The organism is Curtobacterium pusillum (genome assembly GCF_013359865.1).
Lineage (GTDB): Bacteria > Actinomycetota > Actinomycetes > Actinomycetales > Microbacteriaceae > Curtobacterium > Curtobacterium pusillum.
On record NZ_JABMCE010000063.1, the window covers coordinates 1 to 83,332 of the forward strand.

General features: G+C 69.7%; 86 protein-coding genes. 77 read left to right on the forward strand and 9 right to left on the reverse strand.

The window, feature by feature from the left end:
- Positions 1-387: 387 nt before the first annotated feature.
- Entirely contained in the window at positions 388-1,230 is an 843-nt protein-coding gene (locus HP507_RS05890; protein ID WP_175350913.1) for a spermidine synthase, read from the reverse strand.
- Between the two features lie 134 nt (positions 1,231-1,364).
- Between HP507_RS05890 and HP507_RS05895 the strand changes: the two genes are divergently transcribed.
- The 6 genes from HP507_RS05895 to rpoC all read left to right on the forward strand — a co-directional run bounded on the left by HP507_RS05895 (position 1,365) and on the right by rpoC (position 12,380).
- The gene (locus HP507_RS05895; protein WP_175350914.1) at positions 1,365-1,874 is read left to right on the forward strand and encodes a hypothetical protein; all 510 of its coding nucleotides are present in this window, start codon (positions 1,365-1,367) and stop codon (positions 1,872-1,874) included.
- Complete coding sequence (locus HP507_RS05900; RefSeq protein ID WP_175350915.1) at positions 1,871-3,064, forward strand: sensor histidine kinase; 1,194 nt, start codon at positions 1,871-1,873, stop codon at positions 3,062-3,064. The genes HP507_RS05895 and HP507_RS05900 overlap by 4 nt, the downstream gene beginning before the upstream one ends.
- Positions 3,061-3,720: a response regulator transcription factor gene (locus HP507_RS05905; RefSeq protein WP_175350916.1), complete on the forward strand. Its 660-nt coding sequence runs from the start codon at positions 3,061-3,063 to the stop codon at positions 3,718-3,720. The genes HP507_RS05900 and HP507_RS05905 overlap by 4 nt, the downstream gene beginning before the upstream one ends.
- A 361-nt stretch (positions 3,721-4,081) precedes the next feature.
- Positions 4,082-4,618 carry a hypothetical protein gene (locus HP507_RS05910; protein WP_175350917.1) on the forward strand — a complete coding sequence of 179 codons (537 nt, stop codon included), beginning with the start codon at positions 4,082-4,084 and terminating at the stop codon, positions 4,616-4,618.
- Between the two features lie 349 nt (positions 4,619-4,967).
- Complete coding sequence (gene rpoB, locus HP507_RS05915) at positions 4,968-8,456, forward strand: DNA-directed RNA polymerase subunit beta (RefSeq protein WP_175350918.1); 3,489 nt, start codon at positions 4,968-4,970, stop codon at positions 8,454-8,456.
- Positions 8,457-8,498: 42 nt separating this feature from the next.
- Positions 8,499-12,380: a DNA-directed RNA polymerase subunit beta' gene (rpoC, locus tag HP507_RS05920; protein WP_175350919.1), complete on the forward strand. Its 3,882-nt coding sequence runs from the start codon at positions 8,499-8,501 to the stop codon at positions 12,378-12,380.
- Positions 12,381-12,524: 144 nt separating this feature from the next.
- Here the strand turns inward: rpoC and HP507_RS05925 are convergent, their stop codons facing one another.
- Positions 12,525-12,920, reverse strand: coding sequence for a VOC family protein (locus tag HP507_RS05925; RefSeq protein ID WP_175350920.1), 396 nt, complete (start codon positions 12,918-12,920; stop codon positions 12,525-12,527).
- Between the two features lie 80 nt (positions 12,921-13,000).
- Between HP507_RS05925 and HP507_RS05930 the strand changes: the two genes are divergently transcribed.
- The 46 genes from HP507_RS05930 (at position 13,001) to map (ending at position 50,132) form a co-directional block, all read left to right on the forward strand.
- Entirely contained in the window at positions 13,001-14,023 is a 1,023-nt protein-coding gene (locus HP507_RS05930; RefSeq protein ID WP_175350921.1) for a GNAT family N-acetyltransferase, read from the forward strand.
- Positions 14,024-14,207: 184 nt separating this feature from the next.
- Positions 14,208-15,878 (forward strand): GspE/PulE family protein, encoded by a 1,671-nt coding sequence (locus HP507_RS05935; protein WP_175350922.1) that lies wholly within the window; start codon positions 14,208-14,210, stop codon positions 15,876-15,878.
- A gap of 16 nt (positions 15,879-15,894) precedes the next feature.
- Positions 15,895-17,499 carry a type IV pilus twitching motility protein PilT gene (locus HP507_RS05940; protein WP_175350923.1) on the forward strand — a complete coding sequence of 535 codons (1,605 nt, stop codon included), beginning with the start codon at positions 15,895-15,897 and terminating at the stop codon, positions 17,497-17,499.
- Positions 17,499-18,722 carry a type II secretion system F family protein gene (locus HP507_RS05945; RefSeq protein ID WP_175350924.1) on the forward strand — a complete coding sequence of 408 codons (1,224 nt, stop codon included), beginning with the start codon at positions 17,499-17,501 and terminating at the stop codon, positions 18,720-18,722. The genes HP507_RS05940 and HP507_RS05945 overlap by 1 nt, the downstream gene beginning before the upstream one ends.
- A gap of 193 nt (positions 18,723-18,915) precedes the next feature.
- Positions 18,916-19,350 (forward strand): type IV pilin protein, encoded by a 435-nt coding sequence (locus HP507_RS18340; protein ID WP_333781367.1) that lies wholly within the window; start codon positions 18,916-18,918, stop codon positions 19,348-19,350.
- Positions 19,351-19,437: 87 nt separating this feature from the next.
- Complete coding sequence (locus tag HP507_RS05955) at positions 19,438-20,826, forward strand: type IV pilus modification PilV family protein (RefSeq protein WP_175350925.1); 1,389 nt, start codon at positions 19,438-19,440, stop codon at positions 20,824-20,826.
- Positions 20,823-21,545 carry a hypothetical protein gene (locus HP507_RS05960; protein WP_175350926.1) on the forward strand — a complete coding sequence of 241 codons (723 nt, stop codon included), beginning with the start codon at positions 20,823-20,825 and terminating at the stop codon, positions 21,543-21,545. Before HP507_RS05955 ends, HP507_RS05960 begins: the two co-directional genes overlap by 4 nt.
- A 2-nt stretch (positions 21,546-21,547) precedes the next feature.
- Positions 21,548-23,380 (forward strand): hypothetical protein, encoded by a 1,833-nt coding sequence (locus tag HP507_RS05965; protein ID WP_175350927.1) that lies wholly within the window; start codon positions 21,548-21,550, stop codon positions 23,378-23,380.
- Positions 23,377-24,210 carry a prepilin peptidase gene (locus HP507_RS05970; protein WP_175350928.1) on the forward strand — a complete coding sequence of 278 codons (834 nt, stop codon included), beginning with the start codon at positions 23,377-23,379 and terminating at the stop codon, positions 24,208-24,210. The genes HP507_RS05965 and HP507_RS05970 overlap by 4 nt, the downstream gene beginning before the upstream one ends.
- 15 nt (positions 24,211-24,225) lie before the next feature.
- Entirely contained in the window at positions 24,226-25,278 is a 1,053-nt protein-coding gene (pilM, locus tag HP507_RS05975) for a type IV pilus assembly protein PilM (RefSeq protein WP_175350929.1), read from the forward strand.
- On the forward strand, positions 25,275-26,036 hold the full coding sequence (locus HP507_RS05980) for a hypothetical protein (protein ID WP_175350930.1): 762 nt from the start codon (positions 25,275-25,277) through the stop codon (positions 26,034-26,036). Before pilM ends, HP507_RS05980 begins: the two co-directional genes overlap by 4 nt.
- Complete coding sequence (locus tag HP507_RS05985; protein ID WP_175350931.1) at positions 26,033-26,758, forward strand: hypothetical protein; 726 nt, start codon at positions 26,033-26,035, stop codon at positions 26,756-26,758. The genes HP507_RS05980 and HP507_RS05985 overlap by 4 nt, the downstream gene beginning before the upstream one ends.
- 188 nt (positions 26,759-26,946) lie before the next feature.
- Positions 26,947-27,627, forward strand: a complete 681-nt coding sequence (locus tag HP507_RS05990) for a CBU_0592 family membrane protein (RefSeq protein ID WP_175350932.1) — start codon at positions 26,947-26,949, stop codon at positions 27,625-27,627.
- Positions 27,628-27,650: 23 nt separating this feature from the next.
- Positions 27,651-28,121: a DUF6121 family protein gene (locus HP507_RS05995; RefSeq protein WP_175350933.1), complete on the forward strand. Its 471-nt coding sequence runs from the start codon at positions 27,651-27,653 to the stop codon at positions 28,119-28,121.
- A 37-nt stretch (positions 28,122-28,158) separates the two neighbouring features.
- A complete protein-coding gene (locus HP507_RS06000; protein WP_175350934.1) occupies positions 28,159-29,295 on the forward strand; it encodes a hypothetical protein in 1,137 nt (378 codons plus the stop codon).
- A 413-nt stretch (positions 29,296-29,708) separates the two neighbouring features.
- Positions 29,709-30,077: a 30S ribosomal protein S12 gene (gene rpsL, locus HP507_RS06005; RefSeq protein WP_017885540.1), complete on the forward strand. Its 369-nt coding sequence runs from the start codon at positions 29,709-29,711 to the stop codon at positions 30,075-30,077.
- Positions 30,078-30,081: 4 nt separating this feature from the next.
- Entirely contained in the window at positions 30,082-30,552 is a 471-nt protein-coding gene (rpsG, locus tag HP507_RS06010) for a 30S ribosomal protein S7 (RefSeq protein ID WP_022903294.1), read from the forward strand.
- Positions 30,553-30,639: 87 nt separating this feature from the next.
- Positions 30,640-32,772: an elongation factor G gene (fusA, locus tag HP507_RS06015; protein WP_175350935.1), complete on the forward strand. Its 2,133-nt coding sequence runs from the start codon at positions 30,640-30,642 to the stop codon at positions 32,770-32,772.
- Positions 32,773-32,908: 136 nt separating this feature from the next.
- Positions 32,909-34,096 carry an elongation factor Tu gene (gene tuf / locus HP507_RS06020; RefSeq protein WP_175350936.1) on the forward strand — a complete coding sequence of 396 codons (1,188 nt, stop codon included), beginning with the start codon at positions 32,909-32,911 and terminating at the stop codon, positions 34,094-34,096.
- 211 nt (positions 34,097-34,307) lie between these two features.
- Positions 34,308-34,574 (forward strand): antitoxin, encoded by a 267-nt coding sequence (locus HP507_RS06025; protein ID WP_175350937.1) that lies wholly within the window; start codon positions 34,308-34,310, stop codon positions 34,572-34,574.
- 169 nt (positions 34,575-34,743) lie between these two features.
- A complete protein-coding gene (locus HP507_RS06030) occupies positions 34,744-35,268 on the forward strand; it encodes a DUF11 domain-containing protein (RefSeq protein ID WP_175350938.1) in 525 nt (174 codons plus the stop codon).
- Complete coding sequence (locus HP507_RS06035) at positions 35,265-36,242, forward strand: DNA topoisomerase IB (protein ID WP_175350939.1); 978 nt, start codon at positions 35,265-35,267, stop codon at positions 36,240-36,242. The genes HP507_RS06030 and HP507_RS06035 overlap by 4 nt, the downstream gene beginning before the upstream one ends.
- An 81-nt stretch (positions 36,243-36,323) precedes the next feature.
- Positions 36,324-37,136: a DarT ssDNA thymidine ADP-ribosyltransferase family protein gene (locus HP507_RS06040; protein ID WP_175350940.1), complete on the forward strand. Its 813-nt coding sequence runs from the start codon at positions 36,324-36,326 to the stop codon at positions 37,134-37,136.
- Positions 37,137-37,660: 524 nt separating this feature from the next.
- Positions 37,661-37,969, forward strand: coding sequence for a 30S ribosomal protein S10 (gene rpsJ / locus HP507_RS06045; protein ID WP_022903286.1), 309 nt, complete (start codon positions 37,661-37,663; stop codon positions 37,967-37,969).
- Positions 37,970-37,982: 13 nt separating this feature from the next.
- A complete protein-coding gene (gene rplC, locus HP507_RS06050; RefSeq protein ID WP_022903285.1) occupies positions 37,983-38,636 on the forward strand; it encodes a 50S ribosomal protein L3 in 654 nt (217 codons plus the stop codon).
- Between the two features lie 2 nt (positions 38,637-38,638).
- Positions 38,639-39,298, forward strand: a complete 660-nt coding sequence (rplD, locus tag HP507_RS06055) for a 50S ribosomal protein L4 (RefSeq protein ID WP_175350941.1) — start codon at positions 38,639-38,641, stop codon at positions 39,296-39,298.
- On the forward strand, positions 39,295-39,594 hold the full coding sequence (rplW, locus tag HP507_RS06060) for a 50S ribosomal protein L23 (protein ID WP_022903283.1): 300 nt from the start codon (positions 39,295-39,297) through the stop codon (positions 39,592-39,594). The genes rplD and rplW overlap by 4 nt, the downstream gene beginning before the upstream one ends.
- An 18-nt stretch (positions 39,595-39,612) precedes the next feature.
- On the forward strand, positions 39,613-40,452 hold the full coding sequence (gene rplB, locus HP507_RS06065; RefSeq protein WP_022906342.1) for a 50S ribosomal protein L2: 840 nt from the start codon (positions 39,613-39,615) through the stop codon (positions 40,450-40,452).
- Positions 40,453-40,463: 11 nt separating this feature from the next.
- Positions 40,464-40,745 (forward strand): 30S ribosomal protein S19, encoded by a 282-nt coding sequence (rpsS, locus tag HP507_RS06070; RefSeq protein WP_022906343.1) that lies wholly within the window; start codon positions 40,464-40,466, stop codon positions 40,743-40,745.
- 25 nt (positions 40,746-40,770) lie between these two features.
- Positions 40,771-41,163 carry a 50S ribosomal protein L22 gene (gene rplV, locus HP507_RS06075; RefSeq protein WP_022906344.1) on the forward strand — a complete coding sequence of 131 codons (393 nt, stop codon included), beginning with the start codon at positions 40,771-40,773 and terminating at the stop codon, positions 41,161-41,163.
- On the forward strand, positions 41,163-41,960 hold the full coding sequence (rpsC, locus tag HP507_RS06080; protein WP_175350942.1) for a 30S ribosomal protein S3: 798 nt from the start codon (positions 41,163-41,165) through the stop codon (positions 41,958-41,960). Before rplV ends, rpsC begins: the two co-directional genes overlap by 1 nt.
- 2 nt (positions 41,961-41,962) lie before the next feature.
- On the forward strand, positions 41,963-42,382 hold the full coding sequence (gene rplP, locus HP507_RS06085) for a 50S ribosomal protein L16 (protein WP_065960031.1): 420 nt from the start codon (positions 41,963-41,965) through the stop codon (positions 42,380-42,382).
- Positions 42,382-42,702, forward strand: a complete 321-nt coding sequence (rpmC, locus tag HP507_RS18155; RefSeq protein ID WP_022903278.1) for a 50S ribosomal protein L29 — start codon at positions 42,382-42,384, stop codon at positions 42,700-42,702. The genes rplP and rpmC overlap by 1 nt, the downstream gene beginning before the upstream one ends.
- Entirely contained in the window at positions 42,702-42,986 is a 285-nt protein-coding gene (gene rpsQ, locus HP507_RS06095) for a 30S ribosomal protein S17 (RefSeq protein ID WP_111116943.1), read from the forward strand. The genes rpmC and rpsQ overlap by 1 nt, the downstream gene beginning before the upstream one ends.
- Before the next feature lie 31 nt (positions 42,987-43,017).
- A complete protein-coding gene (rplN, locus tag HP507_RS06100; protein WP_017885523.1) occupies positions 43,018-43,386 on the forward strand; it encodes a 50S ribosomal protein L14 in 369 nt (122 codons plus the stop codon).
- Between the two features lie 3 nt (positions 43,387-43,389).
- Positions 43,390-43,749 (forward strand): 50S ribosomal protein L24, encoded by a 360-nt coding sequence (gene rplX / locus HP507_RS06105; RefSeq protein ID WP_175350943.1) that lies wholly within the window; start codon positions 43,390-43,392, stop codon positions 43,747-43,749.
- The gene (gene rplE / locus HP507_RS06110) at positions 43,749-44,339 is read left to right on the forward strand and encodes a 50S ribosomal protein L5 (protein ID WP_144711476.1); all 591 of its coding nucleotides are present in this window, start codon (positions 43,749-43,751) and stop codon (positions 44,337-44,339) included. Before rplX ends, rplE begins: the two co-directional genes overlap by 1 nt.
- A gap of 153 nt (positions 44,340-44,492) precedes the next feature.
- Positions 44,493-44,891 (forward strand): 30S ribosomal protein S8, encoded by a 399-nt coding sequence (gene rpsH, locus HP507_RS06115; RefSeq protein ID WP_058725384.1) that lies wholly within the window; start codon positions 44,493-44,495, stop codon positions 44,889-44,891.
- 6 nt (positions 44,892-44,897) lie between these two features.
- Entirely contained in the window at positions 44,898-45,434 is a 537-nt protein-coding gene (rplF, locus tag HP507_RS06120; RefSeq protein ID WP_175350944.1) for a 50S ribosomal protein L6, read from the forward strand.
- 2 nt (positions 45,435-45,436) lie between these two features.
- Positions 45,437-45,808 carry a 50S ribosomal protein L18 gene (rplR, locus tag HP507_RS06125; protein WP_175350945.1) on the forward strand — a complete coding sequence of 124 codons (372 nt, stop codon included), beginning with the start codon at positions 45,437-45,439 and terminating at the stop codon, positions 45,806-45,808.
- Positions 45,805-46,590 carry a 30S ribosomal protein S5 gene (gene rpsE, locus HP507_RS06130; protein ID WP_376984813.1) on the forward strand — a complete coding sequence of 262 codons (786 nt, stop codon included), beginning with the start codon at positions 45,805-45,807 and terminating at the stop codon, positions 46,588-46,590. Before rplR ends, rpsE begins: the two co-directional genes overlap by 4 nt.
- Positions 46,590-46,775 (forward strand): 50S ribosomal protein L30, encoded by a 186-nt coding sequence (gene rpmD, locus HP507_RS06135; RefSeq protein WP_083513518.1) that lies wholly within the window; start codon positions 46,590-46,592, stop codon positions 46,773-46,775. Before rpsE ends, rpmD begins: the two co-directional genes overlap by 1 nt.
- A complete protein-coding gene (gene rplO, locus HP507_RS06140; RefSeq protein ID WP_217508526.1) occupies positions 46,772-47,236 on the forward strand; it encodes a 50S ribosomal protein L15 in 465 nt (154 codons plus the stop codon). Before rpmD ends, rplO begins: the two co-directional genes overlap by 4 nt.
- A 146-nt stretch (positions 47,237-47,382) precedes the next feature.
- The gene (gene secY / locus HP507_RS06145; RefSeq protein WP_175350946.1) at positions 47,383-48,705 is read left to right on the forward strand and encodes a preprotein translocase subunit SecY; all 1,323 of its coding nucleotides are present in this window, start codon (positions 47,383-47,385) and stop codon (positions 48,703-48,705) included.
- On the forward strand, positions 48,702-49,292 hold the full coding sequence (locus tag HP507_RS06150; protein ID WP_175350947.1) for an adenylate kinase: 591 nt from the start codon (positions 48,702-48,704) through the stop codon (positions 49,290-49,292). The genes secY and HP507_RS06150 overlap by 4 nt, the downstream gene beginning before the upstream one ends.
- 60 nt (positions 49,293-49,352) lie before the next feature.
- Positions 49,353-50,132 (forward strand): type I methionyl aminopeptidase, encoded by a 780-nt coding sequence (gene map / locus HP507_RS06155; RefSeq protein WP_217508533.1) that lies wholly within the window; start codon positions 49,353-49,355, stop codon positions 50,130-50,132.
- A gap of 156 nt (positions 50,133-50,288) precedes the next feature.
- On the opposite strand, the gene HP507_RS06160 is transcribed toward map, so the two are convergent.
- Entirely contained in the window at positions 50,289-51,584 is a 1,296-nt protein-coding gene (locus HP507_RS06160; protein ID WP_175350949.1) for an LCP family protein, read from the reverse strand.
- A gap of 289 nt (positions 51,585-51,873) precedes the next feature.
- Between HP507_RS06160 and infA the strand changes: the two genes are divergently transcribed.
- The 8 genes from infA to HP507_RS06200 all read left to right on the forward strand — a co-directional run bounded on the left by infA (position 51,874) and on the right by HP507_RS06200 (position 59,544).
- On the forward strand, positions 51,874-52,095 hold the full coding sequence (gene infA / locus HP507_RS06165) for a translation initiation factor IF-1 (RefSeq protein WP_017885509.1): 222 nt from the start codon (positions 51,874-51,876) through the stop codon (positions 52,093-52,095).
- A gap of 70 nt (positions 52,096-52,165) precedes the next feature.
- On the forward strand, positions 52,166-52,282 hold the full coding sequence (rpmJ, locus tag HP507_RS06170) for a 50S ribosomal protein L36 (RefSeq protein WP_022903266.1): 117 nt from the start codon (positions 52,166-52,168) through the stop codon (positions 52,280-52,282).
- Between the two features lie 162 nt (positions 52,283-52,444).
- Positions 52,445-52,819 carry a 30S ribosomal protein S13 gene (rpsM, locus tag HP507_RS06175; protein WP_058728274.1) on the forward strand — a complete coding sequence of 125 codons (375 nt, stop codon included), beginning with the start codon at positions 52,445-52,447 and terminating at the stop codon, positions 52,817-52,819.
- Between the two features lie 9 nt (positions 52,820-52,828).
- The gene (gene rpsK, locus HP507_RS06180; RefSeq protein WP_017885507.1) at positions 52,829-53,227 is read left to right on the forward strand and encodes a 30S ribosomal protein S11; all 399 of its coding nucleotides are present in this window, start codon (positions 52,829-52,831) and stop codon (positions 53,225-53,227) included.
- Between the two features lie 190 nt (positions 53,228-53,417).
- Positions 53,418-54,413, forward strand: a complete 996-nt coding sequence (locus HP507_RS06185; RefSeq protein WP_065960011.1) for a DNA-directed RNA polymerase subunit alpha — start codon at positions 53,418-53,420, stop codon at positions 54,411-54,413.
- Between the two features lie 68 nt (positions 54,414-54,481).
- The gene (gene rplQ, locus HP507_RS06190; RefSeq protein ID WP_175350950.1) at positions 54,482-55,042 is read left to right on the forward strand and encodes a 50S ribosomal protein L17; all 561 of its coding nucleotides are present in this window, start codon (positions 54,482-54,484) and stop codon (positions 55,040-55,042) included.
- A gap of 135 nt (positions 55,043-55,177) precedes the next feature.
- Positions 55,178-56,296, forward strand: a complete 1,119-nt coding sequence (locus tag HP507_RS06195) for an FUSC family protein (protein WP_175350951.1) — start codon at positions 55,178-55,180, stop codon at positions 56,294-56,296.
- 38 nt (positions 56,297-56,334) lie between these two features.
- Positions 56,335-59,544 (forward strand): AfsR/SARP family transcriptional regulator, encoded by a 3,210-nt coding sequence (locus tag HP507_RS06200; RefSeq protein ID WP_175350952.1) that lies wholly within the window; start codon positions 56,335-56,337, stop codon positions 59,542-59,544.
- Here HP507_RS06200 and HP507_RS06205 read toward each other — a convergent pair whose 3' ends face one another.
- On the reverse strand, positions 59,545-60,375 hold the full coding sequence (locus HP507_RS06205) for an ABC transporter permease (protein ID WP_175350953.1): 831 nt from the start codon (positions 60,373-60,375) through the stop codon (positions 59,545-59,547). It abuts the gene before it with no gap.
- Positions 60,372-61,367, reverse strand: a complete 996-nt coding sequence (locus HP507_RS06210) for an ATP-binding cassette domain-containing protein (protein ID WP_175350954.1) — start codon at positions 61,365-61,367, stop codon at positions 60,372-60,374. Before HP507_RS06210 ends, HP507_RS06205 begins: the two co-directional genes overlap by 4 nt.
- Positions 61,368-61,478: 111 nt before the next feature.
- Between HP507_RS06210 and truA the strand changes: the two genes are divergently transcribed.
- The 6 genes from truA (at position 61,479) to glmM (ending at position 68,584) form a co-directional block, all read left to right on the forward strand.
- A complete protein-coding gene (gene truA / locus HP507_RS06215) occupies positions 61,479-62,366 on the forward strand; it encodes a tRNA pseudouridine(38-40) synthase TruA (protein ID WP_175350955.1) in 888 nt (295 codons plus the stop codon).
- A complete protein-coding gene (locus HP507_RS06220; RefSeq protein WP_175350956.1) occupies positions 62,363-63,109 on the forward strand; it encodes an MBL fold metallo-hydrolase in 747 nt (248 codons plus the stop codon). Before truA ends, HP507_RS06220 begins: the two co-directional genes overlap by 4 nt.
- A 134-nt stretch (positions 63,110-63,243) precedes the next feature.
- Entirely contained in the window at positions 63,244-65,973 is a 2,730-nt protein-coding gene (locus HP507_RS06225; RefSeq protein ID WP_175350957.1) for an ExeM/NucH family extracellular endonuclease, read from the forward strand.
- A gap of 244 nt (positions 65,974-66,217) precedes the next feature.
- Positions 66,218-66,664 carry a 50S ribosomal protein L13 gene (gene rplM / locus HP507_RS06230; protein ID WP_175350958.1) on the forward strand — a complete coding sequence of 149 codons (447 nt, stop codon included), beginning with the start codon at positions 66,218-66,220 and terminating at the stop codon, positions 66,662-66,664.
- A 38-nt stretch (positions 66,665-66,702) separates the two neighbouring features.
- Positions 66,703-67,188 carry a 30S ribosomal protein S9 gene (gene rpsI / locus HP507_RS06235; protein WP_175350959.1) on the forward strand — a complete coding sequence of 162 codons (486 nt, stop codon included), beginning with the start codon at positions 66,703-66,705 and terminating at the stop codon, positions 67,186-67,188.
- A gap of 22 nt (positions 67,189-67,210) precedes the next feature.
- Positions 67,211-68,584 carry a phosphoglucosamine mutase gene (gene glmM / locus HP507_RS06240; protein ID WP_175350960.1) on the forward strand — a complete coding sequence of 458 codons (1,374 nt, stop codon included), beginning with the start codon at positions 67,211-67,213 and terminating at the stop codon, positions 68,582-68,584.
- Positions 68,585-68,681: 97 nt separating this feature from the next.
- Here glmM and coaA read toward each other — a convergent pair whose 3' ends face one another.
- Together coaA and HP507_RS06250 are read right to left on the reverse strand one after the other, a co-directional pair.
- Positions 68,682-69,626, reverse strand: a complete 945-nt coding sequence (coaA, locus tag HP507_RS06245) for a type I pantothenate kinase (RefSeq protein ID WP_175350961.1) — start codon at positions 69,624-69,626, stop codon at positions 68,682-68,684.
- Positions 69,627-69,735: 109 nt separating this feature from the next.
- A complete protein-coding gene (locus tag HP507_RS06250) occupies positions 69,736-70,221 on the reverse strand; it encodes a glutathione peroxidase (protein ID WP_175350962.1) in 486 nt (161 codons plus the stop codon).
- A gap of 70 nt (positions 70,222-70,291) precedes the next feature.
- On the opposite strand from HP507_RS06250, the gene glmS reads away from it, so the two are divergent.
- Genes glmS through tsaE form a run of 5 tightly spaced genes read left to right on the forward strand, consistent with a single transcriptional unit; the run spans position 70,292 to position 75,277 of the window.
- Positions 70,292-72,139, forward strand: coding sequence for a glutamine--fructose-6-phosphate transaminase (isomerizing) (gene glmS, locus HP507_RS06255; protein WP_175350963.1), 1,848 nt, complete (start codon positions 70,292-70,294; stop codon positions 72,137-72,139).
- 6 nt (positions 72,140-72,145) lie between these two features.
- Positions 72,146-72,520, forward strand: coding sequence for a holo-ACP synthase (locus HP507_RS06260; RefSeq protein WP_175350964.1), 375 nt, complete (start codon positions 72,146-72,148; stop codon positions 72,518-72,520).
- Complete coding sequence (alr, locus tag HP507_RS06265; protein WP_175350965.1) at positions 72,517-73,620, forward strand: alanine racemase; 1,104 nt, start codon at positions 72,517-72,519, stop codon at positions 73,618-73,620. The genes HP507_RS06260 and alr (HP507_RS06265) overlap by 4 nt, the downstream gene beginning before the upstream one ends.
- Complete coding sequence (alr, locus tag HP507_RS06270) at positions 73,617-74,777, forward strand: alanine racemase (protein WP_175350966.1); 1,161 nt, start codon at positions 73,617-73,619, stop codon at positions 74,775-74,777. Before alr (HP507_RS06265) ends, alr (HP507_RS06270) begins: the two co-directional genes overlap by 4 nt.
- Positions 74,774-75,277, forward strand: coding sequence for a tRNA (adenosine(37)-N6)-threonylcarbamoyltransferase complex ATPase subunit type 1 TsaE (gene tsaE, locus HP507_RS06275; protein ID WP_333781368.1), 504 nt, complete (start codon positions 74,774-74,776; stop codon positions 75,275-75,277). The genes alr (HP507_RS06270) and tsaE overlap by 4 nt, the downstream gene beginning before the upstream one ends.
- 69 nt (positions 75,278-75,346) lie before the next feature.
- Here tsaE and HP507_RS17545 read toward each other — a convergent pair whose 3' ends face one another.
- On the reverse strand, positions 75,347-77,182 hold the full coding sequence (locus tag HP507_RS17545; protein ID WP_217508538.1) for a hypothetical protein: 1,836 nt from the start codon (positions 77,180-77,182) through the stop codon (positions 75,347-75,349).
- A gap of 239 nt (positions 77,183-77,421) precedes the next feature.
- Between HP507_RS17545 and tsaB the strand changes: the two genes are divergently transcribed.
- The 4 genes from tsaB (at position 77,422) to HP507_RS18345 (ending at position 80,482) form a co-directional block, all read left to right on the forward strand.
- A complete protein-coding gene (tsaB, locus tag HP507_RS06285; RefSeq protein ID WP_175350967.1) occupies positions 77,422-78,048 on the forward strand; it encodes a tRNA (adenosine(37)-N6)-threonylcarbamoyltransferase complex dimerization subunit type 1 TsaB in 627 nt (208 codons plus the stop codon).
- On the forward strand, positions 78,045-78,575 hold the full coding sequence (gene rimI, locus HP507_RS06290) for a ribosomal protein S18-alanine N-acetyltransferase (protein ID WP_175350968.1): 531 nt from the start codon (positions 78,045-78,047) through the stop codon (positions 78,573-78,575). Before tsaB ends, rimI begins: the two co-directional genes overlap by 4 nt.
- The gene (gene tsaD, locus HP507_RS06295) at positions 78,562-79,617 is read left to right on the forward strand and encodes a tRNA (adenosine(37)-N6)-threonylcarbamoyltransferase complex transferase subunit TsaD (RefSeq protein WP_175350969.1); all 1,056 of its coding nucleotides are present in this window, start codon (positions 78,562-78,564) and stop codon (positions 79,615-79,617) included. The genes rimI and tsaD overlap by 14 nt, the downstream gene beginning before the upstream one ends.
- 82 nt (positions 79,618-79,699) lie before the next feature.
- Positions 79,700-80,482, forward strand: a complete 783-nt coding sequence (locus tag HP507_RS18345) for a DUF4190 domain-containing protein (RefSeq protein ID WP_175350970.1) — start codon at positions 79,700-79,702, stop codon at positions 80,480-80,482.
- A gap of 32 nt (positions 80,483-80,514) precedes the next feature.
- On the opposite strand, the gene HP507_RS06305 is transcribed toward HP507_RS18345, so the two are convergent.
- The gene (locus tag HP507_RS06305; RefSeq protein ID WP_175350971.1) at positions 80,515-81,717 is read right to left on the reverse strand and encodes a class I SAM-dependent methyltransferase; all 1,203 of its coding nucleotides are present in this window, start codon (positions 81,715-81,717) and stop codon (positions 80,515-80,517) included.
- Between the two features lie 162 nt (positions 81,718-81,879).
- On the opposite strand from HP507_RS06305, the gene groES reads away from it, so the two are divergent.
- Together groES and rarD are read left to right on the forward strand one after the other, a co-directional pair.
- Positions 81,880-82,176 carry a co-chaperone GroES gene (groES, locus tag HP507_RS06310; RefSeq protein ID WP_071292506.1) on the forward strand — a complete coding sequence of 99 codons (297 nt, stop codon included), beginning with the start codon at positions 81,880-81,882 and terminating at the stop codon, positions 82,174-82,176.
- Between the two features lie 149 nt (positions 82,177-82,325).
- A complete protein-coding gene (gene rarD, locus HP507_RS06315) occupies positions 82,326-83,288 on the forward strand; it encodes an EamA family transporter RarD (RefSeq protein WP_175350972.1) in 963 nt (320 codons plus the stop codon).
- The last annotated feature ends 44 nt before the right edge of the window (positions 83,289-83,332 follow it).

Consider the following 83,332-nt stretch of genomic DNA (forward strand, 5'->3'; position numbering starts at 1 on the left):
GGGTCGACCCGCTCGCCGTAGCGCGGCTCGCCAGCCGCGCGGGCGGCACCGGCGGCGGGCTGCTGCGGCGCGTCGCCCCAGCTCGGCACCTGGCCGTCGCCCGTCCGGTCCTCGTTGCTCCGGTCGTCGTTCGTCATCAGGGGTTCCCCTCGCTCGGTCGCGCTCCTGCGCGGTCGTTCAGGACCATCCTGGCAGTCGCGTCCTCCGCGTGCCCACCGAACGCCGCACTGGAGGCACGGCGCACGTCCGCCACCGTGTCACCCGTCCGGCGTGTGGTTGCGCAACGCATGCCTTGCAGATGCATGTTTCGACATCACACCGGTCGATCGACACGAGCGGTGTCGAACTCGGCGTGCGCATCGTTCGGCCCGGCAGGCGGCCCGGACCTCAGCCGCCGAAGACGCTCCGGTTCGGCTCCGGCGACGCGACCGCGGTCTGGTCGGTGACGATCGGCGCCCCCGCGATGAACGCCCGCAGCTCGGCCCCGTGCACGACCTTCGCCGGCATCGGGTCCGAGGAGTACCGGCGAGGCATGTCCGCGACCGGCAGGTCGGTCGGCGACCCGAGCAGCACGATGTTCCCGAACCGCCTGCCCTTGAGCATCCCGGTGTCCGCGACCGCCGCCACCGACGGCAGCACCGCCTGCAGCGTCGACGCCTGGCCCCGGGCGAACGCCAGTCCGGCCCCGTCCGCCACGTTCACGGCGACGATCCCGGTCGGCGACAGGAACGAGGCCACCGAACGGTAGAACTCGATGCTCGTCACGTGCGCCGGGATCTGCGAGCCGCCGAAGACGTCCACCACGGCGAGGTCGACCGTCCCGTGGAGGCCCGCGGGCAACTTCGACAGGACCTCACGCGCGTCGCCGTACCGCACCCGGATCGACGCCCCGCGGGGGAACGGCAGCGCGTCCCGCACGTGATCGACGAGGTCCCGCTCCAGCTCGATCACCTGCTGCCTCGACCCCGGCCGCGTGACGGCGACGTACCGGGGGAGCGTGAGCGCTCCGGCGCCGAGGTGCAGCGCGGTCACGGGCCCGGGCGGCAGCAGGTCGATGGCGTGCCCGATCCGCCGGATGTACTCGAACGCGAGGTGCGTCGGGTCGTCGAGGTCGACGTGCGACTGCGGCGTGCCGTCCACCACGAGCGTGAAGGACCCCGGACGGTGCCGGTCCGGCTCCACCACCGCGTAGCCCGCACCGATCCGGAACCCGTCGAACGCATCAGCCATGACACCAATCGAACACCACCGCGATCACCACCCGCGTCCCCACCCCTGGTTGGTGTGCCCGCCGCGGCCGCCGAACGAGGCTGGTTCCACCGGTCGGGAACCCACCCGCCGGACCTCCTCGAAAGGCAGGCACCATGTCGGTCCAGCTCGTCGCGAACGTCCTCATCGGGATCGCGCTCGTCGTCTTCCTCGGCTACCGCCAGGCGACCTGGCGGTACCTCGACCCGACCCGCATCTGGCGCACGCCGCTGATCATGGCGATCGTCGGCGTCGTCGTCCTCGCCCAGACGACGACCACGATCACCACCACCGACGTGGTGTTCCTCGGGATCGAAGCGCTCATCACGGTCGGCGTCGGCCTGACGATGGGCAGCATCACCCGCTTCCGCACCGTCGCCACCCCGGACAGCAAGGGCCGGACGATCCAGTCCCGCACCGGCCTGCTCGGCGCCGCGCTCTGGATCGTGCTCATCGCGGTCCGCGTCGGTCTGGACGTCGTCGGCGGCCACCTCGGCGCACACCTGCTCACCTCGACCGGCACGATCCTGCTCGTCCTCGCCCTGAACCGTGCGGCCCGGGCCGTCGTCATCGACCAGCGCATCCCCCGTGACGACCGCGAGGCGCGCGGCATGATGGTCCGGTGACCCTGCTGACCGGCCAGGACCCGACCGACCTCCCCGGAGGCCGGTCGCGTTCGGGTGCCGCGTGGGGCCTCAACGCCCTCGGCATCGCGATCGTCGGGTTCTGGTTCGTGAAGAACGGCCTCGCGCTGCACCACCCGACGTGGGTGTGGGCGCTCGGAGGGGTGGCGCTCGCCGCGTGGGTGTTCCGTGAGTTCGGCCGGACGCCGCGGGTGCTCGTGGTCGCGGGCGTGGTGATGGTCGCCGCGGGGGCCACGACGGTGGTGCCGACCGATTCGCTGATGATCGTCCCGGTGATCGTCGGGATCGTCCTGATCGGTTCGAACCTCCGTGCCCCGCTCTGGTCCGGGGCGGTGGCTGCCCTCGCCGCGATCCTTGTGATCGCGGTGTCCGCCTCGATCGAGCACGTGCCGGTCCAGTTCGTCCTCGGCACGAGCGGCGGGCTGGTGATGGGCGTCCTCATCGGGTTCAGCCGACGCCAGTTCCGGGTCGCCGCGGAGCGGGCGCGCCAGGCCGAACGGGAGCAGCAGCGCGCTCGGCTCCTCGCCGATCGTGCGCGGGCCGCGCGGGACGTCCACGACGTCCTGGCGCACTCGCTGGGCGGACTGGTGCTGCAGCTCGACGCCGTCGAGGCGCTGCTGGAGGCCGGCCGGGTCGAGGACGCCACGAGGCGTGCGGGCGAGGCCCGGGCGTTGGCCGCGGACGGCCTCGCCGAGGCACGACGTGCGGTGCGCGCCCTGCGGGGCGACGCCGAGGCGGAGGCGAGCCGACCTGCTGAGGCGATCCGTTCCTCCCGGCCGACGACCGACCACGAGGCGGGCCTGGAGGCACTCGTCGACGCGCACCGCTCGTTCGGCGGCGAGATCGTGACGCAGGGCGACACGGCGCTCACCGACCTCGATGCGGCCCACCGTGCCGCCGTGGTCCAGGTGGTCCGGGAGGCGCTCAGCAACGCGCGCAGGCACGCTCCGGGCCGTCCCGTCTCGCTCTCCGTCATCCGGGACGGCGACGCCGTGGACGTCGTCGTCGCGAACCCGCTGTCCGGCGACGGACACGGCCTGCTCGGGATGCGCGAACGCTTCGAGGAGCTCGGCAGCGGTGCCACGGTCGAGGCGGAGCGGTCCGACGACGCGTTCGTGGTGGCGATGCACCTGCCCGCAGACCTGGCCGCCGCCGAGGAGGACCGGTCGTGACCATCCGCGTGCTCGTCGTCGACGACCAGGCCATCGTCCGGGACGGTCTGGTGACGGTGCTCTCGCTCGTGCCCGACCTCGAGGTCGTGGGCGAGGCGCCCGACGGTGCCGACGCGATCGCCGCTGTCGAGCGGGAAGCGCCGGACGTCGTGCTCATGGACCTGCGGATGCCGGGTGTGGACGGACCGACCGCGACCGCGCGCATCACCGCGACCCACCCGCAGGTCGCCGTCCTCGTCCTGACGACCTACGCGGACGACGAGTCCATCGTCGCCGCGCTCCGGGCCGGTGCCCGCGGCTACCTCACGAAGGATGCCGGTCGCACGGAGATCGCGACCGCGATCCGTGCGGTGGCCTCGGGGCAGTCGACCTTCGACGCCACGGTCGGCGCACGGCTCGTGGCGCAGCTCGCGGGCGGCGCCGCGGCCGCGCACGGAGCGGTGTCCGAGGCTCCGGCCGGACTGCGGACGCGGTTCCCGGAGCTCACCCCGCGCGAGGCCGACGTGCTGGAGCGCATCGCTGAGGGCCGGTCGAACCCGGAGATCGCCGCCGAGCTGTTCCTGACGGTGCCGACCGTGAAGTCGTACGTGAACCAGGTCTTCACGAAGCTGGGCGTCCGAACCCGTGCGGAGGCCGTCGCCGTCGTCCTGCGCTGACCGGCCCCGCACTCCCAGCGGCATTCGTGGGCGGTGGAGCGAAGCCGCGGATGAATGCGTGCACATGAACGGCCAGCGGACGCCAAGACTCGTCGCCTACCGTTCACCGGGTCGTCACCTCGGTGCGTCGATCCGCGCAGTGCCCCACACCTCGCGCTTCCGCACCCCGCTCGTGACCGCGGCGTGTCCGTTCGGCAACCCCACTGCCCCACGTGTGCGCGTCGTCGGCGTGCGCCGGGCCCCTCCGCTCTCCTGCGCGTCGCCCGTGGCCGGGCCCTGCCGTCGGCCATTGAGAACATTGCGTGTGCTATGTAAAATATGAGCACCGCGACCGGACCACGATCCGCAGGAGCCCGAAGTCATGACCGACACCATGAGCGTCCCGACCAACCGCCTCGTCACCGCGACCCGCCCGGTCGTCGCCCGCAGCGCCTCCCGTCGGGCCGCCGCGACCGTGCACGCCGATCGCGAGTACGCGCCGGCGTGGATGCGCGCCGTGGGCGCGGTGCTGCTGCTCGGGGGGCTCGGGCTCACCGCGGCGGTCCTCGGGTGGCCGGGGGAGGCGCCGGAGGCGGCCCTGCTCGTACCCGCGCTGGTGGGCGTCGTCGTCGGTTTCCTGCTCGTCGTCGCCCGGTCGGGCTTCACGGTGACGGACACCCACGTCGTCCTGCACTTCCGGCCGCTGCCCGCCCGGCGGATCGCTCGTCGGCGCATCGCGGACGTGCGACTCGTCGAGGCGGACGCGTCCACCTACGGCGGCATCGGGCTGCGGCTCGGCCGCGGCGTCCGGGCGCTCATCCTCACGCCGGGACTCGGCATCGAGTTCACCGACGACCGCGGGCGCGTCACCTTCGTGCGGACGCGACGGCCGGAGGCGGCGTTCCGCGCACTGCGCTGACGGAGCCGGGAACACCGGGGTCGTCCACCGGCTTATACACGTCACTGCCGAATTCGGTCAAGCCAGGACTGGACATCCGTGACGAGCCCGACCTATGATGGCAGTTCGCGCTCCCTGGCATCCGTGTCGTCATATTGCGGTCGACGCAACGTTCTCACAGAACGTGCCCTGGTGGTGCCGGTCCCGTATATGTCGGCGGGTCCCGTCCACCCAGATCATCGCACACGTGCACAGCTCACCGGCCGTCGCGTGATCGCGTGTCTTCGAGGGGTGCGCTGAAGCGTCAATCCACTCACCTACGTGCTGCTCGTCAGTACCGGCCCGACGGGGCCTACCGGAGGTCAAACCCTTGGCTGCTGCGCCCAACGCATCCACCAACCCCAAGAACGGTCGCAACCACTCGCGACTCTCGTTCGCCAAGATCACGGACACCCTCACGGTTCCTGATCTGCTCGCGCTCCAGACGGAGAGCTTCGACTGGCTCGTCGGCAACGACGTCTGGAAGGCCCGCCTGGCCGAAGGTCAGGAGCAGGGTCGCACCGACCTCGCACTGCACTCCGGCCTCGAGGAGATCTTCGAGGAGATCTCCCCGATCGAGGACCTCGGCGAGACCATGCAGCTCGGCTTCACATCGCCCGAGCTCGAGGACCCGAAGTACTCGATCGACGAGTGCAAGGAGCGTGGCAAGACCTACGCCGCGCCGCTCTACGTCAACGCCGAGTTCATGAACCACATGACCGGCGAGATCAAGACGCAGACCGTGTTCATGGGCGACTTCCCGCTCATGACCGAGCGCGGCACGTTCATCATCAACGGCACCGAGCGTGTCGTGGTCTCGCAGCTCGTCCGCTCCCCGGGCGTGTACTTCGAGCGCCAGCAGGAGAAGACCTCCGACAAGGACATCTACTCCGCCCGCGTCATCCCCTCGCGCGGTGCCTGGCTCGAGTTCGAGATCGACAAGCGCGACCAGGTGGGCGTGCGCATCGACCGCAAGCGCAAGCAGTCGGTGACGGTCTTCCTCAAGGCGCTCGGCATGACGAGCGAGGAGATCCTCGACGAGTTCCAGGGCTTCGCCTCGATCGAGTCGACCCTCGAGAAGGACGCCATCCTCACCAAGGAAGAGGCGCTCAAGGACATCTACCGCAAGCTGCGTCCGGGTGAGCAGGTCGCCGCCGAGGCCGCGCGTGCGCTCCTCGACAACTTCTACTTCAACCCGAAGCGCTACGACCTCGCGAAGGTCGGCCGCTACAAGGTCAACCGCAAGCTCGGCATCGACGCGCCCCTCAGCGACTCGGTCCTGACCGTGCAGGACATCGTCCGCACGATCAAGTACCTCGTCTCGCTGCACGCCGAGAAGACCACGCTCGACGGCGTCCGCGACGGCGAGCCGGTGCAGCTGCGGCTCGACGTGGACGACATCGACCACTTCGGCAACCGTCGCATCCGCGCCGTCGGCGAGCTCATCCAGAACCAGGTCCGCACGGGTCTGTCCCGCATGGAGCGCGTCGTCCGCGAGCGCATGACCACGCAGGACATCGAGGCGATCACGCCGCAGACGCTCATCAACGTGCGTCCGGTCGTCGCCGCGATCAAGGAGTTCTTCGGAACGTCCCAGCTGTCGCAGTTCATGGACCAGAACAACCCGCTCGCGGGTCTGACGCACAAGCGTCGTCTCTCGGCCCTCGGCCCGGGTGGTCTGTCCCGTGAGCGCGCCGGCGTCGAGGTCCGTGACGTCCACCCGTCGCACTACGGCCGCATGTGCCCGATCGAGACCCCGGAAGGCCCGAACATCGGCCTGATCGGTTCGCTCGCGTCGTTCGGTCGGATCAACTCCTTCGGCTTCATCGAGACGCCGTACCGCCGCGTCGTGAACGGTCAGGTCACCACGACCATCGACTACCTCACCGCCTCGGAAGAGGACGACTTCGTCGTCGCGCAGGCGAACGCCCCGCTCACCGACTCCTTCCACTTCCAGGACGACAAGGTGCTCGTCCGGAAGAAGGGCGGCGAGGTCGAGCTCGTCGGCAAGGACGAGGTCGACTACATGGACGTCTCCCCGCGCCAGATGGTGTCGGTCGCGACGTCGCTCATCCCGTTCCTCGAGCACGACGACGCGAACCGCGCCCTCATGGGTGCGAACATGCAGCGCCAGGCCGTGCCGCTCCTCCGTTCCGAGTCGCCGCTCGTCGGCACCGGCATGGAGGGCTACACCGCCATCGACGCCGGTGACGTCGTCACCGCCGACAAGGCCGGTGTGGTCTCCGAGGTCTCGGCCGACGCCGTGACCCTGCAGCTCGACGAGGGCGGCACGCAGACCTACTACCTGCGCAAGTTCGACCGCTCGAACCAGGGCACGAGCTACAACCACCGCGTGGTCGTCTCGGCGGGCGAGCGCGTGGAGCAGGGCGAGGTCATCGCCGACGGCCCCGCGACGGAGAACGGCGAGCTCGCGCTCGGCAAGAACCTCCTCGTCGCGTTCATGCCGTGGGAGGGCTACAACTACGAGGACGCGATGATCCTGTCGCAGAACCTCGTGAAGGACGACACGCTCTCCTCGATCCACATCGAGGAGTACGAGGTCGACGCCCGCGACACGAAGCTCGGCAAGGAAGAGATCACCCGCGACCTCCCGAACGTCAGCCCGGACCTCCTGGCCGACCTCGACGAGCGCGGCATCATCCGCATCGGTGCCGAGGTCCGCCCCGGCGACATCCTGGTCGGCAAGGTCACGCCGAAGGGCGAGACCGAGCTCAGCGCCGAAGAGCGCCTCCTCCGCGCCATCTTCAACGAGAAGTCGCGCGAAGTCCGCGACACCTCGCTGAAGGTGCCCCACGGTGAAGAGGGCACGATCATCGGCGTCAAGGTGTTCGACGCGCAGGACGGCGACGACGAGCTCGGCTCGGGCGTCAACCAGCGCGTGGTCGTCTACATCGCCCAGAAGCGCAAGATCACCGCGGGCGACAAGCTCGCCGGTCGTCACGGCAACAAGGGCGTCATCTCGACGATCCTGCCGGTCGAGGACATGCCGTTCCTCGCCGACGGCACCCCGGTCGACATCGTGCTGAACCCGCTCGGCGTCCCCGGCCGCATGAACTTCGGCCAGGTGCTCGAGATCCACCTCGGATGGCTCGCGAAGCAGGGCTGGAACGTCGAGGGCATCCAGGAGTGGGCTTCGGCTCTCCCCGAGGCCGCCCACAGCGCGGCGCCCGGCACGAAGGTCGCCACCCCGGTGTTCGACGGTGCGTACGAGCGTGAGATCGAGGGCCTCCTCGACAGCACGCTCCCGAACCGCGACGGCGAGCGTCTGATCGGTTCGTCCGGCAAGGCGCAGCTCTTCGACGGCCGCTCCGGCGAGCCGTTCCCGGAGCCCGTGTCGGTCGGCTACATGTACATCCTCAAGCTGCACCACCTGGTCGACGACAAGATCCACGCCCGTTCGACCGGTCCGTACTCGATGATCACGCAGCAGCCGCTGGGTGGTAAGGCGCAGTTCGGTGGACAGCGCTTCGGCGAGATGGAGGTGTGGGCGCTCGAGGCGTACGGCGCCGCCTACGCCCTCCAGGAGCTCCTGACGATCAAGTCCGACGACATCCTCGGCCGCGTGAAGGTCTACGAGGCGATCGTCAAGGGCGAGAACATCCAGGAGCCGGGTATCCCGGAGTCGTTCAAGGTCCTCATGAAGGAGATGCAGTCGCTCTGTCTGAACGTCGAGGTCCTCTCGGCCGACGGCCAGGCGGTCAGCCTCCGCGACACGGACGACGAGGTCTTCCGTGCCGCCGAAGAGCTCGGCATCAACATCTCCTCGCGGTTCGAGTCGTCGTCCGTCGACGACATCTGATCCCGCCCGTACTCGTAACGAATCCAGCTAGAGAGAAGAACATTGCTCGAAGCAACTTCATTTGACGCACTGCGGATCGGCCTCGCCACGGCCGAGGACATCCGCCAGTGGTCGTACGGCGAGGTCAAGAAGCCGGAGACCATCAACTACCGCACCCTCAAGCCCGAGAAGGACGGTCTGTTCGGCGAGCAGATCTTCGGTCCCTCCCGCGACTGGGAGTGCGCCTGCGGCAAGTACAAGCGCGTCCGGTTCAAGGGCATCGTCTGCGAGCGCTGCGGCGTCGAGGTCACCAAGTCCTCGGTCCGCCGTGAGCGCATGGGCCACATCGAGCTCGCCGCGCCCGTCACGCACATCTGGTACTTCAAGGGCGTCCCGTCGCGCCTGGGCTACCTCCTCGACATGGCGCCGAAGGACCTCGAGAAGGTCATCTACTTCGCGGCGTACATGATCATCGACATCGATGAAGAGGGCCGCCACGCGGACATGCCGGGTCTCGAGAACGAGATGCGCCTCGAGATCAAGAACCTCGAGAACCAGCGCGACTCGATCATCGCCGACCGCCTCAAGAAGCTCGAGGACGACCTCGCAGCGCTCGAGGAAGAGGGCGCCAAGGCCGACGTCAAGCGCCGCACCAAGGACACCGCCGAGAAGGAGATGTCCCAGGTCCGCAAGTCGTTCGACGAGGACATCACCCGTCTCGAGCGCGTGTGGGAGGACTTCCGCAACCTCAAGGTGGGCGACCTCAAGCCCGAGGACGCCGTCTTCCACGAGCTCCAGGACCGCTTCGGGATCTACTTCGACGCCTACATGGGCGCCGAGGCGATCAAGCTGCGGCTCGAGGCGTTCGACCTGGCCGCCGAGGCCGAGGCGCTGCGCCTGCAGATCGCCGAGGGCAAGGGCCAGAAGAAGATCCGCGCGATCAAGCGTCTGCGCGTCGTCAGCTCCTTCCTCGCCACCGGCAACTCGCCGGCCGCGATGGTGCTCGACGTCGTCCCGGTCATCCCGCCGGAGCTCCGCCCGATGGTGCAGCTCGACGGTGGCCGCTTCGCCACGAGCGACCTCAACGACCTCTACCGTCGTGTGATCAACCGCAACAACCGTCTCCGTCGCCTGCTCGACCTCGGTGCCCCCGAGATCATCGTGAACAACGAGAAGCGCATGCTGCAGGAAGCGGTCGACGCGCTGTTCGACAACGGTCGTCGTGGTCGTCCGGTCACGGGTACCGGCAACCGTGCCCTGAAGTCCCTGAGCGACATGCTCAAGGGAAAGCAGGGTCGTTTCCGCCAGAACCTGCTCGGCAAGCGCGTCGACTACTCCGGCCGTTCGGTCATCATCGTCGGCCCGCAGCTGAAGCTGCACCAGTGCGGTCTGCCCAAGCAGATGGCGCTGGAGCTCTTCAAGCCGTTCGTCATCAAGCGCCTCATCGACCTGTCGCACGCGCAGAACATCAAGTCGGCCAAGCGCATGGTCGAGCGTTCGCGTCCGCAGGTGTGGGACGTGCTCGAGGAGATCATCCGCGAGCGCCCCGTGCTGCTGAACCGTGCGCCGACGCTGCACCGTCTGGGCATCCAGGCGTTCGAGCCGCAGCTCGTCGAGGGCAAGGCCATCCAGCTCCACCCGCTCGTGTGTGCTGCGTTCAACGCGGACTTCGACGGCGACCAGATGGCCGTGCACCTGCCGCTCTCGGTGGAGGCCCAGGCCGAGGCCCGCATCCTGATGCTCGCCTCGAACAACATCCTCAAGCCGTCCGACGGCCGCCCGGTGACCCTGCCCGCACAGGACATGATCATCGGTCTGCACCACCTCACGACCGTCCGCGAGGGCGCCGTGGGTGAGGGTCGTGCGTTCTCCTCCGTCGCCGAGGCCATCCTCGCGAAGGACCAGAACACGCTGCACCTCAACGCGCTCGTCAAGATCCGCATGTCCGACGTGTACTTCGCCGAGGGCGAGGCTCCGGAGGGCTACGTGCAGGGCGAGCCGGTGCTGGTCGAGACGACCCTGGGCCGTGCGCTCTTCAACGAGACCCTCCCGGCAGACTACCCGTTCGTCCAGAAGGTCGCCGACAAGGGCACCCTCTCCGCGATCGTCAACGACCTCGCCGAGCGCTACTCCAAGACCGAGACGGCCGCCGCGCTGGACCGGATCAAGGACGCCGGCTTCTACTGGGGCACGCGCTCCGGTGTGACCGTCGCGCTCTCCGACGTCGTGACGCCTCCTCGCAAGAAGGAGATCATCGCGGGCTACGAGGCGCAGGCCGCCAAGGTGCAGGGCGAGTTCGACAAGGGTCTGATCACCGACGCGGAGCGCCGCGCCGACCTGATCAAGATCTGGACCGAGGCCACGAACGAGATCGCGCAGGAGATGCGCGACAACTTCCCCGTGGACAACACCATCAACCGCATGGTGTCGTCGGGTGCTCGTGGTAACTGGCTGCAGGTGCGCAACATCGCCGGTATGCGCGGTCTGGTGAACAACCCGAAGGGTGAGATCATCGCCCGCCCGATCATCAACTCGTACCGCGAGGGCCTGACCGTGGCGGAGTACTTCATCGCCACGCACGGTGCTCGCAAGGGTCTTGCCGACACCGCGCTCCGTACCGCGGACTCCGGGTACCTCACCCGTCGTCTCGTGGACGTCTCGCAGGACGTCATCATCCGCGAGGACGACTGCGGCACCAGCCGGGGCCTCGAGCTCCCGATCGCGACCGTCGGCGCCGACGGCAAGCTCGTCCGTGACGCACGCGTCGAGAACACCGTGTACTCGCGGACCCTCGCGACCGAAGCGGTGGACGCCCAGGGCACGGTCGTGGCCGAGGCCGGCGAGGACGTCGGCGACGTCCTCATCGACAAGCTCGTCGCGGCGGGTGTCGAGAGCATCAAGGTGCGCTCGGTCCTGACCTGCGAGTCGAGCGTCGGTGTCTGCGCGAAGTGCTACGGCCGTTCGCTCGCCACGGGCAACCTCGTCGACATCGGCGAGGCGGTCGGCATCATCGCCGCCCAGTCCATCGGTGAGCCCGGTACCCAGCTGACGATGCGTACCTTCCACACGGGTGGTTCCGCGTCCGCGGACGACATCACCCAGGGTCTGCCGCGTGTCACCGAGCTGTTCGAGGCGCGTACCCCGAAGGGTGCGTCCCCGATCGCCGAGGCCCCCGGCCGCGTCACGATCGAGGACACCGACAAGGGTCGTCGCATCATCCTCACGCCGGACAACGGCGACGAGCCGTTCATCTACCCGGTGCTCAAGCGCGCGACCCTCCTCATCGAGGACGGCCAGCACGTCGAGCTCGGCGAGCAGTTCATCGCCGGCACGGTCGACCCGAAGGAGGTCCTCCGGGTCAAGGGTGTGCGCGAGGTCCAGAAGCACCTCGTCAACGGTGTGCAGGACGTGTACGGCTCGCAGGGCGTGCCGATCCACGACAAGCACATCGAGGTCATCGTGCGCCAGATGCTCCGCAAGGTCACCGTCGTCGACCACGGCGACACCGACCTGCTCCCGGGCGAGCTCGTGGACCGTTCGCGGTACAACGCGCTCAACCGGGCGGCGCTGCAGGAGGGTCGCAAGACCGCTTCCGCTCGCCAGGAGGTCATGGGCATCACGAAGGCGTCCCTCGCGACCGAGTCGTGGCTGTCCGCCGCGTCCTTCCAGGAGACCACCCGCGTCCTCACGCAGGCGGCCATGGAGGGCAAGCAGGACCACCTCGTCGGCCTCAAGGAGAACGTCATCATCGGTAAGCTCATCCCCGCCGGGACGGGCCTCAGCCGGTACCGCGACGTGGACGTGAACGCGACGGAAGAAGCGAAGGCGGAGCGGTACCCGAACCGCATCTTCGCGGACGACTCGTCGTTCTCGGACGCCGACCTGAGCTTCGTCGACTTCGACAGCTTCTCGTCGGACGACTTCACGCCGGGCACCTACAACTGAACCCAGTGACGTCGAAAGGCCCCGCATCCGTCAGGACGCGGGGCCTTTCCCGTTGCGGCTCGCGGTCGTGACCGTCGGGCGGACTGGAGGTGCGGTGCGGGGCCGACCCGCGCCTCCAGTCCGCCCTGGGGTCCCGTCGGTGCGTCAGACCGCGCGGTCGGCGCCGTTGTCGCGCCCGGAGCCGCGGCCGGTCTCGTCGACCAGTGAGAACAGGCTGAGGACGTTGCCGTCCGGGTCGCGGACGTCGAACCAGTCGACGGCACCGTCGACGCACTCGACGGGACCGATGTCGATGCCGAGAGCGCCGATTCGTGCGTGCTGGGCGGCGACGTCGTCGACGCCGAACCGGACGCTGACCGGGTTCTCCTCGGCGTCCTCGTCCTCGTAGAGCTGGATCCAGATGCCGCCGACCTCGTACTCGGCGATGCCGTCGTCCGGCTCGAGGTCGGGCTCGGCACGTTCGAACACGGCGCCGTACCAGAGGCAGGACGCCTCGATGTCGGTGACGGGCAGCCCCACGGTCACACTCGTGATGTCCATGACTCATCATGTCCCGCAGCGGACGTGCGCGTCGAGCACTTTGGTGAGGTGACCGTCCTGCCGGCTGGCAGTCTGGTGGGATGGCGACGCTGCGCGAACGGATCACGGCCCCGGCCCACCTCGAACCCCCGATGCCGACCGGCGGGCTGACGTTCCGGGCGGGTTCGCGGGACGACCTCGACGCCGTGCACTCCCTCGCCGTGGCTGCTGCGTCGGTCGACGACCCGCATGCCCGTCCCTCCACAGCGGACTTCGAGCGGACGTTGTCCACCGAAGGGCTCGACATCGCGCGTGACACCCTCGTCGGCGTCGATGCTGAGGGGCATGTGCAGGCCTACGGCATCGTCATCGACGTTCCCTCCCGGGTCACCGCCGCACGGGTGGTGCTCGACGGCGCGGTCCACCCCGTGCTGCGCGGGCGGGGCATCGGACGGCGGGTGCTCGCGTGGCAGATCGGTCGTGCCCGGCAGCGGCTCGCAGCGCTCGACCTCGAGCTGCCCGCCACCGTCGAGGTCGGTGCCCCGCAGGGCGCCGGCTCGCTCCGACTCGCGGCGCGTTTCGGATTCGAGCCGACCCGCAACTGGGTCGACATGCAGGTGGTGTTCGACGAGCACGAGGAGCGCGATGTGCCGGCGTTGCCGGACGGGTTCGTCGTGCGTGCGGCGACGACCGACGACATCGAGCCGTTGCGCGCCGCCAAGAACGACGCCTTCCGCGACCACTGGGGATCGCAGCCGATGGTCGAGTCCGACTGGCGGGGGTTCCTCACCGCGTCCAAGAGCCGGCTCGACCTCGGACGCGTCGTGCTCGCCCGCGACGGCAGGATCGTGGCGTTCGGGATCGTCGAGGTGGACCCGGACGGCTTCGCGGCCCGTGGCCGGTCGTACGGCTACGTGCACTGGGTCGGGGTCGTCCGGGCGGCGCGTGGCCGGGGGCTCGCGCCGATCGTCCTCGACGCCGTGCTGCAGGCGATCCGCGCCGACGGCCTGTCCGCCGCGGTGTTGCACGTCGACGCCGAGAACCCGAGCGGTGCCGGCCGGATCTACGAACGCCTCGGGTTCGTCGCGGGCGAGGTGCACGTCACCGCGTCGACGCCGCTCTGACGCGGGCTCCCCGGGTCACCGGCAATCGCGGGTACCCCTGCACTGGGGCCACGGAACACCCCCTCGCCCCCTCGTTGTGGGACTGCGGTGTCCGCTCGACGCGGACGTAGCGTGGTCGGGCGCCGAACGACTGCGGTGCACGTCCCCACGTCCCACGCGCGACCCGAAGGAGGCTCCGGAGCACATGGCCACGCTGTCCGAGATCCTCATCCTCAACGGAGCCCTGCCGATCGAGCACCTCGACTCCATGACCGGCGACGAGGAGATCGACGACCGTTCGATCCGATCGCTCGTCGACCAGGGCGTCGTCAGCGAGGCGCAGTACATCACCGCCCGCGCCGCGTCGAACAACTCGAAGACCGTCCCGCTGACCGACTACCCCGTCGACGGCACCGCGGTGTCGATGCTGCCCGCGGCGCTCTGCCGACGTCACGGCGTGCTCGGCGTCGGGTTCGAGGGAGAGACCCTCGTGCTCGCGATGGTGAACCCGACGAACGTGCTCGCGATCGACGACGCCCGCACCGCCTCCGGCCGGCCCGTGAAGCCGCTGCAGGTCGAGGAGCGCGACCTCGCCGCGGCGCTCGACCGGTACCTCCGAGCCGACGACGAGCTGAACGACCTGACGTCCTCGCTCGAGGAAGAAGCGTCCGCGCAGGCGCAGCAGCAGGTCGACCTGACCGACGGCTCGCTCGACGACGTCCCGATCGTCCGCTTCGTGAACCTGCTCGTCTCCCAGGCCATCCAGGACCACGCGTCCGACATCCACATCGAGCCCGGCGAGCACGAGGTCCGTGTCCGCTACCGCATCGACGGCGTGCTGCACGAGATGGCCCCGGCGCCGAAGAACATCCAGAACGGCGTCATCAGCCGCCTGAAGATCATGAGCGACATCGACATCGCCGAGCGTCGGAAGCCGCAGGACGGCCGCATGTCGGTGCGCCACGGCGGCCGGCAGATCGACCTCCGCGTCGCGACCCTCCCCACGGTGTGGGGCGAGAAGGTCGTCATGCGGATCCTCGACAACACGAACACGTCGATGTCCCTCAAGGACCTCAACCTGCTCGAGCAGAACTTCGAGGCGTACCAGCGCTCCTACTCGAAGCCGTACGGCATGATCCTCGTCACCGGCCCGACCGGCTCCGGCAAGTCGACGACGCTGTACACGACGCTCAACGCCGTCGCCCGCCCGGAGATCAACGTCATCACCGTCGAGGACCCGGTCGAGTACCGGATGGCCGGCATCAACCAGGTGCAGGTCAACCCGAAGGCCGGACTCACGTTCGCCTCGGCGCTCCGGTCGATCCTCCGCTCGGACCCCGACGTCGTGCTCCTCGGTGAGATCCGCGACCACGAGACCGCGCAGATCGCGATCGAGGCCTCGCTCACCGGCCACCTCGTGCTCTCGACCCTGCACACGAACGACGCGCCCTCGGCGATCACCCGGTTGACCGAGATGGACATCGAGCCGTTCCTCGTCGGGTCCGCGCTCGACTCGGTCGTGGCACAGCGCCTCGCCCGCCGGCTGTGCGACCGGTGCAAGGCCCCGGCGCAGTACACGCCCGCGCAGCTCGTGGCGCTCGGCTTCGTGCCGTCCGAGGACACCCCCGTGCCGGAGTTCTTCGGCCCGGCCGGCTGTGCGGTCTGCTCGAACACCGGGTACCGCGGCCGCATCGCCCTGCACGAGGTGATGACCGTCACCGAGGAGATCGAGCGCCTCGCCGTCTCCAGGGCCTCGAGCGCCGAGATCAGCCGTGTCGCCCAGCAGCAGGGCATGCTCACCCTCCGCCAGGACGGGTGGGAGAAGGTCAAGCTCGGCATGACGAGCATCGACGAGATCCTGCGCGTGGTCGCGTAGGCGGGGGAGTGGAACGATGACCGATTCCGTCTACGACATCTCCGTCCCCGGCGACGACCCCGTCGCCGGGTGGCACCCGGGACGGCCCGGCAACGAGGTCGGTGGCCGCCGCGCGGCACGGCTCGCCGCCGCCGCGGCCGAACAGCCGACGTCGCCGGCCCTGGAGGCGCAGATCGCGCCCGCCTCGGCCACGCCGGTCTACGACCTGTCCAGTGACACCGCCGCGTGGCCCGCTCCCGCCGGCGACCCCGTCGCCGTGCCCGTCGCGCAGCCGCAGGCGGCCCCCGCGACGCCGCCCGCAGCCGTCCCGCCCTCGACCGCGTCCTACGGGTACGCCGATGCCGCGACCCAGCACCTGCCGGTCGTGCCCGCGGTCCCCACCACGATCCTCCAGTCCGTCCCCGTCACCAGCACCCACGCACCCGCTCCCGCTGGACACGACGAGATCCACTTCACGCGCCACGCGCGTGAAGTGGCGGACCCCGACCTCATCACCGCGCTCGCACAGGTGGTCTACCAGGGGGCATCCGACCTCCACCTCACTGCAGACGCTGCGCCGACCGTCCGCGTCGATGGATCCCTGCGACCCGCCGTCCCGGGAGGCCCGTGGGCGCGCAACAAGGTCATCGCAGCCCTCAAGACGCTGCTGTCCGTCGAGCAGGCCGGGCAGTTCGACCACGAGCAGGAACTCGACTTCGCGTACTCGCTGTCGCCGGAGTACCGCTTCCGCGTGAACTACTACCAGCAGCGGGGCAACTGGGGTGCGGCGTTCCGCATCATCCCCACCAAGATCAAGACGCTGAAGCAGCTCGGCATCCCCGAGCACGTCGGTGAGTTCGCGAAGCTGCCGCGCGGACTCGTCCTCGTCACGGGGCCCACCGGCTCCGGCAAGTCCACCACCCTCGCCGCGCTCATCGACCTCGTCAACGAGACCCGCGCCGACCACATCGTGACGGTCGAGGACCCGATCGAGTTCATGCACGAGCACAAGAAGGCGATCATCAATCAGCGCGAGGTCGGCGCCGACACGCACTCCTTCGCCGCTGCCCTCAAGCACGTCCTGCGCCAGGACCCCGACGTCATCCTCATCGGCGAGCTCCGCGACCTCGAGACCATCTCCGTCGCCCTCACCGCCGCGGAGACCGGGCACCTCGTGTTCGCCACCCTGCACACGCAGAGCGCCCCCGGCACCATCGACCGTGTCATCGACGTGTTCCCGCCGCACCAGCAGGGACAGATCCGCACGCAGCTCGCCTCCACGCTCGAGGGCGTCGTGTGCCAGACGCTCGTGCCGAAGGCCAACGGGGCAGGCCGTGTCGTCGCCACCGAGATCATGAAGACCACCCCGGCCATCGGGAACCTCGTCCGCGAGGGCAAGACGTACCAGATCACCTCCGCCATGCAGGCCGGACGTGACGCGGGCATGCACACGATGGACCAGGACCTCGCCGAACTCGTCAACGTGGGCACCATCACGCGCAAGGCCGCGATGGAGAAGGTGCACGACATCGAGGGCTTCGACCGGCTGGTGCAGCGCGTCGAGTCGCCGTCGGACTCCTCGGCCGACGCCATCGCCGCGTCCGAGATCGATTTCGGCGACAAGTACTCCGGAGGGCACTGATGTCGCTCGCGTACGACTACCGCGGGCGTGACGGCGCCGGCAAGCTCGTCAAGGGACGGCTCGACGCCGCGTCCGAAGGCGCCGTCGTCCAGCGCCTGCGGGGGATGGGAGTCTCGCCGATCGCGATCACCGAGGCGAAGCCCGGTACGGGGTTGCAGACCGAGATCAAGATCCCCGGGTTCGAGAAGGGCGTCGGACTCAAGGATCTGGCGATCATGTCGCGTCAGGCCTCGACCATGCTCTCGTCCGGGCTCTCGTTGCTCCGGGCGCTGTCGATCCTGGCGGACCAGACCGAGAACAAGAAGCTCAAGGACATCCTCGGCAAGGTCCGGGACGACGTCGAACGCGGTGTTTCCTTCTCGGATGCGGTCGCGAAGTACCCGGTGGACTTCCCACCGATCATGATCAACATGATCCGGGCCGGGGAGACCGGCGGCTTCCTCGATCAGGCGATGGACTCGATCGCCACGAACTTCGAGAAGGAGCACAAGCTCCGGTCGACGATCAAGTCGGCGATGACGTACCCGGTCGTGGTGCTCGTCATGTCGCTCGTCGCGGTCATGGTGATGCTCATCTTCATCGTGCCGATCTTCCAGAAGATGTTCTCGTCGCTCGGCGGGCAGCTCCCGCTGCCGACGATGATGCTCGTGTACGCGTCGCACGCCATGGTCTACGTCGGGCCGGTCCTCCTCGTTGCGATCGTCCTCGGGTGGTTCTGGTGGCGGGGGAACAAGAACACCGATCGGGTCCGAGGTGCCGTCGACCCGGTGAAACTGAAGCTCCCGGTCTTCGGGCAACTCAACCAGAAGATCGTCATCGCGCGTTTCACTCGCAATCTCTCGAACATGATCGGTGCCGGTGTCCCGATTTTGCAGGCATTGCAGATCGCCGGAGAAGTGTCGAACAACTTCGTGGTCGAGAAAGCACTGCAACGCGTTTCTGAATCGGTACGGAAAGGTGAATCGATCGCAGCTCCGCTCGCGAAGGAAACGGTGTTCCCGACCATGGTGTCGCAAATGGTCGCCGTGGGTGAGGACGCCGGCTCGCTCGAGATCATGCTCGAGAAGATCTCGGTGTTCTACGACAGCGAAGTCGAAGCGACGACAGAGGCGCTCACCTCGCTCATCGAGCCGCTGCTCATCGCGTTCCTCGGCGTCGTGGTCGGCGGGATGATCGTCGCGCTGTACCTGCCGATCTTCCAGATCACGACCCTGGTCAAGTAGCCGGCTGTTCCGCTGGCCCTCGTGCGGGGGCGGGATTGCGGGTCCTGCCCCCGGTAATGGGGGTGATTCGATGCCCATTCACCCCCCGTTCTCGGGATTATGACGAGAAAAGTCGCTGAATACTCTTGTCAGCGGCGGCGGAGCAGTCCCCGGCACAACCCCTCATCGCATTCCCAGAAGAATGGAAACCACCATGTACTTCGCTCTCATGGGCAAGCTCGACGCTCGCCGCAAGGGCCTCCTCGAGGACAAGGAGAAGGGCTTCACGCTCATCGAGCTCCTGGTCGTCGTGATCATCATCGGCATCCTCGCCGCGATCGCCATTCCGGTGTACATCGGGGTGCAGAACAACGCGAAAGACTCGGCGGCGAAGTCCGACCTCGAGAACGCGAAGACCGCGGTTGTTTCGTACTACACGGAGCACAACGCTCTCCCCTCCGCGCTCACGACGGCGGCCGGCGTGACGGGATACTCACCCAGTGACTACTCCGCCGATGATGCACAGGCGCCCACGATCAGCGACACGAGCTCGACTGACGGCACGTTCTGCATCGACGCGATCAGCAACGCGGGGAATCCGTTCAAGGTCGAGGACGACGGCGGGGTCGCCACTGGAAGCTGCGGCTGATCCGACCTGAACGTGGGGCGGACTTTGACTCATCGTGGGCCGGGTCCGCCCTTCGTTGCACATCGATGACCGACGGGAGGTGACCCTGTGCTGCGACTGACCACCCTGCTGCGCGAGACCCGCGAGCACGACGAGGGCTTCTCCATCGTCGAGGTCCTCGTCGCGATGACCGTGTTCGCGATGATCGCCGCGGGCGTCGCCACCGGTATCGTCAGCTCCCTCTACCTCGCCCACGGCTCGCGCTCCCGTGAGGTCGCCATCGGCCTCGCGCAGGACGCCATCGACGCCGCGCGCACGGACGCCAACCTCTTCGCCGTGACGGACCAGACCACCCCCACGAAGCGGGACGGTGTCGTCTACACCGTGAAGCAGGTCGCGCGGTGGGTCCCGAGTGCGGGCTCCGCGAACGCCTGCGGTGCCGGCGGGGGCGGCCCGCTCGCTTACAAGCGGGTCTCGATGACGGTCACCTGGACCGCCGGTACCGGCGGGTCCGAGCAGTCGGTGTCGATGAACAGCCTCGTGGCCCCGACGACATCGGTCACGGCGGCGAACCTCGGTACCGTCATCGTCTCGGTGAGCACCGCGTCCGGTGCCGGGAACCAGGGAGTGTCAGTCTCGATCGCCCCGAACGCCAGCAACCCGAGCGGTGCTACGGCGATCACCTCGACGATCGCGAACACGGATGCGAACGGGTGCACCTACGCGCTCAACGTCAAGCCGGGGCGGTACGACGTGAAGCTCTCGAAATCGAGCTCGATCGACGACGGCACGTCCGCCGGGTCCCTCGGTTCGCAGACCACGACCCCGTCGACGACGGTGACGGTGACGGCGAACCAGACGGCTGCCGCGAACTTCAACTACGACACCGTGATGGCGCTGTCGCCGCAGTGGTCCGACCCGAACGCAAGCACGACGGCGTTCACCTCGCCGACGACCGTTCCGGTGACCTTGCGGCACAAGGCGGCCGACTACGGCCCCTATGTCGTGGGCACCACCGCGAAGGTGTTCCCCTTCACCGACGGCTACCAGGTGATCGCCGGGACGCCCTCGACCTGCCTCAGCAACGATCCGGAGGCGTGGACGACCGCGAACGGCACCGCCGTGGCCCCGCGGAACAACCCGCAGACGATCGGCGCGACGAATGCGGTGAAGGCACCGGTGCAGATCATCACGGTCAAGCTCGCCGGCACGGCGGACAACGCACTGACGGCGACGACCACCACACCGGTCTCGAACTCGGGCGATCCGGGGTGCGCGACGACCACGACGTACACGTTCACGGGTCTGCCCACCGGTGGGACGGCGACGATCGGTCTGCCGTACGGCACGTACACGTTGAGGTCGGGCACGGTGACCAAGATCGTGAACGGGCTCGTCACGATCGCGTTCGCGAGCGGGACGCCCAGCGTGACGAGCTCGACAGGTGTGTCGACGAGTTCCAACAAGGTGATGCTCGACCCCAGGCGGACCCCGTGATGCGGGCGCTCCGCCGCCTCGGGCGTGAGGACCGTGGCATCTCGCTCGCGGAGCTCCTCGTCGCGATGAGCGTCAGCATCCTCGTGCTGGCGATGGCCGGCGCGTTCTTCGTGTCCGTGTCGAAGGCGTCGAGCGTCACGTCCGGCATCGACGGCAACACCCGAGTCGCCTCGACCGCAATGCGGGAGATGCAGCGCATGTTCCGGGTGGCATCGAACAACCCGGTGCCGAGCGGCATCGACACGCAGTACGCCTTCCAGTACGCCTCCGCCACGTCCGTGCGGTTCTTCGCGTACATCAACCTCAACTCCGCGGTGGACGTCCAACCGGTCGAGGTGCAGTTCACGCTCGACCCGGCCAAGGGCACCATCACCGAGACGAAGTGGAACGGCACGCCGACCGACACGACGAAGAGCTACTACGACTTCCCCCGCGCTTCGACCGCGACGCTCTCCGCAACCCCGACGTCGACGCTCGTCCTCGCGACGTCGGCCGTCCCCGCTGCCTCCGGCTCGACACCGCTCTTCACGTACAAGGACGCCGGGGGGGAGGTCCTCACGCCGGGGGCGACCGGGCTGAGCGCCACGGATCTCCAGTCGGTGCGCTCGGTCCCGCTCGAACTCACGGTCGGTGAGCGGAACCCGACGAAGGCGGGCGCCGCCGACAACGTCTCGCTCCGGAGCACCGTGAGCATGCCCAACCTCCAGTTCGGGAGCTGATCGTGCGCCGCATCCTCCACTTCATCCGCTCACACGACGATGACCGCGGTGTCGCGCTCGCCGCGGTGCTCGGCATCGGCATGGTCGTGATGATCCTCGCGGCGACGATGGTCGGAATCGCGACGTCGGGCGCGACGAAGACCACGTCGGATCGTGACTACGCGAACGCCATGGCCGCTGCCTACGCCGGCCTCGCGGACTACCAGTCGCGGGTCAACGCGGACAACACCTACGCGACGAAGTACGGCGACGCACGTGCTGCCTTCAGCGCCGGGGACACGTTCCCCGGTGGGTACGCGACCAATCCGGCCTTCACGCGCTGGGTCGCCGTGCCTGACTCCACGGGCTCGGCCGGGACGACGTCCTACCGGTACGCGGTCGACAAGAGCATCTACGGGCAGCAGGGCATCGTTCGCGTACAGGTCACGGGCAGGGCCGGGAACACCACCAGGACGCTCGTCGCGAACGTGAAGCCCGACGGCTTCTCGAACTACCTGTACTGGACCGACTACGAGTCCGGCGACCCGGCGGTCACCGGCGAGGACTGCACGAACGTCTACCAGAACGCCGACTTCGACGCCCGCCCCTCGAACGGCGACAACGCGTGCACGAAGATCCAGTTCCAGGACGGCGACGTCCTGAGCGGACCGGTCCGTTCGAACGACATGCTGCTCATCTGCGGCGGCACGTTCAAGAGCACGGTGCAGTCCGCTCAGGGAGCGAGCAACCGGGCGTGCAGCCCGGCGAAGACGCCGTCGTTCCAGTACTACGACGGCTACCAGCCCGAGGTCGTCAGCTCGTACACGCCGCCGTCCACGATCAGCGCCGGCCGTGAGCGGATGTACAAGGACGACCCGACGATCACCGACACGACGCCGGGAACCGGCTGCCTGTACACCGGACCGACGCAGATCACGTTCACCGGTGACGGGTACATGACCATCCGCTCGCCGCTGACGATCTACACGAACCTCCAGAAGACGTCCCCGTACGGCTACAACGCCGAGGACAAGTGCGGCAAGATCTCGGAACTCCAGGGCGCCGGGGCGAAGGTCAAGACGAGTCTGCTGGCGAACAACCTCATCTACGTGCAGGACGAACCGGCCTCCGCGGGTTCGGGGGCGTCGACCAACCCGAACTACTACTGGTCGAAGTACCCGAGACACTCCGACGCGCCGTCGGCGTGCATGAAGAGCGCGAGCGTCAGCGACAACGGGCTCGGGTTCCCGTACACCTGGACGACCGGGTCCGGGTACTACCGGCAGACCTACACCGAGTCGAACCCGTTGAAGTCCAGCACCGACCGGTACGGCCGACAGCAGTCGTTCGACTTCTCGGTCGCCTACGGATGCGGCAACGGGGACCTCTTCGTCTCCGGGGCGGTCGACCAGTCGATGACGCTGGACGCCGAGAACTACGTCTACATCACCGGCGATCTCACGTACGCGAAGCCGCGTGCGTCGTCGACCGTGCTCGGGCTCGTCGGGCAGGAGGCCGTCCTCGTCTGGAACCCGATGTACAACGGGTCGCCGCTCTTCTCGACGAAGAACCGCAAGATCGAAGCAGCGATCCTCTCCAACCAGGGGACGTTCACCGTGCAGAACTACTCGACCGGAGGCGCTCGCGGGACGCTGACGGTGAACGGCTCGATCGCGCAGCGCTACCGCGGCGCCGTCGGCCAGGGCAGCAACGGGTTCATCAAGGCGTACGGCTACGACTCCAGCCTGGCGAGCTACACGCCACCGTTCTTCCCGCAGCCGGTCATCACGACGTACAAGGTCACATCGCAGATCGAAGTGAAGGCCGCCTACGACGCGAACGGGAACCCACGATGACCGCGGCGCTGGTGATCACCGGGTTCGCAACGGTCATGGGGCTCGCGGTCGGGTCGTTCCTCAACGTCGTCGTGTACCGCGTGCCGGCGGGTCTCTCCGTCGTCGCACCGGCGAGCGCGTGCCCCCGCTGCGGACACGCAATCCGGGCACGCGACAACGTCCCCGTGCTCTCCTGGGCTCTGCTGGGTGGACGGTGCCGCGACTGCACCGCTCCCATCTCAGCGAGGTACCCCCTCGTGGAGCTCGCCACCGCGGCCCTGTTCGCGCTCGTCGTCGTGCGGTTCGGCCCGGCGCTCGCCGCCGCCCGGGACGGCCGGAGTGCCGCGGTCGCGACGATCGAGCTGGTCGCGATGCTCTACCTGATGTCGATCTCGGTCGCGCTCACGCTCATCGACCTGGACGTGCACCGCCTCCCGAACGCAATCGTCCTGCCCGCCTACCCGGTCCTCGCGGCGCTGCTCCTCGCGACGAGCGCCCTCAGCGGAGACTGGGGGTCGCTGCTGCGCGCCGGTGTCGGGCTCGTCGTGCTCGGCGGGGTATACCTCCTGCTGGCGCTCGTGGTGCCCGGTGGGATGGGTCTCGGTGACGTCAAGCTCGCTGGCGTGCTCGGCCTCGTGCTCGCGTACCTCGGATGGGGACCCCTCGCAGTGGGAGCTTTCGGCGCCTTCGTACTCGGCGGTACCTTCGCCATCGGCCTCATGGTGGTCGGACGTGCACGACGCGGCTCCGGCATCCCGTTCGGCCCCTGGATGCTCGGCGGTGCCTGGCTCGGTGTGTTCTCCGGCCAGTCCCTGCTCGACGGGTACCTGCGGATCATCGGACTGGCCTGAGGAAGGACCACGCACATGGCGAAGAGCGTCGTCGGCATCGACATCGGCGGTGAGACGATCCGCGGTGTCGAGGTCGCGAACCCGAACAAGCCCGAGCCGGTGATCCAGCGCGTGGCCGAGGTCCCGCTGCCGGTGGGCGCGACGAAGCGCGGTGAGGTCCTCGAGCCGAACACGATCGCCGCGAGCCTGAAGGAGCTGTGGCGCGTCGGTCGGTTCCGGTCGAGGGACGTCGTCCTCGGCATGGGAAACCAGCGCGTGCTCTCCCGCGACCTCACCGTCCCGAAGGCCCCCCTCGCGCAGATCCGCGAGTCGTTGCCGTTCCAGGTGCAGGACATGCTTCCGGTGCCGGTCGTTGACGCGATCCTCGACTTCTACCCCGTCTCGGAGTCCGTCGGTCCGGAAGGACCCGTCGTACACGGTCTGCTGATCGCGGCGATCAAGGACGCCGTGCTCGCGAACGTCCGAGCCGTGCAGCTCGCGGGCCTCAACCCGGTCGGCGTCGACCTCATCCCGTTCGCGCTCACGAGGGTCTACCTGCCGGAGGCCCGGTTCCCGGGGACCCACGCGCTCGCGGAGGTCGGCGCGAATACCACCACCGTGGTTATCGCGACGGATGGTGTCCCGCAGTTCGTCCGCATCGTGCCCACCGGCGGCGACGACCTCACCGGTGCGCTCGCCGTGGCGCTCGACATCCCCGTCGAGCAAGCCGAGGCCGTGAAGCGCTGGATCGGCCTCGGCGCCCGGGCGCAGACCCCGGACGACCTCCGCGCAGCATCGACCGTCCGCGACCTCAGCAACGAACTTCTGACGAGCCTGCGGAACACCGTGAACTACTTCGTCAGCACGCGCCCGGACGCAGCGGTGACGAGCATCGTGCTCGCAGGTGGGGGCGCGCAGCTGCCCGGGTTCCCGGAGGCGCTCCAGTCGCAGACGGGGATCCCCGTCCACATCGGCGACGCCTTCTCGAACGCCGCCACGACGCGTTCGATCCGCCGGGAGGACCTCGCCGATCGCGGCCTCGCCGTCGCGGTGGCCTGGGGACTCGCAACCGGGAGCAGTGCAGCATGACGAAACTCCTCGAACCCTCGAAGCAGCGCCGCCGCGGTGGCGACTCGCATGCCGTGCGCATCGCGGCGGACAGCGCCCAGCGCACGAAGCGCCAAGGGCGCGGTGCCACGCAGGCGCTCGACATCGGTGGTGTGCCCCGCGTCGATCTCCTTCCGACCGAGGTGCTCGTCGATCGCCGTCAGCGTGCCGGCGTGCGGCGCGCCTGGCTGGGCGTCGTGGTCGTCGCGGTCGCCGTGGGCGCCGCGACCGTGCTCGCCTCCGCCGCCGCCATGCAGGCCGACTCCAAGCTGTCCCAGGCTCGGCAGGAGACCGACTCACTCCAGGTTCAGCAGCAGCAGTACCGGGACGTTCGCAGCGCCGAGACGCAATCAGAACTGCTCCGTGCGGCCCAGTCCGTCGGCGGCTCGACGGAGATCGACTGGCAGGCCACGCTCCAGCGCGTGCAGACGTCGCTTCCGGGGGGCGTGACGATCACCGGCGTGCAGATCGACTCCGCGACGCCGCTCGAGGCCTACGCGCAGGCGACGAGCCCGCTTCAGGGTCAACGTGTCGCCACCCTGACGATCGACGCCGCGAGCCCCACGCTGCCGTCCGTGCCGACCTGGCTCGACTCGGTGAAGAACCTCCCGGGCTTCGTCGACGCGAACGCGAACTCGGTGACCCTCGACACCTCGACGAACGTCTACACGGTGGACATGACGATCCACCTCGACGAGGACGTCTACGACGGCAAGTACGACGGGAAGGGCAAGTCATGAGCCGCAACCGCCTGATGCTCTTCCTCGCCGGCATCGCCGCGCTTGCCGTCGCGGCGGGCGGGTTCTTCCTCGGCGTGCAGCCGCAGCTCGACCGCGCTGAGACGGCCAAAGCCGACGCGCAGAGCATCAGCTCCGGGAACCAGACCACGAGGACGGAGATTGCTCGACTGCGCGAGCAGGCGAAGTCGCTCTCCAAGATGCGTGCGGAACTCGCCGCGCTCCGGGCGTCGGTGCCGTCCTCGGCGGCAGCCTCCTCGTTCATCAGTCAGCTCAATGCGACCGCCGACACGACGGGTGTGAAGGTCGCCACGATCACCGTGGGTGACGCGGCCGCGTACACGCCGCCGGCGGCGACGACATCGGGCTCGGCATCGAGCGCCACCGACAGCGGGAGTGCCACGGCCACCCCGACGCCGAGCGCGAGTGCGAGCGCGTCCACCCCGGCAGCCCCCGAGACGACGACGAACAGCAGCATCACCGCGGCGAACTTCTCCGTGATCCCGGTGTCCGTCTCGGTGAACGGCGAGTTCCCCCAGGCCCTGGCGTTCGTCAAGGGCGTGCAGTCGAACCCCCGGCTCTTCCTCATCGACTCCATCTCCTCGTCGATGGCGAGCACCGGTTCGGCCGACTCGGCGAGCGGTGCCGACAGTCCCTCGTGGACCTTCAGCGGATCGATCTACGTGCTCGCGGACGAGGTCTCAGCCACCGCGACCGACGGCTGATCCACCCCGCCCGGTCACCCCCACCGAATGGGGTGCAACACGCCACGCCGAGCCATCTTCCGCGACGTCCCCCGATGTGCTTACGATGCTCCTGACGCCGCGCTCGCGGCTGCTCGTCCCTCTCTCGAACGGCCGCTCGAAACGGCCGCTCATCGTCGTGCCCGGAGTCGCGCGTGTTGACTGGAATCGTGGAGTTCCTCGGTTGGTTCGGAGCGGTAACGGTGCTTGCTGGTTACCTGCTGTTCTCGATGGGCAAGCTCCCTAACGGTCCCGTGTACCAGGTGTTCAACCTCGTCGGCGGGCTCGCCGTCGCGATCAACGTCGCGGCGCACCACGCCATCCCGTCGACCATCGTGAACGGCATCTGGGCGATCGTCGCGGTCGTCGTGCTCGTCAAGATGGCGAAGGCCCGTCGCGCGGCGAAGCGCGGTGCGCCGGCCGCGGAGCAGCAGGTGCTCCACACCGAGCCGCCGGCGACGACGGCGGTCCTGCCGATCATCGGCCCGGCGCTGCGCGACCACGAGCCGGAGGTGACGGAGCAGCCGGAAGCCGAGCCGCGCCTCCAGGCAGGAACGGACGCGACCGCGACGACGGATGCGACCGCGACGACGGATGCGACCGCGACGACGGATGCGACCACCGCGTACGCGCCCACCGCGACCGACGCGCCCACCGCAGCCGCACCGATGACCGAGTCCCTCCCGGTCATCACCGCGACCATCGCGCTCGCGCTCGTGGCCGCAGCCCAGGAGCAGCAGGCGCAGCACCAGCAGGACCAGCAGCACCAGCACGCGCAGCACCACCAGGACCAGCAAGCGCGGCGGCACCAGCAGGACGAGCCGCGGCGCACGGACACCGCCATCGTCTGACCCGCCAGCGATACGATCACCGCATGTCCCGGTGGCTGATCGCGACGATGACGTCGATCCTCTTCATCGCGCTCGTGATCGCGGTCACGGGCTTCGAGGCCCTCCTCGCGGACGTCGAGGTCATCTCACAGCCCGACGCGACCCCGTACCTCGGCCCCGCGATGGTGCTCGGCGGTGCGGTGGTCGTGTTCCTCGCCACGGGTGTCGGCGCGCGCGAGGGCAACCCCGGCGTCACGGGCCTCGTCGCGGCGGCCACGGCGTACCTGGTCATGCTCGGTGTCGGGGCGGTCGGCTACAGCCTGATCCGCGGGGAGCTCACCGAGCTGCTGGTGTTCCCGGCGGGCTACGCGCTCGGTCCGTTCGTGGTCGGTTCGGTCGTCGTGGCGCTGCTCTGCGTGGTCGGCGGGATCGCGATGGCGCGTCACCAGGCCAGGGTCGGGCGGCCGCCGAGGAGCACCCCGACGGCCCCCGGCGATGACGGTGCTCGGCGGTAGGATCCGGGGGCACGACACATCGCACGACGGGGGACCGATGACCGACCAGCACCAGGCCGACGGATGGGGTTCCGTCCCCGACGTGGGCTCGATCAGCGGCGAACTCGGCGCGCCCGTGCAGACGGCGGCGCAGGCACCCGCGCGACCACGTCGGAAGCTCCGTCGCGGTCCGCTCGTCGGCGTCATCGCCGGTGGTGCCGCGGTGGTGCTCCTCATCGTCGCCGGCGTCGTCGGCTACTCGGTCGGCACGACGACGCACTCGGCGGACCGGCCGGTCCGCGCGTTCCTCGACGACCTGACGGCGGGCAAGGTCGCGGACGCGCTGCGGGCTGCCGGCATCGACCACGACAAGGGCGACGTGCTGCTGACGGACGCCGCGTACGCCAAGGCGAAGGACCGCGTCACGGGGTACCGGATCGCCGCGACGCGCGATGACGGTGACACCGCGACGGTCACCGCGTACCTGCGGCAGGGCGGACGCGACGTCTCCTCGACGTTCACGCTCGACAGGACGGGTAGCGAGTGGGGGGTGTTCCCGGTGTGGGAGCTCGAGGCACCGCGGCTCGGCGCGGTCGACGTGAGCGTGCGTGGTCCGGCGGGCGCGAAGCTGTCGGTCGGCGGGCAGGGTGTCACGACGTCGAAGGATGGCACGGCGACGCTGACGGCACTCCCCGGCACGTATGACGTCGCCCTCGACGGCGGCAAGTGGTTCACGGCGGACGCGACGACGGCGACGGTCTCCGGGTTCGGCGGCACGGCATCGAGTCCGGTGTCGATGACGACGACGCTCACCGCCGCGGGGGAGCAGTCGGCGAAGGACGCGGTGAACGCCTGGGTCGACGCCTGCATCGCCTCGACCGATGCGGCTCCGCAGGGGTGCAGCTTCTACGCCTACGGCGAGGACTCCGCGTACACGTACACGAACCAGAAGTGGACGCTCGACGCCCGCCCGTCGGTGTCGGTCGGTGACTGGTCGTCGAGCGGGTGGCTGGTCACGACGACCTCGTTCGGACGTGCGACGTTCACCGCCGACATCTCCGGCCCGGGCGGCGTCGGCACGGCCTCGGCCGGTCCGATGAACGTCAACGCGAGTGGGTACATCACGGGCTTCACGGACACGGGGGCGACGTTCCGGTCGGCGGTCGGCAACGGTTCGTCGGACACCGGTTCCTGACGCCGCGCCACGTGTGAGGGTGGCCGACCCGGCCCGGCCTGGAGGCGCGGTGCGGGCCCGCCTCGTCCGTCCGGCGGTCGCGGTGCGCGCGCGTCCGTGCGCCGGCGCGAACCTGCTCGGCGCGGTCCGGCGGTGCGCCCCGCGCCGAGCGCGACCACGCTGTGGACGGCTGTTCGCCCACGGCGGTCGCCACGGGCCTCCAGGGCGACGCGCCCGGATTGATTTCGCGAGGTTACGCGGGTAGTCTCTTCCGGGTGTGCGCCCTCGGGCGCGCCCGAAAAATCCGGTCCGACCGACGGTCGACCGGACTCCGTCCCCCTCTCGTCGCCGCCGTCAGGCGGTGATCAGCGTGGGACGAGGAAGCCGGCGGTCCGCGCCGGCCGGAGAGCACGAGCGAAGAACCAGGAGAACAGTTGCCTACTATTCAGCAGCTGGTTCGCAAGGGTCGTACGCCGAAGGTCACCAAGACCAAGGCGCCCGCCCTGAAGGCGAACCCCCAGCAGCGTGGTGTGTGCACCCGCGTCTACACCACCACCCCGAAGAAGCCGAACTCGGCACTGCGCAAGGTCGCTCGTGTCAAGCTCTCGAACGGCACCGAGGTCACGGCCTACATCCCCGGTGAGGGCCACAACCTCCAGGAGCACTCGATGGTGCTCGTGCGCGGCGGTCGTGTGAAGGACCTCCCCGGTGTCCGCTACAAGATCATCCGCGGTGCGCTCGACACGCAGGCCGTGAAGAACCGTAAGCAGGCGCGTAGCCGCTACGGCGCGAAGAAGGGTTGAGCCAATGCCTCGTAAGGGTCCCGCCCCCAAGCGTCCCGTCGTCGCAGACCCGGTCTACGGCGCACCGATCGTCAGCCAGCTCGTGAACAAGATCCTGCTGGACGGCAAGAAGGGCCTCGCCGAGCGCATCGTCTACGGTGCACTCGAGGGCGTTTCCGCCAAGAACCAGCAGGACGCCGTCGCGACGCTCAAGAAGGCGCTCGACAACGTCCGTCCGACCCTTGAGGTCCGCAGCCGCCGCGTCGGTGGCTCGACCTACCAGGTCCCGGTCGAGGTCAAGCCGCACCGCGCGAACACCCTCGCGCTCCGCTGGCTGACCTCCTACGCCAAGGCCCGTCGCGAGAAGACGATGACCGAGCGTCTCATGAACGAGATCCTCGACGCGTCGAACGGTCTCGGTGCCGCGGTCAAGCGCCGCGAGGACACGCACAAGATGGCCGAGTCGAACAAGGCCTTCGCCCACTACCGCTGGTAGTCACCGGCACTGATCGGGCGTCGGCGGTCTCGAACCCCGGCGCCCGATCGGACGCCAACCTCTCCTACTACTCTTCCGGAGGAACCTGTGGCACAGGACGTGCTCACTGACCTGAACAAGGTCCGCAACATCGGCATCATGGCGCACATCGATGCCGGCAAGACCACGACGACCGAGCGCATCCTGTTCTACACGGGCATCAACCACAAGATCGGCGAGACGCACGACGGCGCTTCGACGATGGACTGGATGGCGCAGGAGCAGGAGCGCGGCATCACGATCACGTCGGCCGCGACGACGTGCTTCTGGGACAACAACCAGATCAACATCATCGACACCCCCGGTCACGTGGACTTCACGGTCGAGGTGGAGCGCTCGCTCCGCGTCCTCGACGGTGCGGTCGCCGTCTTCGACGGCAAGGAGGGCGTCGAGCCCCAGTCCGAGACCGTGTGGCGTCAGGCGGACAAGTACGACGTCCCGCGCATCTGCTTCGTGAACAAGATGGACAAGCTCGGCGCGGACTTCTACTTCACCGTCGACACGATCATCAACCGCCTCGGCGCGGAGCCGCTGGTCATCCAGCTCCCGATCGGTTCCGAGAACGACTTCACCGGCATCGTCGACCTCGTCGAGATGAAGGCCAAGGTGTGGCCGGGCGACGCCAAGGGCGACGTCACGATGGGCGCCTCCTACGAGACGCGTGAGATCGCCGAGGTCGAGAACCTCGAGCCCGGCATCGTGGCGCGCGCCGACGAGTACCGCCAGAAGCTCATCGAGCGGGTTGCGGAGTCCGACGACGCGCTGCTCGAGAAGTTCTTCGGTGGCGAAGAGCTCACGATCGACGAGATCAAGGCCGGCATCCGCAAGCTGACGATCGCGTCCGAGGTCTACCCGATCCTCTGTGGCTCGGCCTTCAAGAACCGCGGTGTCCAGCCGATGCTCGACGCCGTCGTCGCGTACCTCCCGTCCCCGCTCGACGTCCCGCCGATGATCGGCCACGACGTCAAGGACGAGGAGAAGGAGATCATCCGCAAGCCCGACGCGTCGGAGCCGTTCTCGGCCCTCGCGTTCAAGGTCGCGGTGCACCCCTTCTTCGGTCGCCTCACCTACGTCCGCGTGTACTCGGGCTCGATCGAGTCCGGCGCACAGGTCATCAACTCGACCAAGGGCAAGAAGGAGCGCATCGGCAAGATCTTCCAGATGCACTCCAACAAGGAGAACCCGGTCGACAGCGTGACCGCCGGTCACATCTACGCCGTGATCGGCCTCAAGGACACCACCACCGGTGACACCCTGTGCGACCCGGCGAACCAGGTCGTCCTCGAGTCGATGACGTTCCCCGAGCCGGTCATCGAGGTCGCGATCGAGCCGAACACGAAGGCCGACCAGGAGAAGCTCTCCACGGCCATCCAGAAGCTCGCCGAAGAGGACCCGACGTTCCGCGTCGAGCTCAACGCCGAGACCGGTCAGACGACGATCAAGGGCATGGGCGAGCTCCACCTCGACATCCTCGTCGACCGCATGAAGCGCGAGTTCAAGGTCGAGGCGTCGGTCGGCAAGCCCCAGGTGGCCTACCGCGAGACGCTCACCAAGACCGTCGAGCGCTACGACTACACGCACAAGAAGCAGACCGGTGGTTCCGGCCAGTTCGCGAAGGTGCAGATCGCCCTCGAGCCGATGGAAGTCACGGCCGAGAAGGTCTACGAGTTCGTGAACGCCGTGACCGGTGGTCGCGTCCCGCGTGAGTACATCCCGTCGGTCGACGCCGGCATCCAGGACGCCATGCAGGTCGGCGTCCTCGCCGGGTACCCGACCGTCGGTGTGAAAGCCACCCTCAAGGACGGCGCGGCGCACGACGTCGACTCGTCCGAGATGGCCTTCAAGATCGCCGGTTCGATCGCCTACAAGGAAGCGGCCCGCAAGGCCGGTCCGGCGATCCTCGAGCCGATCATGGCCGTCGAGGTCCGTACTCCGGAGGAGTACATGGGCGACGTCATCGGCGACCTGAACTCCCGTCGCGGCCAGATCGCCTCGATGGAGGACGCCTCGGGCGTCAAGGTGGTCCGCGCGAGCGTGCCGCTGTCCGAGATGTTCGGCTACGTCGGCGACCTGCGGTCGAAGACCTCTGGTCGTGCGGTCTACTCGATGACCTTCGAGACCTACAGCCAGGTCCCGGCCAAGGTCGCCGAGGAGATCATCGCGAAGAACACGGGGGAGTAACGCTCCAGCGTTTCTCCACAGGCGAGGGTGCCCGGCGACGGGCCCCTCGCCACCAAGTAAAGTAAAGACACACACCCTGCACGCCAACGGTTCATCAACCGGGGGCATGCTCTCCGAGTCCTGAGGAGGACCCACAGTGGCCAAGGCCAAGTTCGAGCGGACCAAGCCGCACGTCAACATCGGAACCATCGGTCACGTCGACCACGGCAAGACCACGCTCACGGCGGCGATCACCAAGGTTCTGCACGACCAGTACCCGGACCTCAACGAGGCCCGTGACTTCGCGCAGATCGACAACGCTCCGGAGGAGCGCGAGCGCGGCATCACGATCAACATCTCGCACGTCGAGTACCAGACCGAGAAGCGCCACTACGCGCACGTCGACGCTCCGGGCCACGCCGACTACGTGAAGAACATGATCACGGGTGCGGCGCAGATGGACGGCGCGATCCTCGTGGTCGCCGCCACCGACGGCCCGATGCCCCAGACGCGTGAGCACGTGCTGCTCGCCCGCCAGGTCGGCGTCCCCTACATCGTCGTCGCGCTGAACAAGTCCGACATGGTGGACGACGAGGAGATCCTGGAGCTCGTCGAGCTCGAGGTCCGTGAGCTCCTCGGCTCGCAGGAGTTCGACGAGGACGCCCCCGTCGTGCAGGTCTCGGCGCTCAAGGCGCTCGAGGGCGACGAGAAGTGGGTCAAGTCCGTCCAGGACCTGATGGCTGCCGTCGACGAGAACGTCCCGGACCCGGTGCGCGCCACCGACCAGCCGTTCCTCATGCCGATCGAGGACGTCTTCACGATCACCGGTCGTGGCACCGTCGTCACCGGTCGTGTCGAGCGTGGCACGCTCGACCTCAACTCCGAGGTCGAGATCGTCGGCATCCGCCCGACGCAGAAGACCACGGTCACGGGCATCGAGATGTTCCGCAAGCTGCTCGACAAGGCGGAGGCCGGTGACAACACCGGTCTGCTCATCCGCGGCCTCAAGCGCGAGGACGTGGAGCGCGGCCAGGTCGTCGTGAAGCCGGGTTCGGTCACGCCGCACACCGAGTTCAAGGCGAACGCGTACATCCTGACCAAGGACGAGGGTGGGCGTCACAACCCGTTCTACGCGAACTACCGCCCGCAGTTCTACTTCCGCACCACGGACGTCACCGGCGTCATCACGCTGCCCGAGGGCACCGAGATGGTCATGCCCGGCGACACCGTTTCGATGGCCGTCGAGCTCATCCAGCCGATCGCCATGGAGCCGGGTCTCCGTTTCGCCATCCGTGAGGGTGGTCGTACGGTCGGCGCCGGTACGGTCGAGGAGATCGTCAAGTAACTCCGGTTACCTGCGTGTGAGCGGGGTCGGGCCTTCGGGCCCGGCCCCGCTTTTCGTTGGTCGCGGTCGCGCGGGCGCGCGGCCGCTACCGTTCCGCGTCAGGTTCCTCGCGTTCTGTGGACAGATCGCCGGTCCCGGCGCAGCATGTCGCCAAGCGGCCGGGCAGTCCGGCCATCGAGCGGCCGGTTCGTCCGGCCGGACAGGAGGCAGCATGGCCGACTTCGACGGCATCCAGAAGAACGTGTCAGCCAAGGCGGACGAGGTCACCGACCGGGCGAAAGCGTTCGTCGACGAGAACAGGGACAAGATCGAGGACGCGCTCAAGAGCGACCGGGCCGAGGACGTCTCCGACAAGATCATCCACGGCCTCGCCGACGGCATCAAGAAGGTCACGGCCGGCAAGTTCGACGAGCAGATCGACAAGGCCGCCCAGAACCTCGACGACAAGATCGGGAACAACGGCACCATCGGCGCCTGAGCGGACCGCCACGCACCGCGCCCGTCCGGCATCGCGCCGGGCGGGCGCGGTCGTACATGTGAGACGTCGGTTCGGTCGCGCACCACGTGGTCACCGGCCAGGGCTCGAACCCGCCGACAGGGAAGGACGACCAGCCGCCACGAGCCCCTCGACGTCGAACGTCGCGATCATGATCGGCCGCCGGAACGCAGGGCTCTCCGACGCCGCGGGCGTCACCGCGACGTACACGCTGCCGAAGGGCCTGACGTACGTCTCGACGGAGGCCGACCAGGCCTGCACCGTCACCACTGTCACGAAGAACGACGACGGCACCACCACGGTGCACCAGACGCCGCCGGCGGCCGCCTACCCGGGCGTGCAGCCGGCCACGTCCGTCGCGACGAGCACGACCGAGACGACGCTCGCCGACAACGACGCAGCGGACGAGCTCGCCGTCGACCCCGCGTCGAGCCTGGCGGTCACGAAGACGCACACGGGTCAGCTGGTCCGCGGCAAGACGGTCGGGTACACGGTCACGGTCAGGAACGAGGGCCCGACCGAGGACCCGGGTCCCGTTCCCGTGGTGGTCACCGGCCGCCTGCCGGCGGGTCTGACGTCGGTGAGCGTGAACGACGGCGACGCCGGGACGTGCACCGCGCCTCCAGTCCGTGCCTGGTCAGGTCACAGGCGGTGGCGAGTTGCATCGAGACCGTGACACGTCTCCGCCGCTCCGCGACCAACGGTCGCGGCTACCACCGCGTCCGCAGCGGACGCGGCTTCTCGTACCGTGACCCGGAGGGCAACACCGTCACCGACCCGGAGGAGCGGCAGCGCCTCGAGGGCCTCGTCATCCCGCCCGCCTGGGACGACGTCTGGATCTCGCCGTACGACAACGGCCACATCCTCGCGACGGGCATCGACGGCGCCGGCCGTCGGCAGTACATGTACCACCCGGGGTGGCGCGAGCGGATGGACCGCATCAAGTACGACCGCGCCCTCGCCCTCGCCGAGTCGCTCCCGGTCGCCCGGCGGATGGTCACGCAGGACCTCCGCCGACCGGAACCGGACCGGCAGCGTGCGCTCGCCGCGGCGTTCCGGATGCTCGACCAGGGCTCGTTGCGGGTCGGATCCGAGCGGTACGCCACCGAGCACGGCAGCCGCGGGCTCTCGACGCTGCTCTGCGCGCACGCCCACGTGTCCGGGGACGACATCGAGCTCGACTTCCCCGGGAAGAGCGGGCAGGAGTGGTCCTCGTCGATCCACGACCCGGACCTCGCCACCGTCATCGCCGGCATGAAGCGGCGCGGACCCAACGCCCGCCTGCTCTCGTTCCGGGAGCGCCGGGGCGCCGAGTGGGAGCCGCTCTCCGCCGAGGACATCAACGAGTACGTCAAGGAGCGCGCGGGGGACGAGTTCACCGCGAAGGACTTCCGGACGCTGCACGGCACCGTCGCCGCGGCCGTCGACCTCGCGAGGACCGGCCCGCAGTCGTCGCAGGCGAAGCGGAAGAAGGCGGTGTCCCACGCGGTGCAGGTCGCCAGCGAGGAACTCGGCAACACCCCGACCGTCTGCCGGCAGAGCTACATCGACCCGCGACTGCTCGACGCCTACGACCACGGCGAGACCATCGACCCGGACCGCACGCACGCGGCCGAGTCCGAGGTCCGCGCACTGCTCTACCGACAGTGACCGGGAAGGGGCCGGGATGACGTACCGTTGGACCTCGTGCCCGATCACCCCCACACGGGCACGGAAGGACCCCCACCAGTCGTGACTGACGAGTGCATCCACGGATTCCCCACCGAGCTCTGCGACATCTGCGCCCCGCGCCAGCGCGAGGCGGCCGAGACCCCCACCACGCCGGCCCCGCGCCGCACCCGGATCACCACCTCGCTCCGGACCGTCCCCGGCCAGGCCGCCGCCCCGGCGTCCTCGCTGCGTTCCCCGGTGCCCGACCTGCCCGAGGCGCGCGACTTCGCGTCGCTCCGGGCGCACCACGTCACCCACGTGGACAACCTCGACGACATCGTGGGCTCCGGCGCGATCCTCGCGTCCGACGCGGTCACCCCGGTGGTCGACGTCGCCTCGGCGTCCGTCCGTGCCGCCCGCGCCGAGGCCACCGCCCCGGACGGGTCCCCGGTGGCCGCGCACGTGCCGTTCACCCTGTCGCCGGACGCCACCCGCTGGGACGAGCTCCGCACCGGCGCGGAGGGCGAGCGCTGGTCCGACGCCGCTCGGCGGACCCGGGCGACGGAGTACATCATGCTCGTCGTGCCGGTGTCGGCCTTCGGCGCGTCGGTCATCGTCGCCGACCAGGACGCCGAAGCCGAGGACGTCCGGTTCGCCGTCGGGCCGGACGCCGCGACCAACCTCATCCGCCGCACGGACTTCACCGACCCGGAGATGCACAGCCTCGAGCTGCTCGCCGGGCCGAGCGTGCCGTTCTCCGCCGTCGCGGTGATCGGCGTGCCCAACGACCGCGTCCGCCAGACGGTCAAGGCGGTCCTCAAGGACCACGGCGGACACGCGCCCCGCGTCGCGGTCTTCCCGCCGTGGTTCGTGCCCCCGGTGGCCGCCGAGTAGCCCTTCGCCGAACACCGCCGACATGCCCTCCGGACCGTCTCCGGAGGGCATGCCGCGTGTCAGGGCCGAGCCGCGCCTCCAGGCCGCGGATCCCCGTGGATCCGGGGAAGCGGGCCGATCCCGACACGCCCGCAAATCGCGACACGCCCGGGTTGCACGGATGCCGTGCCTATGCGAGACTTGTCCGGTTCCGAATTCCGTGCGCGTTCGCGTGCGCAGGATCACTGCTCTGGCAGTGCACAACCCCTCCGTCCAGCGGAGCTGGGTTGGGCCGCAGGCAGCAGAACACGTTCGACTCCCCACCAAACGCCGAGAGCACTGCTGTGCGCGGAGCGCGCGGGAGACGACATGCCCACGCTGGACGGCCCAGGTCGCCCCGCGCGGTTGACAGGAGAACAGCGGTCATCCCCAGAGGATGCGGCCGGTTGGTTCGCAGAAAACAGCCAAGCCCTGCAGGAATGCACGGTGACGGCGGCGTCAGGCGGCTCGGAAGGGTGCGCGGCGCAGAGAGGACAAAGAGACACATGGCGGGACAGAAGATCCGCATCCGGCTCAAGTCGTACGACCACGAGGTCATCGACACGTCGGCCCGGAAGATCGTCGACACGGTGACCCGTGCCGGTGCGACCGTGGTCGGCCCGGTGCCGCTCCCCACCGAGAAGAACGTGGTCACCGTGATCCGTTCTCCCCACAAGTACAAGGACTCGCGCGAGCACTTCGAGAAGCGCACGCACAAGCGGGTCATCGACATCGTCGACCCGACGCCGAAGGCCGTCGACTCGCTCATGCGACTCGACCTCCCGGCCGACGTCAACATCGAGATCAAGCTGTAAGGGGGCTGGACTGATGGCGAACTCAACCAAGACCGTCAAGGGCCTCCTCGGCAAGAAGCTCGGGATGACCCAGGTGTGGGACGAGAACAACAAGTTCATCCCCGTGACCGTGATCGAGGTCGGCCCGAACGTGGTCACCCAGATCCGCAACGTGGAGCGCGACGGCTACGAGGCGATCCAGATCGCCGCCGGTGCCATCGACCCGCGCAAGGTCAACAAGCCGGCCGCCGGCCACTTCGAGGCCGCCGGGGTCACCCCGCGCCGGACCCTCACCGAGATCCGCACCAACGACTCCGCCGAGTACACGCTCGGTCAGGAGCTCACCGTCGACACCTTCGAGGCCGGCCAGAAGGTCGACGTCGTCGGGACGTCGAAGGGCAAGGGCTTCGCCGGTGTCATGAAGCGCCACGGCTTCGCCGGTGTGTCCGCTTCGCACGGTGCCCACCGCAACCACCGCAAGCCCGGTTCGATCGGTGCTTCGTCGACCCCGTCGCGTGTCTTCAAGGGCATGCGCATGGCCGGTCGCATGGGTGGCGAGCGCGTGACCGTCCTCAACCTCACGGTGCACGCCGTCGACGCCGAGAAGGGTCTGCTGCTCGTCAAGGGCGCGGTCCCCGGTGCCCGCGGTCGCTCCGTCTTCGTCCGCACCGCCGTGAAGGGTAAGTGATCATGGCCACCACGACCGCAACCACGATCGACGTCCTCGACGCATCGGGTACCAAGTCCGGCACCGTCGAGCTCCCCGCAGCGATCTTCGACGTCGAGACCAACGTCCCGCTGATCCACCAGGTCGTCACCGCGCAGCTCGCAGCCGCGCGTCAGGGCACCCACAAGACCATGAACCGCGGCGAGGTCCGCGGTGCCGGTCGCAAGCCGTTCAAGCAGAAGGGCACCGGCCGCTCCCGTCAGGGTTCGGTCCGCGCTCCGGAGCACACCGGCGGTGGCGTCGTCCACGGACCGACCCCGCGCGACTACTCGCAGCGCACCCCGAAGAAGATGATCGCCGCTGCTCTGCTCGGCTCGCTCTCGGACCGCGCCCGCGGTGGCCGCATCTCCGCTGTGGAGGGCTTCGTCGCGGCCGAGGTGCCGTCGACCAAGACCGCCCGCACGCTCATCGAGAAGGTCGCGCCCGTCAAGAACGTGCTCGTCGTGCTCGAGCAGGACGACGAGCTCACGCTCAAGTCGATCCGCAACCTGCCGAACGTCCACGCGCTCTCGTACGGCCAGCTCAACGCCTACGACGTGCTCCGTGCCGACGCGCTCGTCTTCAGCAAGAGCGCACTCGACGCCTTCATCGCGTCGAAGACCGCGAAGGAGATCTCCGCATGAGCGGCTTCAACAAGGACCCGCGCGACATCATCATCTCGCCGGTCGTCTCGGAGAAGAGCTACGGCCTGATCGACCAGGGCAAGTACACGTTCATCGTGGACCCCCGTTCGAACAAGACCGAGATCAAGCTCGCCATCGAGAAGATCTTCGACGTCAAGGTCGCGAGCATCAACACGCTGAACCGTCCGGGCAAGACCCGTCGTACGCGTTTCGGCATGGGCAAGCGCAAGGACACCAAGCGCGCCATCGTGACGCTCAAGTCCGGTTCGATCGACATCTTCACGGCTGTCGGCTGAGGACCAGAGGGATAAATCATGGCTATTCGTAACTACAAGCCGACGACCCCCGGTCGTCGCGGCTCGTCGGTCGCCGACTTCGCTGAGATCACCCGTTCGACGCCGGAGAAGTCGCTGCTTCGTCCGCTGCCGAAGACCGGTGGCCGCAACAGCTCGGGCCGCATCACCACCCGCCACATCGGTGGTGGCCACAAGCGCCAGTACCGCGTGATCGACTTCCGTCGCCACGACAAGGACGGCGTGGACGCCAAGGTCGCACACATCGAGTACGACCCGAACCGCACGGCGCGCATCGCGCTCCTGCACTACGTGGACGGCACGAAGCGCTACATCATCGCGCCGAACAAGCTCAAGCAGGGCGACGTCATCGAGCAGGGCCCCGGCGCCGACATCAAGCCGGGCAACAACCTGCCGCTGCGCAACATCCCCGTGGGTACCGTCGTGCACGCGATCGAGCTCCGCCCCGGCGGCGGCGCGAAGATGGCCCGCTCGGCCGGCGCCTCGGTGCGTCTCGTCGCCAAGGACGGCCCCTACGCGCAGCTCCGTCTGCCGTCGGGCGAGGTCCGCAACGTCGACGCACGCTGCCGCGCCACGATCGGTGAGGTCGGCAACGCCGAGCAGTCGAACATCAACTGGGGCAAGGCCGGCCGCATGCGCTGGAAGGGCGTCCGCCCGACCGTGCGTGGTGTCGCGATGAACCCGGTCGACCACCCGCACGGTGGTGGTGAGGGCAAGACCTCCGGTGGTCGTCACCCGGTCAGCCCGTGGGGTCAGGCCGAGGGTCGCACGCGCAAGCCGAACAAGCCGAGCGACAAGCTCATCGTCCGTCGCCGTAACGCCGGCAAGAAGCGCAAGTAGGAGTTCAGAAGATGCCACGCAGTCTGAAGAAGGGCCCCTTCGTCGACGAGCACCTGCTCCGCAAGGTCGTCACGCAGAACGAGGCCAACACCAAGAACGTGATCCGTACCTGGTCGCGTCGCTCGATGATCATCCCGAACATGCTCGGGCACACGATCGCCGTGCACGACGGCCGCAAGCACATCCCGGTGTTCGTCACCGAGTCGATGGTCGGTCACAAGCTCGGCGAGTTCGCGCCGACCCGCACCTTCCGTGGTCACGTGAAGGACGACAAGAAGGGCCGTCGCCGCTAAGGCGGCGACGCAGAGGAGGAACGAAATGGTGGAGTCGATCGCACGCGTGCGACACATCCGCGTCACGCCTCAGAAGGCCCGTCGCGTCATCGAGCTGATCCGCGGCAAGCAGGCCCACGAGGCCCTCGCCATCCTGAAGTTCGCCCCGCAGGGCGCTTCGGAGCCCGTGTACAAGCTGGTCGCCTCGGCGATCGCGAACGCCCGGGTGAAGGCGGACTCGACGAACAGCTTCCTCGACGAGCGCGACCTCTACGTGAGCCGCGTCTTCGTCGACGAAGGCACGACCCTGAAGCGGTTCCAGCCGCGCGCCCAGGGCCGCGCCTTCCGCATCAACAAGCGCACCAGCCACATCACGGTCGTCCTCGCGACGCCGGATGAGGTCGAGGCTGCCGCGACGAGCAAGAAGGCGAGCAAGTAATGGGCCAGAAGGTCAACCCGTACGGCTTCCGTCTCGGGATCACGACGGACCACGTCTCGCACTGGTTCACCGACAGCACGAAGCCGGGTCAGCGCTACGCCGACTACGTGGCCGAGGACATCAAGGTGCGCGAGTACCTGAAGAAGACCCTCGACCGCGCCGGCGTCGCCCGCATCGAGCTCGAGCGCACCCGTGACCGTGTCCGCGTGGACATCCACACCGCGCGTCCGGGCATCGTCATCGGTCGCCGTGGCGCCGAGGCGGAGCGTGTCCGTGGCGAGCTCGAGAAGCTCACCAAGAAGCAGATCCAGCTCAACATCCTCGAGGTCAAGAACCCCGAGACCGAGGCCCAGCTCGTCGCGCAGGGCATCGCCGAGCAGCTCTCCGCTCGTGTCGCGTTCCGTCGCGCCATGCGCAAGGGCCTGCAGGGTGCACAGCGCGCCGGCGCCAAGGGTGTCCGCATCCAGGTGTTGGGTCGTCTCGGCGGCGCCGAGATGTCGCGCTCGGAGTTCTACCGCGAGGGCCGCGTGCCCCTGCACACGCTCCGCGCGAACATCGACTACGGCTTCTACGAGGCCCGGACCACGTTCGGCCGCATCGGCGTGAAGGTCTGGATCTACAAGGGCGACATCACGAACAAGGAGCTCGCTCGCGAGCAGGCGAACCAGCGTTCGTCGCGTCCGGAGCGTCGTGGCGGCCCCCGTGGCGAGCGCGGCGACCGCCGTGGCGGCGACCGTGGTGGCCGTCAGCAGCAGGCCCCGCAGGACGCGCCGGCCGGCGCAGGAGTTGAGGCGTAACCATGCTTATTCCCCGTCGAGTCAAGCACCGCAAGCAGCACCACCCGAAGCGCTCGGGCCAGGCCACCGGCGGCACCAAGGTGTCGTTCGGTGACTACGGCATCCAGGCCCTCACCCCGGCTTACGTGACCAACCGTCAGATCGAGTCCGCTCGTATCGCCATGACGCGTCACATCAAGCGTGGCGGCAAGGTGTGGATCAACATCTACCCGGACCGTCCGCTCACGAAGAAGCCGGCCGAGACCCGCATGGGTTCCGGTAAGGGTTCCCCCGAGTGGTGGGTCGCCAACGTCAAGCCGGGTCGTGTGCTCTTCGAGCTCTCCGGCGTCAGCGAGGACATCGCCCGCGAGGCGTTGACCCGCGCAATCCACAAGCTGCCCCTCAAGGCACGCATCATCAAGCGCGAGGAGGGCGACGCATAATGGCGATCGGTTCCAAGGAGCTCCGTCCGACGGAGCTCGACACGTTCGAGAACGAGCGTCTTGCTGACGAACTGAAGAAGGCCAAGGAGGAACTCTTCAACCTCCGCTTCCAGTCGGCCACCGGCCAGCTGGAGAGCCACGGTCGTCTCCGTGCCGTCAAGCGCGACATCGCCCGTATCTACACCGTCCTCCGCGAGCGCGAGCTCGGCATCCGTGCCACCCCCGCGCCCGTCGAGACCGCCACCAAGGCCAAGAAGACGACGAAGAAGGCTGACAAGCCGGCCGAGTCGACCGAGGCCGAGACCGCCGAGGAGAACTGATGGCGAACGAAGAGAAGAACTCCGCCGCCTCCGCTCGCGGCTACCGCAAGACGCGTCGTGGCTACGTCACGAGCGACAAGATGGACAAGACCATCGTGGTCGAGGTCGAGGACCGCGTGAAGCACGCGCTCTACGGCAAGATCATCCGTCGCACGTCCAAGGTGAAGGCCCACGACGAGCTCGGCACCGCTGGTGTCGGCGACCTCGTCGTGATCAGCGAGACCCGTCCCCTCAGCGCCTCGAAGCGCTGGCGCCTGGTCGAGATCCTCGAGAAGGCCAAGTAGGCCCCGGCCTGCTTCGGAATAGGAGACAGCAGTGATTCAGCAGGAATCCCGCCTCAAGGTCGCCGACAACACGGGTGCCAAGGAGATCTTGACCATCCGCGTGCTCGGCGGCTCGGGTCGTCGCTACGCCGGTCTCGGTGACGTCATCGTCGCCACGGTGAAGGACGCCATCCCCGGCGGCAACGTGAAGAAGGGTGACGTCGTCAAGGCGGTCATCGTTCGCACCAAGAAGGAGACCCGTCGTCAGGACGGCTCCTACATCAAGTTCGACGAGAACGCGGCAGTGATCCTCAAGGCCGACGGCGACCCGCGCGGTACGCGCATCTTCGGTCCGGTCGGTCGCGAGCTCCGTGACAAGAAGTTCATGAAGATCATCTCGCTCGCGCCGGAGGTGCTGTAAGCCATGGCGAACATCAAGAAGGGTGACCTCGTCGAGGTCATCACGGGTGCCACGCAGGAGCGTGGCGGCGACCGCGGCAAGCAGGGCAAGGTCATCGAGGTGCTCCGCGACCAGGAGCGCGTCGTCGTCGAGGGCGTGAACTTCGTCACGAAGCACGTCCGCGTCGGCCAGACCCAGCGCGGTTCGAAGACCGGCGGCATCGAGCAGCACGAGGCTCCGATCCACGTGTCGAACGTCGCCATCGTCGACCCGAAGACCAAGAAGCCGACCCGCGTCGGCTTCCGCAACGAAGAGGTGGAGAAGGACGGCGTCAAGAAGACCGTCCGCGTCCGCTACGCCAAGAAGTCGGGTGAGAAGCTCTGATGACCGACACGACTGCCGCGCCGGCGACCAAGGTCGAGCCGCGCCTCAAGCAGAAGTACAAGAACGAGATCAAGGCTGCCCTCACCGAGCAGTTCGGGTACGCGAACGTCAACCAGGTCCCCGGCCTGGTCAAGGTCGTCGTGAACACCGGTGTCGGTGAGGCCGCTCGTGACTCGAAGATCATCGAGGGGGCCATCAAGGACCTCACGGCGATCACGGGTCAGAAGCCCCAGGTCACCAAGGCCCGCAAGTCCATCGCGCAGTTCAAGCTGCGCGAGGGCCAGGCCATCGGTGCGCACGTCACCCTCCGCGGCGACCGCGCCTGGGAGTTCATCGACCGGCTCGTCACCCTCGCCCTGCCCCGCATCCGCGACTTCCGCGGCCTCAGCGACAAGCAGTTCGACGGGAACGGCAACTACACCTTCGGTCTCACGGAGCAGTCCGTGTTCCACGAGATCGACCAGGACCGCATCGACCGCGTGCGTGGCTTCGACATCACCGTCGTGACCACCGCGAAGTCGGACGACGAGGGCCGCGCGCTGCTCAAGCAGCTCGGGTTCCCGTTCCGTTCTGCCGAGCAGACGGTCTAAGATACTTCGGGCGGTGCGGGCCGGAGGATTCACGTCCTCCGGCCCGCACGCACGAACACACCGATCCAGGGGAACCGCCCCAGGATCACCCGATCGCTCAGGTCGGCATTCGTGGAACGGGTGTCGAAACCAGGCGAAGAATGGACGACCATCATGACGATGACCGATCCGGTCGCAGACATGCTGACCAGATTGCGGAACGCGAACTCGGCGCACCACGACGCCGTCTCGCTTCCCAGCTCCAAGCTGAAGAAGAACATCGCCGAGATCCTCAAGCGTGAGGGTTACATCAGCGAGTGGAAGATCGAGGACGCCCGCGTCGGGCAGACCCTCACGATCGACCTGAAGTACGGCCCCGAGCGCGAGCGTTCGATCGCCGGCATCAAGCGCGTCTCGAAGCCCGGTCTCCGGGTCTACGCGAAGTCGACGGAGATCCCCCAGGTCCTCGGTGGCCTCGGCGTGGCGATCCTCTCGACCTCGTCGGGACTGCTCACCGACCGTGAAGCCGAGCAGAAGGGCGTGGGTGGGGAAGTCCTCGCCTACGTGTGGTGATCGACAATGTCTCGTATCGGACGTCTTCCCATTGACATCCCCGCTGGCGTGACCGTCTCCATCGACGGCCAGAACGTCGCGGTCAAGGGCCCGAAGGGCGAGCTCGCGCTCGTCGTCGCGGAGCCCATCCAGGCCAAGGTCGAGGAGAACCAGGTCCTCGTCACCCGTCCGGACGACGAGCGCAGCTCGCGTGCGCTGCACGGCCTGACCCGTACCCTCATCGCGAACAACATCATCGGGGTCACCCAGGGCTACTCCAAGGGCCTCGAGGTCGTCGGCACCGGTTACCGCGTGCAGGCGAAGGGCAACAACGTCGAGTTCGCGCTCGGTTACTCCCACCCGATCACGGTCGAGCCGCCCGCGGGCATCAGCTTCGCCGTCGAGGGCAACAACAAGGTCACCGTCAACGGCATCGACAAGCAGTCCGTCGGCGAGGTCGCTGCAAACATCCGCAAGCTGCGCAAGCCCGAGCCCTACAAGGGCAAGGGTGTCCGCTACGCGGGCGAGATCGTGCGCCGCAAGGCCGGAAAGTCAGGTAAGTGATCATGGCCATCGGAATCCGAGGCAAGAGCAAGTCGGCCGCCAAGGCGCGCCGTCACAACCGTCTCCGCAAGAAGATCACCGGCACCGAGGCGCGTCCGCGTCTCGCCGTCACCCGCTCGTCGCGTCACGTGTTCGTGCAGGTCATCGACGACGCGAAGGGCCACACCCTGGCCAGCGCGTCGACGATGGAGGCCGACCTCCGGTCGTTCGACGGCGACAAGACGGCCAAGGCCCGTCGCGTCGGCGAGCTCCTCGCCGAGCGTGCGAAGGCCGCCGGCGTCGAGGCCGTGGTCTTCGACCGCGGTGGTAGCAAGTACGCCGGTCGCGTCGCCGCGATCGCCGATGGTGCCCGTGAAGGAGGGCTGAACCTGTGAGCGACATCGCGAACACCAACGAAGACGCCAACGTCGAGGCCACCGAGGCCACCGAGGCGACCACGGCTCCGGCCGAGGCTGCGAAGACCGGCAAGGACGCGGAGACCCCGGCGGTCGCCGAGCGTCCGGTCGAGACCGCTGCCGGTTCCGCGTCGAACAACCGCGACTCGAACGACAACCGTGGGCGCCGTGGCGGCGGCCGTGACCGTCAGCAGGGACGCGACCGCAACAACCGCGGTGGCGACAGCCAGTTCCTCGAGCGCGTCGTGACCATCAACCGCGTCTCCAAGGTCGTCAAGGGTGGTCGTCGCTTCAGCTTCACCGCGCTCGTCGTCGTCGGTGACGGCAACGGTCTCGTGGGCGTCGGCTACGGCAAGGCCCGTGAGGTCCCGACCGCCATCTCGAAGGGTGTCGAGGAGGCGAAGAAGAACTTCTTCCGCGTCCCGCGCGTCGGCAACACCATCCCGCACCCGGTGCAGGGTGAGGCCGCTGCCGGTGTCGTGCTCCTCCGTCCGGCCGCCGCCGGTACCGGTGTCATCGCCGGTGGCCCGGTCCGCGCCGTCCTCGAGTGCGCCGGCATCCACGACGTCCTGAGCAAGTCGCTCGGTTCGTCCAACACCATCAACATCGTGCACGCGACCGTCGAGGCGCTGCAGCAGCTCGAGGAGCCCCGCGCCGTCGCAAGCCGTCGTGGCCTCGACGTCGACCGGGTCGTCCCGGCCCGTCTGCTCCAGGCCGAGGCAGCCGCTCTGCGCGCCGCGTCCGAGAAGGCAGGTGCGTGATGGCGACGCTGAAGATCACGCAGACGAAGTCCGTTATCAGCGAGAAGCAGTACCAGCGCGACACCCTCCGCAGCCTGGGTCTCAAGCGCATCGGCCAGACGGTCGAGCGTGAGGACAACTCCCAGAACCGCGGGTACGTCGCGACGGTCGCGCACCTCGTGAAGGTCGAGGAGGTCGACGCATGAGCGACGAGAAGAACGAGCGCGTGCAGGTCCTGAAGCTGCACCACCTCCGTCCCGCCGAGGGTGCCAAGAAGGCTCGTACCCGCGTCGGTCGCGGTGAGGGCTCGAAGGGCAAGACCGCCGGCCGTGGTACCAAGGGCCAGAAGGCTCGTTACCAGGTCAAGGTCGGCTTCGAGGGTGGGCAGATGCCGCTGCACATGCGCACCCCGAAGCTCCGCGGGTTCAAGAACCCGTTCCGTGTCGAGTACCAGGTCGTGAACCTGGACAAGATCGCGGAGCTCTACCCGAAGGGTGGCGACGTCACCGTCGCGGACCTGGTCGCCAAGGGCGCCGTCCGCAAGAACGAGAAGGTCAAGGTTCTCGGTCAGGGTGACATCAGCGTGAAGGTCACGGTCTCGGTCGACAAGGTCTCGGCGTCCGCCGCCGAGAAGATCGCGGCTGCTGGCGGCACCGTCTCCCAGTAACCCCGTCGGCGGCCCGTGCGTTTGCGCACGGGCCGCCGTTACGGTTTCCTTGACAGTGGTCGGCGTCCGCCGGCCAGGTCGGTCCTGCCGACCACACCGGTGACGGTCCCCCGCCGGGCCGCCGGTCCCAGAAGTTCGGAGTCCTCGTGTTCAGAGCGGTCGCGCGCATCATGCGCACCCCAGATCTTCGCAAGAAGATCGGCTTCACCCTCGCGATCATCGCGCTGTTCCGCCTGGGGTCGTACATCCCCGCGCCGTTCGTCGACTACGCATCCGTCCAGACCTGTCTCGCCAGCGCATCGTCGCAGCAGGGTCTGTACGACCTGATCAACCTGTTCTCCGGCGGCGCGCTGCTGAAGCTCTCGGTCTTCGCGCTCGGCATCATGCCGTACATCACGTCGTCGATCATCGTGCAGCTCCTGCGCGTGGTCATCCCGCACTTCGACGCCCTCTACAAGGAGGGGCAGTCCGGTCAGGCCAAGCTGACGCAGTACACGCGCTACCTCACGATCGCGCTGGGCGTGCTGCAGTCCACCACCCTGATCACGGTCGCCCGCTCGGGTGCGCTCTTCGGCACGAACGCGTCGACCTCCTGCTCGTCGATCATCTCGAACGACAGCTGGTACGCGATCATGCTCATGGTCGTCACGCTGACCGCCGGCACCGGCCTCATCATGTGGATGGGCGAGCTCGTCACCGAGCGCGGCATCGGCAACGGCATGTCGCTCCTCATCTTCACGTCGATCGCGGCGCAGTTCCCGTCGGCGCTCTGGGCGATCGAGCAGTCGAACGGCTTCGAGCTGTTCCTGTTCGTCATCCTCGTCGGCCTGGTCATCATGATGGCCGTCGTGTTCGTCGAGCAGTCGCAGCGGCGCATCCCCGTCCAGTACGCCAAGCGCATGGTGGGCCGGCGCACGTACGGCGGCAACAACACGTACATCCCGATCAAGGTGAACATGGCCGGCGTCGTGCCCGTCATCTTCGCCTCGTCGCTGCTCTACCTGCCGGCCCTGGTCGCGCAGTTCAACCAGCCCTCCGACGGCACCGAGCCGGCCGCGTGGGTGACGTGGATCCAGAACAACCTGACCTCGGGTGACAACTGGTTCTACATGGTCCTGTACTTCCTGCTCATCGTCGGGTTCACGTACTTCTACGTCGCGATCACCTTCAACCCCGAAGAGGTCGCCGACAACATGAAGAAGTACGGCGGCTTCATCCCGGGCATCCGGGCCGGTCGTCCGACGGCCGAGTACCTCGACTACGTCCTGACCCGGGTGACGCTGCCCGGCTCCCTGTACCTCGGTCTCATCGCGCTCATCCCGCTGGCGGCGCTGGCGTTCTTCGGCGCGAACCAGAACTTCCCGTTCGGTGGCGCGAGCATCCTCATCATCGTGGGTGTCGGCCTCGAGACCGTGAAGCAGATCGACTCGCAGCTGCAGCAACGTCACTACGAAGGGCTTCTCCGTTGAGCGCACGTCTCATCATCGTCGGACCTCCCGGAGCCGGGAAGGGCACCCAGGCCGGTCGCATCGCGGACGCCTTCGGCATCCCGGCCGTCTCGACGGGCGACATCTTCCGCAAGAACGTCGCGGAGGGCACCCCGCTCGGTGTGCAGGCGAAGGCGATCATGGACGCGGGCGACTACGTCCCGGACTCGCTCACCAACGAGCTCGTGAAGTCGCGCCTAAACGAGGCCGACGCCGAGAACGGTTTCCTCCTCGACGGGTACCCCCGCACGGTCGGGCAGGTCGAGTACCTCGACGCGCTGCTCGCCGAGCAGGGCACCGGCATCGACGCGGTCATCCAGCTCGTGGCCGACCAGGACGAGCTCGTCGGTCGTCTCCTGAAGCGCGCCGAGGAGCAGGGCCGCAGCGACGACAACGAGGAGACCATCCGTCGTCGTCAGCAGGTCTACACCGAGCAGACGGCCCCGATCGTGAGCGCGTACGGCGCGCGCGGACTCGTCGTGGACGTCGACGGACTCGGTGGCATCGACGAGGTGGGGGACCGCATCCAGGCCGCCCTGTCGTCGCGCGGGCTGCCCGCGGCCGTCTGACGTCGCGTGGTCCGCTTCCGCAAGCCCTCGATCTACAAGACGCCGGACGAGCTCCGTGCGATGGTGCGCCCGGGTCTGCTGACCGAGGCGGCGCTGACCGCGGTGCGCGTCGCGATCCGTCCCGGCGTCACCACGGGTGAGCTCGACGCGATCGCCGAGCGCGTCATCCGTGACGGGGGCGGCATCCCGAACTTCCAGCTGGTGCCGGGTTACCGCCACACGCTGTGCGTCTCGGTGAACGACGAGATCGTGCACGGCATCCCGGGCGACCGGGTGCTGCAGCCCGGTGACATCGTGTCGGTCGACGCGGGCGCCGAGGTCGACGGCTGGAACGGCGACAGCGCGTTCACCGTGGTCGTCCCCGGCGGGGACGCCGGTGTGACCGCGGCGCGGCAGACGCTCTGCGACACGACGGAGCGCGCACTGTGGCACGGGATCGCGGCGCTGGCGCACGCGAAGAACCTCCACGAGGTCGGCGCCGAGATCGAGGACGCGATCGACGAGACCGGCGCGTGGGGCATCGTCGAGGACTACACCGGGCACGGCATCGGACGTTCGATGCACGAGGACCCGCCCGTCTTCAACTACCGGGTCCGCGGTGCGGGTCCGGCGGTCAAGCCCGGCCTCGTCGTCGCGATCGAGCCGATGGTGACCGCCGGCACGATCGACAGTTCGACGGACGACGACGACTGGACGGTCCGCACCCTGGACGGTTCCGACGCGGCGCACTGGGAGCACAGCATCGCCGTCCACGCGGACGGCGTCTGGGTGCTCACCGCCGCGGACGGCGGCGCTGCGGGCCTGGCCCCGCTCGGCGTGACGCCCGTCCCGATCCCGTAGGTCGCGCCTCCCGTCCGCACCTGCCTGGAGGCACGGCGCACGTCCGCCCGTCGGCTCGCCCGTGCGGTGGGCCGCCCCCACGGCCGTGCCCGCGTCGTGCGGAGCGGTCCCGTCCGGTATCTGCCGGCATCCGCGCGCGTGCCGCGCGGCCCGGGGTCAGTCGTTGCCGACCGAGCAGGTCTCCTCGGAGGCGCTCTGCCCCGTGATCGACGACGGCAGCGGCGTCGTCGAAGCGGTCGCCGTGCTCGTCGCGGTCCCGCCCGACGCGCCGGTACCGGTCGAGCTCCCGGTGGACCCGCTGCTCGTGCCGCTCGACGTGCCGGTCGAGGTGCCCGTCGACGGGGCCGTCGTCGCGGTGCCGCTCGAGTCCGTCGACTCCTCCGAAGCGCGTCCCGTCGACGAGTCGCTCAGCGAGGTCTTCTGGTCGCTCTGCAGCGCCACGTTGAGCGTGTGCGCGGCATCCTGGTCGACGATCACACGCGCACTGTCGTCCGGGTCGTCCGCGACCGGGTACTGCACGAACAGCATGTTCGCCGTGCTCATGCCACGCAGCGCCCCGGCGAGCCCGACGAGGGTGCGTGCCTGCGCGAGTCCGTCGGACAGCGTCATGTTCGACAGTGCGGCGCCGGCCAGCTTGTAGAGCGTGATCGGGTTCGACAGCGTGCCGTCCGAGGTGACCTTGCGGAGCAGGGCGGACAGGAACACCTGCTGGGAGCTGATGCGGGCGAGGTCGCTGCCGTCGCCGACGCCGTGCCGGGTGCGGAGGAACGCGAGCGCGTCCGATCCCTCGAGGTTGTGCGAGCCGGCGGTGAGGTGGAGGCCGGTGTACGTGTCGTTGATCGGCTCCGCGACGCAGACGTCGACGCCGCCGAGCGCGTTCGACATCTCGATGACGCCGTCGAAGGTGATGAGGCCCGCGTACGGGATGCTCAGGCCGGTGAGGTTCTCGACGGTGTCGACGACGCACGAGACGCCGCCGTTGCCGAGTGCGGTGTTGAACTGCGCCGATGCGGCCGCGGGGTACGTGGTTCCCGTCTCGGGGTTCGTGCACGCGGGGATCGGCACCATGAGGTCGCGCGGGAAGCTGATCGCCGTGAGTTGCGTGTGGTCCTGCGAGATGTGGATCAGCATCGTGACGTCGTTGCGGGCGCCGTCGACGTCGTCCGCGGAGTCGAACTGCCCGACGCGCGTGTCGCTGCCGATCAGCAGGATGTTGGCGCCGCCCTTGATCGCCGTGATGTCGGCCGTCTTGGCGGTGCTCTGGTCGTCCGTGCTGAGCTTGACGGTCTGCGGCGCCGTGGCGAGCTGCGCGCCGGCGATGGCGGCGACGCTCGTCCCGCTCACCAGGACGACGGCGAGGGCCGAGGCCACGATCGACGCGAGCGTCGTCCACCCACGACGGCGGGGGAGTCTGCCGTGTCGGGCGAGCGGGCGTCGGGTGGCGTCGGGCACGTGGTCTCCGTTCGGTGGTCCGCGCTGTCGAGCGGCGCGGACGAAGGCTGCGGGGTCACGCTAGGGTCCGGTGACTTGCGACGGCCCGGAAGCCGCCATCAAACCACTGTGGAACGCTCAGACTGGTCTGAGAAGCCCCAGACGGGGGGACTTCTCCGTCTCCACTTGGCAATCCTGGGTTTACCACATAAGATCGATCTTTGGTGTGCCATGCCTTCTGGGCGTGGCGCCCGACCCGCAGACCGGCTCGGGGATCACACCGGTAATCCAACCAAGCGACAGTGAGGCTATGGCCAAGAAAGACGGCGTCATCGAGATCGAGGGCTCGGTGCTCGAAGCTCTGCCCAACGCGATGTTCCGCGTTGAGCTGACCAACGGACACAAGGTCCTCGCGCACATCTCCGGGAAGATGCGCCAGCACTACATCCGCATCCTCCCCGAGGACCGCGTGATCGTGGAGCTGAGCCCGTACGACCTGACCCGCGGCCGGATCGTCTACCGCTACAAGTGATCCGCGAGCTGGAAAGGAACGGCCCGGCAACCCTGCCGAGCACGAAGCCAGCGAGCACGAGGAAACAACAATGAAGGTCAACCCCAGCGTCAAGCCCATCTGCGAGCACTGCCGTGTCATCCGCCGCAAGGGCCGCGTCATGGTGATCTGCAAGAGCAACCCGCGTCACAAGCAGCGCCAGGGCTAGTCCCGGCTGCCTGATGCGGATCGCCTCCGGGCGGCCTGCGCAGGATCCACAACTCAACATCGAACGCAGTACCAAGAACCGCGCGAGCGGGGACACCTCGGGTCGGAGGCCCGAGCACCGGTACTGCTCCACACCTCCATCGACAACAGGAGCAGCCAGCACATGGCACGTCTAGCAGGCGTCGACATCCCGCGCGAGAAGCGCGTGGAGATCGCACTCACGTACATCTACGGCGTCGGCCGTACCCGCGCGGTCCAGGCACTCGCCGAGACCGGTATCTCCGGTGACATCCGCGTCAAGGACCTGACCGACGACCAGCTCGTCGCCCTCCGTGACTTCATCGAGGGCAACTTCAAGGTGGAGGGTGACCTCCGCCGTGAGGTCGCAGCCGACATCCGCCGCAAGGTCGAGATCGGTAGCTACGAGGGTCTCCGCCACCGTCGTGGTCTCCCGGTGCGCGGTCAGCGCACCAAGACCAACGCGCGTACCCGCAAGGGACCGAAGCGCACCGTGGCAGGCAAGAAGAAGGCCCGATAGGAGATCATCATGGCTACCCCCAAGACTGCCGCGCGCAAGCCGCGCCGCAAGGAGAAGAAGAACGTCGCCGTGGGCCAGGCCCACATCAAGAGCACGTTCAACAACACGATCGTCAGCATCACCGACCCGTCGGGTGCCGTCCTGAGCTGGGCGTCCTCGGGTGCCGTGGGCTTCAAGGGTTCGCGCAAGTCGACGCCGTTCGCGGCGCAGCTCGCGGCCGAGTCCGCTGCGCGTCAGGCGCAGGAGCACGGCGTCAAGAAGGTCGACGTCTTCGTGAAGGGTCCGGGTTCGGGCCGCGAGACCGCGATCCGCTCGCTCCAGGCCGCCGGCCTCGAGGTCGGCTCGATCAACGACGTCACGCCGCAGGCGCACAACGGGTGCCGCCCGCCCAAGCGCCGTCGCGTCTGACGCGAGGAGCAACCGGCCGCGCCCTGCTCGTCCCCTGACGGGGTCGGGCAGGGCCAGCGGCCATTCCTGGTCGTTCGATCGCGCACATCGGTGCGCGTGATCACAACTCAACAGACCCGTCGGGGCCCGGTCGGCCCCGTCGTACCGCCGAGTGTCATATAGCGGACACTCCGCCGAAAGGAATCCCACAGTGCTCATTGCACAGCGCCCCACCCTGACCGAGGAATCGATCTCCGAGTTCCGCTCGCGCTTCGTCATCGAGCCGCTCGAGCCCGGCTTCGGTTACACCCTCGGCAACTCGCTGCGCCGCACGCTCCTCTCCTCGATCCCCGGCGCGGCTGTCACCAGCATCCGCATCGACGGCGTCCTCCACGAGTTCAGCACCGTGCCCGGTGTCAAGGAAGACGTCACCGAGATCATCCTCAACATCAAGAGCCTGGTCGTCTCCAGCGAGCACGACGAGCCGATCACGGCGTACCTGCGCAAGCAGGGTGCCGGTCAGGTCACCGCGGCGGACATCTCCGCTCCGGCCGGCGTCGAGATCCACAACCCGGACCTCGTCATCGCGACCCTGAACGACACCGCGCGCTTCGAGCTCGAGCTGACGATCGAGCGTGGCCGTGGCTACGTGTCGGCGACGCAGAACCGTTCGGAGTTCAGCGAGGCCGGTCAGATCCCGATCGACTCGATCTACTCGCCGGTCCTCAAGGTCACCTACCGCGTCGAGGCGACGCGTGCCGGTGAGCGCACGGACTTCGACCGCCTGGTCGTCGACGTCGAGTCGAAGCCGGCCATCACGCCGCGCGACGCCATCGCGTCGGCCGGCCGGACGCTCGTCGAGCTGTTCGGGCTCGCCCGTGAGCTCAACACGGCGGCCGAGGGCATCGAGATCGGCCCCGCGCCGGTCGACGCCGTGCTCTCGAACGAGCTGCAGACCCCGATCGAGGACCTCGACCTGTCGGTCCGCAGCTACAACTGCCTCAAGCGGGAGGGCATCAACACGGTGTCCGAGCTCGTCGCCCTCTCGGAGACGCAGCTCATGAACATCCGCAACTTCGGTCAGAAGTCGGTGGACGAGGTCAAGGACAAGCTCACCGAGCTCGGCCTGTCCCTCAAGGACACCGTCCCCGGATTCGACGGCGCCCACTTCTACAGCGGGTACGACGAGGACGAGTCCAGCAACTGACCTCGCGCTGATGCGCACGCGCGCAGCTGACGCAGCGCGCACCACTCTTTCACCACTGGAGAACTGACATGCCGAAGCCCACCAAGGGCCCCCGCCTCGGTGGCGGCCCCGCCCACGAGCGCCTGCTCCTGAGCAACCTCGCCAACGCCCTCTTCACGCACGGTCGCATCACGACCACCGAGACGAAGGCCAAGCGTCTCCGTCCCGTCGCCGAGCGTCTCATCACGTTCGCGAAGCGTGGCGACCTGCACGCGCGTCGTCGCGTGATCAGCATCCTGCGCGACAAGTCCGTCGTGCACACGCTGTTCACCGAGATCGCACCGCAGGTCGAGGACCGTCAGGGCGGCTACACCCGCATCACGAAGCTCGGCTTCCGCAAGGGTGACAACGCTCCCCTCGCGTCGATCGAGCTCGTCCTCGAGCCGGTGTCGGGCAAGCCCGCCCCGGTGAAGCGCGACGCGGCCCCGGCCGCTGCTGCTCCGGTCGCGGAGACCGAGCCCACCGAGGAGGCCCCGGTCGAGGAGACCGAGACCACCGAGGAGTCCGCTCCGGTCGAGGCCGAGACGGAGACCGAGGCTGCTGCCGAGGTCGAGAGCGACGCCGCGGAGAAGTCGGACGACGCCGAGTAGGTCATCGCACCACACCACGAGGAGGCCCCCGCAACGCAGGTTGCGGGGGCCTCGTCGGATTCTCGGGGCGACAGTCGACGGACGTTTCCCAGCGGCACCCCGTAGCGTGACCGGCCGACACGACGAGAGGGAGCGATGCGGTTCGAGCACATCGCGGGGATGGGGACCCGGGTCTGGCGGTGGAGCCGGACGTCTGGGACGCAGCCGCGTCTGCTGCACGCCGGCAAGGCCGCGGCTGCCGCGGTCATCGCCTGGTTCATCGCACGGCACGTCCCCGGCGTGGCCGCCGCGTACCCGTACTACGCTCCGCTCGGCGCCGTCGTGGCCATGCAGGCGACCGTGTTCGCGGGCATCCGGAGCGGAGTGCAGACCCTCGTCGGCATCGCGCTGGGCATCGTCATCGCCGGCTTCACGATGTGGGTCGGCGACCCGGGGTTCCTCGCGGTCGCACTCGCCGTCGGCATCGGCGTGCTCGTGGGTGGCTTCCGGGTCCTCGGCGAGGGCAGCTCGTGGGTGTCCACCGCGGCGCTGTTCGTCCTGCTCGTCGGCGGCGCGCACGCCGAGGGGTACTCGCTCGGGTACCTCGTGCAGATGGCCGTCGGCGTCGTGGTCGGGCTGCTCGTGAACTTCCTCGTGTTCCCGCCGCTGCACTTCTGGGACGCGGAGCACCGCATCGACGCGGTGAACGAGGTGCTTGCCGACCACCTGGACGGCCTCGCGCGCGTCCTCGAGGAAGGCAATCGCGACGAGAAGGCCTGGGACCGGCAGCAGGACCGGCTCGACCGTGCGATCGCCGACGTGCGGTCGCGCGTCTCGATCGCGCACGAGAGCCGGCGGCTGAACCCGCGCGGGGCGTTGCGCGGCTCACGGGCGCGGCTGCAGCGGGACGGGGCACGGTTCCGGGCGCTGGAGCGCGTCGCCTGGTACACGACGGACCTCACCGAGCTCGTCGCGCGGTCCGGGCCGGTGCCCGACGGACTCGGTCGACCGGACCCGGCGTTCGCAGGCCCTCTCGCGAAGGCGCTCCGGCAGCTCGCGTGCATGATCCGCGGCGAGTGCCCCGAGGAGGCCGGCGACGACGCGATCGCCGAGGTCGAGCGGGCGTTGGACGCCTCGCGGGAGAACCCGTCCCACGTCGCGGTGACCTCGGCGGCCCTCGTCGCGCTGCGGGGCATCGTCGAGTCGGAGCGGCGTGCCACGAACGACCCGGACACCCGCACGGGCCCGTCGGCGTTCGGTCGGCCGCGCGGCTGACGGAGCGATCGGGCATCGACCGTCCGTAGACTCGCACCGTGCCCGAGCAGCCCCGCATCGCCGTCCTCGGACCGGTCATGGTCGAGGGCCCCGCCGGAGCGCCGACGTCCGTGCCGGGTGCCCTCGCGCGGTCGTTCCTCACCGCGCTGGTCCTGGCCCGCGGGCACGCCGTGACGACCGAGGCGCTCATCGACGAGCTCTGGCCCGACGACCGGCCCCGCGGTGCGCGTGCGGCTCTGCAGACCCTCGTGTCCCGGCTCCGACGCGGCGTCGCCGAGGGGCTCGTGGTGTCGACGAGCACCGGGTACGCCCTCGGCTGCGACCCCGACGACGTCGACCTCGCACGCGCCGAACGGTGCGCCGCGGACCACGTCGACGCGGGAACGGCCCGCTCGGCGCTCGACCTGTGGCGGGGCAGCCCGGGCGACGACGTGGACGGGGACCTCGGCGACGCCCTCGCCGAACGGGCCTCGGCGGCACGACGGGCGCTCCGGCGGGCACTCGGCACCGCCCTGCTCGACTCCGGGCACGCCGACGAAGCCGTCGACCTCTGGACGGCGGAGGCGCAGGCGAACCCCTTCGACGAGGTCGCCGTCGCGGGCTGCATGCGCGCCCTGGTCGCCGCGGGACGGACCGCGGAGGCGCTCGCCGCCTTCGCGACGCACCGTGACCGCCTGGCCGACGAGCTCGGCGCGGACCCGTCCGCCGACCTGGTGCGGCTGAACGCCGAGCTGCTCCGCCGCTCGGCAGCCGACAGCGGGCGAGCGCGCCGCGTCGGGCTGCGGGCAGCGCCGAACGCGCTGGTCGGACGGGAGGCGGACCTCGCCACCGTCTCGGACCTCCTGTCCCGAAACCGGCTGGTCACGATCCTCGGCGCGGGCGGCCTCGGCAAGACCCGTCTCGCGCAGGCGGTCGCCGCGGGGGTGCCGCCGACCTGCGGCGTCGTGGTGTTCGAGCTCGCGCCGCTCGCCGCCGCCGAGGACATCGTCCCGGCGCTCGGCGCGCTCCTCGGCGTGGCCGAGTTCCGGTCCGCCCGGTCCTTGCGCGACGTGGTCGTCGCGGACCTGCAGACCCGAGTGGTCCGCGCCCTCGCCGACGGCCCGACCGTGCTCGTCCTCGACAACTGCGAGCACCTCGTCGCCGAGGTCGCCGCGTTCGCCGCCGACCTGCTCGCCGCGGACCCCGAGCTGCGCATCCTCACCACCTCGCGCGCCCCGCTCGCGATCGCCGGCGAGGTCGTGGCACCCCTCGCGCCCCTACCGGTCGAGGCCGACGGCGCCGCGGTCCGGCTGTTCACCGAGCGCGCCCGCGCCGCCCGGCCCGGAGCCGTCCTGCCCGTCGACACCGTCCGCCGGATCTGCACGCGGCTCGACGGGTCCCCGCTCGCGATCGAGCTGGCCGCAGCCCGCATCCGGGGCATGAGCATCGACGACATCGAGCGCCGGCTGGACGACCGGTTCGCGCTGCTCCGCGGCGGTGACCGCAACGCTCCGGAACGCCACCGCACGCTCCTCGCGGTCATCGAGTGGAGCTGGCGACTCCTCGACGAGGGAGCGCAGGGCCTCCTCACCCGGCTCGCGCTGTTCCCGGACGGCCTCGCGGTCGACGCCGTGGAGGCCGTCGCCGCGCCCGACCGCCGGGACGAGGCGCTCGACGACCTCGCCGAACTCGTCGAGCAGTCCCTCGTGCAGCTCGTCGAGCACGAGGGCGAACCCGTCCGCTACCGCCTGCTCGAGACCGTCCGCGAGTTCGGGGCCGCGCGCCTCGACGAGCGCGGCACGACCGAGACCGTCCGGACGGCGATGATCCGGTGGGGCCGGGACTTCGCCGCCTCCCGCAACCTGTTCACGATCACCGGCGAGGCCCAGCTCGAACGGTTCCGCGAGGTCGGCCGGGAAGCCGACAACCTCGTGACGCTGCTCCGCTGGAGCCTCGGCGCCGACGACGGGTCCGCCGTCGCCCACCTGTTCGCCGCGCTCGGCGGCTTCTGGTCCCTGCGGGGCGCCCACGGCGAGGTCGTCGCGATCGCCCCCGAGATCGTCCCCGTGCTCCGCCGGATGTCCCCGGAACCCGACGACCGCGCTGCCGTCGTGCTCGGACTCGTCGTCACCGGGGCGTCCGCCGCGTTCACCGACCGGCGTTCGGCGGCGCTCGCGATCTCGACGCTGCGCCGGACGATGCGCCGGGGGACGACCGGGTTCGCGGTGCTCGACGCCCAGGCCGCACTGCTGCTCACCCTCGGACGGCCCGCCGTGGGGCACGCCCTGCTCGCCCGCTACCGGGACGACCCAGACCCCGGCGTCGCGTGTCTCGCCAACATGCTGAGCGCCCCGCTCGCCGAGAACGACGGCGACTTCGAGGACGCCCTCCGCTACGCGAAGCGGGCCGAAGCACTCGCGCGGATCACCGACGACGCCTGGACGACCGGATCCGGTGCGGTGACCATGACCCAGCTCCTCGCCCAGACCGGCCGGTACGCCGAGGCCCTGCAGGCGGCGGACGTGGCCCGCGAGCAGCTCGAGCGGTTCGGCGCCGACGACGACCTCTACGAGATCGGTTGGACGGTCGGGCTCTGTGCCGCGTCCACCGGCGACGTCGTCCGCGCCAGGTCGATCGCCGCCGACCTGCAGCACCGCCCGGTCGAGGCGCGCGGCGGCTTCGACGGCGACCGTGCCCAGATCGGGGTCCTCGCCGTGGCGATCGGCGCCGAGTGCGCCCGCTGGGAGGGCGACCTCGCACGCGGCGCCGCCGAGTACGCCCGGGCATGGGAGTTCGTGCTGCCCTTCCGCAAGCAGACGCCGCACTGGACCCTGATGGCGGGCGCGGCCCGGATCGCGGCGGAGGACGAGACCGTGGCGGGCCTCCCCGACGGGGCCGAGCCGCGCCTCCTGGCCGAGCGCTCGCGCACCGTCGTCGCCCGTCGCCTGCGCGTCGGAGCGCTCGTGATGGTCCGCATCCACCCGTGGTGGCTCGACCTGCCCGTCATCGGGACCGCGTTCCTGGGACTGGCGCTCGCCGCGGTCCGTGCCGGCCGACCCGACCACGCCGCCCGGTGCTGGTCGTTCGCGACGAGGCTCGGCTCGCGCCAGGACTTCGCCGTCCTGCAGCACGACCGGATGCGGCCGCTGCTCGCCGACGCCGTCGGCGAGCCCCTGCTCGCGGACGCCGAGACGGCCTCGGCCGGATGGGACCGGGCCGAGGCCGTCTCGCGGGCGAGGCTCCTGCTCGAGGAGCTCCGCTTCAGCTGATCACGCCTTCCGCATGTACGCGCGGACGGTCAGCGGCGCGAACACCGCCACGATCACGGCGGCGCCGAGCAGGCTGATCCAGAGATCGCCCGTCACGGTGCCGTGGTTGACCAGGTCGCGCACGGCGGTGACGAGGTGCGACACCGGGTTGACGTCGACGAACCACTTCAGCCAGCTCGGCAGGGTGTCGGCCGGCACGAACGCGTTCGACAGGAACGTCAGCGGGAACAGGATCATCATCGAGATGCCCTGCACGCTCGACGCGGTGCGGGCGATGACGCCGAAGAACGCGAAGATCCAGCTGACGGCCCACGCGCTCGCGACGACGAGCAGGCCGGCGCCGACCAGGGCGAGGAACCCGCCCTCCGGACGCAGACCCATGATCCAGCCCATCACGAACGTGAGCGTCGTGGCGATCGCGTACCGGACCGTGTCGGCGAGGAGCGCTCCGGCGAGCGGGGCGATCCGGGCGATCGGCAGGGAACGGAAGCGATCGAACACGCCCTTGTCCATGTCCTCACGGAGCTGGACGCCGGTCACGACGGACGCCGTGATGACGGTCTGCACGAGGATGCCCGGGATGATCGTCGGCAGGTAGCTGCCCACGTCGCCGGCGATCGCACCGCCGAAGATGTACGTGAACATCAGCGTGAAGAGGATCGGCTGGAACGTCACGTCGAACAGCTGCTCGGGCGTGCGCCGGACCTTCACCAGGCCGCGGTACGCCATCGTGAAGGACTGCCGGATCGTCGCGCCGAGCCCGGAGCCGCCGATGCCGGGGCGCGGGGTGATGCGGGGAGCCGATGTCGGGGTGGGGGCGATGGTGGTCATGCGTTGCTCCCTTCGAGCTCGCGTCGGGCATCGTCGGCCGCTTCCGCGTCCACCGGCTTGCCCGTGATCGTCAAGAACACCTCGTCGAGCGTCGGCTTCTGCACGCTCATCTCGGCGAGGGAGATGCCGGCCTCGCGGAACGACACGAGGAGGTCGGTCACGCCGTCCGGGTCGGACATCGGAGCGGTCAGGCGGGAACCCTCGGGGCTGGCCACCGCGTCGACGCCGAGCGTGTTCCGGACGATCGCCCGCGCCGCGTCGAGCCGGAGCCCGTCGGTCAGTCGGAGGTGCAGCGACGACGATCCGATGCTCGCCTTGAGCTCGTCGCCGGTGCCCTCGGCGACGACGCGGCCGTGGTCGATCACGGCGATGCGGTCGGCGAGCTGGTCGGCCTCGTCGAGGTACTGCGTCGTCAGCAGGACGGTCGAGCCGGTCGCGACGAGCTCCCGGATCGTGTCCCACATCTGCGCGCGGGTGCGGGGGTCCAGGCCCGTCGTCGGCTCGTCGAGGAAGATGAGCGGCGGCTGCGCGATCAGGCTTGCGGCGAGGTCGAGGCGACGACGCATGCCGCCGGAGAAGTTCTTCAACGGGCGAGCGGCCGCCTCGGTCAGCCCGAAGCGCTCGAGCAGCTCGGCGGACTTGCGCTTCGACTCGGCACGGCTCAGACCGAGCAGCCGCGAGAAGATGACGAGGTTCTCGGTCGCGCTGAGCGTCTCGTCGACGCTGGCGTACTGCCCGGTCACGCCGATGAGGGAGCGGACGAGCTGGGCCTCACGGCGGACGTCGTGGCCGAAGATGCGGGCTTCGCCGGCGTCCGCCTTGAGCAGCGTCGCCAGCACGGAGATCGTGGTGGTCTTCCCGGCGCCGTTGGGACCGAGCACGCCGTAGACCGTGCCGGCCTCCACACGGAGGTCGACACCGTCCACTGCGCGGTTCGTCCCGAAGGTCTTGACGAGGCCGGAGGCCTCCACCGCGAGCGGTGTGGTGGTCATACGCTCAGGTCCTTCCTGGTGACTCGACGCGGTTCGTCGATGTCGGTGACGATCGTGCCGCGGGACGCTCACGTGACACTGACGCGTCGCTGACGTCGCTACCGTTGGGGTGTGAGTGAGACGGGTGTGCGGCTACGGCTCGACATCGCCTACGACGGTGCGGCGTTCTCCGGGTGGGCCCGGCAGCCCGGGCTGCGGACCGTGCAGGGCGCGCTCGAGACCGCGCTCGCCACGGTGTTCACCCGCTGGGGTGAACCGCCGCAGCTCACCGTCGCGGGGCGCACCGACGCGGGGGTGCACGCCACCGGGCAGGTCGCGCACCTCGACCTGTCGGCGGAGCAGTGGGATGCACTCCGGGGGAAGCGCGGGTCGGGGCGCTCGCCGCTGGACGGCCTGGTCAAACGCGTCAACGGCATCGCGGCACCGGAGGGCGACGTCGTCGTCACCCGGGCGTCGGTCGCGCCCGACGGGTTCGACGCCCGGTTCTCCCCGCTCTGGCGGCGCTACTCGTACCGGATCGCGGACGCCGACGCCCCGCACGACCCACGTCGGCGGGGGCACACCGTCTGGCACCCGACGCGTCTGGACCCGGCGGCGATGGAGCGCGGGGCGCTGCGGCTGCTGGGGCTGCACGACTTCGCGACCTTCTGCAAGCCGCGCGAGGGCGCGACCACGATCCGGACGCTGCAGGAGTTCCGCTGGGACCGCGAGCCGGACGGGGTGCTGGTGGCGCGCCTCCAGGCCGATGCCTTCTGCCACTCCATGGTGCGTGCGATGGTGGGGGCGACCATCGCGGTCGGCGAGGGCCGCTTCGGCGCCGACCGGCTCGAGGAACTGCGCGTCGCCGAGACACGGACGAGCGAGTTCAAGGTCGCGCCGGCGAAGGGCCTGACGCTGACCGAGGTGGGGTACCCCGCGGACGACGAGCTCGCGGCGCGGGCGTCGCAGACGCGGGCGCGGCGCGGGGCGGCCGACGGCGGCGGTACCGTCGGGGGATGAGCTCCCGCGAACCCCGGTCCGTCGTCTCCGTCGCACCCGGGGTGGTCTTCGTCGAGGGGCCCGTCTCGAACTGGGTCGTGCTCGCCGAGGAGGACGGCGTCGCCCTCATCGACGCCGGCTACCCGGCCGACACCGACCTCGTGCTGGACACCGTCCGGTACGCCGGCCACGACCTCGACGACCTGCGCCGCGTGTACGTCACGCACGGGCACGTCGACCACGTCGGCGGCATCCCCGGCATCCTCTCGCGCCACCCGCACGTCGAGGTGCTGGCGCACGCCGACGAGCTCGCCGGTGTGCGCGGACCGGAGCGGCAGCAGGTGACCCCGGCCGAGATCGGGGGACGGCTGGCGTCGCCCCGGGTCCTCCGGTGGCTCGCTCGCGCGATCCGCGCCGACGCGCTCCGGCCGACCGCCGTGCCGACCGCGCGGGCGTTCACGGGCGAGGACTTCGCCGGCCGGGCGATCAGCCCGCTGCCCGCCGCCGGGCACACCGTCGGGTCGACCGCCTACCTGCTGCCGGCGGCCGACGCGATCGTCACCGGGGACGCCGTCGTCTCGCGGCACGACACGCAGCCCGCGTCCTGGGGGCCGCGACCGCGCATGATCACGCCGTTCTTCACGGCCGACCAGGACGCTGCGCTCGAGTCCGCCCGTGCGCTGCCGATCCCGGAGATCCTGCTCCCGGGGCACGGGCCGGCCGTGCACCGGGTCGGACGGGAGTGGTTGCCCGTCACTGCGTGAGCGGGTCCGCCGGAGTGCGGACGCCGTGTCCCCCGCTCTGGGCGTCGTCCCCGCCATGATTCACCTGATCGCAACCTGAGTGACCGGTCAGCTGTGTAGCGTCCGAGGGTCTCGTCCCCGGACCGAAGGTCATCATGCACAGAACCATCGGGCGCACCGTCCTCTGCGCCACCGCGGCCGCAGCCCTCGTCGCTGCACCGCTCGTAACCGTCACCACTGCTTCCGCGAACCCCGCCGGCACCGGTCTCGTCATCGAGGAGGCCTACCTCAAGGGCGGCAGCGCGAACCAGCCGTACATGAACAAGTTCGTCGAACTCGGGAACCCGACCGACAGCCCCGTCAGCGTCGACGGCTGGTCGGTGCAGTACCGCTCGGCGACCGGTTCCGGCGCCCCGAGCGTCGGGAAGCTCACCGGCACGGTCCCCGCGCACGGCACCTACCTCGTGCAGATGGGGTCGAACGGCACGAACGGGCAAGCCCTCCCCGAACCCGACGCCGTCACCGGCCTGAACCCGTCCGGCTCGACCGGCACGCTCGTCCTCGCGGACCAGGCGACGGCGCTGTCGCTGCCCACCGGGTCGATCGCGGCCGGCACCGCGGGCGTCGTCGACCTGCTCGGCTACGGCACCTCGAACACCTTCGAGACCGCGGTCGCGACGGCCGGCACGGCGAACTCCGTGCCGGACGGCCTCACCCGTCAGGGCACGACCGACACTGACTCGAACGCGGACGACTTCACGGTCACCGACACCGTCACCCCGGAGAACGCGGCCGGCGAGACCGCGCAGCCGACGGACCCGACCGACCCCACGGACCCGACCGACCCCACGGACCCGACCGACCCGGGGACGCCCGCGACACCGGCCGAGCAGGTCACCATCGCGCAGCTGCAGGGCACGAGCGACGCCTCGCCGTACGTCGGCAAGACCGTCCGCACCGACGGCGTCGTCACCGCGGTGTACGCCACCGGCGGGTTCAACGGCTACACGGTCCAGACCGCCGGCACCGGCGGGGCGCTCGGCCTCGCGGAGCACACCGCCTCCGACGCCGTGTTCGTCTACTCCGCAGCCACCGCGGCGAGCGTCGAGGTCGGCGACGCCGTCCGGCTCACGGGCACCGTGTCCGAGTACAACGGGCTGACCGAGCTCACGGTGCCGTCCGCCGCCGGCCTCGAGGAGCTGCCGAAGGACGGCGTCGCCCCGCCCGTCCCGGCCACGCTCACCTTCCCGCGCACCGATGCGCAGCGCGAGTCGCTCGAGAGCATGCTCGTCGCGCCGCAGGGCGACTACACCGTCGCGGACGACTACACGACGAACCAGTACGGCGAGGTCGTCCTCGCCACGGGGAAGCAGCGGCTCCTCCAGCCCACCGAGGTCGCCCGTCCGGGCAGCGCCGAGGCCGCCGCGGTGACCGCAGACAACGCCGCCCGCACGGTCGTCCTCGACGACGGCGCGAGCACGAACTTCCTCAGCGCCGCGAACCAGTCGATCCCGGTCTCCTGGCTCACCCAGGGCCCGGTGACGGTCGGCGCCGCCGCCACGTTCTCGAAGCCGGTCGTCCTCGACTACCGTAACGACGCCTGGAAGTTCCAGCCGACCGCGCCGATCACCGGCGCGACCCCGGCGGCGGACCTGCCCGCGGCGTTCTCGAACGTCCGCACGACGGCGCCCGAGAACGTCGGCGGCGACATCCGCCTCGCCGGGTTCAACGTCCTGAACTACTTCCCGACGACCGGTGACCAGCTCACCGGCTGCACGTACTACACCGACCGTGACGGCGACCCCGTCACCGTGCGCGGCGGCTGCGACGCCCGCGGTGCCGCGAACGCCGACGACCTCGGCCGCCAGCAGGTGAAGATCGTGAAGGCGATCAACGCCCTCGGCGCCGACGTCGTCTCCCTCGAGGAGATCGAGAACTCGGCCCGCTTCGGCCAGGACCGCGACGCCGCCGTGGCCACCCTCGTCGCCGCGCTCAACGCCGCGACCGGCAAGGACACCTGGGCGTACGCGAAGTCGCCGTCGAAGCTGCCCGCCAGCGAGGACGTCATCCGCCTCGCCCTCATCTACAAGAAGGACCGCGTGCAGCCCGTCGGCTCCTCGACGATCCTGACCGACTCCGCGGCGTTCACGAACGCCCGGCAGCCGCTCGCGCAGGCCTTCGCACCGGTCGGGTCGAAGCCCGGCAAGGGCAAGGGCAAGGGCGCGCAGGAGCCGAGCAAGGCGGACACGTTCCTCGTCATCGCGAACCACTTCAAGTCGAAGGGTTCCGGCGAGGGCGTCGACGCCGACCAGGGCGACGGCCAGGGTGCCTCGAACAACTCGCGCGTCGAGCAGTCGAAGGCGCTCGTGGCCTTCTCGACGGCGATGCAGCAGCAGGCCGGCACCGACAAGGTGTTCATGCTCGGCGACTTCAACGCCTACAGCCAGGAGGACCCGGTCACGGTCCTCGACGACGCCGGCTACACGGACCTCGGTCCGACGAAGGACGCCTCCGAGTGGTCCTACGTGTTCAGTGGCCTGAGCGGTTCGCTCGACCACGTGTTCGCGTCGCCCGCCGCGCTGAAGACCGTCACGGGCGTGGACATCTGGAACATCAACTCGGTCGAGTCGGTCGGCCTGGAGTACAGCCGCTACGACTACAACGTCACCGACCTGTACCGCGACGACGTGTACCGCGCGAGCGACCACGACCCGATCCTCGTCGGCATCGACCTGCCGGGCGTCCCCGCGCCGGGGGAGGGCGGCAACGGGAACGGGAACGGGAACGGCGACGGCCACGGGAACGGTCACGGCCACGGCGCGATCGCGGACGCGATCGCAGCGGTCGCCGGGCTCATCGCGTGGCTGCGGGGCCTGTTCGGCTGACGGACCGTCACCACCTGACGGACTGGAGGCGCGGTGCCAGCCGGCACCGCGCCTCCAGTCCGTCCCGGCGTCCGTTCGACAAGGCGAGTCGCGTCGGGTAGGCTCTCACCTTGGTCTGCGCGCCCCGTGCGCCGGACAGTCAGATGAGCCCTCCACCGGGCCGTTCCCGCAGGCATCGCCCGCGAGAACACCCACCGGAGCGGGATTCACGGACTCCTCACCTCGACACGAAAGCAGCACTCCTGTGACTCGCACGTTCTCACCGAAGCCGGCAGACGTCCAGCACGACTGGATCGTCATCGACGCGACCGACGTCGTCCTCGGCCGCCTCGCCACCCACGCCGCCGCGCTCCTCCGTGGCAAGCACAAGGCCACCTTCGCCCAGCACATGGACATGGGTGACTACGTCATCATCGTGAACGCGGACAAGGTCGCCCTGACCGGCTCCAAGCTCGCGAAGAAGGTCTACTACCGTCACTCGGGCTACCCGGGCGGCCTCACGGCGACCTCCTACCCGGAGATGCTCGAGAAGCACCCGACCCGCGCCGTCGAGAAGGCGATCCGCGGCATGCTCCCGAAGAACACCCTCGGTCGCGAGCAGCTCAAGAAGCTCAAGGTCTACGCAGGCGCTGAGCACCCCCACGCCGCGCAGCAGCCCAAGGCGTACACCTTCGACCAGGTCGCTCAGTAACAACGGCCACGACGACTTCCAAGGACTAGGTAAAACTCATGGCTCAGATCGCTGACTCCCTCGACCAGACCCCGGAGAGCTTCACCACGGAGAGCGCACCCGCCGCTGCCGAGGCCGCTCCCCGTCAGATCCTCAACGTCTCGGGCGGTGCCGTCGGGCGCCGCAAGGAGGCCATCGCGCGTGTCCGTCTCGTGCCGGGCTCCGGCTCGTTCACGGTCAACGGCCGCACGCTCGAGGACTACTTCCCGAACAAGCTGCACCAGCAGCTCATCAACGACCCGTTCAAGGTGCTCGAGCTCCTCGGCGCCTACGACGTCACCGCTCGCATCACGGGTGGTGGCCCCTCGGGTCAGGCCGGTGCGCTCCGCCTCGCGATCGCCCGTTCGCTGAACGAGATCGACCGCGAGAACAACCGCGCCACCCTGAAGAAGGCCGGCTTCCTCACCCGCGACGCCCGCGTCATCGAGCGCAAGAAGGCCGGTCTCAAGAAGGCCCGCAAGGCTTCGCAGTTCTCGAAGCGCTAGTCGTCACCGGCTGAAGATCGCAATGCCGCGTCTGTTCGGTACCGACGGGGTTCGTGGTCTCGCCAACGGCGAGCTGACGGCCGCGCTCGCACTGGGTCTTGCCCAGGCGAGCGCGGCCGTCCTCACACACGGACACCATGCGGACGCCCGTCGAGCGTCCGGTCGACCGCGTCCCCGCGCGGTCCTGGCGCGCGACCCGCGTGTCTCCGGCGAGTTCCTCGGTGCCGCTGTCGCGGCCGGGCTCGCCTCCGCCGGCGTCGACGTGCTCGACGCCGGGGTCATCCCCACCCCCGCAGCGGCGTTCCTCGTCGCGGACATCGACGCCGACTTCGGCGTGATGATCTCCGCGTCGCACAACCCGGCACCCGACAACGGGATCAAGTTCTTCGCCGCGGGCGGCCGGAAGCTGCCCGACGAGGTCGAGGACCGTATCGAAGCGGCCATGCACGACCAGTCGGCGCCGACCCCCACCGGTGGCGAGGTCGGCCGGATCACCCGGTTCGCCGACGCCGAGGACCGCTACGTCGTCCACCTGCTCGGCACGCTGCCGAACCGGCTCGCGGGGCTCCACGTGGTGCTCGACTGCGCGAACGGTGCCGCTGCCGGTGTCTCGCCCGAGGTGTTCGTGAACGCGGGCGCTCGTGTGACGCTCATCGGGGCGGACCCGGACGGCATGAACATCAACGACGGTGTCGGCTCGACGCACATCGACAACCTCGCCCGAGCGGTGCTCGAACACGGCGCGGACGTCGGCATCGCGCACGACGGCGACGCGGACCGCTGCCTCGCGGTCGATGCTGCCGGCAACGCGATCGACGGCGACCAGATCATGGCGATCCTCGCGCTCGCACTGCAGGAACGCGGTGGGCTGCACGACGACACCCTCGTCGCGACCGTCATGTCGAACCTCGGCCTGAAGCGGGCCATGGCGGACGCGGGCATCACGGTGCTCGAGACCGGCGTGGGCGACCGCTACGTGCTCGAGAAGATGACCGAGGGCGGGTTCTCGCTCGGCGGCGAGCAGTCCGGCCACATCATCTTCAACGAGTTCGCCACCACGGGCGACGGCATCCTCACGGGGCTGCACCTCGTCGCCGAGATGGCGCGCACGGGCAGGTCCCTGCAGGAGCTCGCCTCGTGCATGACCGTCTTCCCCCAGGTGCTCGTCAACGTCCGCGGTGTCGACCGGCACGGGCTGGACGACCAGGGCGTGCAGGACGCGATCGCCGCGGCGACCTCGGCGCTGGGGGACTCCGGCCGGGTGCTGCTGCGTCCGTCCGGCACCGAGCCCGTCGTGCGGGTGATGGTCGAGGCAGCCTCGCAGGAGGACGCCCAGCGCATTGCCGACGAGCTCGCCGCCGTCGTCCAGGACCGCCTGGCGCTCGACGCCGCGTAGGGCGTCGCCCTTCGCAAAACACCGGTGTTCGTCCGAGGAACACGCGCATGCCGCGGTTCGATCGACGAGCACCGGTGTTCCGCGCTCCCCGCGCCCGTCAGATCTTGCGGAGCAGCACCGACGAGACCTTGTGGTCCGCCGCCTTCTTCAGCACGAGGGTCGCGCGGGAGCGGGTGGGCAGGACGTTCTCGATGAGGTTCGGCTCGTTGATCGCCCGCCAGACCTGCGTCGCGGTCTCGATAGCGTCGGAACGGGAGAGTGACGCGAAGCGGTGGAAGAAGGAGTCCGGGCTCGCGAACGCCTCTTCCTGCAGGGCCAGGAACCGGTCGACGTACCAGGCCTCGATGTCCTTCGTCTTCGCGTCGACGTAGATCGTGAAGTCGAAGAGGTCGGACAGCGCCAGCCGCCCGTGCACCGGCGGCGCGAGCACGTTCAGCCCCTCGACGATGAGGACGTCCGGCTGCCGCACCACGATCTCGGCATCGGGCACGATGTCGTACACGAGGTGCGAGTAGTACGGCGCGCGGACCTCGGCGGCACCGCTCTTCACCTGGCTGACGAAGCGCAGCAGGGAACGGCGGTCGTACGACTCCGGGAAGCCCTTGCGGTCCATGATCCCGCGCCGCTCGAGCTCGGCGTTCGGGTACAGGAACCCGTCCGTCGTCACGAGCTCCACCCGCGGGGTGTCCGGCCAGCGCTTCGTCAGTTCGCGGAGGAGACGGGCGACGGTGGACTTCCCGACGGCCACCGAACCGGCGACGCCGATGACGAACGGCGTACGTCCGGCCCGCTCACCGAGGAACCGGCTCGTCTCGGCGTGCAGGTTTCGCGCCCCGGCTGCGTACAGCGTCAGCAGCCGTGACAGGGGCAGGTAGACCTCCTGCACCTCCTGCATGTCGAGCCGGTCGCCGAGGCCGCGCAGCTGCACGATCTCGGTCTCGGTCAGGGAGAGGTGCTCCCTGGGGGCGAGCTGCGACCACTCGCGACGCGGGATCTCCACGAAGGGGGTCGGGTGCGCGACGGCGGTGTCCGGGATCGGCATGGGACCGAGCGTACTGACTGGAGGCGCGGTGCAGGTGAGCCGACCGGCTCACCTGCACCGCGCCTCCCGTCCGACTGCCGTGCGTGCGTCGGCGCCGCAGCGCCCGTCGTCAGGCGGGGAGCGCCGCCTCGATGGCGGCGATCACCTGCGGCGCGTCCGGCTTCGTCGTGGGGCGGAAGCGCGACACGGTGCCGTCCGGCGCGACCAGGAACTTCTCGAAGTTCCACGTGACGCGACCCGCCTTGCCGTCCGCGTCCGGTGTCTCCTTGAGGGCCTTGTAGAGCGGGTGCGCGCCCTTGCCGTTCACCTTGACCTTCTCGGACATCGGGAACGTGACGCCCCACGTCGTGGAGCAGTACTCGTCGATGGCCTCGGACGTGCCGAGCTCCTGCAGGAACTGGTTGCTCGGGAAGCCGAGCACGGTGAAGCCCCGCGGCCCGTACTCCTTCTGGAGCGCCTCGAGCTGCTCGTACTGCGGCGCGAGGCCGCACCGCGACGCGACGTTCACCACGAGCACCGCCTTGTCCGCGAACTCGCCGAACGTCGTCTCCGAACCCTGCAGCGTCGTGATCGCGATGTCGTCGAACCGTCCCATGTCCCAAACGTTATCCCCAGCCCTGCTCCTTCGCAGGGTCGGTGCCGAGGCAGACCGTAGGATCGTCCCCATGTGTGGAATCGTCGGCTACGTCGGCAGCAACAGCAGCCAGGACGTGCTCCTCGGTGGTCTCCGTCGGCTCGAGTACCGCGGCTACGACTCGGCGGGCATCGCCGTCGTGGACGGGACGCAGGAACTCGCCTCCGCGAAGAAGGCGGGCAAGCTCCAGGCCCTGGTCGACGAGCTGGAGTCGCACCCCATCGCCGACGGCGGCACCGGCATCGGGCACACCCGCTGGGCGACGCACGGCGGCCCGACCGACGGCAACGCGCACCCGCACCTGGCCGACGGCGGCAAGCTCGCGCTCATCCACAACGGCATCATCGAGAACTTCTCCGAGCTGAAGCAGGAGCTGCTCGACGAGGGCGTCGAGTTCCTCAGCGAGACCGACTCCGAGGTCGCCGCGCACCTCGTCGCCCGGGCGTTCCGGCAGACGGGTGACCTGACGAGTGCGATGCAGCAGGTCGTGCAGCGACTCGAGGGCGCCTTCACGCTCCTCGTCGTGCACGCCGACCAGCCCGGCGTCGTCGTCGGCGCCCGACGCAACTCCCCGCTCGTGGTGGGACTCGGCGACGGCGAGAACTTCATGGGCTCCGACGTCGCCGCGTTCGTCGCGTACACGCAGCGCGCCCTCGCCATCGGGCAGGACGAGATCGCGACGATCCGCCCCGACGGCGTCGACGTCATCCACTTCGACGGCACCCCGGCCGCCCCGAGCGAGTTCGAGGTGAACTGGGACGCCTCCGCGGCCGACAAGGGCGGCTGGACGTCCTTCATGGCGAAGGAGATCAGCGAGGAGCCCGAGGCCGTCGCGAAGACCATCCTCGGCCGTGTGCACGACGGCGCCGTGACCCTGACGGACCTCGACCCGATCGCCGAACGCCTCCAGCAGGTCGACCGGGTCATCGTCATCGCGTGCGGCACCGCGGCGTACGCCGGCATCCTCGGCAAGTACGCGATCGAGCAGTGGGCACGCGTCCCGGTCGAGGTCGAGCTGGCCCACGAGTTCCGCTACCGCGACCCGGTCCTGAACGAGCGGACCCTCGTCGTGTCGATCAGCCAGTCCGGCGAGACCATGGACACGCTCATGGCCGTGAAGTACGCGCGCGAGCAGGGTGCCCAGGTCCTGTCGATCTGCAACACCCAGGGCGCGACGATCCCGCGCGAGTCCGACGCGGTGATCTACACCCACGCCGGACCCGAGGTCGCGGTCGCGTCGACGAAGGCCTTCATCGCCCAGGGCGTCGCGCTCTACCTGCTCGGGCTGCACCTCGCCACGCTGCGCGGCACGCTCACCGCCGAGCAGATCGCGGAGCAGGTCGCCGAGCTCGAGGGGCTCGCGCCGAAGCTGCAGCAGACCATCGACGACGCCTCCGGCATCACGGACCTCGCCCGCTGGATGGCGGACACGCGCAGCGTCCTGTTCCTCGGGCGCCACGTCGGCTACCCGATCGCGCTCGAGGGTGCGCTGAAGCTCAAGGAGCTCGCCTACATCCACGCCGAGGGGTTCGCTGCCGGTGAGCTCAAGCACGGTCCGATCGCCCTCATCGAGCCGGGGCAGATCGTCTTCGTGATCGTGCCGTCCCCGCGCGACCCGCGGTCGCTGCACTCCAAGGTCGTGTCGAACATCCAGGAGATCCGCGCACGCGGTGCCCGGGTGATCGCCATCGCGGAAGAGGGCGATGCCGCCGTGCTCCCCTTCGCGGACGAGGTCCTGCGCATCCCGCTCGCGACGCCGCTGTTCGAGCCGCTGCTCGCCGTGGCGCCGCTGCACATGTTCGGCATGGAGCTCGCCGCGGCGAAGGGTCTCGACGTCGACCAGCCGCGCAACCTCGCGAAGTCGGTCACCGTCGAGTAGTCGGCGATGATCATCGGCATCGGGGTCGACGTGGTCGACCTGGAGCGGTTCGAACGGGTGCTGACCCGGACGCCCGCGATGCGCACGCGGCTGTTCACGCCGTCGGAGCTCGTGCGGGACGGTGAGCCCCGGCCGATCGCCTCGCTCGCCGCCCGGTTCGCGGCGAAGGAGGCACTGATCAAGGCGTTCGGGTCGAGCGCGGGGTTGAGCTGGCAGGACCTCGAGGTCGTGTCGGACGACCAGCGGAACCCCTCGCTGACGCTGCGCCAGGGAGCGCGGCAGGTCGCCGACCGGCGCGGGGTCGCGAGCGTGCACCTGTCGCTCTCGCACGATGGAGGGATCGCGACCGCGTTCGTGGTCCTGGAAGGGGACGTCCAGTGAGTGGGTACACCGGGATCACGGTCGACCGGGAGGCCCTGATCGCCAACTACGCGACGGTCGCCGCACAGGTGGCCCCGTCCGGCGTCATCGCGGTCGTCAAGGCCAACGGCTACGGCCACGGCGCGGCCGAGGCCGCGCAGGCGTTCGTGGACGCCGGGGCGGAGTGGCTCGGCGTCGCCGACATCGACGAGGGCGTCGCACTCCGGCACGCGGGCATCGACGAGGGCGTCCGGATCCTCGCCTGGCTGCACGCCCCCGACGAGGACTTCCGTCGTGCAGCCCAGTACGGCATCACGCCGGCGGTGTCGAGCGTGTCGCAACTCTCGGCGGCGGCGGACTCCGAGGTCCCGGCGGTGCACGTCTGCGTCGACACCGGTCTGAGCCGCAACGGCGCGGTCGAGTCCGAGTGGCCCGAGCTCTTCGAGACCGCCGGGCGCCTCGCACGGGGGAGCGGACGGACCCGGGTCGAGGGCCTCATGTCGCACCTGTCGAACGCCTCGCGTGCGGACGACCTCGACCAGGACGCCGCGCTCCAGCGGGCGCTCGACGGTCTCGCGGCGAACGGGATCGTCCCGGACATGGTGCACCTCGCCGCCAGCGCCGCGAGCATCGCCGTCCCGGAGACGCGTCGCGACGCCGCACGGGTGGGCCTCGCGCTGTACGGTCTCAGCCCGTTCGCTGACCGCACCTCGGCCGACCTCGGCCTGCGCCCGGCGATGCGGGTGACCGCGTCGGTGCTCCGCACGGTGCCGGTCCGCGCTGGCGACGGCGTCAGCTACGGCTACACGTGGCGGGCGCCGGCGGACACCAGGCTCGCGGTCATCGGGCTGGGGTACGCCGACGGCTTCGACCGTGACTTCGGGAACCGGGTGTCGGTGCGGATCGGCGACCGGACGTTCCCGGTCGTGGGTCGGGTCGCGATGAACGCCATGCACGTGGACATCGGGGACGCCGAGGTCCACGTGGGCGACGAGGCCGTGCTCTGGGGCGACCCGGCGAACGGCGACCCCGCGGTGGAGGACTGGGCAGCGGCGGTCGGCACGATCAACTACGAGGTGGTCGCCCGGGTCGGCCGCAGCGTCGAACGGAGGACGTCGTGAACGCGCCGCTGCGCCGGGCCGAGATCGACCTGGACGCCTACCGCGCCAACCTCGACCTCGTCCGCGAGTGGATGGACCCCGTCGAGCTCATGGCGATCATGAAGGCCGACGCGTACGGGCACGGCCTCGAGCCGATCGCCCTCGCCGCGGTCGACGCCGGCATCCGGTGGATCGGCGTGCTCACGGTGCCCGCAGCCCTGCGCCTGCGGTCGATCGGTGTCGGCGAGGACGTGCACCTGTTCACGTGGCAGCACGACCCGTCGCTGGACTTCCGGGACGCGATCGACTCCGCGGTGGACCTCGGCGTCTCGAACGTCCCGGAACTGCAGCGGGTGATCGACGCGGTCGACCAGCGGCCCGCGCGCGTGCACCTCGGGTTCGACTCGGGCCTCCACCGCGACGGTGCGACGCCCGACGACTGGCCGGCGCTGGTGTCGCTCGCACGGGACGCCCAGCGCGACGGGCGTATCGAGGTCGTCGCCGCGTACACGCACCTCGCGGAGTCCTCCGACGACGAGGACGCCTCCGCCGTCGCGCTCTTCGACGCCGCGGTCGAGCAGGCCGACGGCCTCGGCCTCGACGTCCCGATGGAGCACGTCGCCGCGTCGCTCGCCGGCCTGGAACGCAAGGAGTTCCGCAAGGACATGGTCCGGATGGGGGCGAACCTGTTCGGCATCCCGGGCGCGGACGGCGTCTCGGCAGCGGACCTCGGCCTCGAACCCGTGATGACGCTCACCGCCTCGGTCGCGAAGACGAAGCGCGTGCCCGTCGACACCGGGGTCTCCTACGACTACACGTACCGGACGACCACCGAGACGACACTCGCGCTCGTGCCGGTCGGGTACGCCGACGGGGTCCCCCGGCTCGCGCAGGGCCGGGTCGAGGTCGCGATCGGCGGCAAGCGCTACCCGATCGCGGGGCGCGTCGCGATGGACCAGTTCCTGGTCGACGTCGGCGACGACGACGTCCGCATCGGCGACACCGTCGTGCTGTTCGGCACCGGCGAGCACGACGAGATGACCGTCCTCGAGTGGGGGGAAGCCCTCGGCACCATCGGCGAGGAGATCGTCTGCCGGATTGGCTCCCGCGTGCCCCGGGTCTACGAGGGTCACCGGGTGGAGGGGCACGTCGCGGAGTACCTGCGGGGCGAGCGGTGAGCCCCGTCCTCCTCGACACCACGGTCGCGACCACCGACGAGATGGGCGCGCTCGGTGCGCGGCTCGCCGCGGTGCTGCACGCCGGGGACGTCGTCGTGCTGACCGGACCGCTCGGCGCCGGCAAGACGACGCTGACCCGCGGGCTCGGGGCGGCGCTCGGAGCCCGCGGCCAGGTGTCGAGCCCGACGTTCGTGCTCGCCCGGACGCACCCGACCACGGCGGGGCCGGACCTCGTGCACGTCGACGCCTACCGGCTGTCCGACCCCGTGGAGCTCGACGACCTCGACCTCGACTGGGACGCGTCGATCGTGGTGGTCGAGTGGGGGCGGGGGTTCGTGGACGGCATCTCCGAGAGCGTCCTCGACGTCGAGATCGTCCGCGCCACCGGAGCCGACGCCGGCGACGTCGGCACCGACCTCGACCCGGACGACGTCCCCGACGAACCGCGCCGCGTCATCGTCACCGCGACCGGACCACGCTGGGCCGACGTCGCCCTGTGAACGAGCGCGTTCGTCGAACGCCGGCCGGCCCCGGCGCACTCGTGCACCGGGGCCGGACGTCGGCGAGCATCAGCCCGCGATCGGCTTGAGGTCCGCGGTGATTCGTCCGCTCTGACCCTCGACCGTGAGCCGGACCACCTCGGAGTCGAAGGTGCGGGGGAGCTCGATCGACCACTTCCCCTGACCGGCGGCAGCGGCCTGGAGGAGGTGGATCCCGTTGTTCCACGCGCTCACGAACACGTTGCTGTGTGCGTTCGCCGTACCGGAGAGCGTGATCGTCTCGCCCGGGGTGTACTCGAGCCCACCGGTGATCGTGAGGTCGTGCTGTGTCGGGGCCTGGCCGTCGCCGTTGCCGGGCTTGAGCCAGGTGGTGATGGTGGTGCCCTGGCCACCGATGGTCAGCTTGACCGCTTCGGTGGTGAACGTCTTGGGCAGGTCGATCGACCACGTGCCGGAGCTGTCAGCCTTCCCGGAGGCGGGGAGGGACAGCCCCGCGCTCGGAGCCGAGATCGTCACCGTGCTGTGGGCGTTGGCGGTCCCGGTGACGGTGATCTTCTCGCCGGGGGTGTATCCGAGCCCGCCCGTCGCTGCGAGGTCGTGCTGCTTCGGGGCCTGGCCGTCGCCGTTGCCGGGCTTGAGCCAGGTGGTGATGGTGGTGCCCTGGCCGCCGATGGTGAGCTTGACCGCTTCGGTGGTGAACGTCTTGGGCAGCTCGGCTGTCCAGACTCCCCGGGCGTTCGCAGTGGCGTACACGGGGATGGTGATGCCGTCGTTGTAGGCGGCGAGTGACACGGTGGAGTGGGCGTTGGCGGTCCCGGTGACGGTGATCTTCTCGCCCGGGTTGTAGCCGAGCCCACCGGTCGCCGCGAGTTCCCGCTCGACAGGAGCGCCGGGGTCGACGGGGTCGACGGGGTCGGTCGGGTCGACCGGGTCGACCGGGTCGGTCGGGTCGACCGGGTCCACCGCGTCAGCGGGACGGATCCGTGTCTTGACCTCCGTGCCACGCGACCGTACCGAGATGTCGAGCGAGGTTCCGTCGAGGGGCTTCTGGATCGTGCGCGACCAGTTGCCGTCGGCATCCGCTCTGGTCCAGAGAGCGACGCTCGCATCCGTCGACTGGAGCGTCACGACAGCGTCAGGCGTCGCCTTGCCGTGCAGCGTAGCGGGTTCGTCAGCGGTGTACTCGAACTCGTCGGCAACCGCGAGCTGTGGGTCTCCCGGGGCGAGTCCGTCCGGGTTGCCCGGCTTGAGCCACACGAACGCGCTGTCGCTCTGGAGATCGCCGTCGTGTCCGGACTCGTGCACGGACACCTCGACCGGGCGGTCGTGGAGGTCCTCGTCGATCCTGAACTCCCAGTTCCCGTCGGCGTCGGAGTAGGTGGTGCCCGCCCTGAACTCGTAGGAGGTGATCACGACCAGACGGTGTCCGCTCGTCTTGCCGGTGAGGACGACGGGTTCGCCAGGCGTGTACCCGAGACCGCGCACGCTGAGCGGGTGGTGCACCGGGGCGGCTCCGTCGCCGTTGCCCGGCTTGAGCCAAGCCTGCGTCCGAGCATCCCCGGCGGCGATCTCCAGCAGTTTCGCATCGCCGTCGAGGGTCACACCGAGATCGAGCGCCCAGCGCCCGGAGGAGTCGGCCATGGCGACGCGGTCGACGAGGCCTCCGCGGACGGTCCGGACCGTGACGAGCGCGTGCGCGGGCGCGATCCCCCGGAGGACGACCGATTTCCCGGGGACGTACCCGAGGCCGTCCGTCACACTGATCTCCGCCCCGTCGGCGCTGCGTGCGGACACGGCTTCCGGCAGCTGCGTTGCGTTGGCCGTCTGGGTGCTCAGGGTCCCGCCGGCGAGGAGCGCGAGCCCCAGCACTCCGGCCGTGCAGTTCTTCAGGATGGTCGTCGTCATGTTCGTCGCTTTCGTTGGGGTTGCTCGAACGCGAAGCGTGCGTTCAGCGCTGGGTGAGGGTGATGGTGACCTCGTCGCCGCACCGAGGACGCAGCGCTGACGAGCGATCGGGCGGATCTTCATGGCGGTCTCCCGTGCGGTGGTACTGGACGTTTCAGTGCCATTTCGAGACGGACGATCGAGACGATCGAGTCCCGTGCCGGGCGTTCGCCGGTGCGGAGGATGCCTACGATGGACGGGTGCTGCTCGTGATCGACACCTCCGCCGGAACGTCCGTCGCCGTCGTCGACCCGACCACCGGCCGACCCCTCGCGGAGCGCAGCACCGAGGACAGCCGCCGCCACGCCGAGGTGATCGGCCCGTTCCTCGCCGAGGTCCTGACCGAGGCCGGTACCGCCCCCGCGGACGTCACGGGCGTCGTCGCCGGCATGGGCCCGGGCCCGTTCACCGGCCTCCGTGTCGGCATCGCCGCCGCCCGCACCTTCGCTGCCGCTCGCGGCGTCCCCTTCCTGCCCATCGTCAGCCACGACGCGGTCGCAGCCGACCAGTCGCAGGGCGGTCCGTTCGTCGTCCTCACGGACGCGCGTCGGCGCGAGGTCTACTGGAGCGCGTACGACCAGACCGGTACGCGCATCGCGGGTCCGGGACTCGCGAAGCCGGCGGACCTCGACGAGGCGATCCGCGCCTCCCGTCCGGAAGCCGCGGGCTGGGACCGCGTGACCGTCACCTCCATCCCGGCCTGGAGGCTCGGCTCGCTCGCCGCGGACACGCTCGCCTCCGGCGGTTCCTTCGCCGACGACACCCCCCTCTACCTCCGCGATCCGGACGTCACGATGCCGGGTGCACCGAAGCGGGTGAAGCAGTGAGCCTGCCGGACGGGCTGCGCCTGCGGCGCGCACATCCGCAGGACCTCGACGACGTCATGTGGCTCGAGCACGCCTCGTTCCCGACCGATGCCTGGTCGGCGTCGCAGATGTCCGGCGAGCTGTACTCGCCGCACGGGTACTACGTCGTCGTGGAGACCACGGACGACGGCGCACCGACGATCGTCGGGTACGCCGGGCTCTCGTCGCTCGCCGGCAACCCCGTCGCGGACGTCCAGACCATCGCGGTCGCGGCCGACCAGCGGGGCCGGGGCATCGGCCGCGTCCTCTTCACCGAACTGCTCGACGAGGCGCGTCGCCGCGGTGTGCACGAGGTGTTCCTCGAGGTCCGCGCCGACAACCCCGTCGCACAGGCGATGTACACCGCGTTCGGGTTCGAGCGGATCGCCGTCCGTCCGCGCTACTACCAGCCGGACGGCGTCGATGCGTGGGTGATGCGGGCGGAGCTGTCGCCCGCGACGAGCCGGCCCGGACCGATCGGACAGGAGACACTCGATGAGCACCGCTGAACCACTCGTGCTCGGCATCGAGACGAGCTGCGACGAGACGGGCGTCGGGATCGTCCGCGGCAGCACGCTGCTCGCGAACGTCATCGCGTCGAGCATGGAGGAGCACGCGCGCTACGGCGGTGTCGTGCCCGAGGTGGCCGCGCGGGCGCACCTCGAGGCGATGACCCCGACGCTCACCGCTGCGCTCGACCAGGCGGGCGTCACCCTCGACGACCTCGACGCCGTGGCGGTCACCGCCGGTCCGGGGCTCGCCGGAGCACTCATGGTCGGTGTCGGCGCCGCGAAGGCGCTCGCCGTGGCGACGGGCAAACCGCTGTACGGCGTGAACCACCTCGTCGGGCACGTCGGCGCGGACGTCCTCCGCGCGGACGGCAGCGCGATCGAGCTCCCGACGGTGGCGCTCCTGGTGTCCGGCGGGCACACGTCCCTGCTGCTCGTGCGCGACCTCGTCGGCGACGTCGAACTGCTCGGCGAGACGATCGACGACGCCGCCGGGGAGGCGTTCGACAAGGTCGCGCGCCTGCTCGGCCTGCCGTACCCGGGTGGCCCGCAGATCGACCGGGCGGCGGCCGACGGCGACCCGACGGCGATCCGGTTCCCCCGCGGGCTGACCCTGCCGAAGGACATGGCGGCGCACCGGTACGACTTCTCGTTCTCCGGGCTGAAGACGGCCGTCGCGCGGTGGGTCGAGCGCTGCCGCGACGAGGGACGTGAGGTCCCCGTGGCCGACGTCGCCGCCAGCTTCCGGGAAGCCGTGGTGGACGTGCTCGTCACGAAGGCGTTGAACGCCTGCCGGGACACCGGTGTGGACCGGCTGCTGCTCGGTGGCGGTGTCGTGGCGAACGCCCGCCTCCGCCAGGTCGCGACGGAGCGGTGCGAGGCGGCGGGCGTCGAGCTGCGGATCCCGCCGCTCGACCTCTGCACGGACAACGGCGCGATGATCGCGGCGATCGGGGCGAAGCTCGTCGCCGAGGGGCACGCGCCGAGCGACCTCGGGATCGCGGCGGACTCGACCCTGCCGGTGACGACCGTCCAGGTCTGACGGCCGTCGTCCGCACCGGCCCCGAGCGCGTGTGGGAGGATTCACAGGGCACCGACGAACCAGGTGCCGAGAGGGGTGGACGGTGTCCGATCAGAACCATTGGCCGAAGCCGGGCGAGACGACTCCGGAGGGTGGCGCGTCCGCGAACCAGCCGGCAGGGGAGCAGAGGGCGCCGTCGAGCGCGACGCAGCCCGAGTACGGCCAGCCGCAGCAGTACGGTGCGTCGGCGCCCGAGGCTCCGGCCGCGGCCCCGTCCGACCCGTGGGCGCAGTCCGGCCAGGGTGCCGCAGCCCAGGGCGTCTCCGAGGGCCACACAGCTCCGCAGAACCCGTACGCCGCACCGCAGAACCCCTACGCCGCACCGCAGAACCCCTACGCCGCACCGGGCCGGCCGAGCGGGCAGCCGGGGTACGGCGCTCCGCAGAACCCCTACGCCGCGCCCCACAACCCGTACGCTGCCCCGCAGGCGCCGAACGCGAACCAGTACGGCGTTCCGCAGGGGGCCAACCCGTACGCCGCTCCCGGCGCGTACTCCTCGGTCGGGTACCAGCCCTACGCCCAGCGCCCGAGGACGAACACGCTGGCGATCCTGTCGATCGTCTTCGCCTTCGGCGGCGTCATCATCTGGCCGCTCGTGATCCTCACCAGCCCGGCCGGCGCGATCATGGGCCACATCGCCCTGGGCAAGATCAAGCAGTCCGGCGAAGGCGGCCGCGGCCTGGCGCTCGCCGGGATCATCGGCGGGTGGGTCCTCACCGGCCTGTTCATCCTCGTCGTCGGGCTCATCATCGTGCTGACCGCAGTCGGGAGTTCATACTCCGACAACTACGACTACGGCTACGACTCGGGCGCCTTCATCGGCTGACCCCACCGGGGTCCGCGTCCGCGCCCCGCGCCCTACCCGGCCACGTCGGCGAGCCGCTCGCACAGGATCGCGGTGTGCCGTCCCTCCAGTCGGGTGAGCACGAGCGTGACGCGACCGCGCCCGCGGAGACGCAGCCGCTTCCGGAACTGCGCCGGGTCGACGTCGACGCCGCGCTTCTTGATCTCCACCGTGCCGATGCCGTCCGCTGCGAGCCGTGCGGCGAGCTTCTTCACGTCGAGCGGCATCGTGTCGAGCACCCGGAAGCCCTGTGCGAAGGGCGTCGTGACGGCCCGGTCCGAGGTGATGTAGGCGATGCCCTCGGACAGCATGCGCCCGTCGATGCTGCGCGCGAGGTCGCCGATGAGCCGTGCGCGGATGACCGCGCCGTCGGGTTCGTAGAGGTACTCGCCGATCGGCCCGACGGCCTCGTCCGGGGCATCCGCGGCGCCGGTGAGCTCGGCGACGCCGTGCGGCCCGATGACCGTCGCGGCGCGCCGGACGCCCGGTCGCGCCAGCGGGCCGAACCAGAGGGCGAGCTCGACGACCTCGCGGTCGACGGACGTCCACTGCGCCTCGGCGGTGTCGGGGATGAGGTCGCGGTCGACTCCCGGGCCGAGTTTCACGCCCGTCGGGGTCGTCGTGGCGGCGGCGAACACGGTGTCGAGGGACGGTGACCACTCGTCCGGGTCGGTGAGACGTTTCGTGTTCGTGTGTCCGGAGGTCCGTCGTGCCGGGTCCATCCACACGCCGTCGACGCGCGACAGGTCGAACGCCGCCGCGTCCCCGAGTTCGACCCGTGCGTGGTCCCAGGGCGACAGGTTGTGGGTCGCCACGGCAGCGGTCACCTCGTCCCGGTCGACCGCGGTGACGTCGAGGTCGAGCGCGGCCATCGCCATGGCGTCGCCGCCGATGCCGCAGCCGAGGTCTGCGACGCGGGTGAGCCCGGCCGCCGCGAAGCGTCCTGCGTGCTGGGCGGCGACCTGCAGCCGGGTGGCCTGTTCGAGCCCGGCCTCGGTGAACAGCATCCGTGCCGCGAACGGACCGAACTTGCTCAACGCTCTCTGCCGGAGCTTCGCCTGCGTCAGCACCGCGGCCACGAGCCCCGGGTCGTGCCCCTCGGAACGCAGCCGTGAGACGACCCGGACGATCTCACCGCCGTCCGAGACGGCCGGCGTACGGTCGAGCAGGGCCATCCCCTCGGGGGTCAGCAACTGGGCGAGGTCGGCGGCTTCCACCCGACGATCCTCCCAGGTCGCCGGGAGCCCGGGTGGACGTTGGCACTCGGATTGACCGAGTGCCAACGACGCCCTAGAGTTGGGGCGTTGGCACTCTCCTGTGCGTAGTGCCAACCCGGTTTTCATCTGTACCGAGTCAGTACCGAGAAAGAAGAGGTCACCGTGGCCGTCAGCATCAAGCCGCTCGAGGATCGCATCGTCATCCGCCAGGTCGAGGCGGAGCAGACCACCGCTTCCGGTCTGGTCATCCCGGACACCGCGAAGGAGAAGCCCCAGGAGGGCGAGGTCGTCGCCGTGGGTCCGGGTCGTATCGACGACAACGGCAACCGCGTCCCGCTGGACGTCGCCGTGGGTGACAAGGTCATCTACTCGAAGTACGGCGGAACCGAGGTCAAGTACTCGGGCGAGGACCTCCTCGTCCTCTCGGCCCGCGACGTCCTCGCGGTCATCGAGCACTGAGACCTGCGTTCTCCGTCACGAACGCCCCGCTCGGCTCCTCGCCGGCGGGGCGTTCGTGCGTCCGGCTGCGGTCGGGCATCGGTCGCCCGCTCCGTTCTGGAGGCGCGATGCGGCCCCGCCGTGTCGGTGTGGCTTCCTAGGATGGTTCCGTGAGTGAACCGAGTCCGTCGCGTCCCGCCCGCAGCGAGGCATCCGTCGGCGTCGTGCAGGCGATCGTCGCGTACGGGCTCTGGGGTCTCATGCCGCTGCTCTTCGCGGCGATGGCCCCCGCCGGCGCGTTCGAGATCGTCGCCTGGCGGGTCGTCTTCGGCCTGGTGTTCTGCGCCGTCGCGATCGCCGTGACCCGGTCGTGGCTCCGGACCCGCTCCCTGATGGCGCAGCGCCGGGTGATGCTCGTGATGGGGCTCGCCGCGGTGCTCATCCTGGTCAACTGGACCGTGTACGTCGCCGCGACGACGACCGGCCACACGGTCGAGGCCGCCCTCGGGTACTTCATCAACCCGCTCGTGACGATCGCGCTCGGCGTGGTGGTGCTCCGCGAGCGCCTGCGTCCGGCGCAGTGGACGGCGGTCGGCATCAGTGTGGTGGCGGTCGTGGTCATCGCGGTCGGGTACGGCCGGATGCCGTGGATCTCGCTCGCGCTGGCCTTCTCGTTCGGCCTGTACGGCCTGGTGAAGAAGCGGGTCGGCGGTACGGTCGACGCCCTGAGCGGCCTGACGATCGAGACGGTGTGGCTGCTGCCGGTCGCCGTCGTCGCCCTGGTGGTGCTCGCCGTGACGGGCTCGGGCGGTGGGGTGACGTTCACGAGCGAGGGCTGGGTGCACGTGCTCGTGACGGTGCTGACCGGGCCCGCGACGGCGGTACCGCTGCTGCTCTTCGCGTCCTCGGCGCGTCGTGTGAGCCTGTCCACGCTCGGGTTGACGCAGTACCTCGCGCCGATCATGCAGCTGCTCGTCGGGGTCGTCGTGCAGCACGAGCCGATGTCCGGCGCGCGCTGGTTCGGCTTCGGGATCGTCTGGCTGGCCCTGGTCATCCTGACGGCCGACTCGTTCGTGGCTGCTCGGTCGTCGCGGCGCCGGGCGTTCCCGTCCGCTGCGGCCGAGCCGGTCTGACGGGGCCGCACCGCGCCTCCAGGCCCGCCCCGCGACCGCTGACC

Bases quoted from the DNA above. Each gene is read 5' to 3' on its own strand.
- HP507_RS05890 (WP_175350913.1), bottom strand. From the start codon at position 1,230: ATGGCTGATGCGTTCGACGGGTTCCGGATCGGTGCGGGCTACGCGGTG.
- HP507_RS05895 (WP_175350914.1), top strand. From the start codon at position 1,365: ATGTCGGTCCAGCTCGTCGCGAACGTCCTCATCGGGATCGCGCTCGTC.
- HP507_RS05910 (WP_175350917.1), top strand. From the start codon at position 4,082: ATGACCGACACCATGAGCGTCCCGACCAACCGCCTCGTCACCGCGACC.
- HP507_RS05925 (WP_175350920.1), bottom strand. From the start codon at position 12,920: ATGGACATCACGAGTGTGACCGTGGGGCTGCCCGTCACCGACATCGAG.
- HP507_RS05930 (WP_175350921.1), top strand. From the start codon at position 13,001: ATGGCGACGCTGCGCGAACGGATCACGGCCCCGGCCCACCTCGAACCC.
- HP507_RS05935 (WP_175350922.1), top strand. From the start codon at position 14,208: ATGGCCACGCTGTCCGAGATCCTCATCCTCAACGGAGCCCTGCCGATC.
- HP507_RS05940 (WP_175350923.1), top strand. From the start codon at position 15,895: ATGACCGATTCCGTCTACGACATCTCCGTCCCCGGCGACGACCCCGTC.
- HP507_RS05945 (WP_175350924.1), top strand. From the start codon at position 17,499: ATGTCGCTCGCGTACGACTACCGCGGGCGTGACGGCGCCGGCAAGCTC.
- HP507_RS18340 (WP_333781367.1), top strand. From the start codon at position 18,916: ATGTACTTCGCTCTCATGGGCAAGCTCGACGCTCGCCGCAAGGGCCTC.
- HP507_RS05970 (WP_175350928.1), top strand. From the start codon at position 23,377: ATGACCGCGGCGCTGGTGATCACCGGGTTCGCAACGGTCATGGGGCTC.
- pilM (WP_175350929.1), top strand. From the start codon at position 24,226: ATGGCGAAGAGCGTCGTCGGCATCGACATCGGCGGTGAGACGATCCGC.
- HP507_RS05980 (WP_175350930.1), top strand. From the start codon at position 25,275: ATGACGAAACTCCTCGAACCCTCGAAGCAGCGCCGCCGCGGTGGCGAC.
- HP507_RS05985 (WP_175350931.1), top strand. From the start codon at position 26,033: ATGAGCCGCAACCGCCTGATGCTCTTCCTCGCCGGCATCGCCGCGCTT.
- HP507_RS05995 (WP_175350933.1), top strand. From the start codon at position 27,651: ATGTCCCGGTGGCTGATCGCGACGATGACGTCGATCCTCTTCATCGCG.
- HP507_RS06000 (WP_175350934.1), top strand. From the start codon at position 28,159: ATGACCGACCAGCACCAGGCCGACGGATGGGGTTCCGTCCCCGACGTG.
- rpsG (WP_022903294.1), top strand. From the start codon at position 30,082: ATGCCTCGTAAGGGTCCCGCCCCCAAGCGTCCCGTCGTCGCAGACCCG.
- HP507_RS06025 (WP_175350937.1), top strand. From the start codon at position 34,308: ATGGCCGACTTCGACGGCATCCAGAAGAACGTGTCAGCCAAGGCGGAC.
- HP507_RS06030 (WP_175350938.1), top strand. From the start codon at position 34,744: ATGATCGGCCGCCGGAACGCAGGGCTCTCCGACGCCGCGGGCGTCACC.
- rpsJ (WP_022903286.1), top strand. From the start codon at position 37,661: ATGGCGGGACAGAAGATCCGCATCCGGCTCAAGTCGTACGACCACGAG.
- rplC (WP_022903285.1), top strand. From the start codon at position 37,983: ATGGCGAACTCAACCAAGACCGTCAAGGGCCTCCTCGGCAAGAAGCTC.
- rplD (WP_175350941.1), top strand. From the start codon at position 38,639: ATGGCCACCACGACCGCAACCACGATCGACGTCCTCGACGCATCGGGT.
- rplW (WP_022903283.1), top strand. From the start codon at position 39,295: ATGAGCGGCTTCAACAAGGACCCGCGCGACATCATCATCTCGCCGGTC.
- rplB (WP_022906342.1), top strand. From the start codon at position 39,613: ATGGCTATTCGTAACTACAAGCCGACGACCCCCGGTCGTCGCGGCTCG.
- rpsS (WP_022906343.1), top strand. From the start codon at position 40,464: ATGCCACGCAGTCTGAAGAAGGGCCCCTTCGTCGACGAGCACCTGCTC.
- rplV (WP_022906344.1), top strand. From the start codon at position 40,771: ATGGTGGAGTCGATCGCACGCGTGCGACACATCCGCGTCACGCCTCAG.
- rpsC (WP_175350942.1), top strand. From the start codon at position 41,163: ATGGGCCAGAAGGTCAACCCGTACGGCTTCCGTCTCGGGATCACGACG.
- rplP (WP_065960031.1), top strand. From the start codon at position 41,963: ATGCTTATTCCCCGTCGAGTCAAGCACCGCAAGCAGCACCACCCGAAG.
- rpmC (WP_022903278.1), top strand. From the start codon at position 42,382: ATGGCGATCGGTTCCAAGGAGCTCCGTCCGACGGAGCTCGACACGTTC.
- rpsQ (WP_111116943.1), top strand. From the start codon at position 42,702: ATGGCGAACGAAGAGAAGAACTCCGCCGCCTCCGCTCGCGGCTACCGC.
- rplX (WP_175350943.1), top strand. From the start codon at position 43,390: ATGGCGAACATCAAGAAGGGTGACCTCGTCGAGGTCATCACGGGTGCC.
- rplE (WP_144711476.1), top strand. From the start codon at position 43,749: ATGACCGACACGACTGCCGCGCCGGCGACCAAGGTCGAGCCGCGCCTC.
- rpsH (WP_058725384.1), top strand. From the start codon at position 44,493: ATGACGATGACCGATCCGGTCGCAGACATGCTGACCAGATTGCGGAAC.
- rplF (WP_175350944.1), top strand. From the start codon at position 44,898: ATGTCTCGTATCGGACGTCTTCCCATTGACATCCCCGCTGGCGTGACC.
- rplR (WP_175350945.1), top strand. From the start codon at position 45,437: ATGGCCATCGGAATCCGAGGCAAGAGCAAGTCGGCCGCCAAGGCGCGC.
- rpmD (WP_083513518.1), top strand. From the start codon at position 46,590: ATGGCGACGCTGAAGATCACGCAGACGAAGTCCGTTATCAGCGAGAAG.
- rplO (WP_217508526.1), top strand. From the start codon at position 46,772: ATGAGCGACGAGAAGAACGAGCGCGTGCAGGTCCTGAAGCTGCACCAC.
- map (WP_217508533.1), top strand. From the start codon at position 49,353: ATGGTGCGCCCGGGTCTGCTGACCGAGGCGGCGCTGACCGCGGTGCGC.
- infA (WP_017885509.1), top strand. From the start codon at position 51,874: ATGGCCAAGAAAGACGGCGTCATCGAGATCGAGGGCTCGGTGCTCGAA.
- rpmJ (WP_022903266.1), top strand. From the start codon at position 52,166: ATGAAGGTCAACCCCAGCGTCAAGCCCATCTGCGAGCACTGCCGTGTC.
- rpsM (WP_058728274.1), top strand. From the start codon at position 52,445: ATGGCACGTCTAGCAGGCGTCGACATCCCGCGCGAGAAGCGCGTGGAG.
- rpsK (WP_017885507.1), top strand. From the start codon at position 52,829: ATGGCTACCCCCAAGACTGCCGCGCGCAAGCCGCGCCGCAAGGAGAAG.
- rplQ (WP_175350950.1), top strand. From the start codon at position 54,482: ATGCCGAAGCCCACCAAGGGCCCCCGCCTCGGTGGCGGCCCCGCCCAC.
- HP507_RS06195 (WP_175350951.1), top strand. From the start codon at position 55,178: ATGCGGTTCGAGCACATCGCGGGGATGGGGACCCGGGTCTGGCGGTGG.
- HP507_RS06205 (WP_175350953.1), bottom strand. From the start codon at position 60,375: ATGACCACCATCGCCCCCACCCCGACATCGGCTCCCCGCATCACCCCG.
- HP507_RS06210 (WP_175350954.1), bottom strand. From the start codon at position 61,367: ATGACCACCACACCGCTCGCGGTGGAGGCCTCCGGCCTCGTCAAGACC.
- HP507_RS06220 (WP_175350956.1), top strand. From the start codon at position 62,363: ATGAGCTCCCGCGAACCCCGGTCCGTCGTCTCCGTCGCACCCGGGGTG.
- HP507_RS06225 (WP_175350957.1), top strand. From the start codon at position 63,244: ATGCACAGAACCATCGGGCGCACCGTCCTCTGCGCCACCGCGGCCGCA.
- rpsI (WP_175350959.1), top strand. From the start codon at position 66,703: ATGGCTCAGATCGCTGACTCCCTCGACCAGACCCCGGAGAGCTTCACC.
- glmM (WP_175350960.1), top strand. From the start codon at position 67,211: ATGCCGCGTCTGTTCGGTACCGACGGGGTTCGTGGTCTCGCCAACGGC.
- coaA (WP_175350961.1), bottom strand. From the start codon at position 69,626: ATGCCGATCCCGGACACCGCCGTCGCGCACCCGACCCCCTTCGTGGAG.
- HP507_RS06250 (WP_175350962.1), bottom strand. From the start codon at position 70,221: ATGGGACGGTTCGACGACATCGCGATCACGACGCTGCAGGGTTCGGAG.
- glmS (WP_175350963.1), top strand. From the start codon at position 70,292: ATGTGTGGAATCGTCGGCTACGTCGGCAGCAACAGCAGCCAGGACGTG.
- HP507_RS06260 (WP_175350964.1), top strand. From the start codon at position 72,146: ATGATCATCGGCATCGGGGTCGACGTGGTCGACCTGGAGCGGTTCGAA.
- HP507_RS17545 (WP_217508538.1), bottom strand. From the start codon at position 77,182: ATGACGACGACCATCCTGAAGAACTGCACGGCCGGAGTGCTGGGGCTC.
- tsaD (WP_175350969.1), top strand. From the start codon at position 78,562: ATGAGCACCGCTGAACCACTCGTGCTCGGCATCGAGACGAGCTGCGAC.